This window comes from Duganella kummerowiae, assembly GCF_053572355.1.
The window spans coordinates 1-115,343 of record NZ_JBKFEH010000019.1 but is presented as its reverse complement, the minus strand read 5'-3'; the positions used below and the strand labels follow the sequence as shown (position 1 = coordinate 115,343).

Below are 115,343 nucleotides of genomic sequence, written 5' to 3'. Positions count from 1 at the left end.
CGGCATCTACGGGGTGGCGCGCGACATCACCGACCGCAAGCGCGCCGAGGAAGTGATTTCCTACCAGGCCTACCACGACATCCTGACCGACCTGCCCAACCGCATGCTGTTCAAGGACCGCCTGGGCCTGGCCGTGATCCAGGCCAAGCGCAAGCTCACCGAACTGGCCGTGATGTTCGTCGACCTGGACCGCTTCAAGCTGGTGAACGACACCCTGGGCCACGTCAAGGGCGATGAATTGCTGCAGCAGGTGGCGCTGCGCCTGAAGGATTGCCTGCGGCGCGGCGACACCCTGGCGCGCCAGGGCGGTGACGAATTCACCATCGTGCTGCCCGAGCTGCGCGACCGCGCCGACGCCATGGCCATCGCCGACAAGTTCCTGGAGTGCCTGCACAAGCCCTTCGACCTGGGGGGCAACGAGGTGCACATCTCGGCCTCGATCGGGATCGCCGTGTATCCGGGCGATGGCGAGACCATCGATGAACTGCTGCGCCATGCGGACATCGCCATGTACCAGGTCAAAGCCCAGGGCAAGAACGGCCACAGCTTCTATCACAACTCCATGCTGGACGTGTCGCACCAGAAGATCGCGCTGGAGCAAAGCCTGCGCAAGGCGCTGGAACAGAACGAGCTGGAAATGTACTACCAGCCGCAGGTGGACGTGGCCACCGGCCGCATCATCGGCGCCGAGGGCCTGATGCGCTGGAACCATCCGCAGCGCGGCCTGCTGGCGGCCGGCGAATTCCTGCCCTTCGCGGAGGAAAACGGCTTGATGCTGCCGATCTCGGACTGGATGCTGGGCGCGCTGTGCCGCGACCTGCTGCAATGGAACGCGGCCGGCGGCGAGGCCATACGGCTGTCGCTCAACCTGTCGCCGCAATACCTGGACCGGGGCGACTTCTTCGAGAAAATGCGCGGCGCGTTGACCCGCTACGGCATTTCGCCGGCCCAGATCGAGGTCGAGATCACCGAGAACATCTGCATCCGCAACCCGCAGTACGCCATCGAGCAGCTCAACAAGCTGTGCCAGCTGGGCGTGTCGGTGGCCATCGACGATTTCGGCACCGGCTATTCCTCGCTGTCCTACCTGCACCGCTTCCCCATCCACACCATCAAGATCGACCAGTCCTTCGTCAAGGAGATCCACGACGAGCATGGCCACTATCCGGTGATCCTGGCCATCATCTCGATCGCGCGCGGGCTGGGGCTGCACCTGGTGGCGGAAGGGGTGGAGACCGAGGTGCAGGCGCGCTACCTGAAGGCCAACGGCTGCCACACCATGCAGGGCTATTTGTACCACCGGCCGGTGTCGCTGAGCGCCTTCCTGCAGGTGCTGCAGGACCAGCGCAGCGCCGTGCAGCACGCGCTGCCGGCCCTGCAGGTATTGACCGGCGAGCACGCGCCGGCCATGGTGGCCTTCCAGGCTTGAGGCGCGATGGAAAAGCATAGTCCTGGCGAGGGCGTGCCGGCCGACGAGGCCAGCTACACCGCCGAATACCTGCGCATCAAGGGCCTGGCCGAGCGCGGCGTGGTCAATGCCCAGCACAGCCTGGGCTTCATGTATTTCAACGGCCAGGGCGTGGCCCGGGATTATGAACAGGCGGTGGCCTGGTACCGGCGCGCGGCCGACGCCGGCTTGGAACACGCCCAGTACAACCTGGGGGTGATGTACCAGAAGGGCCAGGGCGTGCCCATGGATTGCCTGGAGGCGGCGCGCTGGTACCGCCTGGCGGCCGAGCAAGGCTACGCGGCGGCCCAGTACAACCTGGGCTGGCTGTACGCCAAGGGCCAGGGCGTGGAAGCCGACAGCCAGCAAGCCATGCACTGGTTCAGCAAGGCCGCCGAGCAGGGCGACGCCGGCGCCCAGAACAACCTGGGCATGATGTACGACAGCGGCAAGGGCGTGCCGCAGGATTACCAGCAGGCCATCGCCTGGTACCGCAAGGCCGCCGAGCAGGGCTACGCGCGGGCCCAGTTCAACCTCGGGCTGCGCTACGAGAACGGCCAGGGCGTGCCGCAGGATACGGTCCAGGCCATGTCCTGGTTCCGCAAGGCGGCCGACCAGGGCTATGCGCCGGCCCAGTTCAATCTCGGCCTGCGCTTCGACAAGGGCGAGGGCATAGGCCAGGACAGCCAGAAAGCCATCATGTGGTACCGGCGCGCGGCGGAGCAGAACCACGTCAGCTCGCAGTTCAACCTGGGCCTGATCTACGATAATGGCCAGGGCGTGCCGCGCGACGAGCAGAAGGCGCTGGAGTGGTACCGCAAGGCCGCCGAGCAAGGCCACGCGGGGGCGCAGAACAACCTGGGGCTGCGCTACCAGCACGGCCAGGGCGTGCCGCAGGACCAGGGGCAGGCGCTGCACTGGTACCGCAAGGCGGCCGAGCAGGGCCACCCGGCCGCGCAGTACCACCTGGGCCAGCTGTTCGACGCCGGTGTGGGCGGGGTGCAGGATGCGCAGGAAGCCATCTTCTGGTACCGCAAGGCGGCCGACCAGGGCCACTTGCGGGCCCAGTTCGAGCTGGGCCTGCGCTACGAGACAGGACACGGCGTGCCGCAGGACCAGCGCAAGGCCATGGGCTGGTACCGCCGCGCCGCCGAGCAGGATTATGTGGCGGCCCAGTACAGCCTGGGCCTGCTGCACGACCGCGACGACGGTCCGCAGCCTGATCCGGTGCAGGCCAACCACTGGTACCGCAAGGCGGCTTTGCAGGGCCATGTCCAGGCCCAGTTCGCGCTGGGACTGCGCTGCGACAGCGGCCAGGGCATGGCGCAGGACCCGGCCCAGGCCTATCACTGGTATGTGCAGGCCGCGCGCCAGGGACATGCACGCGCCCAGTTCAACGCCGGCCTGATGTGCCTGAGCGGCCATGGCACGGCGGCCGATCCGGCCCAGGCCTGGCAATGGCTGGCGCGGGCCGAGCAGGCCGGCATCGCGGCCGCGTCCAAATACCTGCAGAGCGCCGCCGCCCGGCTCAATCCGGCCGCGCTGACCTTGGCCCGCGACCGCCTGGCCATCCTGCCTGATTAGGAAGCTGTTCAACATCGCCTGGCGTCGTTGCGGCGACAGGTGCCCAGGGATTCAAGCCGCCGGATTTTCTGCCGTTACCAGAACGATAAGCAGAAAAACAAGCGGAAGCCATGCAGATCAACACCAACCTCTCCAGCCTGGGCGCCCAGCGCAGCTACGAGCGCGCCGGGGGGGAGGTGGCCGCCAGCCTGCAGAAGCTGTCCACCGGCCAGCGCATCAACAGCGCGGCCGACGACGCGGCCGGGCTGGCGATCAGCGAGCGCATGGAGGCCGGCGTGCGCGGCATGCAGCGCGCTTCGCGCAATATCAGCGACGGTGTCTCGCTGCTGCAGGTGGCCGACGGCGCGGCGGGCCGCCTGGCGGATAACTTGCAGCGCATGCGCGAGCTGGCCGTGCAGGCCGCCAACGACAGCAACAATGTACTGGACCGCGCCTCCCTGCAGCAGGAGGCCGATGCGCTGGCGGCGGCCAACATCGGCATCGCCGAAGGCGCCACCTTCAACGGCCGCGCGCTGCTGGACGGCACCTTCTCCACCCAGCTGCAGGTGGGGGCGCAGGCTGGCCAGACCATCCACCTCAACCTGCAGGCTGCGCTGGTACCGCGCGGGTACAACACCGGGTTGGTGGATGTGTCGCAGCACCAGGTCACGGTCAAGGGGGAACAGGTCAAGGGCGCGCTGCTGGCCGGCGCCCTCACCATACGCAATGGGGCGGTGGGCGCCTCGGTGGCGGGCGCCAGGCCGGGCCAGGGGGCGGACAGCGCCTACGCGGTGGCGGCCGCCGTCAACGCCGCCAACCTGCGCGACGTCGCCGCCACCGCCAGTACCATCTGGGAAGTGCAGGCGGGAGCGGCAGGAGCGCTGCCGAATGCGGGCCTATCCATCAACGGCGTTGCCATCGGCGCCATTTCTGGCGGCAGCGCGGCGGCGCGGGCCGCCAGCGCGGCGGCGGCCATCAGCGCGGCGGCGGCGGATACGGGCGTGAGCGCTAGTGCCGATGGCGCCACCCTGACCCTGAGCGCGGCCGACGGCCGCAACATCGAGGTGGCGGAATCTGGCGCCGGCTATGCCGGTTCGCTGGGGCTGGCGCTGGGCGCCTACCGGGGCAGCGTGACGGTGACCGAAACCCGGCTGGGCGCGCACACCCTGGCCATCGGCGGGCGCAGTCCGGAATCGGTGGGACTGAGCGGCGGTCGCCAGAGTTCGCAGCCTACCGGCGCGCGCGAGCTGGTGCTCAAGGATATCTACAGCGCGGGCGAGCCGCCCATCGACCTGTCCACCCACGGCGGCGCCAGCGACGCCATCGACTACCTGGACGGCAAGATAGACACCATCAGCCAGATCCGCAGCCAGCTGGGCGCGGCCCAGAACCGCATGCTGGCGGCGCAGTCGCAGGCCGACGACAGCGCCGTCAACCTGTCGGCGGCGCGCTCGCGCATCCGCGACACCGATTACGCCAGCGAGACCGCGCAGCTGACGCGCGGCCAGATCCTGCGCCAGGCCGGGGCTGCGATGGTGGCGCAGGCCAATGCGCAGCCCCAGTATGCCCTGATCCTGCTGCGCTGAGCGCCAGCAACCCGTTTCAACACGGCCATGGCATCGTGGCGGCGGCTTGCCGTGCCGGCCAAGGTCCTCAACCCGGCGCGTCAAGACGGTGCCGACAGGTGGCCGACGCGGTAGCGCTGCACGCCCTCGCCGGCCAGCGCGGCGGGCGGCTCATCGCGCCACAGCTGCAGCCGCACCACGCTCCAGGTGGCGGTATCGACGCCCACCACCGAGGCCAGCGCGCCCTGCGCCGTTGCGCCGGCCGCCGCCTCGCGTTCGCGCTGGCGCCACTCTTCCAGCGAGGCGTGCGGCGGGACCGCGGCGCTGCTGCGTGTGGCGTGGCGCGCTTGTTTCACCTCGGCGCCGACTTCCTGGTGCCACAGCGTCCAGCTGCGCACCACCGGCCAGCCGTAGGAGCGCGTCAACGCCGCAAAGGCCGGGCCGGCCAGGAAGTCGTGCATGGCGCCGCTGTCGCGCCACAGGTAGAAGGGCGCATACAGGTGTTCGATGCCCTCGTCGGCATACAGGTAAGCCTTGAAAGCCAGCCCCGGCAAGCCATCCAGCAGCGGTCCCTTGCTGGCGATGCGCCGGCGGATGATCTCCATGTCGTAATCGGCCGGCAGCGTGTAGCTGTACTGCATGGCGATCATGGCCGTTGCTCCGGGCGCGGCACGGTGGCCACGCCGTCGCTGAACGACCATTCGTCGCCTTGGGTCGTATTGATGACGATCATGACGTCCTGGGGCCGGATGCCGGGCGATTCTGCCAACAGCTCGGCGGTGCGCCGGAAGAAAGCCGCCTTCATCTCCGTGCTGCGCGGGCGGCCCGCCGTCACGGTGATGACCACGAAGTCCTCGGAGCGCGGTCCGCCCAGGTAGTGGCGGTCGTACACCAGCTCGTTCGGCTCGTGCTGGTGGATCAGCTGGAAGCGGTCGTCGCGCGGCACGTCGAAGGCTTCCACCAAGGCGCGGTGCAGGTTGTCGGACAGCGCCTGCAGGTAGTCGGCGGTGTGGCCCTTGCGCAGCGAAATGCGGCTCAGCGGCATGATGGTGCTCCTTTTTTTGATTTGACAGGGCTACGATACGCGCCTATCTTGATCCTGAAAATCGGGAATATTGGAATCGACAGTACACAAAAACGGGACGATCATGCGGCGTTTGACTTTCGACCTCGACGTGCTGCGCACCTTCGTCACCGGCGTGGAGCTGGGCAGTTTCGCGCGCGCGGCGGACCGCCTGGGCCGCTCCACCTCGGCCGTCTCCGCGCAGCTGAAAAAGCTGGAGGAGCAGCTGGGCATGCCGGTGCTGCGCAAGGAGGGACGCGGCATGGTGACCACGCCGGCCGGTGAATCGCTGCTGGGCTATGCGCGCCGCCTGCTGGAGCTCAACGACGAGGCGGCCAGCGCCGTGCGCGGCGCCGGGCTGGCCGGCAGCATCCGCCTGGGCATGCAGGAGGATTTCGGCGAGCACCTGCTGACCGATGTGCTGGGCCGCTACGCGCGCGCGCACCCGCGCCTGCGCATCGAGGCCCGGGTGGCGCGCAATTCGGAATTGATGGCGCAGCTGGCGGCCGGCAAGCTGGATCTGGCGCTGGCCTGGGACGCCGGCCAGATCAGCCCGTACTCGGAACCACTGGGCAGCCTGCCCATGTGCTGGATCGCATCGGAGGAAGGCCGTGGCGACAGCGGACTGCCGGCGCTGGCCGATGGCGAGCCGCTGCCGCTGGTGATGTTCGAGGCGCCCTGTTTGATGCGCACGGCCGCCACCACGGCGCTGGACCGGGCCGGCATCGCCTGGCGCATCGCGTTCACCAGTCCCAGCCTGGCGGGCGTGTGGGCGGCCGTGGCGGCCGGGCTGGGGGTGACGGTGCGCACCGGGGCGGGCATGCCGCCTGGCCTGCGGCTGCTGGATGCGGCATCCGGCCTGCCGCCGCTCCCCATGGCCGGCCTGAGTCTCCACAGCGCCGAAGCGGAACCGTGCGCCGCCGCCCGGCACCTGCGCGAGATCGTGCTGGCCTCGGTGCGGCAGCAACTGGGGACGGCCGCGCCGCAGCCGTTCAGGTCCGGAACAGATGGGTGAAGGCGCGGCTGACCGGCAGCTTTTCCTCGCAGCCGTGCAGCAGCAGCTGCATGCGCTCGGCGTCGATGCGCTCGGCGGCGGCAATGGCCTTGACGTTGACCACGGTGCCGCGGTGGATCTGCCAGAAGCGTTCCGGGTCCAGCCCGTCCAGCATGTCCTTCAGGGCCGTGCGCACCAGCGCTTCCGAGCCGTTCAGCACCACCCGCGTGTACTTGGTGTCGGATTGGAAGAACAGCACGTCGTCGACGTCGATGAGGCGCACCTGGCGCCCCACCGAGGCCTTGATCCACTTGAGCGGCTTGCGCTCCGGCGCCGGCGCCGCCGCCTTCAGCTGCGACAGCAGGGCGCTGATGTCGGCCGGCTGGGCGTGCATCTTTTCCCGCACGCGGGCGATGGCTTTTTCCAGCCGTCCGGCCTGCACCGGCTTGAGCAGGTAGTCCACCGCGCCGGCCTCGAAGGCATCCACCGCGTACTGGTCGTAGGCGGTGACGAACACCACATGGGCCGAGCGGCCGATGCGCTGCGCCACCTCCAGGCCGGACAGGCCGGGCATGCGGATGTCCAGGAACACCAGCTGCGGTTCGTGCTGCAGGAAGGCGTCCCAGGCATCGTTGCCGTTTTCCGCCACCTGCACGATGCGCGCCTCCGGCCAGGCCGTTTCCAGCATCTCCAGCAGGCGTTCGCGCATCAGGGGTTCGTCTTCGGCGATCAATATCTTTGTGCTCATGCGGGTTCCTTGCTGGCTTGCTGGAGTTGTTGGTGTTGCCGCGGGATGCGGATGTCGGCCACCACCCCGCCATCCTCTTCTTCGTACAGCGAGAGCGTAGCGCCGGGTCCATAGGCCAGCCGCAGGCGTTCCTTGACGTTGTGCAGGCCGATGCCGCTGCCCGGTTCCGGACTCAGGCCGACGCCGGTATCGCGCACGGTGATGCGCAATTCGCCATCCTCGATGGCCGCGCCCACGCTGATGCTGGCGCCGCGCAGCGAGGGTTCCACGCCGTGCTTGATGGCGTTTTCCACCAGCGTCAGCAGGGCCATGCCGGGGATGGCGTGCTGCGCCAGCTCCGCCGGCAGGTGCAGGTCGAAGCGCAGGCGCGAGCCCAGGCGGATGCGCATCACTTCCAGATAGGAGCGTATCAGCGAGAACTCGGCCGCCAGGGTGCTTTGCTCGGCGCTCATCTCGGCCGTGCTGACGCGCAGGAAGGCGATCAGGTGCGAGGTCAGTTCGGCCGCGCGCGGCGCTTCCTTTTCCGCCAGCTGCTGGACCGCGCCCAGGGTGTTGAACAGGAAGTGCGGTTCGATCTGGGCGCGCAGCAGGCGCAGCTGCGATTCGCTGAGCTGGCGCGCCAGCCGTTCGTGCTCGGCTTCGGCCTGCAGGCGGGCGGTGATGGCCTCGTAATCCTTGTTGCGCCAGGCGCTAACGATCAATACCATGATCAGGTGGCAGGCGCCCGCACCCAGGCCGAACAGCAGCAACTTGGGGGCGCTGCGCTCTATCACCGGCAGCAGCGCCTTTCCATTGACGAAGGAGTCGCTCAGCATGGCGATCAGGGAGCCGGCATACATGCCCACCACGGCCAGCAGCGCCGCCTTGAACTGGTGGCGCACCGCACGCCGGTAATTGAACCAGATACCAATCAGGGCGCAGATCACGGCCAGTCCCACCACATTGGTCATCAGCAGCCAATCGAACCAGCGCAAGGTCGAAGGCACCAGCAGCCACAGGGCGCCCCCCAGCAGCGACAGGACAGCCATGGTTTTCAGCGTCAGCAACGTGCCTTTCCAGCCCCGGTAGGCGCTGCAGAAGGCGTACAGCTGGTTGCGTTCTATCTCCGTCAGGGCGGCCAGTTTGCGCAGACCCTTGCTGTACGCGCTAGCCGGCAGCCGCTCGACCGACGAGGGATCGCGCAGGGCGTCCAGCACCTGCTCTTCCCAGCAGTGGTATTTGGCTTTCAGTGTGGCCAGCATCGCGTATCCCCTCGGTGTGCTTTGTCATGTCTGCACTGTACCCAACAGGACGCAAGGGTAACACCGGAACGTGACGAGTGACGAATCCGGCGGCGCGAAATACGAGCGCCGGGTTCAGCCGCCGCCTTCAGGGCGGATGGCGGTCAGCGCCACGGCGGCGATGCGGTCGGTGCGGGCGTGTTCCGGGGCGCCCAGTTCGCCGCCAAACACGTCGGGGTCGATTTCCTCGTAATCCCAGCCGCAGCCGGCCGCCGCCAGCAGGGCGGCGGCCCTGTCGCGGAAAGGATCGCGGCCTTCCACGATGGCGCTGCAGGTGTACAGCAGCAGCGCGCCACCCGGCGCCAGGCGGCCGGCGGCGCTGTCCACGATGGCCAGCGACAGGCCTTCGCCCAGCTCCCCGCCGCCGTGGCAGTAGGTGCGTTCGCTGTCGTCCAGCATGAAGGGCGGGTTGGAGATGATCCAGTCGTATTCGCCCTCGACCCCGCGCAGCAGGTCGCTGGTGGCGACTTTCACGTTGGCGGCGCCGGCCAGTTCGGCGTTGACGGCGGCCAGGGCCAGGGCCCGGGGATTGATGTCGGTGCACCAGACCTCGGCCTGCGGCAGCGCCGCCGCCACGGTGATGGCGCCCGGACCGGCGCCGCCGCCGATGTCGATCACGCGGCGCGGGGCCGGCAGCCGCTCCAGCGCGGCGCGCAACACGCGCGCGTAGCGGTAGGTATCCGGCCCGAAGAACACCGCGTCCTGTTCCTGGGTGGGGAAGGCGGAATGGAAATACAGGCGGCCGTCCAGGGTGGAGGCGCGCAGGGTGCTGCGCAGCAGGCCGCCGTCCTCGCGCACGATGCCGGCTTCGCGCATCCAGGCCAGCAGCTGCGGATCGGGCAGGCTGGGGTCGAATGGGCGGCTCCAGCCGAAGATGCCGCGCAGGTCGCGCGCCCGGGCGCTGCCAGGCCGTGCGTTGACGCGGCGGTGGCTGGGCGTGGAGATGGTGACGAAGTCATAGCCGGCGCGCTGCAGGTAGCGGCCGATCTGGAGCAGGGCTTGGTTCACGGCGTCTCCTTGAAAATAGGCGATGAAGTCATCCTACAGGGTGGGAGGGCGCGCACTGCGGCGCACCCGCAACAAACGAGACCAAATGGAGACCAAACGCGCAAGCAATTGCGCAAAACTGGAGCTAGGCTTGAGTGATAATCGGGCCGTCCCATTCCGTCATCTGCAAGGAAACCCAAGGAAACCCAAGGAAACCCAAGGAAACCATGTACCGTCTCACTTTGACATTGGCCGCCGCCTGCCTGGCGGCCACCGCCTGGGCCGCCGACACCCGCGATCTGTCCGGCCAGTGGCGCTTCGCCATCGACCGCACCGACGAAGGCGTGCAGCAAGCCTGGTTCACGCGCACCCTCGGGGACCGCATCGCCATCCCCGGCATCCTGCAGGCGCAGGGCTACGGCGACGAGATCAGCGCCAGCACGCCCTGGGTATTGTCGCTGTACGACAAGAACTGGAAGCTGCGCGCCGACTACGAGGCCTACACCAAGCCAGGCCAGGTCAAGGTGCCCTTCCTGTCGCAGCCGCAGCGCCACTACCTGGGGGCGGCCTGGTACCAGCGCGACATCGAGGTGCCGGCCTCCTGGCGCGGCAAGCGCGTGGCGCTCTTCATGGAGCGCCCGCACTGGGGCTCGACCACCTGGGTGGACGACAGGCAGATCGGCTCCAACCTGAGCCTGGTGGCGGAACACGAATACGACCTGGGCCTGCTGGCGCCGGGCAAGCACCGCGTCTCGGTGCGGGTCGACAACCGCATGCTGATGGCCTACCGCCCGGACGCGCACAGCGTGTCAGATTCGCTGGGCATGAGCTGGAACGGCATCATCGGCAAGGTCGAGCTGCGCGCCACCACGCCGGTGTGGCTGGATGACGCCCAGGTCTATCCCAACGTGGAAGACAGGACGGTGCGGGTCAAGGTCCGCATCGGCAACGCCGGCGGCAAGGCTGGCAGCGGCGTGCTCAGCGCCAACGGCGTGCAGCAGAAAGTCAGCTGGGACAAGGATGGCGGCACTGCCGAGATCACGGTGCGCTATCCTGCCACGGCCCAGACCTGGGACGAGTTCCACCCGGTGCTGCAAAAACTCAAACTGCAGCTGAAAGGCGCGGACGCCGCCGACAGCCGCGAGATCAGCTTCGGTTTTGCCCACCTTGCCGCGCGCGGCAAGGACTTCGTGCTCAATGGCCGCCCCATTTACCTGCGCGGCACCCACCACGGCGGCGACTTCCCGCTGACCGGCTATCCGCCCACCGACGTGGCCTATTGGCGCAAGATCTTCCAGATCAACAAGGACTGGGGCATCAACCATATCCGCTTCCACTCCTTCTGCCCGCCGGAAGCGGCGTTCCAGGCCGCCGATGAACTGGGCCTGTACCTGCAGCCGGAACCGGGCATGTGGAACGAGGTCTCGCCCGGCACGGCCATGGACAAGATGCTGTACGAGGAAACCGAGCGCATCATCAAAGCCTATGGCAACCATCCCTCCTTCCTGATGCTCAGCCCCAGCAACGAGCCGAAAGGTAAATGGAAGGAAGCCTTCGACGCCTGGATCGCCCACTACCGCCAGGCCGATCCGCGCCGCCTGTATTCGAACGGCACCGGCCATACGGAGAAGGAAGTGCCGGGACTGGCCGAGGGCACCGACTTCCTGGCCATGCAGCGCATCGGTCCCAAGCCGCTGCGCGGCAACAAGGGCTGGTTCGGGCGCGACTACGGCGATTCGCTGACCGAGGTGCGTGTGCCGGTGGTGTCGCATGAGGCGGGGCAGTGGGTGTCCTACCCGGACTACGGCATCATCGCCAAATTTACCGGCTACCTGCGGCCCGGGAACTACGAGATCTTCCGCGATTCGCTGGCGCGGCATGGCATGGCCGGGCGTAACAAGGACTTTGCGGTCGCCTCGGGCAAATTCCAGGTCGAGAACTACAAGGAAGAAATCGAGGCCAACCTGCGCACGCCCGGCATGATGGGCTACCAGCTGCTGGACCTGCATGACTACCTGGGCCAGGGCACGGCGCTGGTCGGCATCCTGGATACCTTCTGGGAGAGCAAGGGCTATTCCTCGCCCAGGGAATTCCGGCGCTATAACGGCGCGACCGTGCCGCTGGCGCGCCTCACGAAGCGCGTGTACACCTCCGGCGACACCCTGTCGGCCGAGGTGGAGATCGCCCACTACGGCGCCCAGCCGCTGCAGGGCGCGCAGCCCTACTGGAAGCTGGTGGACGCCGGCGGCAAACAGGTCGCCGGCGGCGACTTCGCGCGGCGCGATATCGCCATCGGCAAGAATATCGCGCTGGGCAAGGTCGAGCTGGCGCTGGCCGGCCTGCCGGCGCCGCAAGCCTACAAGCTGGTGGTGGGCCTGCGCGGCGCCGACGCGGAGAATGACTGGAACATCTGGCTGTACCCGTCCCAGGTCAGCGAGCCGCAGGGCGTGCTGGTCACCCACAGCTGGGATGCGGCCGAGGCGCGTTTGAACGAAGGCGGCAAGGTGCTGTACCTGCCGCGTCCGGCCGACCTGGATTGGAACTCGCCGCCGCTGGACAACGTGCCGGTGTTCTGGAACCGCCTGATGAATCCGGCCTGGGGCCGCATGCTGGGCATGTGGGTGGACCGCAATCATCCGGCCCTGGCCGGATTCCCCACCGAGGACTTCAGCGACTGGCAGTGGATAGAGCTGCTGAAGAATACCCGCGCCGTCAACCTGGACCGCCTGCCGGCCGCGCTGCAGCCCATCGTCCAGCCCATCGACGACTGGAACCGCAACTACAAACTGGGCCTGTTGTTCGAAGCGCGGGTCGGCAAGGGCAAGCTGCTGGTGGCCAGCGCGGACCTGGACAGCGACCTGGAACACCGCCCGGTGGCGCGCCAGCTGCGCAAGTCGGTGCTGGACTACATGGCGGGTGAGGGCTTCCAGCCGCAGGCCGCCATCGCCCCGGCGGAATTGCGCACCGTGCTGTTCGACACCCTGAGCATGAAGAAGCTGGGCGCCAAGGCCAGCGGGGGGCGCGACGCCGCCAGCGCCATCGACGGCGATCCCAACACCTTCTGGAGCGCCGGTGCGCAGAATGCACCGCGCGTGCCGCAGGAGCTGACCATCAGCTTCCCGCAGCCGGTGTCCTTCACCGGCCTGGTGCTGATGCCGCGCCAGAACCACCGCGACCACGAAGGCGATGTGCGCGAATTCGTGCTGCAGGCCAGCGACGACGGCAACAGCTGGCGCGAACTGGCGCGCGGCGAGTTGAAGTCCACCTATGACCAGCAGCGCGTGGCGCTGGGCCGCGAGGAGCGCGCGCGCTACCTGCGCTTCGTGTCGCTGTCCGGCTTCGGCAGCGACAACAGCAGCGCCATCGCCGAGCTGGCGCTGGTCTACACCGGTCCCCGGCTGCCGGACAATCCGGACACGCTGGCCTACAAGCGGGTGCGCTCGGCCTCCAGCGACATCGACGAGAACCTGCCGGAGGAGAAGAAAAAGCCCAGGCAGTAAGATGCCATCTTTGTAAGCCGATGTTTCCCCTGTAGCCCGCCGCGCTGCGGTAGGCTACGCTAGCTAGTCCAAACAATAAAAGGGAGAGAAGATGGCGATACGCCTGCCCGTCGCGCTGTGCGCGGCCCTGTACGCGGCTCTTTCGGTGCTGCCCGCATGGGCGCAGACGGAACCGGAATCGGCCGCAGCGCCCGAGCCTGCGACCGAAAAAGTGCTGGTAGTGGGCCAGAAACCCGGACCGGGCCTGTGGAAGATCAGCCGCGGCGACCATGTGATGTGGGTGTTCGGCGCCTACAGCCCCCTGCCCAAAAAGATGGAGTGGCGCTCGCAGGAAGTGGAGACCATCATGGCCCAGTCGCAGCAGTATTTGCTGGCGCCGGCCGCCTCGCCCGATGTTGGCATCCTGCGCGGGCTGACCGCGCTGCCCTTCCTGTACGGCATACGCGACAATCCGGACGGCGCCAAACTGCAGCAGGTGCTGCCGCCCGAAGTCTACCGCCGCTGGCAAGGCATGAAGCAGAAATATATCGGCGACGACCAGGGTATGGAAAGCCTGCGTCCCATCTTCGCCGCCGACATCCTGTTCCGCAAGGCGCTGGAACGCGCCGGGCTGACCAACAGCATGGAGGTGCGCGAGTCCATCGAGAAGCTGGCCAGGAAGAACAAGGTCAAGGTCACGCCGGTCGAGATCATGCTGCCGGTGGACAGCCCGTCGCGCATGGTGCGCGACTTCAAGAAGGCCCAGGTCGAGGATGCGGCCTGCCTGTCCGCCACCATGGACACCCTGGAACGCGACATCGACGACGCCCGCGAGCGCGCCAACGCCTGGGCCAAGGGCGACCTGGGCGCGATCTCCAAACTCAACTTCGCCGAACGCGAGGGCGCCTGCAATGGCGCCATGATGAACAGCAGCTTCGTCCAGAAGCAGCCCGGCTGGCAGGAGGTGCCGCAGCGCATGCGCATGGCCTGGGTGCAGGCGGCCGAACACGCGCTGGACGCCAACCGCTCCACCTTCGCCCTGCTGCCCATCCATGAGCTGCTCAACCCCCAGGGCGCGGTCGCCATGCTGGCCGCCAAGGGCTACGCGGTGCAGAAACCCGAGTAAGCGCCGGGGCGGCGCCCGCCGCCCCCGTGCCCCCCGTGCCCCTTCCCTGCGGGCCTGCTGTGTCAGAACAACGCCAGAAAAATAAATTTGCCACACAACAGAAATCAAGCGAACTGAGCATGTTGCTATTATTGCTAGAATGTGCGCCCATCAACCATACCGAGGGGGAGTTCGATGACTTTGCTGATAGTGCTGGCCGCTCTGGCCTTTCTGATGCTGGCGGCCTACCGAGGCTACAGCGTGATTTTGTTCGCTCCCGTGGCGGCGCTGGGCGCCGTCCTGCTGACCGATCCCGGCGCCGTGGCGCCGGTCTTCAGCGGCATCTTCATGGAAAAGATGGTGGGCTTCGTCAAGCTGTACTTCCCGGTGTTCCTGCTGGGCGCTGTGTTCGGCAAGCTGATCGAGCTGTCCGGCTTTTCGCAGTCCATCGTGGTGGCGGCCATCCGCTACATCGGCCGCACCCGCGCCAACGCGGTGATCGTGGCCGTGTGCGGGCTCCTGACCTATGGCGGGGTGTCGCTGTTCGTGGTGGTGTTCGCGGTCTACCCGTTTGCCGCTGAGCTCTACCGGCAGAGCAATATCCCCAAGCGTTTGATGCCGGGCGCGATCGCCTTGGGCGCGTTCTCCTTCACCATGGACACCTTGCCCGGCACGCCGCAGATCCAGAACATCATCCCCACCACTTTCTTCAAGACCACCGGCTGGGCCGCGCCTTACCTGGGCGTGATCGGTTCCATCGCCACGGTGGCGGCCGGCCTGGCCTTCCTGGAATGGCGCCGCCGCGCCGTGATGGCCAAGGGCGAGGGCTATGGCGAGGATACCAAGCCGGTCGCCACCGCATCCGGCGCGCTGCCGCATCCGCTGCTGTCGCTGGCGCCGCTGGTGCTGGTGGGTGTGGCCAACTTCGTGCTGACCAAGCTGATACCGCAGTGGTATGGCGACAGCTACGCCCTGACCGCCGAGGTCCTGCCTGGCCTCAAGGCCCCGGTCAACACCACTATCAAGACCGTGCTGGGGATCTGGGCCGTGGAGGGTGCGCTGCTGCTGGGCATACTGCTGGTGTGCCTGACGGCGTTCGGCCGCATCCGCGAGACCTTCGCTTCCGGCACCAAGGATGCCGTCGGCGGCGCCCTGCTGGCGGCCATGAACACCGCCTCCGAGTATGGCTTCGGCGGCGTGATCGCCGCGCTGCCGGGCTTCATTGCCGTCAGCGAGGCGCTGCGCAGCGTGCCCAATCCGCTGGTGAACGCGGCGGTGTCGGTGACCACCCTGGCCGGCATCACTGGCTCCGCCTCGGGCGGCATGAGCATCGCGCTGGCTGCCATGGCGGACAGCTTCATTGCCAACGCCAACGCGGCCGGGATTCCGCTGGAAGTGCTGCACCGCGTGGTGGCCATGGCCAGCGGCGGCATGGACACCCTGCCGCACAATGGCGCCGTGATCACCCTGCTGGCCGTCACCGGCCTGACACACCGCCAGTCCTACCGCGACATCTTCGGCATCACCGTCATCAAGACGCTGGCCGTGTTCTTCGTGATTGCCGTGTACTACCTGACCGGCTTGGTCTGAGCCGGCTGCACGCTGGCCCCGGCCAGTTTGGCCACGCCGGCCAGCGTGGTCTGGGCCGCGTTCAGGCCCAGCAGGAAGTCCTGGTCGGAGTAGTTGGCGTACAGGTCGGTGGGCTGGTGCCAGTTCGGGTTCCAGCCGGCGCCGATCTGCTGGCCGCGCTCATTCTCTCGCAGCGAGACCGAGGGCACCAGGTCCATGAAGGGCGTGGAATCCGTGTTGGTCATGTGCGGACCGACGGCGGCCGGGTAGTGGGTCGCATACTTGTTGTTGGCCGCGTGCAGGGCCCAGGCCAGCCTGGCCGAGGCTTCCGCCTGTTTGGAATCGGCCTGGAATTCGATGTTGACGTCGGCCTCCTTGCGCTGCTCCGGCGGCGACACGTAGACCTGCCGGCCCTGGGCATCGAGCACCGGCTTGCCGGCCGCGTCCAGCTTGGGAATGGGCATGCCGTGGTCGTACATCATCATGTCGTGCTGTATCATCCCCAGCCACTTCGGTTCCGGATATTTGCCCGAGCCCTTGGGCGATTCCATGCCCTGCAAGTCCTTGCGCTGCTCCACATAGGCGCGCGCGCCGTTCAAGCCGGTTTCCTCGTTGTTCCACAGGATGAAGCGGATCGAGCGTTCCGTCTGCACGCCCGGCAGGCTGAAGATGCGGGCCAGTTCCATCACCAGCGCGGTGCCGGAACCGTCGTCGTTGGCGGCCTCGCCGAAACCGATGCCGTCCATGTGGGCGCTGACGATGTACATCTCCTCCGGATGCGTGGTCCCGACCTTGGTGCAATAGACGTTCTCGCGCGGTGAGGTGCCGACCGGGGTTGGTTCGGCGTTCAGGGCGCGCAGTTTCTCGTCGGGCTGTTTGAGCGGATCGGTGTTCACGCCGGTTGGGATGCGGTCGCCGAACAGCGTGCTGCCGCCTTGTCCGGCCGGGCCGCCGGCCAGCGCCGGCAAGGGCATGCGTTTGGGCTGGGGCGCGTCGGGCGGTAGCTGGGTGTAGTCGTACCTGAGGCGTTCGGTGTTGCTGCAGCCATAGGACTTGAGCTGCGCCTCTATCCAGTCCAGCGCCTGGCGGTTGCGCTCCGTGCCCTGGCGCCGGTCGCCGAAGGTGGTCAGGCCCTTGATGGTGGCCTTGTACTTCTCCAGCTGGAGATGGCCGACCAGCGTGGCGACGGGATCGTCGGCGGGCGCCTGGGCGTGGGAGGGCAGGGTGAACGCCAGCGCGATGGCGGCGGCCAGGAAAGAGGATGGTTTCATGGTCGGGGTCCTGAGTGGTGTACTTGGTGGTGGACTATAAATGAAAATCCATCGTCACACCGGTTTTTGGCTTGCTCAGTATGATGAACAGCCAGGGGCCTGACGCACGTCCTTTTCGGTATAAATCAAAATCCATCAGCGCCTGATCGTCTACCTTGGTAGCTCCACTATCGAGACGAACAGGAGGCGTATATGGTTGCATCGAACAAGTCCAGAAAAAATGCCAGCGAACTCAGCGGAGCAGGCTGGGCCAAGCGATACGCAGGCAGTAGTGACACGAGGGATTTGACAGGCAGCTTTCGGCATGCGGTTGATGATTTCATATATGCCATGATCGAAGCTGGCATAAAAGTGGGGGTCGAAGCCACATACCGGCCTGCCAAGCGTTCTTATCTGATGCATTGGTCCTGGCGCATCGTGAATGACGGAGTCGATCCTGCCTCTGTGCCTGCGATGTCTGACGTCGGAATTCAGTGGGAGCATCCGTCAGCAACGGCTTCATTGCGAGCAGCAAAAGATATGGTCGACGCGCTTTCGATGCGCAGGCTCAGGACCAAGCCTGCTCTGCGTTCTCAGCACAATCTCGGACTTGCCATTGATATGTCCCTGTCCTGGAGAGGGACGGTGTCGGTGAGGGACGCGACAGGCAGAATGGTGCAGATCAAGAGTACACCACGCAATGGACTGAATCGCCAGTTGATTGAAGTCGGTGCCAGTTATGGAGTGAAGAAATATTCTGGCAGCGGCAGAGACGTGCCACATTGGTCCAACAACGGACGTTGAGGGGTAAACATGAAGAAGCTTATCCTCGTCCTGTATCTGGTATTGGCCAGTACCGGGGCAAACGAAGTGCTTCCAAACGATGTCAAAAGTTTTATTGCCAACGCGGCCGCATGTGAGCATTTTGCCGGGGAATTCGATGGTGAACTGAGTGAGAAAAGGCAGAGAGAAATTGAGCGCGCGGTCGTGAGGCACTGCGGGCCTGCGCAACGACAACTTAAGCGTCTCCTGGCGAAATACAACGATGATCCGAAGGTGAGAGAGCTCATTGCGCAGCACGCCAACGAATCCGTCACCAGTTTTCGATAGTGAGGTGTCGGCGCTCTTGCGTGATTGTCAATCGTATTCAAAGGGGCGTAGAATACAGGGCAGGCGGGTGTAGTTCAATGGCAGAACTTCTGCTTCCCAAGCAGATAGCGTGGGTTCGATTCCCATCACCCGCTCCACTTACTGGTTCGCTTCATCACCTTCCCCGTTCGCTGCGCCCAAGGTTAGCATCGCCACCGCTGGATGGCGCCATGCGGCGCGCACTGAAAGCTGCGCCATGAATATCGTCGGACCCAAACAACGTTTGTCCACCCGCCTGGCATTCCTGTGCGCGGGCCTGGCCATGTCGGCCTGGGCCCCGCTGGTGCCGTTTGCCAAGCAGCGCATTGGGCTGGGTGAGGGGGAACTGGGACTGCTGCTGCTGTGCCTGGGGGCCGGCTCCATGCTGGCCATGCCGGCCACCGGGTCGCTGTCGGCGCGCTACGGCTGCCGCAGCGTGGTGCTGTGGGCCGGCGCCATCTGCTGCCTGATCATGCCGCTGCTGGCGGTCGCGCCCTCGGCGCTGCTGCTGGGCCTAGCCGTCTTCGCCTTTGGCGCCGCCATCGGCACGCTGGACGTGGCCATGAATATCCAGGCCGTGATCGTGGAGCGGGAAAGCGGCGGTGCGCTGATGTCCGGCTTCCATGGCCTGTTCAGCGTGGGCGGCTTCGTCGGTGCGGGCACCATGGCGGCGCTGCTGTGGCTGGGCCTGACGCCGCTGGCCGCCACCGTGCTGGTGGCCGTGCTGGTGGCCCTGGCGCTGGCCATCGCCGCGCCGCACCTGCTGCGCGAGCCTGATCACGCCGAGCGCGATGCGCCGCTGTTCGTCATGCCGCATGGCGCCGTGATCTTCATCGGCGTGCTGTGCTTCATCGTGTTCCTGGCCGAGGGCGCCATGCTGGACTGGAGCGCGCTGCTGCTGACTGCGGGCCACGGCCTGGACGCCAGCCGCGGCGGCCTCGGTTACGCCGCCTTTGCCATCGCCATGACGGCCGGCCGCCTGACCGGCGACAAGGTGGTGTCGCGCTTCGGAGGCAAGCGCGTGCTGCTGGCCGGCGGCAGCTGCGCGGCAGCGGGCTTCTTTTGCGCCGTGCTGGCGCCGTCGGCGGCGGTGGCGCTGCTGGGCTTCGTGCTGATCGGGCTGGGCGCCTCGAACATCGTGCCCATCCTGTTCACAGCGGCGGGCAACCAGCGCGCCATGCCAGCCAGCCTGGCGATCAGCGCCATCACCACCATAGGCTATGCGGGCATCCTGGCCGGCCCGGCGCTGATCGGCTTTGTCGCCCACGCCTCCAGCCTGAACCTGGCGTTTGCCTGCTTGGGCGCGGCCATGCTGCTGGTGGCGGCCAGCGCCCGCCTGGGCGTGGCCAGTCCGGCCCACTGACGCGGCAGGGCCTAGGCGCTCTTGCGCTGCGCCATCTCGTGGCGGCGGCAGAAGTGCTCCACCAGGGCGCGGTGGGTGGGCAGGTCGGCCAGGGCGCGGCGCGACATCTGCTCTATCATCTGGAATTCGCGCCGCGCTTCCTCCACGTGGGGCAGGGCTGCCGGGTTGGCGCGCAGGCGGGTGGGGAACTCCATCCCGTACAGCACATACTGCCAGCTCGAGGGCGGATACATCTCCAGGTCGACAATGAAATCCATGCGGTGCGGCGCGCGGCTGCGCCACATGGCCAGCTTGTCGCGCAGCGTCTCGCTGACGCTGGCCGTGTCGGCGTTATCGATCCAGAACTGGCTGTCGGTGCGCTGGGTCAGGCAGTAGTGCAGCTTGACGAAATCGACGATGCGCTCGTAGCGCGCCCGCATCATCTCGTTGAACGTTTTGGCCACCGGCGCCATGTCGCCGTCGTAGGGGAACAGATAGCCCACCAGGTAGGCCGCCGTTTCGATCAGGCCGATGCCGGACGATTCCAGCGGCTCCAGGAAGCCACTGGACAGGCCGACCGCCACGCAGTTCTTGATCCACTGGGTTTCGCGGTAGCCCACGTTGAGCTTGAGCTGGCGCGGATTCAGGCCCTCGGCCGCCTTGCCGATATAGCCGCGCAGCACCTGCTCGGCGCGGCTGTCGTCGGTGTGGCGGCTGGAATATACATAGCCTATGCCGCGCCGAGCGTGCAGGCCTATGTCCCAGGTCCATCCCGCTTCGTGGGCGGTGGAGATGGTGTAGGAGGGAATGGGCGCGTCGGGCTGGTCGTAGGGCACCTGCATGGCCAGCGCGCGGTCCACGAACAAGGTGTCGTTGACGCTCTTGAAGGGCGAGCCGAGCGCGGCGCCGATCAGCGCGGCGCGGAAGCCGGTGCAGTCGATGTACAAATCGGCCTTCAGCGCGCCGCTTTCCACCGTGTGCACGGCGGCTATGGCGCCCTCGGTATCGAGTTCGACCCGCTCCACCGTGGCCTGCACGTGGCGCACGCCCAGCGATTGCGCGTGGGTGCTGAGCAGGGCCGCGAACTTGCCGGCGTCGAAGTGGTAGGCGTAGTTCAGCGGCCCCATGAAGTCGCCGTCGCTGGGCCGCTTGGGGCCGTGGCTGGCGTCGGCCACCCGCTTTTGCATGGTGGCGGCCGCCGCGAAGCCCACGCCGGCCGGGGCCGCGCCCTGCAGCCAGTAGGGCAGCAATTCCGGCCCGCCGGGGCGCTGGCTGGGCTGGCTGAAGGGGTGGAAATAGTGGTCGTTGCCGGGTGCGCCGGGCGGGCGCACCCAATGGTTGAAGCGTATGCCCTGCTTGAAGGTGGCGTTGCACTCGCTGATGAAGCGCGCCTCGTCTATGCCCAGCAGATGCAGGGTGCCGCGTATGGAAGGGAAAGTGCCTTCGCCCACGCCGATGATGCCTATCTCCTTGGACTCTACCAGGGTGATGCGTATCCTGGCAGGATCATGGTCGCCGGGGCCGGCCGCGCCCAGGGTCTTGGCCAGGAAGGCGGCGGTAAGCCAGCCGGCGGTGCCGCCGCCGACGATGAGGATGTTCTGTACGGGTTTCATGGGGTCTCCTTGGGGCGGGCGTGCGGCCGTTACAACGCCACTACAATTTTTAATTTGACATCACCGGATTGAATTATGTACCATGAAATCGATTTCACAAATACCGAAAACGTTTTCAGGAAAATTGAAATCGTTTTCAAGCAACACGAAATCGTTTTCGAACATAAATGACAGCTGGACTGCCGGAAGCGGACAGCTGCAAAAAGGAGACTTATGAACGTCCGCGTACCCCAATCCGGGAAACTGTCCCCCATCAAGCTGGCCATCCTCGCCCTGCTGGCCGGTTCCAATGTTGTCTATGCCGCCGATGAACCGGCGCCGCAGGCTGCCGCCCCCGCAGCCTCGTCGTCCGCCCCGGAGCAAGGTTCCGGCATCGTGGCCGAAGTGTATGTGACTGCCACCAAGCGTTCCACCTCGCTGCAGAAGACCCCGGTCGCGGTGACGGCGCTGAACGCCGCCGCCCTGGACGACAACCACGTCCAGACCATACAAGACGTGGTTAACCTGGTGCCGGGCTTTTCCGCCACCGGGCAGGGTGACCACGGCGTGATCACCATGACCATGCGCGGCATCGGCAACGACTCGGCCAAGACCGAGTACGCCGACCCCGAGGTGGCCACCTTCGTGGACGGCATCTACTCGCCGCGTCCGGAAGGCGCGACGGCCTTGCTGTTCGACCTGGAAGCGATCGAGGTGCTGCGCGGCCCGCAGGGCACGCTGTGGGGCCGCAACTCCACCGTCGGCGCGGTCAACATGCAGACCGTGAAGCCTGAAATCGGCAGCAACGCCGGCAGCGTGGAAATCGGCTATGGCAATTACACCAGACTCGGCGCCCGCGGCGCGGTCAACCTGCCGATCAGCGACACCATGGCCATGCGCGTGGCGGTGGTGCACGAGCAGCACGATGGCTATGTCGATTACCAGCAGCCCAATCTGCCGACCCTGGCGCAGCAGCAGGCCGCCGCCGCGCCGGTGATCGCGGCCTGGAACAAGGCCCATCCGAACAATCCGATCGCCTTCCAGCCGCTGAACCAGAACCTGTACATCCGCAACGGCCAGAAATACAACGCCCAGGACCAGAGTGCGGCGCGCCTGAGCTTCCTGTGGCAGCCCTCGGCCCAGTTCAAGTGGAACATCGCGTACGAGCACTACATCGACCGTGGCACCCCCAGCATGAATTTGCTGCAGCAGCAGCGCCCGGGCCAGGACTTCTGGTCGGCCCTGATCGACACCGCGCCCAATGTGAACCGCGATTCCAACTCGGTGCGCAGCCGTATCGACTACCAGATCAACAACGATGTGGCGCTGGCCTACATCGCCGGCTACTCGCGCTTCAACGGCTCGTCCACCTTCGACCAGGACGGCGGCGCCAATCCGGCCACCAGCTTCACCACCGCCACCTCGTCGACCGGCAGCGCCGGCTACCAGGCCAACAACACGGTCTGGTCCAAGTACAAGAACTACAGCCATGAGCTGGAGTTCATGTCGACCGGCAAGCGCGAAGTGGATTGGCTGCTGGGCCTGTACTACGCCAACGAAGACAACGGCATCCGCTTCGACATCCCGATCATGAACGGCACCGAGCAGGGCACCGTGAACTGGCAGGGGTCCTTCATCCAGCCCAAGGAAACCGTGGATTCGCGCGCCGCCTTCGGCCAGGCTACCTGGAACATCGCCGACCAATGGCACCTGACCGGCGGCTTCCGCTACACCTCGGACGAGCGCAAGAACATCGGCGGCACCGGCAACGGCTGGACCAACTACGATGTGCCGCAGATTCCTGTGAATCCTTCGATGAACCCGCTGGGCGGCCCGAACAGCGGCTTCACCACCTACTCGTTCAACAGCGGCTCCTACAAGGGCAACAAGCTGACCGGACTGGCGCGCGTCAGCTACGACATAGACAAGAACAACATGGTGTTTGCGTCGGTATCGACCGGCTACAAGTCGGGCGGCCTGCAGGACGGCGGCCGTCCCTATGGCGCGGAGACCCTGACCAACTTCGAGATCGGTTCCAAGTCCACCTTCCTGGGCGGCGCGGTACGCATGAACAACTCGGCCTACTACGAGAAGTTCAAGGACTTCCAGTTCAGCGCACCGGTGACCTATGCCGACGGTACCCGCGGCCTGTTCACGAGCAACGCCGAAGGCGCCAAGGTGTGGGGCCTGGAGACCGAGATCGCGGCCAAGATCACGCGCGAAGACAAGGTGCAGGTGACGGCGGCCTACACCAACGCCAAGCTCAAGCACCTTATCGGCGGCTCCAACGATTACGCGCTGCCGCCTTGCAAGGTGCCTGGCTTTGACACCTCGTGCCTGGACGTGACCGGCAACACCATGCCGCACTCGCCCAAGTTCGCGGCCCAGGTCATGTACCAGCACAGCTTCGCGCTGGAGAGCGGCACCCTGATCCCGCGCATCAGCATGCATTACGAGACGGCCAGCTGGCTGAGCGTGTTCAACCTGGGTGACCCGGACAAGCAGAAGGCCTATACCCGCACCGACCTGGGCCTGCGCTTCGACGCCAACTCGAAATGGTACTTCGACGCCTTCGTGCGCAACGTCGAAGATGGCAAGATCAAGACCAGCGCCATGAACGCCAACGGTCCGTGGCAGGCGCAGTATCTGCCGCCGCGCACCTTCGGCATCAACGTCGGCCGCTCGTTCTAACGGAGTTCTCACTCCAGACGCCCTGGTGTCTGTGGTTTTCCAGCCCCGCCGCGTGCGGGGCTTTTTTTCGCCCGCCCCCACCGCTGCCGTCCCCGCTGGTGTCCACGCCGCTGGTGTCCGCCGCTGGTGTCTGTCCGCCGCTGGTGTCAGATCTGCCATTGGTACATGGGTTCGCCTGAAACAAGCGGCCTCATGTACCAATGGCAGATCTGACACCGGGGTGCCGGGGTGGACACCGGGGTGCCGACACCGGGTAGAGGCCGGGTAGCGCGGGGCGTGGCGTGGCTATTGGGTGACGCCGGCGCGGGCGACGAAGGCCAGGGCTTTGGCCAAGGTGTCGTCGTAGGCGGAGAGCTTGCCTTCCAGCGGCTGGTGGCTGTGGAAGAAGCTGTGCTTCTGGCCGGCGTATTCGTGCAGTTCGCACACACGGCCCGCGCTGCGCGCGCGGCTGCAGAAGTCGCGCACGGTCTGGATAGGCACCGTGGTGTCGGCCTGGCCGTGGAAGGCAACCACCGGCGGCAGATCGGCCACCGGCAGCACGCTGGGCGAGATGCCGCGCGCCAGCAGCTTCAAATACCACGGCGCCGGGCCCACCAGGTCCACCGCGGGATTGAACAGCACCAGCGCGGCCGGCTTCTCACCGGCAGGCGCTTTTTGCGCGGTCGCCAGCGCCAGCTGGCCGCCCGCCGAGGTGCCGGACAGGACGATGCGTTTGCTGTCCACCTGCAGCTCGCCCGCGTGCGCGCGCAGCCAGGCGTAGGCGGCCTGCGCATCCTCGGTGGAAGCGATGGGCGTGGTGCCGTCGCGGCATTTGACGCGGTAGTCGGCCAGCACGGCCACGTAGCCCTGCGCGGCAAAGGCGCGCGCCTGCTCGGACAGGGAGGCCACGCTGCCGGTGCGCCAGGAGCCGCCAAAGAAGAACAGCGCGGCCGGGTGCGGGCCGCTGCCGGCAGGCTGTTCGATGATGTGGAGTTTGAGATCGCGCTTGCCGGTGGAGCTGTAGACCACGGCGCGGGCGCCGTCCACCACTTGCTGCTGCGGTCCGACCTGCTCGCAGCCGCCGGAGCCGGTGATCCGTTCGACCACCTCGCTCGATTGCGCGGCCGCAGCGCGGCTTGCCAGCAGCAGCGCCAGTGCGGCGGCCGTTTTGAGTTGTCCTGCTTGTGCCATCAATTGCCTCGTATGGATTGCCTGCCCGGCATTCTATACGAGGCGGGGGGCGCCTATTCCTGGTGGTGGAAGGGCGCGAACCAGGTCACCAGGAAGGATGGGATGGTAGCCACCATCACCAGCGTGAAGTAGCTGACGTAGCCCAGGTATTGCTGCAGGTGGCCGGACACCACGCCCGTCACCATCATGCACAGTCCCATCAGGCCGGTGCCGAAGGCGTAGTGGGTGGTGGTGTACTTGCCCGGCGCCAGTTGCTGCATCAGGTAGATCATGAAGCCCACGGAGCCGAAGCCGAAGAAGAACTTCTCGACCGCCACGCCGGCGCAGATCACCACCAGGCTCTCGGGCTGGTAAATGCTCATCAGCAGGAAGGTGACGTTGGGGATGTTAACCGCGCAGCACAGCAGGAACAGCGTGGCCTTCAGGCCCCGGCGCGCCACGAAGATCCCGCCGAGCAGGGACCCGAGCAGCACGGCCGCCAGGCCGTAGGTGCCGTAGATCAGTCCCAGCATCTCGTTGGACAATCCCAGCCCGCCCTGCTTGACCGGATCGACCATGAAGAAGGGGCCGATTTTTTCAAGCAGCCCTATGCTGAGGCGGAACAGGAAGGCGAAAGCCACCATGGTCCACACGCCGCGCTTCTGGAAGAAGGTGACGAAGGAATCCTTGAGGATGTAGGCCGCTTCGGCGGCGCTGGCGGGCGCGTTCTCCGCCTTGGCGCCGTCCGGCATGACACGCAAATGCCACAGCGCCATGACGATGGTCACGCCGGCGGCCAGGAAGAACACGATGCGCCAGGCGTCTATCCACTCCGGGCCGAACACGCCGGGCTGGTGGTGGAAGTAATGCGTGTGCAGCCAGCCGCTCAGGTACACCAGGCCTCCCGAAGCGACAATGGGGCCGATGTTCCAGCTCAGGCTCTGGATGCCGCAGTACAGCGACTGGGTGCGGCCATCGAGCGCGGTGACGTACACGCCGTCCGAGGCGATATCCTGGGTGGCGCCAATCAGCGACAGCACGCCGAACAGGAACACCAGGATGGCCATGTAGCCGGGCAGGGACATGGCCAGCGCCACGCCGGCGAAGCCTATCCCGATCAGCAGCTGCGCGCACAGCACGAAGAACTTCTTGGTGCGGTACATTTCAACGAAGGGCGCGAACAGCGGCTTGATGGTGTAGGCCAGGATCAGGTAGCTGGCGTACTGCGCGGCCTGGCCGTTGTCCATGCCCAGGTTCTTGAACATGATGGCCGTCACGCTGGTCAGCATCACATAGGTCAGCGCCATGGTGAAGTAACCGCTGGGCACCCACAGCAGCGGGGTGCCGCGCGTGAGCATGGAACGGAGCAGGGAAGGCGGTTCGCCCGCGGCGGCAACGGCAGGCGCGGCCTGCGGTTCCTGCGGGAGAGGGGAGTGTGCGGTTTGCATGTGTCGTCCTCGTGGTTCTTTATGGATTGTAAGCGGCTCTGCGGCCGCTTGGAGGCTGGTTCAAAATGACTGTGGCGTTGTTGCAGCTCCTCGCCGTGCAGGCGCACTGTCTTCGTCGCCGCGCCTAGCCACGCTCATTTTGAACCAGCCTCGTTGAGCGCGCTTTTTATGCGCGCTGTTTGACAATCAGGTCACGGTACCAGATCGCGCTGTCCTTCAGGGTGCGTTTTTGCGTGGCGTAGTCCACGTGGACGATGCCGAAGCGCTTGGCGTAGCCGGAATTCCATTCAAAGTTGTCCAGCAGGCTCCACAGGAAGTAGCCGTCTATCTTCACGCCGTGGTTGGCCGCCTCGGCCAGCGCGGCCAGGTGGCGCTGAACGAAGTCGATGCGGGCCACGTCGGGCACGGTGCCGTCGATCACGGTGTCGGGATTGGCCATGCCGTTTTCCGTGATGTAGATGGGCGGCAGGTCGTATTCGGCCTTGAGCTTGAGCAGCAGCTCGGTCAGGCCCTGCGGGTAGATTTCCCAGCCCATGTCGGTCTTGCCCAGCTTGCACTCGGGCTGGCGCGGCGGCACTTCGGCGCTGCAGTAGGCGCGGAAGTAATAGTTCACGCCGAGGAAATCGATGGGCTGCTGGATGACGCTGAAATCGTTGTCATGCACCACCGGCGCGTTCTCGCCGTGTCCCTTGAGCGCCAGTTCCGGATAGCGGCCCTTGAAGATGGGGTCCATGAACCACTGCACCGAGCGCGCGTATTCGAATTCGGCCATGGCGATGTCGGCCGGGCTGTCGGTGGCCGGATCGGCGGTCCACTGGTTCAGCACAATGCCCAGCTGGGCGCTGCTGCCCACCTTGCGCATGGCGCTCATGGCCAGGCCGTGCGACAGCAGCAGATGGTGCGAGACCTGGATCGACTGCTTGAGGTCGGCCACGCCCGGTGCGAACTGGGCGTTGCCGTAGCCCAGGTTGGCGGTGCACCAAGGCTCATTGTGGGTTGCAATCGTTTTCACCCGATTGCCGAAGCGGCGCGCCACTTCGGCGGCGTATTCGGCGAAGTGGTAGGCGGTGTCGCGGTTCAGCCAGCCGCCTTCATCCTGCAGGCCTTGCGGCAGGTCCCAGTGGTACAGGGTGATGTGGGCCGCGATGCCCTTGCTGTCCAGTTCCGCCAGCAGCTTGTCGTAGAAGGCGAAGCCGGCTTCGTTCCAGGCGCCCTTGCCCTGCGGCTGCACGCGCGCCCAGGCCATCGAGAAGCGGTAGGCGTCCACGCCCAGGCCGGCCATGATGGCCACGTCCTCGGGGTAGCGGTGGTAGTGGTCGCAGGCCACATCGCCATTGCTGTGGTCGATGATCTTGCCTGGCGTGTGGCTGAAGGTGTCCCAGATCGAGGGGCCCTTGCCATCGGCGGCCGCGCCGCCTTCGATTTGGAATGCGCTGGTGGCTACGCCCCAGGTGAAAGTGGGCGGAAATTGCGGAAAGTCGCTCATTGGATCTCGAATATATGGTTATGACGGCTTGAAAACGATTTCATGTCTCCGTTCAGATTAGACCTGAACTGCACCGGGGTGTCAATCTTTTACGCAGCGCCGGCCTGATATAATGCGCGATTCCCTTCTGCTTACCTGACTTTTCAGCTGATTTGCCATGTCTTCCGATACCCCCGACACCAGCCCGGCCCGCGCCATGCTCTACGATCCGACCGACCACCGCATCCGCAGCTTCGTCACCCGCGCCGGCCGCCTGTCGACGGCCCAGGCGCGCGCGCTGGAGGAGCTGGGGCCGAAGTTCCTGATCGAATATGCCAAGGCGCCGCTGGACTATGAACAGGTCTTCGGCCGCAAGGCGCCGGTGGTGCTGGAGATCGGCTTCGGCATGGGCGGCACCACGGCCCATATCGCGCAGGCCATGCCGGACAAGGACTTCATCGGCGTGGAAGTGCACACCCCCGGCGTGGGCAGCCTGCTCAAGCTGATCGGCGAACAGGGCCTGACCAACCTGAAAGCCATCCAGCACGATGCGGTGGAAGTGCTGAACTTCATGATCCCGGACGGCTCGCTGCACGGCGTGCACATCTTTTTCCCCGATCCCTGGCACAAGGCCCGCCACAACAAGCGCCGTTTGATACAGCCGCCTTTCGTCAAGCACCTGGTGCAGAAGCTGGCGCCGGGCGGCTACATCCACTGCGCCACCGACTGGGAAGACTACGCCATCCAGATGCTGGAGGTATTGAGCGCCGAACAGGGCTTGCAGAACACAGCCGACGGCTATGCGCCGCAGCCGGCCTACCGTCCGCTGACCAAGTTCGAGAACCGCGGCATCAAGCTGGGCCACGGCGTGTGGGACCTGGTGTTCACCAAGAAGTAATCCACGCTTCAGCGTTGCCTGGCCAGCGCCGCGTCGATACGGCGCATGGCGGTGGCTCATGGATCGCGGCCCGCACAGCGCCTGTGCGGAAATAGCCGTTCTTATTCCAGCGGTTCGATATCCAGCGCCACGATGTGCGCCAGGCGCTTGCCTTCCCAACTGCCGCCGCCGCGTATCTGGGCGTCGCACGTGGTGGGCATGCCGCTGATGTCCTTCGCCCGCAGCAGCTCCCGAAAGCGCAGCGCCGCCTTGCGCGACAAATAGCCTGCCATGCGTCCGTCCAGGAATACCGTCACCGCTTGCGAATCGTAGGGATCGTCGTCGTCGGGCACCAGGGTCGCCACGTAATCGGTGCGCAGCGCGGCCAGCGCCGCCAGTACCGGCGCATACTTCGATTCGTTTACCACTTCGACCTGGAACCGTCCCTCATCCGACCAGTGCAGTACTGGCGCCGTGTCCGGCAGCCTGGGCTCGCGCGGCTTGCCGGGCGGCGGCAGCGGCATGGGCTGGGCCGGGTTGGTCTTGATGATGGCGTAGACCACCAGCGCGGTCACCGCGATGATCAAGAGGGAAATGGCGAATTGCATGGCAGGCCTGTGGCGATAAAGGCCGCTATCTTAGCGCATGCCCTGGTCCTGATACACGGTTTTACCGCCCACCACGGTTTGCAGCACCTTGATGTTGGCGATGTCTTCCTCGGGAATCTGGAAGAAATTGCGGTCCAGGACGATCAGGTCGGCCAGCTTACCCACCTCCAGCGAGCCGGTGTCCCGTTCCTGGCGCAGGGTGTAGGCTGCGTTCAGGGTGATGGCGCGCAGGGCGGCGGCGCGTGGCAGGCCGGGCTGGCTGGTCAGCCGTCCGGCAAACTCGGGGCCGGCGCTGGGCGCGGCGGTGCGGGTCACGCCGACCTTCAGCGCGAACCATTCGTCGAGCGGATCGACCGGCCAGTCGCTGCCATAGGCGATGCGGGCGCCCGCGTTCAGCAGCAGGGCCTGCGGTTCCACCAGCTCGAAGCGGCGCTCGCCTATGTAGGGCTTGAGCATGGGGACGGTGTCGGGCGCCGGCTTGGCCCACTGGAAGGACAGTACCGGCGTCACGTCCAGCTGGGCAAAGCGGGGAAAGTCGGCCGGGTCCACCATTTCGTCGTGTGCCAGCGCGGGACGCACTGCGCGGCCCTCCGGCGTGGCGCGCAGGACCGCGATGGCGTCCAGCGTCTCGCGCACGGCGCGGTCGCCGTCCACGTGGATGTGCGGGTCGACGCGCGCTTTTGCCAGCAGCGTCAGGGTCTTGACCAGCGACTCGGGGGAGAAATAGCTGGGCGGGCCGTTGCTGGGGCCCGGCACCCAGTGCGGCTGCTGCGCCGTGCCCTGGTTCACCAGGTAGGGTTCGAGTACGGCGCCGGTCAGCGCCGGCGCGGCGATCACGCCATCCATGAACAGCTTGGCGTGGCGCACCTGCATGGAGGGCGCCGCCCTGGTCGGCCCCTGGTCGAACTGCCTGGCTTGTTTCTGCAGTTCGGCGACGGCCTGTTCCGCTGTCATGCCCTTGTCCAGGTCGATCAGCACCGCGAAGTGGGCGCGCGCCGTCAGCTTGCCGCGTTTCTGCAGCGTGGCGAAGGCGGTCATGGTTTCGGGATCGGTGTAGGCGTCCAAAAAGGTGGTGATGCCCTGCTTGCGCATGGCGGCCAGCGCGGCGCTGGAGGCGGCCAGGTTTTCGGCCGGACTCAAAGGCGGCAGCAAGTCCATGGCCAGGTCCTGGGCGGCGTCCTCCAGCAATCCGGTGGGGTCGCCCTGGCTGTCGTGCCAGATCTTGCCGGCCGTGGGATCGGGCGTGCTGCGGGTGATCTTCGCCACCTGCAGGCCGCGCGTGTTGAGCAGCGCCGAGTGGCCAAAGGACGAGCGCACGATGATGGGACGGCTGGTGCGCAGCGCGTCCAGCGTGGCCTTGCTGGTCTCCACACCGGCCGGCAGCATGCTTTGCTGGAACCAGTTGACCACCACCAGCCAGGCGTCGGGCGCGGCATTCTTTTCCTTGTCCAGGCAGGCCTGTATGCGCTGCTGGAACTGCGGCACGGTGAGCGCCTCGTAATTCAGGCTGCAGTTGAGCAGGCGCTTGCCGCCGGACTGGGGGTGCAGGTGGCCGTCGACCAGGCCCGGCATCAGCATGCGGCCTTGCAGGTCGATCACCCTGGTGCGCTTGCCGGTGTAGGCTTGCACACCGGCGTCCCCGCCCACATAGACAATGCGGCCGGCGCGGATGGCCAGCGCCTGCTGCACGCTGTCCTTGGCGTCCACGGTGTAGATGTAGCCGTTGCGGTAGACAGTGTCGGCAGCCGGTGCTGTGGCCGCCGGCGCCGCTGCCGCCTGCAGCGTCCAGGCCATGGCGGCGGCCAGCGCGGCGCGCATGGCGGTGGGGGAGATCATCATGCCGTTCCTTGAGGTGGTGGGTGCGCAAATCATACCGTGGAACAGCCGGGATGGCGCATGGTCCGGATTGCGCTCAGGCGTTTGTTGGGTAGTTCATGGTGCTAACAGAGAAATCCGATGGACCGGCTCATATGATTCTGACGGGCCCCGGATATAAGCCCAGGACGCGGTCCTTGGTCAGCAGGGTCAGGCCTTCCGTGACTGCTTGTGCGACCAGAATACGATCGAAAGGATCTTTGTGTATAGCGGGGAGCTGTCCTGTCGCCACCGCGTGCGAGCTGGTGACTGGCAATGCGAGGTATGCGCTTTGCAGCAAGTTTTTCCATAACACGTATGCGTCTACAGTGAAGGTCGGGCGGCCTTGGCTGCTTTTGATTGCCACTTCCCAAATACTGGCGGCGCTGAACATCAGCTCATTTTTCGGATCATTAATCAATACTGCGGCGGCCGCCGGTAAGCGCGAAGGTTGGTTGGCCGCCCATAACAATAAATGCGTGTCCAAGAGTATTTTCATGCGTCACCCTCGAACATGCGGATGATCTCTTCGCTGCACATGGTGTCGAAGTCATCGGGGATTTCGTATTGCCCCTTTAGAAAGCCTGTACGGGGTCCCGTTGGCATGGGATGCTCTTCAGTCCTGGCGACCTGTACCAGCGGCTTGCCGTCGCGGGTGATAGTGAAGGGGTTGCCTGCGGCTGCCTCATCTATCAGCCGGGCCAGGTTGGCGGCTGCTTCTTCTACAGTCACAGTACGCATGGGGCACCTCCTTGGATAGTGGTGCGTTCAGTGTAGTCCGTTTCAGGCGCCGGAGTTTGATACGAACGAGAAGCCGGGCGGGTAAGCATGGTAGCCGTCGTAGTCCGGCTTGCCCAGGGCGACGCCTTGCTGGCGGGCGATGGCGTAGGCCATGCTGAGGTGGAAGTGGAAATTGGGCAGGATGTACAGGTGCAGCTGCGCCGCCAGCAGGGACGCATCGGCCCCGGCCACGATCTTGTCCAGCATGGCGGCCAGCCGCCCCAGCGAGTGCACGAAGATGGCCCCCGGCGCCATCATTCCATGTCCCGTATCAGCGCGACGATGTCGTCGCCATAGGACGCCAGCTTTTTCTCGCCCACGCCCGAGATGCCGCGCAGCTCGTCCAGCGTGGTGGGGCGGACCCTGGCGATTTCGCGCAGGGTGGCGTCGGAGAAGATGATGTAGGCGGCCACATTGTGCTCGCGCGCCGTGCCCATGCGCCAGGAACGCAGACGGTCAAAGATCTGCTGTTCGCCGGACGACAGGTCGCTTTCCGTATAGCCCTTGCTGGCGCGGCTTTGGCTCTTCTGCCTGGCCGGCTTCTGGTACTGGCGCAGCTGCACCTTCTGGCCGCCCTTGAGCACCGGGCGCGCGGCGTCTGTCAGCTTGAGGGAGCTGTATTGTTCATGGTCCACCGTCAGCAGCCCGAGCGCGATCACCTGGCGCAGGATGGCGCGCCATTCCTGCTCGCTGCGGTCGGCGCCGATGCCGAACACCGACAGCGCATCGTGGTGCCAGGTCTTGATGCGCTCCGTCTCGACCCCGCGCAGCACTTCGATCACGTGGCCGGCCGCGAAGCGCTGGTCGACCCGGTACACGGCCGACAGGAGCTTTTGCACCGGCACCGTACCGTCGAAGGACACCGGCGGTATCAAACAGGTGTCGCAATTGCCGCAAGGGCCGGCGCGTTCGCCGAAATAATCGAGCAGGCGCACGCGCCTGCAGCTCAGGGTCTCGCACAGGCCCAGCATGGAGTCCAGCTTCATGCCCAGCACGCGCTTGAAGGTTTCGTCGGCCTCCGACTCGTCTATCATGCGCCGCTGCAGCACCACGTCCTGCAGGCCGTAGGCCATCCAGGCGCTGGCCGGTTCGCCGTCGCGTCCCGCGCGCCCGGTTTCCTGGTAATAGCCCTCTATGCTCTTGGGCAGGTCCAGGTGGCAGACGAAGCGCACGTCCGGCTTGTCGATGCCCATGCCGAAGGCGATGGTGGCGCACATGACGATATTGTCCTCGCGCAGGAAGCGGGACTGGTTGGCGGCACGCTTGGCGTGGTCCATGCCGGCGTGGTAGGCCAGGGCGCGGATGCCGTTCTCGTTGAGGAATTCGGCGGTCTCCTCGACCTTCTTGCGCGACAGGCAATAGACGATGCCGCTGTCGCCGCCATGCTCGTTGCTGATGAAGTCCAGCAGCTGCTTGCGGCCATTGGTCTTTTCGACGATCTGGTAGCGGATGTTGGGCCGGTCGAAGGAGGACACGAACTGCGCCGCATCCTCCAACTGGAGGCGGTGCACGATCTCGGCGCGGGTCTGCTGGTCGGCGGTGGCGGTCAGCGCGATGCGCGGCACGTCCGGGAATTCCTCATGCAGCACCGACAGGCGGATGTACTCGGGCCGGAAGTCATGCCCCCATTGCGACACGCAGTGCGCCTCGTCAATGGCGAACAGGGAAATCGGCGAGTCGTGCAGGAGGTTGAGGCAGCGCTCCGTCATCAGGCGCTCGGGCGCCACGTAGACCATGTCGATCTGGCCGGTGCGCACCAGGCGCTCGATGCGCATGGTTTCCTCGAAGCTTTGGGTGGAGTTGAGGAAGGCGGCCCGCACGCCGACTTCCTCCAGCGCGTCGACCTGGTCCTGCATCAGGGCGATCAGGGGCGAGATGACCACGCCCACGCCGTCGCGCAGCAGCGCCGGGATCTGGTAGCACAGCGACTTGCCGCCGCCGGTGGGCATCAGGACCAGGGCGTCGCCGCCGCTGCTTACGTGTTCGACAATGGCGGCCTGCTGGCCGCGGAAGGCGGGGTAGCCGAAGACAGTCTGCAGCAAATGCAGGGCGCGTGCGTTGATATCCTGATCACTCATACAAAAAAACAAAGGTGGCGCGGGGCGCCACCGGGTCCTGGGTTAGTCGGCCCAGACCACCAGGCCGTAGTGGGCGGTAACGATTACCACCAGTCCGAACACAATACGGTACCAGGCGAAGAAGGTAAAGTCATGGCTGCTGATATAGCGCAGAAGCCAGCGCACACACAGGAAGGCCGAGACAAACGCGGCCACGGTGCCGATGCCGAAGAAGGGCAGGTCCGCCGCCGACAGCAGCGCCCGCTCCTTGTACAGCGAGTATACCGTGGCGCCGAACAGGGTGGGGATGGCCAGGAAGAAGGAAAACTCGGTGGCCACCTGGCGCGACAGGCCGAACAGCATGCCGCCTATGATGGTGGAGCCGGAGCGGCTGGTGCCGGGGATCAGGGCGAAGGATTGGGCGATGCCCATTTTCAGGGCGTCCACCGGGGTCATGTCGTCCACCGAGCGCACCCGTACCGAGACCGGGTTGTTGCGGGCGCGGCGCTCCACGAACAGGATGATGATGCCGCCGATGATGAAGGCCAGCGCCACCGGCACCGGCTTGAACAAATGGGCTTTCAGCATTTTGCCGAAGATCATGCCCAGGATGGCCAGCGGCAGGAAGGCGATGAACACGTTCAGGGCGAACAGCTGCTGCTTGCGCGAGCTGAAGATGCCGCTCAGCACGGCGCCTATGCGGGCGCGGAATTCCCAGCACACGGCCAGGATGGCGCCGGCCTGTATCACGATCTCGAACACTTTCATCTTGTCTTCCATGCCCTGGAAGCCCAGCAGGCTGTCGGCCAGGATCAAATGGCCGGTGGAGGAAATGGGCAGGAACTCGGTGAAACCTTCCACCAGGCCCATGATGAGGGCTTTGAGCGCGAGAACGATATCCATGAAATAATTGTTTTCCAGCAAGCAGTTGATAGGGGAGGGGGACAGCGGGGCCGAAGCTTACCATGTGGAAGCCGCCTGCACGGGGATTCTATCTTATCGGTAAGGCAAGTGCTGCACTGCCGCATAAAAAAGCCGGGCTGGCGGGAGGGGCCCGCCATGGTCGTTGGTGAGCAGCACGCTGCTGCTGGTCTGGATCGGACCGCAGACGGGCTTGGGGGGAGGTTGAGCGCGCCGGCGCGAGCTCTTGCCGAACAGCGTACTGACGCTTTACCTGACCTTGAGCGGCGCGTTCATCCGATACATCTCGCTGCCCGCCAGCAGGAAGGCGCCCACGCCATACACTTCGGTCAGGTTGTCGTCGAACACCTTGGGCGCCAGGCCGATGGGCTGGACGTGGGTCAGCTTGCCATCGGCCTGCACATTGTTGACCAGCGCGCTCCAGGCACGGCGCACGGCCGGCTGATAGGCCTTCGCATCGAGCAGGCCCTGGTTCACGCCCCAGGCCAGGGCATAGGTGTACAGGGCCGAGCCGCTGGTTTCCTTCATCGGATAGCTGGCCGGGTCCAGCAGGCTGGCGCGCCACAGGCCGTCGCTTTGCTGCAGCGACAGGATCTTTTGCGCCATTTCCCTGTATTGCTGCTCGAAGCGGGCCCGCGCCGGATGGCCGGCCGGCAGGTATTGCAGCACGCGCACCAGGCCGCCCATGACCCAGCCGTTGCCGCGCCCCCAGAACACCTTGCTGCCATTGGCTTCGCGCCTCTGGAAGGCGTTGGAGTCGCGGTAGTACAGGTGTTCATCCTTGTCGTACAGGTAGTCCGAGGTGGTCCACCATTCGCTGATGGCAAAGTCCAGGTAGCGCTGGTCGCCGGTGATGGACCACAACCGCACCCAGGCCGGCGGCGCCATGTAGAGCGCGTCGCACCACGACCAGCGGTCCTGGTTGCCCTTGACCGTGAATTCCAGCGTGCCGCTGCGGCGGTGGGCCAGGATGTCGTCGAAGCTGGCGCGCATGGGAGCGATCATCTTTTCCTGGCGCAGGCGCTGATACAGCTCCGCATAGGTCTGGCCGACCACGTGGTCGTCGGCGTGGTAGTGGTTGGGTCCCAGCTTCCAGCCATTGTTCTCGCCCATGGCCACCATGGCGGCCAGGTATCTGGCCTGGCCGGGCAGGGCGGCCAGCGCCATCATGCCGTTGTAGCCCACCGCCTGGGTCCAGTCGTCGGGGCGGTGCCTTGACGGGTTGGCCAGCTGCCAGTCGGCCACGCGCCGCATCACCTCCAGCACGGCCCGGGGTTCGAGCGCGGCCGCGGACTCGGCGGCGGCCGGCGGGGTATCGGGCACGGCGTGTGCGGGCAGGGTGGCGAACAGCGGCAGCGCGGCCAGGATGGCGGCGCGCAGCAGCGGGCGGGGTGTAAACGTCATTGGCGTCTCGCTGGTAGTGGTAGAGGTGCGTCCGCTGCGTCGGCGGGCGTGCGGTTTTGCGTGCGGCTTTATTTGTACATCGGGCCGGCCGTCACGAATGGGCCGCCCTGGTAGATGGTAGCTGGATCGCTGTCGTCCGGATAGTCCGCGCTGGCGGGGAAGTTGGCGGCGAATTCGGCCGAGCTTTTCTGCGGCACGTAGCCCAGGTGGGCCGCCTTGCGGTTGTCCCACCAGCGCGCCGCATTCTGCGAGGTGCCGAAAGTGATGGTGTGGCCCACGCGCGGCGTGAACAGCGAGCGGCTGACCAGTTCCGTCAGGTCGTCATAGTGCAGATAGGTGACCATCATGCGCGGGTTTTTCGGCTCGGGGAAGGACGAGCCTATGCGCAGGCACACGGTCTCGATGCCGAAGCGGTCATAGTAGTAGCGCGACAGCGCCTCGCCGAAGCACTTGGACAAGCCGTAGAAGCCGTCCGCGCGCAGCGGCGCGTCGGCGTCCACCAGTTCGGTGGTCTTGTAGTAGCCCACCACGTGGCTGGAACTGGCGTACACCACGCGCTTGACGCCGTGCTTGTGGATGGCTTCGTACAAATGGTGCAGGCCTAGGATGTTGGCGTTCATGATGGGTTCGAACTTGTCCTCCACCGAGATGCCGCCGAAGTGCAGCACGGCGTCCACCCCTTCCACCATCCGGAGCACCGTGTCGCGGTCGGCCAGGTCGCCGGTCACGATTTCCTCGCCGTCGCGGGCCGGGCCCAGGTCCTTGACGTCGTTCAGGCGCACCACCTCGGCCCAAGCCTTGGCGCGCTCGCGCAGGACGGTGCCCAGGCCGCCGCCGGCGCCGGTCAGGAGGATACGTTGCAGGGGTTTGGAGCTGGTGGTCATGGGTGCGGTCCGGTCGAGTTAAACGTTTAATTTAGAATATCCCGGATGGTTTCCCAAGTCAAAGGGTTTTCCTGATCCGCTGTCGATGTCAATGTTCACGTTACAACTCCGCGCTTTACTGCCCGGAAAAAATACCCTACCATGGGTAAACGTTTTCCATCGCCAGCTGAAAACGACAATAACGGAGACAACCCACCATGAGTTTGCCGCATCAGAACATCCTGGCCGTGCTGCTGGCCATGGGAGGCGTGCTGGCGCCAGCGTTTGCCGCACCACCCTCATATGCCGACTACGTGGCGCCCCTGGCCGCCACGCCCATGAACCGCACGGTGCAGGACCACGCCTACCGCCAGCTGGACTACTTCTTCCAGCGCCTGGTGGCGGAAAAGGAAGCGCTGGTCATCGACGGCTATGCGCCCTTCAAGGCCGGCGACAAATTCCTGCCCGGTAAAGTGGCCACCGGCCTGGCGCATGTGCTGCTCAACACGCCCAAGGACGATACTCGTCTGCCGCAGCTGCTGCGCGACTACCGCAGCATCGCCGACATGACGGTCTCCATGGACAACCATACCTGGGGCATCTATTACTACCTGGGCGCGCTGGTCAAGCTGAAGCAGGCGGGCCTGCTGGAGCAGGCCATCAGCCCCGCCACCCTGGCCCGGCTGAAGGAAAAACTGGACTGGCGCCACTTCGTGCGGCTTCCCTCGTATGAGCTGATCAGCCTTCCCACCAACTACTACGGCGTGGCCTTCAGCGTGGCGCGGCTGCGCATGATGCTGGGCTGGGAAGACGAGAGCGGCGCCAAGGTGCTGCTGGAGCGCATGCTCAGCCACTACAAGAAGTATTCGGGGGCCTACGGCTTCTCGGACGAGACGGCGGGCGAGGGCCGCTTCGACCGCTACAGCATCCTGCTGATCGCCGAAATCTGCGAGCGCTTCATCGAGACCGGCCTGCAGCCCACCGGGGAGTTGAAAGGCTTGCTGCGCAAGGCGGCCGACATCGCGCTCGACGTCGCCAACACGGCCGGCGACGGCTTCAGCTTCGGCCGCAGCCTGGGCCCGTATGGCGAGACGGCGCTGGTCGAAATCCTCTCGGTATCGGCCTATTTGAACGTGCTCACGCCCGAGGAAAAGCAGTACGCCTATGCCTTCTCGTCGCGGGTGGCGGCGCGCTACATGGACTTCTGGTACGACCCGTCGCTGCACACGCTGGACATGTGGGGCAAGGGACGCCGCACCGACACCTATCGCGGCAAGCACCGCATCCTGGGCGAGAATTTGTCGCTGCTGCACCAGCTGATCTCCACCAACGAGATGTGGAACATGGCGGGCATGAAGGATGCCGCGCCCCGGACCGACCTGCAGGCCTGGCTGGACCGCAGCCGGCCCCCATTCAGCACCACCACCTTTGCCAGGGGCGAGTACGACCGCGCGCTGGCCATCTTCCGCGACGGCAAGCACGTGGTCAGCCTGAACATGATCAACGGCGGCGCCAGCCAGCATGACAACAGCCCTTATTATCCGCTGCCGTTCGCGCCCGGCATCGTGTCCGGCGTGGCCGATGGCGGCATTGCCCATGCCCAGCTGCTGCCGAAGTTTTCCATGGCGGATGGCAGCCAGCTGATAGGCGCGGCCTGGATCAAGGATATCCGTACCGGCGGCAAGGACGGCCGCTACACCATCAGCTACCGCCAGGATGAACTGGACCGCATCGATCCGAACAAGGGCGCCGGCAAGAGCGCGCCGGTGAAGGATGGCCGCATCAGGCTCGAAACCAGCTACACCCTGGCGCACGGCCTGATGACGCGTACCGACAAGTACACGCCCAACGGCGCCCAGGATATCGACAAGCTGACCTTGGACTTCGGCTCCTTCTCGGCCCGGCCCACGGTGGACGGCAATACGGTGCGCTTCGCCGAGGGCGACGTGCTAGAGTTCTCGGTTTCCGGCCTGCAGCAATGCCAGGCCCGGCCCACCACGGATGCCGACGAATGGAAGGCGCCCTACGGGCCGATGAAGACACTGGTCAGCTGCAGCACCGGCAAATTCAGCATGAAGGAGCCGCTGACCATCCAGTGGACCATCAAATACCGCTAACGAGGACGCCCCCATGCCGCACCTGAAGATCGAATACACCGCCAACCTGGACGCTCACTTCGACAAGGAGGCGCTGTGCAGCACGCTGTTCGACGCCCTCATCGCGCTCAGGGACGCGGGCGGCGCGCCGGTGTTCCCGCTGTTGGGCACGCGCGTGCTGGCCTATCCCTCGGCTGCGCATGCGGTGGCGGCCGGCGGGCGCGCTTTTGTCTACCTCAACCTGCGCGTCACGACGGGCCGCAGCCCGGAACTGATCAAGGCCATAGGCGACGCCACGCTGGCGGCGGCGCAGGCATTCCTGGCGCCGGCCATGGCCGCCGTACCGACCCGGCTCACGCTGCACATCGACGATACCCTGCCCATCTACGAGGGCAAACTGTCCACTTCACACTGAGGAAGTCCATATGCGATCCACCTTGAAACTGCTGCTGGGCTGCGCGCTGGCGCTGTCCGGCATGGCCCATGCCGACCCCACGCTGCAGAACATCTACGGCCGCAGCCACGTGCTGCTGGACGGGCGCTGGAACTACATCGTGGACCCCTACGAAACCGGCTACTACGATTACCGCCGCAAGCCCTACGACCAGTCCAGCAGCGGCAGCGGCGGCTTCTACGACGACCGCAAACCCAGGGACAAGGGTGAGTTCATCGAATACAGCTTCGACGGCTCGCCCACCATGGCGGTGCCGGGCGACTGGAATTCGCAAAGCGAGAAACTGGAGAACTACGAAGGCACGGTATGGCTGCGCCAGCAGTTCCAGGCCGCGCCCAAGGCCGGCAAGCGCTATTTCCTCTACTTCGGCGCAGCCAACTACGAGGCCCACGTCTACCTGAACGGCAAGAAGCTGGGCAGCCACAAGGGCGGCTTCACGCCGTTCCAGTTCGACGTCACGGGAAAGCTTTCCAGCGGCATGAACACGGTGGTGGTCAAGGTCGACAACACGCGCCACCAGGATGACATCCCCACCGTCAGCACCGACTGGTGGAACTACGGCGGCATCACGCGCGACGTGCTGCTGGCCGAGGTGCCGGACACCCACATCGCCGACTACCAGATCCAGCTGGCCAAGGGCGACATGCAGCGCATCGAGGGTTATGTGCAGCTGGCCGGCAGCCAGCGCGAGCAGGAGGTGACGGTGGCCATCCCCGAGGCGGGCATCAAGGCCACGGTTCGCACCAACGCCGAGGGCCGCGCCGCCATCAGCATCCCGCTGGCGAAAAACAAGCTGCGCTTCTGGTCGCCCGAGGATCCCAAGCTTTACGCGGTGACCATCAGCGGCGCCACCGATACCGTAGCCGACCGTATCGGCTTCCGCACCATCGCCACGCGCGGCCAGGATATCCTCCTGAACGGCAAATCCGTGTTCCTGCGCGGGGTCTCGGTGCATGACGAGAACCCCTTGATACCGGGCCGTTTGCGCGGTGAAGGCGACATGCGCATGATATTGCAATGGGCCAAGGACATGAACTGCAACTACATCCGCCTGGCGCACTATCCGCACAGCGAGGAAATGGTCAAGCTGGCCGATGAAATGGGCATCCTGGTGTGGGCCGAGGTGCCGGTGTACTGGACCATCTCGTGGGACAAGCCCGAGGTCTACGCCAACGCCAGCCAGCAGATGACGGACCTGGTCACGCGCGACCGCAACCGCGCCAGCGTCATCATCTGGTCGATAGGGAACGAGACCCCGGTCAGCGCCCCGCGCAACGCCTTCATGGGCAAGCTGGCCGACACCGTGCGCACCCTGGACAGCACGCGCCTGGTCGGCGCGGCGCTGGAAGTCCACCGCAACGGCAGCGAAGTGACGGTGGAAGACCCGCTGGCCGACAAGCTGGACCTGGCCAGCTTCAACGAGTACGCCGGCTGGTACTGGGCCAGCAACAAGGACATGCTGAACTTCCACTTCAACATCAAGTACAACAAGCCGGTCATCATCACCGAGTTTGGCGCCGACGCGCTGGGCGGCTACCACGCCGACGCCGACACGCGCTGGAGCGAGGAATACCAGGACCAGCTGTACCGCAACCAGTTCAAAATGCTCGATGCGATCCCTGGCCTGCGCGGCATGACGCCGTGGGTGCTCGTGGACTTCCGTTCGCCGCGCCGTCCCCATCCCTACTTCCAGGATGGCTGGAACCGCAAGGGCCTGCTGACCCAAAGCGGCAAGAAGAAGCAGGCCTTCCACACCCTGAAAGCGTATTACGACCAGAAACAGCAGCAATACCACGCGGAGACAAAATGAAGATGCACCGTATCGCGGCGGCCTGCGTGCTGGCCGTGGCCACGCCGCTGCTGCAGGCGCAGGATGCACAGATAAGCCGCAAGGTGGATGCCCTGCTCCAGCAGATGACGGTGCAGGAAAAGGTCGGCCAGCTGCACCAGATCTCGGGGCGCCAGTTCACCGGCCCGACCAGCAGCAACTATGCCGACAAGCTGGCCGACATCCGCAACGGCAAGGTCGGCTCCATGCTGAACGTGAAAGGCGTGGCCGACACGCGCGAGATCCAGGCGCTGGCGCTGCAATCGCGCCTGAAGATACCGCTGCTGTTCAGCCTGGACGTGATCCACGGCTACCAGACCGTGTTCCCGGTGCCGCTGGGCGAGGCGGCGTCGTGGGACATGGAAGCCATCAAGCTGTCGGCCCACATCGCGGCGCGCGAGGCGGCGGCGTCCGGCATCCACTGGACCTTCGCCCCCATGGTGGACGTGGCGCGCGATCCGCGCTGGGGCCGCGTGATGGAGGGCGCGGGCGAGGATACCTATCTCGGTGCGCAAATCGCCAGGGCGCGCGTGCAGGGCTTCCAGGGCCGGCTGGGCGCCACCGATTCCGTGCTGGCCACGGCCAAGCACTTCGCCGCCTATGGCGCCGCCATCGCGGGGCGCGACTACAACGCGGTGGACATGAGCCGCCAGCAGCTGTTCGAAGTCTACCTGCCGCCGTTCAAGGCGGCGCTGGACGCGGGCGCGGCCACCTTCATGAACTCCTTCAATACCCTCAATGGCATTCCCGCCACCGGCAACAGCTTTTTGCAGCGCGATATCCTCAAGGGCGCCTGGGGCTTCCAGGGTTTCGTGGTCAGCGACTGGGGCTCGGTGCGCGAGATGGTCCCGCATGGCTATGCGGCCGACTTGGGCGATGCGGCGGTCAAGGCCATCAACGCCGGCAGCGACATGGACATGGAAGGCTATGCCTACAGCGGCCACCTGGAGCAGGCCGTCAAGTCGGGCAAGGTGAAGATGAAGACGCTGGATGACGCCGTGCGCCGCATCCTCGTCAAGAAGTTCGAGCTGGGCCTGTTCGACGACCCCTACAAGTATTCGGATGCGGCCCGTGAAAGAGCGGTGCTGGCCGATCCGGCGCACCGCGCCGCCGCGCTGGAGGTGGCGCAGAAGTCGCTGGTGCTGCTCAAGAACGCGGCGCAAACGCTGCCGCTGCAGCGCGACCTGAAACGCATTGCCGTGGTCGGGCCGCTGGCCGATGCGCGCCGCGACCTGGAGGGCGGCTGGGTGGTGCAGGGCGAGCGTGCACCGGTGGTCAGCATCCTGGACGGCATCCGCAGCCATGCGGGCCACGGCACGCAGGTCAGCTACGTACAGGCGTGCGCGCCCGGCTGTGCCGAGGAAGGCCAGGACGGGTTTGCCGCCGCTGCCGCCAGCGCGGCGCAGGCTGACGCCATCGTGCTGGTGGTGGGGGAGACCTGGGACATGAGCGGCGAAGCCAAGTCGCGCACGGACATCAGCCTGCCGGGCAGGCAGGAGCAGCTGTTCGCGGCGCTCAAGGCCACCGGCAAGCCGGTGGTGGCGGTGCTGCTGGCCGGGCGTCCGCTGGTATTCAACACCATCGCCGAGCAGGCCGACGCCATCCTGTACGCCTGGTTCCCCGGCAGCGAGGGCGGCAACGCGGTGGCCAACGTGCTGTTCGGCGACTACAACCCGTCCGGCAAGCTGCCCATCACCTTCCCGCGCAGCGTGGGCCAGATACCGCTGTCCTACGCGCAGTACAACACGGGGCGGCCGGTGACGGACGAGCGCAACGTGGTCTACAAGTCGGCCTACATCGACTCGGTCAACACGCCGCGCTATGCGTTTGGCCATGGCCTGAGCTACACCCGCTTCGGCTACGCCAACCTCAAGCTGGATCGCGCCGAGATCGCCCCCGGGCAGAGCGCCACGCTGACGGTGGAGGTGGCCAACACCGGCAAGATGGATGGCGAGGAAGTGGTGCAGCTGTATTTGCGCGACATGGTGTCCTCGGTGGTGCGGCCTTTGAAGGAGCTGAAAGGCTTCCAGAAAATCCGCCTGCGGGTGGGCGAGAAGCGCACGGTGAGCTTCACGATCGATCGCGACACGCTGTCGTTCTTCAACGATGAGCTCAAGTGGGTGGCCGAACCGGGCGAGTTCAAGCTGATGGTGGGCAGCGCCTCGGACGACATCCGCGCTGAAACCCGCCTGCGCCTGCGCTAGACCCGATTTTTTTCCAGCCAGGACAGCAGCTCGGGCAGGGGCATGGGGCGGGCGTACAGGTAGCCCTGCAGGCAGGTGCAGTCGTGCGACAGCAGGAATTCGGCCTGCTCCAGCGTCTCCACGCCTTCCGCCACCACCCGCAGTCCCAGGTGCGAGGCCATGCCCAGGATGGTCTGCACCAGGGCCACGCTGCTGGCGTCGTGCGGGGTGTCGATCACGAAGCCGCGGTCTATCTTCAGTTCGTACAGCGGCATCTGCTTCAGGTAGGCCAGGCTGGAATAGCCGGTGCCGAAATCGTCGATCGAGAAGCGCAGCCCCAGCGCCGCCAGCTCGTGCATGCGGGCGATGGTGTCGTCGCGCTTGTTGATCAGCAGACCTTCCGTCACTTCCAGCACCAGCAGCCCGGCCGGGGCGCCGCTGTCCGCCAGCGCCGCCCGCACCTCGGCCACGAAGCCGGCCTGGCGGAACTGGGTTGGGCTGACGTTGACCGACAGCGCCAGCTGGTGTCCGGCGTTCGCCAACGTGAGCAGCGCGGCGCAGGCTTCGCGCAGGGCCCAGCGCCCCAGTTCCACGATCAGCCCCGATTCCTCGGCCACGGGGATGAACTGGGCTGGCGAGACCCAGCTGCCGTCGGCGCGGCGCCAGCGCATCAGCAGTTCGGCCCCCACCGCGCGGCCATGGCGGTCGACCTGGGGCTGGTAATGCATGCTCAGTTCGCCCGCCGCCAGCGCCATGCCCAGGTCGCGCTCCAGGCTGAGGCGGCGTTCCAACTCGGCCTGCATGCCGCTTTCGAAGAAGGCGATGCCATCGCGGCCCTCGGACTTGGCACGGTACATGGCGGTGTCGGCCTCGCGCAGCAAGTCCTGGGCGCTGTGGCTGGTGCCGGGATAGAGCGTGACGCCAATGCTGGCCGAGGCCGGATAAAACTGGCCGCCGATCTCGACCGGCTCGGCCAGGGCGGTACGCAGCTTTTCCGCCACCCTGCGCGCGGCTTGGGCCGCCGCCGCCCGTTCCGGCGCCAGCTGCGCCAGCAGCACCACGAATTCGTCGCCGCCCAGGCGGGCCACGGTGTCGGCCTTGCGCATCAGGGCCGCCAGCCGTTCCGCCGTGCGGCACAGCAGGGCGTCGCCGACTGCGTGGCCGCGCGCATCGTTGATGGTCTTGAAGCGGTCCAGGTCGATGAACATGACGGCGCTGCTGGTGGCGCCGCGCTGCGAGCTGGCCATCAAATGCTCGAGCCGGTCCATCAGCAGGCGCCGGTTGGGCAGGCCGGTCAGCACGTCGTAGAAGGCCAGGCGGTGGATGTCGTCCTGCGAGCGCTTGCGCTCGGTGATGTCGCGCTCCACCGCCACCCAGTGGGTGGGCTTGCCGCCGGCCCCGGCAAACGGCACCAGCTCGGTCTCGACCCAGTAGGGCAGGCCGTTTTTGGTGTAGTTGAGCAGCTCGGCGCGCGTGGCCTGGCCATGCGCCAGGGCGTGCTCCAGCTGCGCCAGGCTGGCGGCGTCGGTGTCGGGCCCGTGCAGCAGCGGCAAGCCGCGCCCCAGCACTTCCTCGCGCTGGTAGCCGCTGCGCCGTTCGAAGGCGTCGTTGACGAAAATGATGCTCAGCCCGCCGTCCTCGGCGATGCGGGCGATCAGCACCATGTCGTTCAGGCGCGCCAGCGCGGCCGAGGTCAGGCCCAGCTCATCGTTGCTGGACTGTAGCTGCTGCAGCGACCGGGCCAGGTGCTGCAGCAGCACCGAGCTGCTCAGGGTCAGGATGGCGCCGATGAACAGGAAGTTGATGGTGAAGATGGCCGCGCGCAGGAAGGCGTGGTCGGGCATGCCTTCCAGCTGCAGCGTGGAGTGGGCGTCGTAGCCGAGCAGCATGACGGTGAGAGTGGCCGCCGCCAGCGACCACAGGGCCGGCCGCAGGCCCAGCAGCAGCGCCGCCAGCACCGGCATGGCCAGCAAATAAATCTGGCTGACCGGTCCCACCTTGAGCATCAGGGCCACGCCCACCACGTAGATCACCAGCAGGAAATGGGTGGCGCGGGTGGCGTGCCGCAGCGAACGCGCGCGCCACAGCAGGCCGACCCAGAGCAGGGCGCCGGTGTCGACCACGGCAATCGACCACATGCCTTCGCTGGCCGCCAGCAGGGCGCTGGGGATGGCGGTGAACAGGCCCAGCGCGAATACGATGAGCAGCAGGCGCGCCAGGATCTGCGCCCGCCAGTGCGTAATATCGTTCGGTACTGCCACGCGCATGGCCCCTTGTAGCGATAAATCGTCTACGGATGTTACCGCGTCTGGACTCACATATGTCGTTGTGGCAACTCCGTGATGCGCCGATACTACAGTCCAGTCCGCTTAGTGGCCACGGGGCGGCCTGCCGTGCTAGTCGCCGGCCGATACGCTGCCGATGCCGGCCACCGACTTGTTCACGTGCTTGGGTTTGCCGTAATACTCCAGCGAGCCCATGCCCTTGGCGACCGCGTTCAGGGTGTCGCTGGCGTACACGCTGACCGCGCCCACGCCCTCGAAGTTGACGTCCACCCGTTCGGCCTTGAGCTTGCGGGTATCGACTTCGCCCACCCCCTTGGCCGCCAGGCGCAAGTATTTGACGCTGCCGTCGGCCTCCAGGTGGCCGGCGCCCAGGTAGCTGATGTCCAGGCGCTCGCCGCTCACTTTGTTGAGCACGGTCTCGCCGGCGCCCATCATCTTCAGGCGGGCCAGGCTGGGCATGGTGACCACCACCCGCACCGTCTTGCTGCTCGACGGGTATTTCTTGTCCGGCAAGGTGATGTTGAGCTCATTGTCCACCACCTCGGTCCTGAGGTCGGCCACCTGGCCGTCGTCGCCCGAGACCTTGACCGACTGGGCCTGGCCGACCTCGATGCGCAGGTACAGCGCGCCCTTGGTGTTGACGGCAATGAAGGAGGGCAGCTTGCGCTCGCTCTCGGCGGCGTGCGCGGAGGCGGACAGCGTGGCGGCAGCCAGGGCGGGCAACAGGACGGACAACAGGGCACGGCGCATGGGATACTCCTAGTCGGTGGCAACAATATGATGTTGCTAATTCTACCGAGGCGTCCGCCGCCCCGCACGCTTTTGCGACGGAACGCCGCCCGGGCGGGACAGGCGGCGTTCACGGCGCGCCAGCCGTCAGGCGCGCAGGCGGGCGAACAGGCGCTCGGCGCAGAGTTCCTGTATCAGCACCCGGCCCTGGTTGGCCTGGATCAGGCGCGGCGCCAGCTCGCGGGCGCCGGAGCCCATGGGGTTGTCGATGATGTCGGCCAGGTCGAAACGCTGCACCGAGTGCAGCTCGTCCACCAGCAGGCCGACCGTGGCCTCGCCGTCGCGCACCAGGATCACCTGGCTGTACTCGCCCGGCGCGCTGCGCGGGCCGCCCAGCAGCAGCGCCAGGTCATATACCCACACCACCTGGCGCCGCGTGCCGTTATTCGCGGGCACGTCCAGCATGCCCAGGCGGGCGCCGCCGCCGCCGGCGGTCTTCTGGATTTTCGAATACGGCACGGCTTCCTGGATGCGGCGCGCATCCAGCCCCATCAAGGCGCCGTTGACGTAGAACAGGGCGAAGTCGGGACCGGCGTCGCTGCGGCGCTCGATGGCCTCGCGCACGGCGGCGCCGCGCGCCTGCACCGGTCCGAACGATTCCAGCAGCACCGCCAGCACCGGCTGCTCGGCCGCCTCGCCCTGGCGGAATTCGCGGTAGCCGCCGGCCCGGCTGCAGGCCGCGATCACGTACTGGCCGTCCTGGATGGCGATGCGGGCGCCGCCTCCGTCCTGGCCCAGGCCCCAGCCGCCGGCCAGCTCCAGCCGCGCTCCGATGGGACGCTGTTCATCGGTGCTGGCCAGCACGGTCCCGTCCGGCGCCACGAAGTAAGCCTGCATGCGCGGCCGTCCCGCCACCCCGGCCTGCAGCATGTTGTGCAGCTCGGGCGCGGCGTCGAACACGATGCCGATGCCGCCCACCACCTGGCTGTCCTGTTCCGGGTGGCGGATGGCGGCGTGGTAGATGAAGGTCGGCTGGCCGCCGTACAGGGCGCTGGGGCCGAACGGTTCCGGGTAGTGGTCCTGCTCGCTGCGCAGGGCGCACACGCGGCCCAGCACGGCGCTGTCGATGTGGCTGCCCAGCACATCCTGGCTGCCGGTGCTGGCCACGATGCGGCCGGCGCGGTCGTACACGAACAGCCGGGTGTAGACCGTGTACAGGCCGTTGATGTAGTCGAGCACGGCGCGCATGGCGCCGGTCTGTTCCGGATGGGCCAGGCCGCGCCGCAAGGTGCTGGACAGGGCCCACCAGCGGCAGTCGTTGGCTCGCTCGTACAGGTTGCGGTCCAGCAGGTCGGCCAGCAGGCGGGTGGTGCCGCGTGCGGCGCGCAGGCCGGCGCCCAGCACGGTCTGGTACAAATCCTGTATCGATTGCGAGAACAGGGCGTCGCTGCGCTGGCCGGTGTCGGCAATCTGGTCCAGCACGATGCCCAGCTTGCTGGCGCCGTCGCCGCCGCCTGCCGCGCTGGTGACCTTGCCGTTCCACACGATGCGGCCTATGGTATGGGTGGTGTTGCCGACCGTGGCCATCAGCTCGGCCAGGGTGGGACTGAAGCGGTGCGCATGCGACAGCAGTTCCTGCAGCAGGGCCGGGTCGCAGCCGGCCAGGGCGTCGGCGCGGGCGCCGCGGAAGGCCAGCTCCAGCGGCTGCATCAGCTGGCCCTGCCAGCCTGGCGGCCCCGGATAGCCCTGGTAGCCGTTCGAGCCGGCGGTGCGCACCAGGTATTCGCGGCCGGCGAACATGGCCGTGTCGGCGCCGCCGGTGCGGGCCGGGACGGCGGCGCCGGGCGCCATCCACAGCGGGTCGGCGCTGCTGATGATGCGGTCCTGGCCATCCAGCAGCAGCATGTTGGCGCGCTGCGAGGGATCGCGGTAGGCTTCGAAGATGGCGGCCATCTCCTGCTCGAAGTTAAAGCACAGGCACAGCACCCCGGCCGGTGCGCCGGTGTCGGGATGCAGCATGCGCTGCGAGTAGATCAGGGCGCGCGCCTGACCGGGCCGCAGGTCGCTGGCGCGAAACGTTTCCACATAGGCCGAAGTCGAGAGCGTCTCTGCCAGCAGCGGGTCGGCCGAGCGTGTCACCGGCGCAGCGCCATCGGCCTGCAGCAGCACGGCGCCGTCCGGCGCCAGCACCAGGATTTCATCGTACACCGTGTATTTGGCGCGGTAGGCCGCCAGGCGCGCGCGGGCCGCGCCGGCGTCATCGTCCAGGCCGGCGGCGTAGCGGCACAATTCGGTGTCGGTGGCCAGGAAGCCGACGTCGGCGGTGCGTTCGAACAGGTTGCGCACCAGGATGTCGATGGCGTAGCGGGCCTGGGTGCCGAGGTCGTCCAGCACGTGGCGCACCTTTTCCTGCACCAGGTTGGCCACCAGGTCTTTTTCCAGCTGCCCGAAAGCGGTGCGGGTGGCGGCCATGGCCGGCAGCAGCAAACGCGCCTCGTTGGGACAGTTCATGCGGGCCGACGCTTCGATCAACTGCCACATCTGATTCAGTTCATGCAGCGACTGTTCGCAGCGCGCCACCTCTGGCAGGTAGGGCAGGAACTGGTCGGCTTGGGCGGGAGTCATCATTGCGGCGAGCTCAAAATATATCCACTTAGCAATTATTATGCCAGCAGGAATGTGGCTGCGGCGTTGATTCTGGTCAAGAAAAACCGCCCCGGGGGGCGGTGCGATGCTGCTGGAGTTTATTTCCTGGCCAGGCAAGTCTTCATGAAGGCCTTGCGCTCGTCGCCTTTGAGGTCTTTGGCATCGGCGTTGCAGGTCTTCATCTTGTTCTGCTGGCTGTTGCCGGCAGGCTCGGCTGGCTTGGCGAGGCATTCCTTCATGAAGGCCTTGCGTTCATCACCTTTCTTGCCGGCGGCGTCGGCGTTGCAGGTTTTCATCTTGCTCTGCTGTGCGTTGGCCGGCGTGGACGCGGCTTCCTGGGGCGCGGCGGCGGCGGCGCCGGCAATCAGGGCGGAGGCGAGCAGGGCGTACAGGGTTTTCATGGCGGTCCTTATGCGGAGGTGGATGATGCAGGAACTATACGGTATTTGTGTTACCGCGGGGAGTATCCAGCGCCGAAATATGGTCATTCGCGACCCGGTCCACCAAGGTGCGGCCCAGCACCCGCAGGCGCGCGGTCTCGACCTGGCGCTTCTTGTAGGCCTCGTGGCTGGCCGGGCCGTCCAGGCTGCGCCTGTGGCTGGCGCGGTCCATCAGCTGGATCTCGTACTCGAAGAAGAAGCCGACCGCATAGTCCTGCTGGCAGCCGGCCGCGTCGGGCGGCAGATGGATCATCTTGCGCACCGTGACCTGCAGGCTGCTGTAGCCCTCGCCGCTGTGCTGGTTGTCGCTGCGGTGCTGCGGCGCGGCGCGGGCCGCCAGCTCCTCGTCCATTTTCCGCAGCAGGGCTTCCGGATAATCGTCGCTGCGTTCCAGCAGGGCGCGGTACTTAATGAAGATCTGCTTGGCCGCGTCCAGGTCCAGCAGGGTGTTGCGGGTGCGCTGGCTGTCCACGTTGGTGACCGACAGCAGATGGGTGCGCTGCAGGGTGCGCAGCGCCAGCAGGCATTCGAAGCGGGTGTTGAACACCAGCCGCACGCCCAGGTGGTCGAAGATGTCGGCCGCCAGGTAGGCCGCCTTGTGCAGCAGCTTGAGCAGGATGCGCTCGCGCGTCTTGTTCTGCTTGCGGTCGAAGTGCAGCAGCGGCAGGCACACCTCGCCGTCGGACAGGAAGTAATGTTCGCCGTCCTGGTGGATCACCTCGTCCAGGCTGGCGAACACCTGCTCGCGGATGGTGTTGAAGTAGCGCAGCTTGAGGTTGTTATCGATGTAGAAGATGCCGTGCATGACCTTGAGCACGGCGCACGACCAAAGCCGCAGCTGGTCGGCATGGCAGCCGCGCAGCGAGGCGTACACCAAGAGCTGCAGCGGATCGTCCGGCTCGGCCACCTCGGGCGGGATCAGGTGCGCCTGCTGCGGCGCCAGGAAGGTGTCGCGGATGAAGGCCACCGCTTCCTGGTGGGCGTGGGCGATGATGCCGGGCGCGGCCGCCTGATCCAGGTCGAAGCCGTACTCGCGCACGAACTCGCGCGCGTCGTCCACGTTGCGCAGCGCCAGGGCGCTGAGGTCGATGGCGGAAACGCCGTGGGTAATGGCGTTCAGGTAGTCCCAGTTGAGCGAGAATTTGCGCTTGCTTTTGAGCGTAGGCCGAAGTTCCATAGGGCGGCGGCTTCCATGTAGTCCGGCGGTTCCGGTGCCGGCCCAGTATCGCGCCGTCTTCCGGCACGGTCAAGAATTTTGCTGCTCGGAAATGGGTTCCTCGTGACGCGCTCGCCACAGCGGTGGGAACCGGCGCCGTTTTTCATGGTCGAACTGGTCATGTTGCCAGGAGCGGCGCGGGCAATCCCACCGCCTGCGCATGGTTTCGGTGCGGTCATCGGTGCGTGCCCCCGGCGGCCCGGGGGCCGGCTGTACGGCATGGCACAATGGCGGCATCGCCACTGCGCCGCCCGCCCATGACCGACCCCATCCGCTTTTTCGACGCCTGCCGCTTCTGGCTCAAGCTGGGCTGCATCAGTTTCGGCGGCCCGGCCGGGCAGATCGCCATCATGCACGAGGAGCTGGTCGAGCGGCGCCGCTGGATCTCGGAGCGGCGTTTCCTGCACGCGCTCAACTACTGCATGCTGCTGCCCGGCCCGGAGGCGCAGCAGCTGGCCACCTATCTCGGCTGGTTGATGCACCGCACCCCGGGCGGCATCGTGGCCGGCGCGCTGTTCGTGCTGCCGTCCCTGCTGCTGCTGATGGCGCTGTCCGCCGTGTACGCGCTGTATGGCGCCACGCCGCTGGTGGCGGGTCTGTTCTACGGCATCAAGCCGGCGGTGGCCGCCATCGTGCTGCAGGCGGCCCAGCGCATCGGCGCGCGCACCCTGCGCAACGGCTGGCTGTGGGCCATCGCGGCGGCGGCCTTCGTTGCCATCTTCGCCGGCGGGGTGCCGTTTCCGTTGATCGTGGTGGCCGCCGCCCTGGCCGGCTACCTGGGCGGGCGGGTTGCGCCGCGGTACTTCCAGCCGGGCGGCGGGCGCCGGGCCGGCGCCGGTACGGGCGCGCCGGCCCTGATCGGCGACCACACGCCCACCCCGCCCCACGCGCGATTCCGCTGGGGGCGGCTGGCGCTGGTGCTGCTGGGCGGCGCCCTGCTGTGGTGCCTGCCCATGGGCGCGCTCACGCTGCTCTTGGGCTGGCAACACACCCTGACCCAGATGGGCTGGTTCTTCACCAAGGCCGCGCTGCTGACCTTTGGCGGCGCCTACGCCGTGCTGCCTTATGTCTACCAGGGCGCGGTGGCGCACTACGGCTGGCTGTCCGCCACCCAGATGATGGATGGGCTGGCGCTGGGCGAGACCACGCCCGGCCCGCTGATCATGGTGGTGGCCTTCGTCGGCTTCCTGGGCGGTTACGTGAAGGCCGTGTGCGGTCCGGACGCGCTGCTGGCGGGCGGCGCCGTGGCCGCCATGCTGGCGACCTGGTTCACCTTCCTGCCATCGTTCCTGTTCATCCTGGCCGGCGGCCCGCTGGTGGAAGCCACCCACGGCGAGCTGGCGCTGACGGCGCCCCTGACCGGGGTGACGGCGGCCGTGGTCGGGGTCATCCTCAACCTGGCGCTGTTCTTCGGCTACCACGTGCTGTGGCCGCAGGGCCTGCAGGCGCGCTTCGACTGGATGGCGGCCCTGATCATGCTGGGCGCCGCCGTGGCGCTGCTGCGCTACCAGCGCAATGTGATCGCAATGATCGCCGTGTGCGCCTTAGTCGGCCTGGGGCTGCGCACTGTGGGCTTCTGAGGCCAGCAGCTGCGCGCGGCGCTGCGCCGCATAGTCCTGCAGCTCGGCGAAGAAGGCATCGAAGTCCTGCGCCATCCGGTCCCGGTGGGCGCGCAGGTCGTCCAGCCCGGCGCGCATGTGCTCGCCGTTGCGGCTGAGGCGCTGCGAAATGCGCGCCACGGCCAGCTCGACGCCCTCGAAGTCTTCATAGCCGGACAGCCAGTCCTGCGCCACGATGCGCGGCGCGATGGCCTGCAGGCGCTCCGGCAGGATGGCGTGGTGGGCCTGCAGCGCACGGTAGAAGCGCGCGATCAGCCGGGCGCGCGGCATCCCGGTCCATTGCGCCCAGCGCTGGCTCAGCAGGTGGTCGAAATACACGTCCAGGATGATGCCGCCGTAGCGGCGCCGGCCCTGCGCGAACCATTGCAGCGCTTCGAGCACCAGCGGGTGGCGGTCGGTATAGCTGTCGATGGCGCGGTGCAGGACGATTTCGCGCGCGATCTCGGGCCGGTAGCGGCCGACATCGGCGCCCTTGACGAAGTCGCCCAGCAGGGCGCCCACCATGGCGGCGTCGCTGTGGCGGGCCAGGAAGATGTGAGCCAGGTAATTCATGCCCCGCAGTGTGACACATTGCCGCCCGGCCCGTCCCCCGGGTACACACGGTTGAAAAAAATGCATCAAATGGCGGCGCCGGGTGTATAAAGGGGAACACACACGCCATCTCCCGGGAGCTGCCATGAATCGACTATTTGTCATCGGCACTTCCGCCGGCGGGCTGGAGGCCCTGTGCAGCCTCCTGGGTGCATTGCCCGCCGATTTACCCGCCGCCGTGCTGGTGGTGCGCCATATCGGCGCGCGCCGCTCCAATCTGCCCGAGGTGCTACAGCGGGCCACGCCGCTACCGGTGCGCTTTGCCGTCGATGGCCAGCGCATAGAGGAATCGGTGGTGCTGGTCGCGCCGCCGGACGTCCACCTGACGGTCTACCGCGACGGCAACTGGGGCCGCGTGCGCCTGAGCCACGGGGCCAAGGAAAACTTCACCCGCCCCGCCATCGACCCGCTGTTCCGCACTGCGGCGGCCGAGTTCGGACCCAGGGCGGCGGGCATCGTGCTGTCCGGCTACCAGGATGACGGCGCGCTCGGCATGCAGGCCATCCATGAGTGCGGCGGTGTCACCATCGTGCAGGACCCGGCCACGGCGGCCGTGCCGGATATGCCGCGCAACGCCATCCTGCAGGTGCAGGTCGATCATGTGCTGGCGCTGGACCGGATCGCCGCGCTGATGGCCGAACTGGCTTTGCAGCCGGTGCCGCCGGAGGCCGTCGTGAATGTGCCGGAATGGGTGCGGGCGGAGAACCACGCTGCAGGAGGAAATTCCATGGTTACGCTCAACTGCATAGGGGCACGCTCGCCCTGGACCTGTCCCGCATGCGGCGGTGCGCTGTGGCAGATCGATGCCGGCGCCCTGCCGCATTTCCGCTGCCATACGGGGCACGCCTTTACGGCCGGCATCCTGGCCGCCGCCCAGCGCCGCCGGGTGGAGGAATCGCTACGGAGCGCGATCCGCGCCTTGCAGGAGCAGGAGCGGCTGGCGCGCGACCTGGCGCATCCGGCGGCGCCCGCTACGCCGCCGCCGCCGGCGCGCGCGGCCGAACTGGAACGGCAGGCCGAGGAGGCGTGCGCCGCCGCCCGCACGCTGCGCCAGCTGGCCGGCTCGGCGGCATGATGCTTGCCGGGCTGAACGGAGTATGATGGCTGCCGGACGCCGCGCCGGCGGCGCCACCGTTCAGAAAGGGCAGGCATGCCGATCAACTATGTCAGGCGACTCACCGGGCGCGAGCGCGCCACCGACAGCAACCGCCAGCTGGGCGTCGCGCTGGCCTTCGTGGCCGGCGCGGCCAACGCGGGCGGCTTCCTGGCGGTGCGCCAGTACACCTCGCACATGACCGGCATCGTCTCGTCCATGGCCGACAACCTTGCCATCGGCGCGGCCGGCCTGGCGCTCGACGGGCTGGGCGCGCTGCTGTCTTTCCTGGGCGGCGCGGCCAGCTCGGCGATCATGGTCAACTATGCGCGCCGGCACCGCCTGCACAGCGAGTACGCGCTGCCGCTGCTGCTGGAAGCCCTGCTGCTGCTGTGCTTTGGCGTGCTGGGCGCGCGTCTGGCGCAGGTCGACGGGTTGTTCGTGCCGGCCACGGTGATGCTGCTGTGCTACACCATGGGCTTGCAGAACGCCGTCATCAGCAAGCTGTCCAACGCCGAGATCCGCACCACCCACATCACCGGCATCATCACCGACATCGGTATCGAGCTGGGCAAGATGGCCTACTGGAACGGCGACTTGCCGGGCCAGCCGGCGGTGCAGGCCAACCGCGCGCGCCTGCGCATCCTGGCGGCGCTGGCGTCCGCCTTCTTCCTGGGCGGGCTGGGCGGCGCGCTGGGCTTCACCCACATCGGCTACGCCACCACCCTGCTGCTGGCGCTGCTGCTGACCGTGCTGGCCATCGTGCCGGTGCTGGACGACGCCAGGGCCGCCGTGCGCCGCCTGGCGGGCAAGTAGGCCGGCCGCGCTGGTATGATGGCGGGTTTGCCCCATCCGCCATCCCCATGCATATCGATTGGTTCTCGCCGGCGCAGTGCGTCGGCTATGTTGCGTTTGTCCTCGGCGTCGGCTCCTTCCTGCAGACCGACGACCGCCGCTTCAAGCTGTTCATGGCCGGCGAATGCCTGGCCTATGTGGTGCATTTCGCCCTGCTGGGCAATCCCACCGCCGTGGCCAGTTCCACCATGTCGCTGCTGCGCTCTTTGATCGCGCTGCGCACCCGCTCGCTGGTCGTGGCGCTGGCCATCGTCGCCATCAACCTGGCGCTGGGGATGTCGCTGGCCAGGCAGGCCAGCGACTGGCTGCCGCTGGCGGCATCCTGCCTGGGCACGCTGGCGCTGTTCCTGCTGCAGGGCATCCCCATGCGGCTGGTGATGCTGGCCGGGACTTTCCTCTGGATAGGCAACAACATCCTGTCCGGCTCCGTCGGCGGCACCGCGCTGGAGCTGGTGATCGCCGTGGTCAATCTCACCACCATCATCCGCATGGCGCGGCGCCGGGCCGCGCCGGCCGCCTGAGCGCGCGGCCGCGGCGCCTTTGGCGTCCTGCGGCATGCATGTTGATAGCGCACTGTGGTCAAATCCGCACAGTACGCTCGTGCCGGTGGGAGGAGGCCAACCGTCCGGGGCCTGGTGGAGTTATACTTTTTCCATCAGCAGCGTGAACCTACAGATCGGTTACCCATGACCCAGGCTCCCGTCCCACTGCACAGGATCGTTGCGCTCGCGCTCGCGTTCGTACCCGGCTTGCTGGCCGCCACGGCAGCGGCGCAAACCCAGCCGCCAAGCGCCGCCATCCCGGCCTTCAAGACCCTCGATTCCATCGAAGCCCGCGTGCAGGGTTGCGTTACCTGTCATGGACAGCAAGGGCAGGGCACGGCCAACGGCTACTTCCCGCGCATCGCCGGCAAGCCGGCCGGCTACCTGTACAACCAGCTGCGCTCCTTCCGCGACGGCACCCGCAGCTATCCGCCCATGAACTACCTGGTGGCCTACCTGCCGGACGCCTACCTGAAGGAGATGGCCGCGCACTTCGCGGCCCAGCGTCCGGCCTACGGCGCCCAGGCCGCCGCCTCCCCGGCCGACCAGGCCACCATCACGCGCGGCCAGACCCTGATCACGGTGGGCGACCCGGCCAAGGGCATCCCCGCCTGCAGCGCCTGCCACGGCAGCGCCCTGTCCGGCATGGAGCCCGGCATCCCCGGCCTGGCCGGACTGGGTCCGACCTATGTGGTGGGCCAGCTCACGCGCTGGAAGGTGGGCGAGCGGCGCGCCGCCGAGCCGGACTGCATGAAGCGCATCGCCAGCCGTTTGAGCGACGCTGACATCACGGCGGTGGCCGCCTGGCTGGGGCAGCAAAAGCCGGACGCCAACGCGGCGCCGGAGCCGTCCAACCTGGTGCGCATGCCGCTGGCCTGCGGCAGCCAGCGCTAGCGGGGGAACACCATGCGCATCGTGACCCGCGTCCTGCTCCTGATCGTGGTACTGGGCCTGCTGGCGGCCGGCGCCGTGTACTTGCTGCGCCCCGGTGCGCTGCCGCACGAGGCGGGCGGCAAGCCGCAGGCGGGCGCCGCCAGGCCGGCGCAGCTGTCGGCCGCCACCCAGCTGATCAACCGCGGCGAATACCTGGCCCGGGCCGGCGATTGCGTGGCCTGCCACACGGCGCCCAACGCGCCGCAGTTCGCCGGCGGACGGGCCATGCCCACCCCGTTCGGCAACCTGTACGTGCCCAACATCACGCCCGACGATGACACCGGGATCGGCACCTGGACCTCGGACGAGTTCTACCGCATGCTGCACACCGGGGTCTCGCGCGACGGCACGCTGCTGTATCCGGCCATGCCGTTCGCCTCCTACACCAAGGTCACGCGCGCCGATTCGGACGCCATGTATGCCTACCTGATGTCGGTCACGCCGGTCAGGCTGAAGAACCGGCCGCACGAGCTGCGCTTCCCCTTCAACAACCGCGACCTGCTGATAGGCTGGCGCACCCTGTACTTCCGCCAGGGCGAGTACCAGCCCGATCCCGCCCAGTCGGCCGAGTGGAACCGCGGCGCCTACCTGGTGCAGGGCCTGGGCCATTGCGCCATGTGCCACACCGCCATCAACGCGCTGGGCGGATCGAGCGAATCGAAAGCCTTCGAGGGCGGCATGATCCCCAACCAGAACTGGTATGCGCCCTCGCTGACCTCCAACCGCGAGGCCGGCCTGGGTGACTGGCAGATCCAGGACATCGCCGACCTGCTGCAGGTGGGCGTGTCGCACCGGGGCACGGTGTATGGCCCGATGGCGGAGGTGGTGTACAACAGCCTGCAATACCTCTCCGACGAGGATGCCAAGGCCATGGCCGTGTACCTCAAGGCGCTGCCGCAAAAGGATAGCGAGGCGCCGCCCACCAGCCAGGCGCGCCTGGTGGCGCCGGAAATCATGGAGAGTGGCCGCCGCGTGTACGCGGCCCAGTGCGCGGTCTGCCACGGCGCCGAGGGCAAGGGCCAGCCGCCGTCCTATCCGCCGCTGGCCGCCAACCAGTCCATCACCATGGCCTCGCCGGTCAACTCCATCCGCATGGTGCTCAACGGCGGCTACCCGCCCGGCACCCGCAAGAATCCGCGCCCGCACGGCATGCCGCCGTTCTCGCACATCCTCAACGATGACGAGGTGGCGGCGGTGGTCAGCTATATCCGCGTCGCCTGGGGCAACAACGGCACCCCGGTGGCGCCGTCCCAGGTGAACGATTTGCGCAAGCTGTTACCCGAATGAGGAAGCGACATGCAAGAAGACGAGGACCAGGCCGCACTGGAGCGCAAGGTTGACGAGATCGTGCGCCAGGGACCGCGCGGCGCCTTTGCCGTGGCCGGGGTGGCGACCTTCATCGTGGTGGCCATCTTTTACCTGTTCTACCTGCTGGTCTACCTGCCGCGCGGGGCGGTGCAATGAGCGCGGCCGGGCACCACGGCGAACTGGTGGCGGAACACGCCGAGCGGCGCTGGGCCATCGTGGTCGGGTTGATCATCGCCTCGCTGCTGGCCATGATGGTGTTTACCGGCCTGCACTGGGCCGCCATGCCGCCCTCGCGGGTCGAGACAGTGGACGTGCGCACCCTGCACCTGCGCGGCGAGTTCGTGGAGAATAACCTGGGCACGGCGGTGTCGCCGGACGGCCGCGTGACGGTGCGCCTGATCGCCCAGCAGTATTCGTTCGCGCCGCAATGCCTGGTGGTGCCGGCCGGGGTGCCGGTGACCTTTCGCGGCACCGCCACCGACGCCATCCACGGCTTCGTGGTGGGCCGCACCAACGCCAACACCATGCTGATCCCTGGCTTCGTGTCCACTTTCACCACCACCTTCCCCACGGCGGGCGAGCAGCTCATGCCCTGCCATGAATACTGCGGCACCGGCCACGAAGCCATGTGGGCCCGGGTGCGGGTGCTGCCCCGGGAAGCATTCTTCGATAAAGCCAGGACGGCGGAAAGGCTGAGCTGTGTTCCTCGCTAAACGACTGGTGCTGGCCCATCTGTGGGTCGCCTTCATCGCCTTCTTTGCCGCCATCCTGCTGGGCGAATGGCAGATGTACATCCGCAGTCCGCTGGCGGCCTGGATCAACAATCCCGAGCACTACTACCGCTCGGTGACGGCGCACGGCACCGTGATGGCCTATGTGCTGCCGACCCTGGTGGCCATGGGCTTCGGCTACGCCATCGCCGAGCTGGCGCTCAAGCGCCCGCTGGTCGGCCTGCGCTGGGCCTGGGCCGGCTTCTGGCTGGTGATCGCCGGCACCGTGCTGGCCGCATCCACGGTGGCGCTGGGGCGGGCCTCGGTGCTGTACACCTTCTACCCGCCCATGATCGCCAGTCCGCTGTACTACCTGGGCGTGGTGCTGGTGGTGGTGGGTTCCTGGATCTGGGTGGCGCTGATGTCCATCAACCTGCGCGCCTGGAAAAAGGCCAACCCCGGCGCCACCGTGCCGCTGGCCATGTACGGCAACGTGGCCGGGGCCTACCTGTGGGCCTGGACCTCCGTGGGCGCGGCCTCCGAGGTGCTGGTGCTGATACTGCCGGCCTCGCTGGGCTGGACCGACACCATCAACGCCGGCCTGGCGCGGGTGCTGTTTTCCTGGACCCTGCACGCCATCGTCTACTTCTGGCTGATGCCGGCCTATATCGCCTTCTACACCCTGGTGCCGCGCGCCATCGGCGGACGGCTGTACAGCGACACCATGGGCCGCGTGGCCTTCGCCCTGTTCCTGGTGTTCTCCATGCCGATCGGTATCCACCACCTGTTCGCCGACCCGCAGGTGGGCTCCGGCTTCAAGTTCGTGCACGCGGCCATGACCGCCATGGTCTCGGTGCCCACCCTGCTGACCGTGTTTACCATCGTCGCCTCGGTGGAGATCGCGGCGCGGCTGCGCGGCGGCAGCGGGCTGTTCGGCTGGGTCAGGGCGCTGCCGTGGCAGAACCCCATGATGCTGGCCGTGACCTTCGCCTTCATCATGCTGGGCCTGGGCGGCGCCGGCGGCTTGATCAACATGAGCTACCAGCTCAATGAATCGGTGCACAACACGCAGTGGGTGACGGGCCACTTCCACCTGATCTTCGGCGGCGCCATCGTCATCATGTACTTCATGGTGGCGTATGAGTTGTGGCCGCAGCTGCGCGGCGGCGGGCCGCTGCCGGAACGCCTGATACGCACCCAGCTGTGGCTGTGGTTCATCGGCATGCTGGTGCTGACCCTGCCCTGGCACCTGGTCGGGCTGCTGGGCGCGCCGCGCCGCATGGCGTATTACGACTACAGCCATCCGGCGCTGCACCCGCAGGCCATCACGGTGGTGTTGTCTACGGTGGGCGGCCTGCTGCTGGTACTCTCGGCCGCGCTGTTCATCTACCTGCTGGCGCGTCCGGCGGCGCGCCAGGCGCCGGCGCCGTTCAGCTTCAGCCTGCCCGTGCATGCGGGAGGCCGGCCGCCCGCCGTGCTGAACGGCTTCGCCCTGTGGGTGGGCATGATGATCGCGCTGACGGTGGTGAATTACGGCTATCCCATCGTGCAGCTGGCCCTGATACCGGAAGCGTCGGTGCCGGTGATACCGATAGGAGCACGATGATGGGCGCGCCCGACAATCTGCAGCAGGACCGCCGTGGCGTGCGCGCCAGTATCACCTGGCTGGTGGTGCTGGCGCTGCTCTCCATCGCGGCCGGCTTCGTGTGGCTGCCCTCGGTGCAGCAGGACTATTCAGCGCTGGGCCTGTGGGACAGCATCTGCCGCGCCGCCGGCGTGCCGCGTTCCTGGGGCGCGGCGGCGCCGCAGCCGGTTGCCGACGTCTCCACCGAGGTGGTGCTGGAACCGGCCATGGGCCGCGCGGCCGGCGCCGGCGCCGCCGGGCGCGGCGCCACCCTGGCGCTGAACTGCACCATGTGCCACGGCGCCCAGGGCATGAGCCGCTCCGATGCGCCCAACCTGGCCGGCCAGTACCCGGAAGTGGTCATCAAGCAGCTGCGCGACTACCAGAGCGGCAAGCGCAGCAGTTCCATCATGGCGGCCCTGGCGCGCGGGCTGAGCGAGCAGAACATCGCCGACCTGGCCGCTTATTACGCCAGCCTGCCCAAGGCGCGCACCGCGCCCACCACCTATGACGAGCAACTGCCCGCCCTGGTGCGGGTGGGCGACCCGCTGCGCAATATCGCGCCCTGCATCTCTTGCCACGGCGGGGTGGACCAGAAGCTGGGCGCCCCGTGGCTGGAAGGCATGCCGCGTCCCTACCTGGTGCTGCAGCTGCAGGCCTTCAAGGACGGCAGCCGCAGGAACGATGGGCAGATGCAAATGCGCAACGTCGCCCGTTCCATGACGCAGGCGGAAATCGCCGAAGTGGCCGCGTTTTATGCCGGCAAGGCGGCCCCGGCCGGACATTAAGCAAACTACGTAACGCAGCCTGCGAAAAGCCGTTTCACATCACGAAATATGGAGGTGCGCCACGTGCCAGCACTTATCCCATTTTTTGAAAATTCGTACCGCAATGCAAAAAATGGTTTTTAACTTACTGAAAAATAAGGAAAATATTTAGGTTATATGTCTTATATAAGACATGCCATTCTCCACCGTTGCGGTCTATCATAGTTCCAACGACGCACGCTTTTGACCTCACTTCACCGCTTATTGATTAGGAGATTCCCATGTCCAAGTATCAAGACGACATCCAGGCTGTTGCCTCCCTCAAAGACCAGGCCGGCAGCCCCTGGAACGCCATCAATCCGGAGTCGGCGGCCCGCATGCGCGCCCAGAACCGCTTCAAGACCGGCCTGGACATCGCCCGCTACACGGCCGACATCATGCGCCGCGACATGGCGGCCTATGACGCCGATCCCTCGCTGTACACCCAGTCGCTGGGCTGCTGGCACGGCTTCATCGGCCAGCAGAAGCTGATCTCCATCAAGAAGCACTTCAACAGCACCGACCGCCGCTACCTCTACCTGTCGGGCTGGATGATCGCCGCCCTGCGTTCCGAGTTCGGCCCGCTGCCGGACCAGTCCATGCACGAAAAGACCACGGTGCCGGCCTTGATCAAGGAGCTGTACACCTTCCTGCGCCAGGCCGACGCCCGTGAGCTGGGCGGTTTGTTCCGCGAACTGGACGCCGCCGAAGGCGCCGCCAAGCAAGCCATCCAGGCCAAGATCGACAACCACATCACCCACGTGGTGCCCATCATCGCCGACATCGACGCCGGTTTCGGCAACGCCGAAGCCACCTACCTGCTGGCCAAGCAGATGATCGAAGCGGGCGCCTGCTGCATCCAGCTGGAAAACCAGGTGTCGGACGAGAAGCAGTGCGGCCACCAGGACGGCAAGGTCACCGTGCCGCACGAGGACTTCTTGGCCAAGATCCGCGCCGTGCGCTACGCCTTCCTGGAACTGGGCGTGGACAATGGGGTGATCGTGGCCCGTACCGACTCGCTGGGCGCCGGCCTGACCAAGCAGATCGCCTACACCCGTGAGCCGGGCGACCTGGGCGACCAGTACAACTCCTTCCTGGACACCGAGGAACTGGAACCGTCGGCGCTGAAGAATGGCGACGTGGTGATTGCCCGCGACGGCAAGCTGCTGCGCCCGAAACGCCTGCCCAGCAACCTGTTCCAGTTCCGCCCGGGCACCGGCGAGGCGCGCTGCGTGCTGGACTGCATCACCTCGCTGCAGAACGGCGCCGACCTGCTGTGGATAGAAACCGAGAAACCGCACATCGGCCAGATCGGCGGCATGGTGAAGGAAATCCGCAAGGTGATCCCGAACGCCAAGCTGGTGTACAACAACAGCCCCTCGTTCAACTGGACCCTGAACTTCCGCCAGCAGGTGTACGACGCCTGGAAAGCCGAAGGCAAGGATGTCTCGGCCTACGAGCGCGGCGCCCTGATGAGCGCCGAGTACGACAGCAGCGAACTGGCCATCCAGGCTGACGACAAGATCCGCACCTTCCAGGCCGACGCAGCCCGTGAAGCCGGCATCTTCCACCACCTGATCACGCTGCCGACCTACCACACGGCCGCGCTGTCGACCGACAACCTGGCCAAGGAATACTTCGGCGAGCAAGGCATGCTGGGCTACGTGGCCGGCGTGCAGCGCAAGGAAATCCGCCAGGGCATCGCCTGCGTCAAGCACCAGAACATGTCCGGTTCCGACATCGGCGACGACCACAAGGAATACTTCGCCGGCGAAGCGGCCCTGAAGGCGGCCGGCAAGGACAACACCATGAACCAGTTCCACTGATCCACGCCGCTGCAAAAAAAGTCCGCCTCGTGGCGGACTTTTTTTTAACCTTTTACTGTGCCGCTTCCTTCAGGCCCGGGGCGAACTCGGCGCCGTGCTTGACCTGGGCCGTGGAAGCCTTGATGGCGCCGCCTATCGGTTCGGCGCGGCCGCCCAGGCACTGGCCGAGGAAGTTTTCGGTCACGGCGTTGAAGGCGATGTTGTTGACCGGACGGGCGAAGCCGTGGCCTTCGTCCGGGAACACCACGTAGGTGACCGGGATGTTCTTGGACGCCATCGCTTCCACGATCTGGTCCGACTCGCGCACGTTGACGCGCGGGTCGTTGGCGCCCTGGCCGATCAGCAGCGGCCGCACGATGTTCTGGGCGTAGTTGAGCGGCGAACGTTCCTTGAGCAGCGCCTTGCCTTCTTCCGTGGTGGGATCGCCCATGCGCTTGTAGAACTGCTGCTTGCCCGCTTCCCAGTAGGGCGGAATGGTCTGCAGCAGCGTGAACAGGTTGGACGGGCCGACGATGTCTACCCCGCAGGCAAAGGTGGTGGGCGTGAACGCCAGGCCGGCCAGGGTGGCGTAGCCGCCGTAGGAGCCGCCCATGATGGCCACCTTGTCGGGCGTGGTCACGCCCTGCTGCACCGCCCACCGCACCGCATCGAGCAGATCGTCATGCATCTTGCGGCCCCACTGCAGGTCGCCGGCCGAGATGAACTTCTTGCCGTAGCCGGTGGAGCCGCGGTAGTTCACCGACAGCACGGCGTAGCCGCGGTTGGCCAGCCACTGGTGGTAGCCGTTGTAGCCGTAGCCGTCGCGCGCCCACGGGCCGCCATGCACCAGCAGCACCAGCGGCACCGGCTTGGCGGCCTTGCCGCCCTGGTCCACGGTCCTGGGCAAGGACAGGTAGGACACCAGCGTCAGGCCGTCGCGCGCCTTGATCTCCTGCGGATACATCTGGGTCAGCGGCGCGCCTTCCAGTTCCGGCCGGGTCACGTAGAGCTGGGTCAGGCGCTTGGCCTTGCGCTCGTACAGCCAGGCCGAGGCCGGACCGGTGACGGGGTCCACGCTGACGGTCCACTTGTCGTCGGCGTCGGTGCGCGAGGTGATCGCGAACTGGCCCTTGATGTTCTTCTTCAGGAAGTCCAGGTCGGCCTTGATGTCGTTCGACAGCGGCACGTATTCCTGCTTCAGGTAGTCGACCGAGTAGGCTTGCACGCGGCCGGTGCGCGGGTCGGCCAGGGCGCTGCCGATGTCGGCGCGCCGGTCCTCGGCCACCACGGTGGTCTTGCCGGTGGCCACATCCTGGGCCAGCAGGGCCGAGGTGTCGCGGCCGCGCGAGTCGGTCCAGTACAGGGTCTTGCCATCCACCGTGAAGCCGCGCGGGCCTGTGGTCTGCGAATCTTCCAGGCCCACGTCCACCAGCGGCTGCTCTTCCACCTTGTCGCCGCTGATGCGGTAGTAGGTGGTGCCGCCGTCCGGGCGCGGCTTGGCGGCGATGCGCAGCTTGAGCGACTCATCGGCCAGGAAGCCGCCGTAGCCCTCGTTTTTCATCACCAGGGTCAGCTTGCCGCTGGCCAGGTCCAGGCTGTAGACGTCATGCCAGCGCGGGTCGCGGTTGTTGATGCCGACCAGGATGCGGTCCTTGACCTTGCTGCTGATGTTGATGACCATGGCGCGCGTTTTCTCGAACGGGGTGTAGCTGGTCTGCTTGCCGCTCGCCACGTCCACCCCGTACAGCAGGAAGTTCTCGTCGCCGCCCTTGTCCTGGATGAACAGCACCGATTTCGAATCCGGCGACCAGAAGCTGGTGCGCAGCGGGCGGGTCTTTTCCTCGGTGAGCGGACGCGCCTTGGACAGGTCGCTGGCCGGCGCCACCCACACATTGAGCACGCCGTCGCGCGGGGCGATCCAGGACAGCCACTTGCCGTCCGGGCTGAGCTTGCCGCCGGACTTGCTGGGATTGCCGAAGATCTTGGCGCGCTCGATCAGGGGGACGTCGGAAGGGGCCTGGGCGTAGGCGGGGAGGGCGCTGGCCAGCAGCAGGGCGGGTAGGGCGTATCGTATCATGGGCTCTCTCTCTCGATTGTTATGATGGCATGACGAACTGATATTGCCCTGCCATCATATGCGAGGCGGCCAGCGGTGGGGCAGGCGCTGTGACGGACGGCCGGAAAACGTGGCCGGACGGCTGCATGCGCGGATAGATGGCGCTACAGGTAGCGCGCCAGCAGCGCCCCGTCCAGTGCCGGGTCCAGCGGGATGCGCACGATGTGGCCGCTGCCGGGCGCCACCGACAGCTCGGCCCCGCCCTCGTCCAGCATGCGCGCCAGCGTGAGGTCGCGGTTGCCTGACGGGTGAATGACCTCGATGCGGTCGCCGACCGCGAAGCGGTTCTTGACCTCGACCCTGGCCCAGCCATCCTGCACCGCCAGCACATCGCCCACGTACTGGCTGCGGTCGGCCTCGGAGGCGCCGCGCAGGTAGTTCTGGTAGTCCTGCGGCTGGTGCCGCTGGTAGAAGCCGTCCGTGTAGCCGCGGTTGGCCAGGCCTTGCAGCTGGCCCAGCAAGCTTGGATCCAGAGGGCGGCCGGCTACCGCATCGTCTATGGCCTGGCGGTACACCTGGGCCGTGCGCGCCGCGTAGTAGCGCGACTTGGTGCGGCCTTCCACCTTGAGCGAGTCCACCCCTATTTTTACGAGACGCGCCACGTGTTCGACCGCGCGCAAGTCCTTGGAATTCATGATGTAGGTGCCGTGTTCATCCTCCATGATGGGCATCAGCTGGCCGGGGCGCTCCGCTTCCTCGATCAGCCAGGGCTGGTCGGCCAGCGGATGGCGCGGCTGCTGGTGCAGGGCCGACGGCGGCGTCCCGGCCGCCTGCAGCGCCTCGCGGTAGCGCAGCGGAATCACCTGGGTGGGCGCGTAGCCGCCGCTGGCGTCCTCGGTGGCGCCCTGCACCTGGTAGTCCCAGCGGCAGGAATTGGTGCAAGTGCCCTGGTTGGAATCGCGGTGGTTGAAATAGCCGGACAGCAGGCAGCGGCCGGAATAGGCAATGCACAGGGCGCCGTGCACGAACACTTCCAGCTCCATCTCCGGACAGCGCTGGCGGATTTCCTCGATCTCGTCCAGCGACAGCTCGCGCGACAGGATCACCCGCGTCAAGCCCATGCGGTGCCAGAACTTGACGTCGGCCCAGTTGACGGCGTTGGCCTGCACAGACAGGTGGATGGGCAGCTCCGGCCAGCGCTCGCGCACCAGCATGATCAGGCCGGGATCGGCCATGATGAGGGCGTCTGGGCGCATGGCGACCACCGGCTCCATGTCGCGCAGATAGGTCTTAAGCTTGTTGTTGTGGGCGAAGATGTTACTGGCCACAAAAAACTTCCTGCCGCGCGCGTGGGCGCCTGTTATGCCCTCTTGCAGCGACTGCAGGGTGGAAAATTCGTTATTGCGCGCCCGCAGGCTATAGCGCGGCTGGCCGGCATAGACGGCGTCGGCGCCGAAATCGAAGGCGGCATGCATCTTGGCCAGCGAGCCGGCCGGCAGCAGGAGTTCGGGAGCGTGGGGCATGGTGGAAGCAGACAAAAACCGGCAAGTCTAGCCCTCCGCATCCACCATTTCCTTGCGCCAGATCAAAATCAGGGTGCTTGCTTTGCAGGAGTTTCTTGCATCGCTGATTTCAAGTTGTAAGCTTGCTGAAGATTGAGCCAGGATTGTGCATCGCCGCCGAAGTGGCTGGCCAGTTTCGATGCAATGTCTGGTGTGATATCACGCCGCTCCTGCAGGATTTCATCGATGTGACCTGCTGCGATATGTATCGCTTCAGACAGCGCTGACGCCGTCAGGCCTAGCGGCGCCAGGAAATCTTCGCGCAAGATTTCGCCCGGATGTATGGCGCGCATTCCGTTATGGATCATGGTCACCTCCGCTTACTAGTGATAGTCGACGATTTCGACATTTTCGGGCCCAAGAGCGGTCCACACAAAGCAAATCCGAAACTGGTCATTGATTCTTATGCTGTGCTGGCCCTGGCGGTTACCGCTCAAGGACTCCAGGCGGTTTCCCGTCGGTGAGCGCAGGAAGTCCAGGGTCGCCGCGTTGTCCAGCGCCTGGAGTTTTCTCTCAGCTACCGACCGAAAGTTAGCGAACCGCGATACCGCCCTGCCTTCAAACAGGGCCTTGGTCTGCTTGCATCGAAAGGACCTGATAGCCATGATGTTACCCCCTCTTTCGAGATGGCTTCAGGGTGGCTTAGGATCAGTATCCGCAGTTTGATTAATCTCAGGTTCAGCACGATGGCGATTTTCCGCAAACGGCGACACTTTTATGGACGCGCTTGGCCCTCGCAGTGCCATGCGCGCACGATAGTAAGTTCAGCTGCCCGCCGCCAATATCGATTCCAGCTTGTCCAGCGAGCCGGTCCAGCCCTGGGTCATGCTGCCGCGGTGGGCGGTGAAGACAGCCAGTTCTTCCGGCGTGGCCTCGCCGGCCACCTCGGTGGTGATGGTGATGCGGGTGCTGTTGGCGCCTTCGGCGGCAAGCCGCACGATGGTGCGCATGGTTTCCGGCCAGGTGGGCGCCATCGGATGGCGTGCGATGTGCTCGTGCTCATCCACGAACTGCTGGGTGTAGACCAGCAGGTCGGGGCGGCGGATGGCCTCGTACTGCGAGCGCCCATACATGGTGAAGCCGTGGCCGGTCATGGCGTAGAACGCGCTGCCGCCGGTGCGGATGTCGGCCCGGATGAAACGCATGTCCATGCCGGCCGGCGGCAGCCAGCGCGCCAGGTGCTCGGGCGTGGCCCACATATCGAACACCACGTCCTGCGGCGCCTCGACGCTGCGGTTGATAACGAACACTTCCTTGCCCTCCAGCCGCTGGCCCAGGTATTCGGCCAGCCGGTCCCAGGTCGCGTTGCCGCCGGCCTGCCTGATGAACTGGCGCGTTTGCGCGGCCTGCTCGGCGCTGGCCAGGGCCATGGTCATGTCCATGCGGGTCTTGCCGTCCTGCTCGGCAAACAGCACGGTGACGCGGAACAGCGGCGGACTGTCGTCGCTGCCGCCGTGGTCGTAGACCAGCTTCGCCAGTGGCTCCACCTCGTGGTAGATGGTCTTGTTCGGATAGTCCACGCCGTCCGGGCCGTGCATGGTGTAGGTCCAGTGGCCGCCCACGCGCAAGTCCTTGCCGTGGGTGGTCAGGGTAAAGCCGCGCGGGCCCCACCATAATGCCGTCTGGGCAGGGTCGGTCCAGGCGTCCCACACCGCCTGCACGGGCGCGTCGTAGATGCGGGTGATGCGGATTTCATTGTCTGCTGCTTCAGTCATGCTGGTCTCCTGGTGGGGTGGTGTTTGCTGTGACGGTTTTCAGGTAGGCATCGAGGCGGTCGAAACTCTCTTCCCAGAACACGCGGTACTGCTGCATCCAGTCGGCGGCTTCCTTCAGGCCGTCGCCATTGATGCGGCAGGAGCGCCACTGCGCCTTGCGGGTCTTGGTGATCAGGCCAGCCTTTTCCAGCACCTGCAAATGCTTGGTGATGGCCGGCAGGCTCATCTCGCCCAGAAAAGGCTGGGCCAGGTCGGACACATAGGCCTCGCCGGCCGACAGCCGCGCCAGCATGGCGCGGCGGGTCGGGTCGGCCAGGGCCGAAAACGTCTGGCTGAGGTGGTCTTGCATGGTATTCTGCCCATGAGTTAATTAACTTATGGGTTTAATATGCGCGCAGATGCGCCGCAGGTCAAGCGAAATGGGATAATCCGGGAAACATGGAGGGAAATCCTATGCGCCGACTCATACTGGCGTCATTGTTGCTGGGCCTGTACGCGCAAGCCAGCCAGGCGTGCCGCATGGCCCCCGAGGCGCAGCTGGTGGACGTGGACCAACAGTTGCGGCAGGCGGTGGATGTCTCGCTGGCCAGGGTGGTGCGTGTTTCGCCGCTGGTGGAGGGCGGCGTGGAATACGAATTCGAGGTGGCGCGGCGCTACGCCGGCTGGGAGCGCAGCCGGTTCGTGATCCGGGATGCCGGCGGCATGGGGCGCGATGGCGAAAGCAGCTACCAGCGCCATCAGGACCCCGCATTCTGGCGGCGCGGCGGCGGCCGCACCATGAACGGTCCCGATTGCGTGATACACCCCACGTTCACGTTCGGGAATTACTACCTCGTGTTCCTGGGACAGCCCGCCGTGTGGCGCAGCTTCGAACGCGTAGAGACCGTGGACGGCCAGCCGGACCTGGACGACCAGTGGCTCCAGTACGTCTCGGCCAGGCTGGTTGGACCCGGGCCCCCTGGATGATGGCGGGAGGGGCGCGGCCTGGGGCAGGCCCGCATCGGTGGCAGCAGTTGCTGGCGCTTCATGGCTGCCGCGCCGGGGAGGAGGGCGTTACCGGTACCGGACGGGTCAGGCCGTCCACGTAGAACTCGAAGAAGCGGCGGTTGTCGAAGCGCTGCACGATGGTGGCCGGCTGCAGGCCCGGCCGTGCGCTGGCGTAGGCGGTCGAGCGGCCGTTGCCTGGGCCGGGCGTGGTGTCGATGTCGATCCAGCGCCGCACGCTGCTGGTGGCATAGCCAGGATCGAGCAGGTAGGCCAGGGTCAGCGTATCCCACACGTCGGTGCTGTAGGCAGGATTGGTCTCGAAGCCGTTCCTGCCGTCATAGCCATAGCCGTTGAGCTGCTTGTACAGCCGTGCGATGACGCCCCCGCGCGCCGGCCCGTACACGATGCGGTCGTAGACCTGTTTGTCGATCTTGACGGTGTCGGTGACGTCGAGCGGGAAGATGACGTGGCGCAGCGGCAGGCGCAGCACCTCGCGCGCGGCCTCCGGATCGAACCACCAGTTGAACTCCGCCGCCCGGGTGGTGTTGCCCGGCACCTCGAAGGCCCCGCCCATGGTGATCAGCTGTCCGATCAGGGGCACGATATCGGGATGGCGGCGCACCGCCAGGGCGATATTGGTCAGCGGGCCGATGGCCAGGATGGTGACTTGGCCGGGATGGCGCCGCACGCTGTCCGCAATGAAGTCGGCCGCGTGCTGTGGCCGCAGCGTGGTGTGTTGCGCGTAGCCGTCCGGCGGCGCCACCAGGTCGCCGGCGGAGCGGGGCTCGGGCTTGTTCCAGGCGCCCAGGTAGCCGTCGCCGCCCGGATGCTGCGACTGTTCCGCGCGGACGGTGGCCAGGTCGTGCGACAGCGGGTAATTGGCGCCCGCATACACGCCCACCCGGGTATCTATGCCCAGCCGTTCCACCGCCTTGAGCGCTTCGGCGGCTTCCTGGCGCAGCCACTGGTTGCCGGACACCAGCGTCAGGCCCAGCAGCTCGATCTCCCCGCGCGCATGCAGCTGCGCGGCGATGGCCAGCAACTGGCCGTCGTCGTTGAGGGTGCCGAAGTCGCTGTCGATGATGACCTGGGGCGCGGCGCAGGCCCCGCCGCAGAACGCCAGCGCGCAAGCCGCCGCCATGAGAAATCGCCGCACTCTCTACTCCCGTCCAGTTGATTCGCCAGTGTAACCGGCTGCGTGCGGCAGCTCGTCGTAGACGATGCGGCACACGGCTTCGCACTTGGCCAGGTCGAAGCGGCCGCCGGTGCGCACGCCGGATTCCATGTCTATCCAGTAGCTGGCGCCTGGCGCGATCGGAAAGCCGGCCACGGCGCCGCGCACGGTGTCCGGCCCCAGTCCGCCCGAGTAACCGCAAAACGGCAGGCGCGCAGGCGTGGCCGGCCAGCTGCCGGGCCGCGCGCCGGTGCCGAAGGAGACGTCGTACAGCCAGTCCACCCGCAGGTCATTGGGGAATTCCCCCTGGCATTGCAGCGCCGCGCGCACGCCGTGGCGGGCGGCGAAATGGGCGCTGTGGCGGATGTCGCTGTCGCTGCTGCCGGCGCGCGTGTGGTTGATCTGGATGCGGGCAAAGCCGGCCAGGTCCAGCTCCGGGTCGCCGCCCTCGACGATGGCGCGCGCGGCGCCGCCGCAGATGTGGGCCGAGAGACGCAGCGGCGCCGCCTGCAGGGCGCGCCGCACGCCAGCCGCCGGGAACAGCGGAGCTCCCTCCTGGGCGGCGTCGAGCAGCACACCCCATTCGATCGGGTAGCGCGCCGACAGTTCCAGCATGCCGGGCAGCAGGTCGGCGCGGTCGATACCGGTGAATGTGATGTAGGCGGGGGGGGTGTAGGAAGTAGTCATGGTTGCCTGTATTTGTATTGGTACGTACCATCATTGCATCGATTGATGAAAAAAACAATCGCGAATCTCAATATTTGCAACAAATTTTCGGTAATGAAAAAATTTTCAAAAAATGGTACGTACCAGTATAGAATCGACTATCGGAATACTAGCAATCACGCAAACCAGGGAGAACGGCATGGGCATAGTAAGATGGGAAGGAAGGGGGCTGGCGCTGCTGGCCCTGGGACTGGCGCCGGCGGCGACGCCGGCGCAGGAGCAGCAACAGGCGGCGCAGGCCGGGCAACTGCAAACGGTGACGGTCAGCGCCGAGCGGCGCGCCGAGAATGTGAAGAACGTGCCGGTATCGGCCACCATCATCTCGGAGGATGCGCTGGACGCGCTCAACTCCAGCGGCATGGACATGCAGATGCTGGCCGGACGCGCCCCCAGCCTGCAGGTCGAATCCTCATTCGGGCGCGGCTTCCCGCGCTTCTACCTGCGCGGTTACGGCAATGTGGACTTCCACCAGAATGCCTCGCAGCCGGTGTCGCTGATCTATGACGACGTGGTGCAGGAGAGTGCGGTGCTGAAGGGTTTTCCCGCCTTCGACCTGGAGCGCATCGAGGTATTGCGCGGGCCGCAGGGTTCCCTGTTTGGCCGCAATACGCCGGCCGGGGTGGTCAAGTTCGAATCGGTGCAGCCGTCGCAGGCGCCGGGCGGCTATGTGACCGTATCCGACGCGACCCACAACACGGCCGGCCTGGAAGCCGCCGTCAACCTGCCGCTGAACGGCGACTGGGCGGCGCGGGTCTCGCTGCTGAGCCAGCACCGCGATGACTGGATAGGCAATTCGCACACCGGGCAAGCGGACCTGCACGGCGGCTACAACGATACCGCCGCCCGCTTGCAGCTGCTGTACCAGCCTGGCGGCGGCTTCAGCGCCCTGGCCAACCTGCACCAGCGCAGCATGAACGGCAGCGCCTCGCTGTTCCGCGCCAATATCATCCGCAAGGGCAGCGATGCGCTGGCGCCGGGCTTCGACGTCGGCCAGGTCGCCACCGATGGCCAGAATGGCCAGCACCTGAACAACTATGGCGGCAACCTGCGGCTGACCTGGCGCCTGGATGGCCTCACCCTGCACGCGGTGACCGGCTACGAGACGGTGCGCGTGTACAGCCGCGGCGATGTCGATGGCGGCTATGGCGCCGTGTACGCGCCGCCGTCCGGTCCCGGCCTGATTCCCTTCGTGGTGGAATCGGCCGACGGCACCAAGGGCCACCACCAGCTGACCCAGGAGTTGCGCCTGGAATCGGACCTGGGCCAGGCCCTGAAGTGGCAGGCCGGCCTGTTCTACTTCGACGAAAAATACCAGATCGACAGCTATAGCTACGATACCCTGGGCGGCGGCGCGCTGACCTCGGATATCCGCTCACACCAGAACAACGATGCCTACGCCGTGTTCGGATCGCTCAACTACGACCCGGACCCGCGCGTCAACCTGCGCGCCGGGCTGCGCTACACGCGCGACAACAAGGACCTGTACACCGAGCGCAATAACAAACCGGGCGGCGGCAGCGACATCGACGCTTCGGCCGGCCTGGCCACCAGCACCAGCGTCTCCAAGGTCAACTGGGACCTGAGCGGCGTGTACAAATTGAGCCGTGACGCCAACCTTTATGGCCGCATCGCCACCGGCTTCCGTGGCGCCACCATCCAGCCGGCGGCTTCCTTCAATCCGATGTCGGTGGCGCGGCCCGAAACCATCACCTCGTACGAGGTGGGCTTCAAGAGCGACCTGCTGGAACGCCGCGCGCGCCTGAGCTTCGACATCTACAGCTACACGGTCAAGGACCTGCAGCTGACCGCCGTGGGCGGGACTTCCAACTCGGCCATCCTGCTGAACGCCGCGCGCAGCGCCGGCAGGGGCGCGGAGCTGGACCTGGACGCCTACCTGGGCGAGAACTTGCTGTGGAACGCCGGCGCCAGCTACAACTACACCAGGATCAAGGACGCCGGCCTGGCGGTGGGCGCCTGCGCCGCCTGCACCATCCTCAATCCCACCTTTGTCAATGGCGCCGGCAGCACGCTGGTGCGTATCGATGGCAATCCGCTGCCGCAGGCGCCGCGCTGGAGCGTCAACACGGCGCTCAAGTACACCCACCCGCTGGCCAACGGCGGCGAGTTCTATGCCTACACCGACTGGGTCTACCGCAGCGCGGTCAACTTCACCCTGTACCGGTCGGCGGAGTTTGTCGGCAAGCCCTTGTTGACAGGCGGTTTGCGGCTCGGGTACAAGTGGGACAACGACCGCAACGAGGTGGCGCTGTTCGGCCGCAATATCACCAATCGCGTCCAGCTGGTGGGCGGGATCGATTTCAACAACCTGACCGGCTTTGTCAATGATAACAATCCGCGTATCTTCGGCGTGCAGGCCAGCCGTCGCTTCTGAGCGTGCGGCCGCATGGAGCGCTGCACATGGGTGAGACGCTGCGTTTTCCATCCGGCCGCCGCTACGACCTGCTGGCCTTTGGCGACCCGAACATCGACCTGCTGTTTACCGTCGAGCGGGCGCCGCTGGCCGACCAGAAGGTGCTGGGCAGGCGGCTCCCGCCATATGCGGGCGGCACCGTCGCCAACGTGGCCTGCGCCGTGGGCCTGCTGGGGCGCCCGGCCCTGGCCTACGGCCGCATCGCAGACGATGCCGACGGCGAATTCCTGCGCCGCGAATATGAGCGTTTCGGCGTCGACACCAGCCACTTGCGGGTGGTGCCCGGGGCGCTCTCGCCGACCGCGCTGATACTCATCGAAGCCAGCGGCGAGAAGGCGCTGGTGTATTCGCCCATGCCCGGGCCGACCCTGCACGAGGAAAGCGCTGCGGCGGCGCTGGCGCAAAGCCGCCTGCTGTATGCGATGCCTTACGATTTGCCCGAATTCGAGCGCCTGCACGCGCTCGCGCGCGCCGCCGGTGTGCCGCTGGCCATCGACATCGAAGCAGCCATGGTGCCTGGCCGCGACCATCTGCAGCGCCTGCTGTCGCTGTGCGACCTGGCCTTCATGAACGACAGCACCTACCGCGCGATCCTGGGCGCGGCGCCGCAGGAGGGCGGCCTGGCCGGCCTGCTCGGGCACGCAGCAGGCATGCTGGTGATCAGCTGCGGGGCGCGCGGCGCCATGGCGGTCACCCGCGGGCAGGTCTACACCCAGCCTGCGTTCCCAGCCACGGTGGTGGACAGCACCGGCGCCGGCGACAGCTTCAACGGCGCCTTCCTCGCTGCGCTGCTGGAAGGCCAGCCTGCCGGAGCGGCGCTGCGCTTCGCCTGCGCGGCCGGCAGCATCGCCGTCACCGCCACCGGGGCCCGCTCGGCGCTGCCTGACCGCGCCCGTATCCAGGCCGTGCTGGCCCGCGCCTGATCCCTCACCCACCTTAGGAAGCAGCATGAATCTTGTTGAACGGGCCGACCGCTTTTTCCAGCTCAGTGCGCGCGGCAGCACGCCGCTGCGCGAAGTGCTGGCCGGCGCGACCACTTTTGCCGCGATGAGCTACATCCTGGTGGTCAACCCCCTGATATTGTCGGCGGCCGGCATGGACCGCAACGGCCTGTTCCTGGCCACCATCGTATCGGCCATGGCGGCCACGCTGGTGATGGCCTTGTGGGCCAACCTGCCGATCGCGCTGGCGCCCGGCATGGGCACCAACATCGTGTTCGCCCAGGTAGTGGTGGGGCAGATGGGCGTGCCCTGGCAGACTGGGCTGGCGATGGTGCTGCTCAACGCCCTGGTGTTCCTGGCGCTGTCGCTGACGCGCTGGCGGGCCCGCATCGTGGCCGCATTCCCGGAACCGGTGAAGCTGGGCATGCAGTGCTCGATAGGGGTGTTCATCGCCTGGCTGGGATTGCGCAGCGGCGGCTTGCTGGTGGCCGACGGCGGCACCCTGGTGGGCTTCTCGCGCCTGCATGACGGCGCCGCCTGGCTGACCCTGGGCGGCATCCTGCTGACGGCCATGCTGCTGGTGCGGCGCGTGCCTGGCGCCTTCCTGCTGACCATGCTGGTGGTGAGCGTGCTGGGATTGCTGGTGCACGGCGCCGATGGCAAGCCCCTGACCACCCTGCCTGCCAGCTGGTTCGGCCTGCCCATCTTTACGGGCGAACTGCTGTTCGCGCTCGACTTGTCCGGCTTTGTCTCGCACTTCATGCTGCTGCTGCCGGTGACGCTGTATTTCCTGCTGATCGAATTCTTTGCCGGCACCGCCACCATGTTCGGCGTCATCCGCAGCGCCGGCCTGCTGCAGGCCAATGGCGACCTGCCGCGCGCAAGGGCGGCCTTTGCGGCGGACGCCCTGGGCAGCGTGATCGGCGCGGCGGCCGGCACCTCGACCGTCACCGCCTATGTCGAATCGGTGGCCGGCGTGGAGGCCGGCGCGCGCACCGGCTTGAGCGGCGTGGTGGTGGCCGCGCTGTTCGGCCTGGCGCTGTTCCTGGGCCCCTTGCTGACCGCCATACCGTCCTGCGCCACGGCGCCGGTGCTGGTGATGGTGGGCCTGTGCATGCTGGACGGCTTGCGCGAACTGGATACCAGCGCGCCCGAGCACTATCTGCCGCCACTGCTGATGCTGCTGGTCACGGCCTGCAGCGCCGACCTGATGGTGGCGCTGGCGCTGGGCTGCTTCGTCTACACGCTGATGCTGCTGGCGCGGCGGCGCTGGCCCGGCTTCATGGTGCTGGGGCTGGATGCGGTGTTCGTGCTGTACCTGGGGCTGCGCGGGGCGATAGGCTGACGCTTGGGGTCAGGCGGCGCTGAGCTTGCTGATACGGGTCTTGTAGCGGTAAGGCGGCACATATTTCATTTCACAGTATTCGACCGGTTCGCGCCGGTCGGACAGCATCACGCGCTCGCACAGCAGCAGCGGCGTCCCCACGGCCACGCCCAGCAGGTCGGCATCCTCGGCCCGGGCCGCCACCGCACCCACGCTTTCCAGGCTTTCCGACGGCTTGATGCCGAACTTGTCGATCAGGATGCGGTACAGCGAGCCGGAACGCTCCAGTTCCTGCTGGTCCAGCCGGGCGCCGTCCGGCAGGCGCAAATGCGATTCCTGCAGGCCGACCGGCTTGCCGTTCATCAGGCGCACCCGCTTGATGCGCAGCAGCGGCTGGTCCGGCTCGATGTGCAGCAGGCTGGCGATGGCCATGTTGGCGGCCACCGTCTCCATGGCGAGGATGGTCTGGCCCGGCACTCCGCCGCGCTTGATGGTGTCCTCGGTGAAGCTGTCCAGGAAGCGCGACATCTGGCGCACCGCTGCCGGGGCGGCGAAGGTGCCGCGTCCGTGGTCGCTGTACAGCAGTCCCTGTTCTTCCAGCAGGCGGATGGCCTTGCGCACGGTGTCCCGGCTGACCTGGTAGGTGACCGCCAGCTCGCGTTCGGCCGGCATCGGCTCCTTGGCGCCTATCTTCCCGGACTCCATCAGGTGCTTGAGGGTGTCGGCCAGTTGCTGGTACAGCGGTTGCGCCGGTTTGGCGGGGGAGGCGGAATGGTCGGTGGTTCTGGGTCGCATGCTGTGTACCTGCTGTGGGCCGGGCCGGGTGGCAGCCGTATTGTAGCGAATTGCCCGGGGGGGCCGGTGAATTGTGACGGTTTCATTACCTAGGTACGTACCAATAAATAATGATCTTTCATAATATCGCATAGTATCCGCAAAAAATCAGAATGTTGGCCCGTATTAGAAATTTTCGCTTTCCATAATGGTACGTACCACGTTAGCATGATGATGAGTTGAACAAGGTGCGCGTGCACCGACTATCCATCACGGGGGAAATAACATGGTGTCGAAACTAGGGATGCTGGCGGCCGGATCTGCGGCCATGCTGCAATGGGGCGGGCCGGCGCAGGCGCAGGAAGCAAACGACGCGGCGCCGACCGTGGTCCAGGTCACCGGCCAGGTGCTGGGCAAGGGCGAGGCGCGCGCCAACAGCGTGATCGACCAGGCCGTCATCGCCGGGCAGCCGGCCGGCCTCGATCCGCTCAAGCTGCTGGCGCGGGTGCCGGGCATGCAGGTCAGCTCCAGCGACGTGCTGACCGGCAGCTTCTCGATGCGCTTGTCCATGCGCGGTTTTAACAAGGAGCAGATCGGGATCTCCATCGACGGCATCCCGAACGGCTCCACCCTGTCCAATGGCGGCACCATGCCGAACCGGCTGCTCGATCCGGCCAACCTGGTCCGGGTCGACGCCTCGCAGACGGCGGGTGACCTGGGCACGCCATCGAACCAGGCGCTGGGCGGCTATATCGATTTCAAGACGCGCGACCCGGCCAGGGAGCGCGGCGGCGACATCGAGCTGTCGGCCGGCAGCTTCGGCTACCAGCGCGGCTTCGTGCGGGTCGACACCGGCAAGTCGGCGTCCGGCACCAGCGCCTATCTGGATTATTCCCATGAATACGTGCGCACCTGGCCCGGCGACCAGTCTGGACGCAACACCCGCCGCCATATCGACGCCCGCGTGCTGCAGGACCTGGGCGGCGGCTCCAGCCTGCGCGCCACCGTCAGCTACAACAGGTTCAGCGACAACGACTATGATGCCGTGGCCCTGCTGGCCGAATCGTCCCGGGTGTACAAGGCCACCTTCTACGGTAATCCGGACAGCGACGGCCTGACCGACCACTGGACCGGCAACCCGGCCATCGACCAGAACTACCGTGGCACGCGCGGCATCAACAGCGAGGACACGCTGGTGCACCTGGACTGGACCCAGCGCTTCGGCACAAGCGGCAAGCTGACCCTCAAGCCCTACTGGCACAAGCAGGACGGCAACGGCTGGTTCTACGTCCCTTACGTCCAGCTGCCCGCCAATGGCCAGGTTTACAGCGCGGTGGCGGCGGGCGGCAAGCCAACCGCCACGGTCCAGGAGTGCTACAAGAACCAGTACCAGCGCAGCGCCGGCGGCGCCCTGGTTCCGCTCAGCGCGGTGTCCTATCCGGCCGGCGCCAGCGCCGCCTCGCTGTCCGCCGCGGGCTGCCCGGCCGCCGCCAGGTACGCGATGAACCCGGTCAGCCAGTGGGGCGCGCGCGAGGCCAGCACGCGCCGCAGCGACAACGCGATCGACCGCAAGGGCGTGCTGGCGGAGCTGTCCGGCGCGCTGGGCGAATACCAGCGCATCCGTGTCGGCGGCTGGCTGGAGCACACCACCCGCGACAAGGACCGCAACTGGTTCGCCGTCACCGATCCGCTGCTCAGCGGCGCCTTCCTGGACAGCGCGCTGTACTCGATCACCCAGGACCGCCACTACGCCTCCAATACGGCGATGGCCTACGCCCAGGACAAACTGAGCCTGCTGGACGACCGCCTGGAACTCGACCTGGGCGCCACCTACCAGCGCTTCAAGGAAGACTATTCCTCGCCGGTGGAATTTGGCGGCGTGCGCGCGCTGCAGGTCAGTTCCAGGCTGCTGCCCAAGCTGGCGGCCCTGTACCGTGTGAATGAAGACTGGGAGGTGTTCGCCAGCGGCTCCAAGAATTTCAGCGCGATTCCCGACTCGGTGTTCGAAGGCACGGCGGCGGTCGACTCGAAGAGCGGCATCAAGCCCGAGACCTCGGTCAACAAGGACATCGGCGTGCGCTGGACCAGCGACAACGGCTACGGCGCCGCGCTGAGCGCCTACCGGATCGACTACCGCGACCGCATCTCCATCCAGAACGGCAATCCGAACGGCGACATCTTCTCGCGCGACGCCACCACCACCTTTGCCAACCAGGGCGGCATCAGCTCCAGGGGCGTGGAGCTGACCGTGCGCGCCAGCGGCGCGCAGTACGAGCTGTACGCCAACGCCGCCTACAACGACGCCCATTATGTGGGCGACACCCCGGCCGAAGGCATCAAGGCCGGCGATCCGGTGCTGGGCGCGCCGCGCCGCAGCGCCTTCGCGGAGGCCACCTGGAAGCCCACCGGCGAATGGCGGCTGAGCGCCAACGCCCACTACGTCGGCCAGGCCGCCGGCACCTACGGCGAGGTGGTGAACACCGTAATCGCCGGCGGGCCGGCCGTGTATCCGCGCCAGTACATGCCGGCCTACACCCTGGCCGGCCTGAATGTCAGCTACCAGCCGCGCGCCAGCCTGTTCTGCCACGGCTGCCGCACCGAGTTCGCCTTCAATGCCGACAACCTGTTCGACAAGCGCTACCTGGGCGGCGTCGGCGCCGAGCTGACCAGCTCCAATCCGCTCACCACGGGCCGCTACTTCCTGGGCAGCCCGCGCACCCTGTACGCCACCATGCGGGTGAAGTTTTGAGGTACGGCCCGGCCGCCGTGCTGGCCCTGCTGCTGGGCGGCTGCGCCGTGCTGCCGCCGCAGTCCGGGGCAGGCCTGCGCCTGATCGGTGAACAGCGCATCGCACACCGCCAGCCGTTCGAGGGAACGCTGGTGGGTGGCTTGTCGGGCATCGATTACGATGCGCGCAGCGGCGCCTGGATCATGGCCAGCGACGACCGCTCGGAACACGGCCCGGCGCGCTTCTACACGGCGCGCCTGGACTACGACGAAACGCAATTCCGTGCGGTCACGCTGGAGGCGGTGCGGGCATTCCGCCAGGCCGATGGCAGCAGTTATCCGGCCCAGGCCGGGCTGGCCGAGCGCGGCGGCGAAGTGGCGGACATCGAGGCGGTGCGCTTCGCCCCCCAGGATGGAAGCATCTGGTATGCCAGCGAGGGCAACGGCGCGCTCGGCATGGCGCCCTTCGTGCGGCAGGCGTCCGCCGATGGCGCCTGGCGCGGCGAGCTGGCGCTGCCCGCCATGCTCAGGGCGGATCGCGGCCAGGCCAGCGGCCCGCGCGACAATCTCAGTGTCGAGGGGCTGGCCTTCGCGCCCGACGGCCAGTCGCTGTGGCTGGGCATGGAGGCGCCGCTGTACCAGGATGGTCCGCTGGCGACCACGGAACACGGTGCGGTAAGCCGTTTCACCCGGCTTGGCCGTGATGGCAAGGTGCTGGCGCAATACGCTTATCCGCTGGACCGCGTGCAAGGCGTGCCGGCCCCGGGGCGCCTTGCCGACAACGGCGTGTCCGAGATCCTGGTGTTCGATACGCGCCACTTGCTGGCGCTGGAGCGCTCGGGTGTGCAGGATGCCGGCGGACGTTTTGCCTTCCACATCCGCCTGTATGTGGTGGACCTGGAAGGCGCCACCGACATCCGTGACTACCCGTCGCTGGCTGGCGCCCGGTACCGGCCGTTGGCCAAGCGCCTGCTGCTGGACCTGGACCGGATCGGCCTGCCGCAGCTGGACAACCTGGAGGGCATGGCCTGGGGACCGCCACTGCGCAGCGGGCACCGCAGCCTGGTGCTGGTTTCGGACGACAACTTCAGCCCGCAGCAGGTGACGCAGCTGCTGGTGTTCGATGTGCCGCCGCTGCGCTAGCGGCGCGCCGCTTGTCCTGGAAAAACGACCAGGCCTCCTCGGCGGTTTCCAGGTCCGCATTCTGGCGGCCGGGGAAGCGGCTGAAGATGCCGGGATAGCGTTTCTTCCTGCTCGGCTCCGCATGGCCGCCGCCTTCGATGGCCAGCAGCCGGACTTGATAGGGATCGTGATCCGCGCCCCAGGTGTGGCGCAGCACGCGGGTGGCCGCATCGGCGGCCGCAATGGGCGCGATATGCGCTTGCTCCGGCAGCCCGGCCAGTTCGCGCCAGACGGCTGCGCTGGCCTCCATTCCCAGCATGGGCGCCAGCATCCACAAGGTATAGGGGTATTTGCCGCCGTGGTAGGGCATGAAGGGATCGGCCGTGCCGGCCACGATCAGGGCCGACAGCGGCACGCTGGGGGCGGGATAGTCCGCCTGCACCGGCATGCTGGCCAGCACGGCGCAAAAGGCCGCCAGCCGATGGCCCAGTTCGGCCGCGATGCGGTAGGCCAGCATGCCGCCCTTGGACACGCCCATCACGTAAATGCGCTCGGGATCGGCGCCATCCTCGGCGATGGCGCGCTCGATGATGGCCTCAATGAAGCCGACATCATCCACCTTGGGATTGCTGGCGATGCCGGCATAGCCGTCATTCCAGGCGCGCCGGCCGCGCTGCCTGGTGCCTTCCGGCGCGATCACGATCACTTGCTCGCGCGCCGCGATCTCGCGCCATACCGACAGCGGTGAGGGCGGAAACCCCATGCCCAGCACCTGGGCGGCGGAAGCGCCGCTGCCATGCAGGATGATGACCAGCGGCCGCTTGCCGCCGGCGGGCGCCGGCGCCGCCTTCAGGTAATGGCGCAGCCCCTCTGGACGCTGCAGGGAAGCTGGCGCCACCGGTGCTGCGGGTGAGTCCTGGCGGTCGGCGCCGCACAGGCAGGCCCGCAGCGCGTGTAACAAAGTAGGCATCGATACCCCGGCAATGGCTGCTGGACGTCTGCGCAGCCGTTGTGATGTGTTTAATAAGATTGCTGCGCCATCCAGTCGCGCGGACTCATGTTGCAGGCCGAGCGGAAGGCGCGGGTGAAGGCCGGCTGGGTGCTGTAGCCGACGTGGGAGGCCACGTCCTGCACCTGCCGCCCATGCAGCAGCAGCCGCTTGGCCAGGCTCATCCGCTGTTCCAGCAGGTATTCCGCCGGCGTGACACCGGTCAGGCGCCGGAAGCGCTGGGCGAATTTGCTGCGCGACATGCCGGACAGCAGCGCCAGCGATTCCACGGTCCAGGGTTCGCCTGGTTGCGAGTGCATGGCGTCCAGCGCCTTGGACAAGGCGTTGTCGGACAGGCCGTACAGCGCCGGCTCGCTCGTCATTTGCTGCGCCAGCAGATGCCGCAGCAACTGGATCAGCAGCACATCGAACAGGCGGTCGAGGATGAGCTTCTGGCCGAAGTTGGGCTGGTCCGCTTCGGCAAACAGCAATGCGATGGTATGGCCCAGGGCAGGGATGTGCTGGAACGGCAGGGCGATCATCGGTGGCAGCGTCCTGGCCAGGCCGTCCGGCGAGCCGTGCGGCCGTATCGTGGCGCACAGCAGTTCGGTGCCGGCAGAGGACTCCAGCCGGTGGGCGCAGGCGCGCGGATACAGTACCAGCGTGGGCTGCGCCACCAGCAATGTCGGCGCGCCGTCCTGGTGAAAGCTGACCTGGCCGGCCCGCACCAGGTGCAGGTGCCCGATGCCGGGTTCGGCGGGCAGCAGGTTCTCGCCGCAAAACTTCCCACGATAAAAAGTCTCGACCGTATAGCCAAAACGCATCAGCAGCACTGACAGGCGATCCATGCGCCACCTCCGGATGAAAAGCTATAATTTGTGGACGCAAAGAAATTTATTTTTCAATTGTACAGCTTATTATTTTCCGGCATCGCACCGTTGCAGTCATCGATACCGGAGAATCCATGAAATTGTCGAATTTGAAGATAGGCGCCCGCCTGTACCTGGCGTTTGGCGCCGTGGTGGCCTTGCTGGCGCTGCTGGTCACCATTGCCGAGCTGAGTCTCACGCGCCAGAATGAGGCCAACAACCTCAATGTCCATACCTATGAAGTGCTGGGCGCGGCCAACACCATGCTGGAAGGCTTGCTCAATGCCGAAACCGGCCAGCGCGGCTTTTCCCTGACCGGCAAGGATGCCTCGCTGGAACCCTACCAGAGCGGCAAGAAGCAGTTCGGCGATGCGCTGGCGCGTATCACCGCGCTGACCGCCGATAATCCACGCCAGCAGGAGCGGCTCAAGGCGCTGGGCGAAGCCCAGCAGCGCTGGCTGGCCGAGGCCGTCGATCCGGCCATCGCCCTGCGGCGCGGGGCCGGCGCCGATGGCATCGCGGCCGTGGTGGCGGACGAGCAGGGCAACAAGGGCAAGGCCGCCATGGACGCCATGCGCGCCCTGTTGGGCGAGATCGTCGCCACCGAGCGCGCCCTGCTGGAGCAGCGCGCGCGCGAGGCCGAGCAGCAGCGCAGCCGCACCGACCTGGTCGTCATTGGCGGCGGCGTGGCGGCGGCGGTGCTGGCCGCCGTGCTGGCGGTCCTGCTGGCGCGGAATATCACCATCCCGCTGGGCAGTGCCGTGGCGCTGGCCCAGCGCGTGGCGCAGGGCGATTTGAGCAGCAGGATAGCGGCCGATGGCAAAGACGAGACCGCCGAGCTGCTGCGCGCCCTGGGCGACATGAACAGCGCGCTGGCCGGCATCGTGCAGGACGTGCGCGGCGGCACCGACACCATCGCCACGGCTGCCGCGCAAATCTCGGCCGGCAATATGGATTTGTCGTCCCGCACCGAGCAGCAGGCCAGCTCGCTGGAGGAAACCGCCTCCTCGATGGAGGAGCTGACCTCGACCGTCAAGCAGAATGCCGACAGCGCGCGCGAGGCGCGCGAGCTGGCCGCCGGCGCGGAAGAGGTGGCGGTCAAGGGCGGCGCCATGGTGGCCGAGGTGGTCGAGACCATGGGCGGCATCAATGAATCGGCGCACAAGATTTCCGACATCATCGGCGTGATCGACGGCATCGCCTTCCAGACCAATATCCTGGCCCTGAACGCGGCCGTGGAGGCTGCGCGGGCCGGCGAGCAGGGACGCGGCTTTGCCGTGGTGGCGTCCGAGGTGCGCAACCTGGCGCAGCGCTCGGCCGGCGCCGCCAAGGAAATCAAGGCGCTGATCGACGATTCCGTGGGCCGGGTGGACGCCGGCAGCAAGCTGGTGGACCGCGCCGGCAGCACCATGCAGTCCGTGGTGGACAGCGTGCAGCGCGTCAGCGCCATCATTGCCACCATCGCCGATGCCAGCGCCGAGCAGCGCAACGGCATCGAGCAAGTCAACGACGCCATCACGCAGATGGACCAGGTGACCCAGCAGAACGCCGCGCTGGTGGAGCAGGCGGCAGCCGCCGCCAACGCCATGCAGGACCAGGCCGAGAAGCTGGCGGCGTCGGTGCGGGTGTTCAGGCTGGAAGCGGCTGCGGGCGCCGCGCCTGCGCCCGCGGCACGCCCAGCCGCATCGGCTGGCCGGCAGCCGCTGAGGATCAGCGTGGCCGCCGGGTAGCCGGTTGACGCACCAAAACGGCGGGGCAGCCCCTTCCTTCCCCGGAGCGATACCACGCGCTGGGGCATGCCTGCAGATACTTGTTCTTGTAACTGTTTTTCGGTAATATCGACCAGCTAGCCACGCCGAAACCAGCTTGCCACATATTGAGGGAATGCCGATGAAAAGCAACGCTTTGCATGCTGGAGACATTGTCATCATGGGGCAGAAATTGTTCGGCACATTCAAGCCCGAACACACCGCGATGGCGTTGGGCGGCAACAAAATTGCGCACTCGGCTTCCGTAGGCGTTATCAAAGGAGACTTTCCTGAGGTTGCGCCCACAGCAGGCGCAGAATGGAGCGCAGTCGGTTTTCGGCTTGTCCCTAACGCCGGCCTTGCGAGCGGATCCGCTGGCGATGCAGCCTTCTATGCCGATCTCTGGTCGATTACCGAAGGTGGCACGCCAACCACCATTTACGGTACGCCTCGCGCTAGCGGGATCAAGCAATATCTGAAGGTGAGTCCCGACGTTCCCCCGCCATTTGAATTCGACGCGTTATATAGAGCGCTGAAATGGGCAAGTCGCAACGACGAGGGCGTTGCGTTATCACGAAATAAAGGTATCACCTGCTGCGCATTCGTCACGGCGTGCTATCAGGCGGGGGTCCTGCTCAGGTTGGCAAGCTGGGACACCCACGCCATTGCGGAAGTCTATGAAGAACTGGCCAATCGCCGCGTGAACAAAAAAGATCCGGGCAACCACACGGCACGACACCAGAAGGTAGACTATCAAGGGAGGCAAGTTGAGAACTACTACAAGCGCGAGGTCTCGAATGTTGGAGCAATCGACCTTGCGGGCCCAAGCGTATCTGCATTGATCCAACGAATGCTGACCCGCTTTTTCCGGGATCGCGGTTCAAACATACAGGCAAAAAACGTCGACGGACTCACAGGCGCTCACCTGTTCACGCCTGCCTTGGGATATGACGCCAAGTATTACCATAGTGTGCAGTTATATGCCCAGCTGATGCTGGACCCGATGTGGACGAAACTGGGGGCAGTCGAGAACTGAGCAGCGCCCGTGCCGTTTCGTCGCTGGATGTTAGTGGAATCGGCCATCCTCGACTACATGCTGGTGCGCCGGAACGGTCCTTGCCAACACAGCGACGCCACGGATTGAAAATCCTCTTGTTACCGAGGTGGTCAGCCCCTGCGCCTGACCTGCAGAGCGGGAGTCAGGGTGAGCCCTGGCAGTTGCGAAAATGCTTCACTCAGCCAGACAGATCGGAGTATCAACGTTTGGCAAGATCTCTAGATTCGCGCCATTATGCCGAGGGGTCATATGAAGAATCAGAATTTTCGCCGCGAAGGATACCAGTCCGGATTGACCGGCTATGTGACACAACTTGAACATATCGTCGGCAAGAATGCAAGGGACCTGGCAATCGACCTTGGCTATACAGACTCAGCCTTGAGCGACGGCTACAGCCTGTATCTTCTTCAGCAACATGTCGGAATGGCCGATTTTCGGTGGAAAGACCGGAGCCGGTTTTCTGCCGGCTGGTCGATCGACTGGATCGACGTCGAATCGAAAGGCCGCACGGTCAGGGAATACTTCTACGTCGACCGCTACGACCAACTACGCCACGCCCTTAACCGCACGACCAGCCTGCCGACCGACTGGAAAATCGACGAATTCATGTGCATGCAGCAAGCGCTGCTCAATGTTCTCCGGGGCCCGCGCCGCATCGCCAAGGTCGTTCCAAAAAAACGCCTGGATAGTTCCGACTATCCCGACGCGCCAGGGAATGGCGTGCCGCAATGGGAAATTGTGGTCCCCAAGCAGTTCGTCTGCGCGGCCGATGTACATCCCGACCAGATGATACGGGCCGGTGTGTTTGATGCAAGCTATTAAGTGGTGCGGAGAGTCGGTACAAACGAAAACGCCGACCTGCGAGGGTCGGCGTTCTGTCGAATCTTGGTGGCCCGGGGCGGAATCGAACCACCGACACAAGGATTTTCAGTCCTCTGCTCTACCAACTGAGCTACCAGGCCAAGGGCCGCAATTATAGCAGGCCTGTTCCGGAATTTGCAAACCCCCGTGCAGATAGGCCCGATCGCTGCGGCGGCGCACAGCAGGGACAGCCAGCATTCAAGCAGGAGGCGGCGCAATCGCAAGCTCCGGACGGTGGCGGCCCGCAGCCGCATGCGCGGGATCATACGGTTGCCGCCGCCGGTCGCTGGTTGTATTGCTGCCTGTCGTGCTTTGTTGTATAACCGATATCTACCACATCACACACAACAACCACACGGGGGTCTTGATGAAGCGTACAGCGGGGCTGCTGGCAGCGGCCGTTCTCGGCTTTTCCACCCAGGCGCAGGCCGCGCCGACGCCGGCCCAGCAGCAGCTGCGCGCCATCTACCAGGAGCTGGTCGAAACCAACACCACCAATTCCGTGGGCTCGTGCACGGTGGCGGCGCAGAAGATGGCGGCCCGCCTGAAAGCCGGCGGCTATGCCGACGCCGACATGCAGCTCATCGTGCCGCCGGGCGGCCCGGCCAAGGGCAACCTGGTGGCGCGCCTGAAGGGCGACGGCGGCGCCAGGCCGCTGCTGCTGCTGGCGCATATCGACGTGGTCGAGGCCAAGCGCGAGGACTGGGTGCGCGATCCGTTCAAGCTGATCGAGGAGGATGGCGTGTTCTACGGGCGCGGCAGCTCGGACGACAAGGCCATGGCCGCCGTCTTCGTCGACACCATGCTGCGCTTCAAGCGCGAGCAGCTGCGTCCCCGGCGCGACGTGATCCTGGCCCTGACCTGCGATGAGGAGCTGATACCGTCCGATTTCAACGGCGTCGAATACCTGCTCAAGCACCACCGCAGCCTGATCGACGCCGAGCTGGCCTTGAACGAAGGCGGCAGCGGCCTGCTGGACCAGGATGGCAAGCCGCAGCGCCACGGCATACAGGCCGGCGAGAAAACCTTCCAGAGCTTCCAGCTGGAAGTGACCAACCCGGGCGGCCACAGTTCCATCCCCAAGCGCGACAACGCCATCTACCACTTGGCGGACGGCCTGTCGCGGCTGGGCAAGTTCGATTTCCCGTTCAAATTGTCGCCGGTCACGCGCGCCTATTACGAGCGCATGGCCACCATCGAAAAGGGACAGGTGGCGGCCGACATGAAAGCCATCCTGGCCGACCCGCCGGACCTGGCGGCGCTGGAGCGCCTGTACGCCGTCCATCCCTCGCACAACGCCACCGTGCGCACCACCTGCGTGGCCACCACGGTGGATGCCGGCCACGCCACCAACGCGCTGCCGCAGCGCGCGCGGGCCGTGGTCAACTGCCGCATCCTGCCGGGCGTATCGGTGGACGAGGTGCAGCAAACCCTGGTGAAGGTGCTGGCCGACGACCAGATCAAGATCACCCGCATGGGCCAGGCGGTGGCGCCGCCGGTGCCGCCGCTGACGCCGGCCTTCATGCGCGCGGTGCAGGAGACCAGTGAACAGCTGTGGCCCGGCGTGCCGGTGGTGCCTACCCTGTCCACCGGCGGCACTGACGGCCGTTTCCTCAACAGCGTGGGCATCTGGACCTATGGCGTCAGCGGCATGTTTGCCGGGCCCGAGGGCAGCGGCGCGCACGGCTTGAACGAGCACCTGCGCGTGAAGTCGCTGTACGACGGCCAGGAATTCCTGTACCGCCTCAGCAAGCGGCTGGCGGAGGGCAAGTGATGGAGCTGCCGGCCAGCTGGCGCGCCAGGCTGGCGCCCTATCAATGGAGCGAGGCCGAGGAGGGCTGCTCCGGGGCCGGGGTGTATCGGCTGCATGCAGCCGGCCTGCCTGCGCTGTACCTGAAAGCCGGGGATGCGGAGCAATTGGCGCAGGAGGCCGGGCGCCTGCGCTGGCTGTCCGCCGTCGGCCTGCCGTGCGCTCAGGTGCTCGCTGAAGCGCAGCACGAGGGCCGGTATTTCCTGCTGCTGTCGGCGCTGGCGGGACAGGACCTGGCGGCGTCCGCGCTGCCGGCGGCGGACAAGGTGGCGTTGATGGCCGATGCCTTGCGCGCGCTGCACGGCCTGGATATCGCCAGCTGTCCCTACGACCACCGCGCCGCCGTGCGCATCGCACACGCGGCCGCCAACGTTGAGGCCGGGCTGGTGGATGAGGACGATTTGGATGAGGCCAACCTGGGCCTGCCGCTGGCGCAGCTGCTGGCGCGCCTGCGGGCCTCGGCGCCGCCGGTGGAGGACCTGGTGGTCACCCACGGCGACGCCGGCATGCCCAACCTGATCGCCGATGGCCACGCCTTCTCCGGCTTCATCGATTGCGGCCGGCTGGGCGTGGCGGACCGCCACCAGGACCTGGCGCTGGCCCTGCGCGACATCGAGGATGACCTGGGCCAGGAATGGGTGGAACCCTTCCTGCGCCGCTACGGGATGGAAGCCGATCCCGCCAGGCTGGCGTTCTACCGTCTGCTGGACGAGTTCTTCTAGCCGTCCCAAAAAAACGCCCGCTGGCGGCGGGCGTCTTGCTGCTTACTTCAGGGTGCGTTCGAACAGCTGGTAGATGCGGCGGTATTCGTCGTACCACGCTTCCGGCTGCACGAAGCCGTGGCGCTCCATGGGGTAGGGCGCCAGCTCCCAGTTATCCTTCTTCAGTTCGATCAGGCGCTGCGCCATGCGCACCGAATCTTGGAAGAACACGTTATCGTCGATCATGCCGTGCGCGATCAGCAAATGGCCCTGCAGCTTGTCGGCATATTCGATCGGCGACGAGACCTTGTAGGCGACCGGATCGACATCCGGCGTGTTGAGGATGTTGGAGGTGTACTCGTGGTTGTAGGTGGTCCAGTCGGTCACCGGGCGCAGGGCGGCGCCGGCCTTGAACACCTCCGGCGCGCGCAGCAGGCCGATCAGGGTCATGAAGCCGCCATAGCTGCCGCCGTAGATGCCGACGTTCTTCGCATCGCCCTGCTGGTTGGCCACCATCCAGTTGACGCCGTCGATATAGTCTTCCAGCTCCGGATGGCCCATGTTGCGGTAGATGGCGGTGCGCCAGTTGCGGCCATAGCCCAGCGAGGCGCGGTAGTCCATGTCCAGCACCAGGTAGCCTTTGGAGACCAGCAGGTTGTGGAACATCTGCTCGCGGAAGTACACCGGGTAGCGCTCGGTCACGTTCTGCAAATAGCCGGCGCCGTGCACGAACATCACGATGGGATATTTTTTACCGGGTTCCAGCTGTGCCGGGCGGTACAGCTTGGCCCAGACCGGATCGGCGCCATGGGTGGACGGCACGGCCACGATTTGCGGCTGCACCCATTCGCGCGCCTTGAATTCGGCGCTGCGAGTGTCGGTCAGCTCGGTGGCCTTGCCGCCGCTGGCCGGCACGGTGGCGATCTGCGCCGGCACATAGGCCGACGAATGTCTGACCAGCAGGGTGCGGCCGTTGGGCGACAGGGTGTAGCTTTCCGCGCCGTGCAGCGCGGTCAGTTCCTTCAGCGCGCCATCCTTGGTGGAGGTGGAGCACACCTCGTAGGTGCCGGGCAGCTTGGGATTGCACATGAAGTAAGCGGTGCCGCCGTCGGCCGACCAGGTGATCTCGGTGGCTTCCCACCGCCCCGAGGTCAGGGCGCGCGTGGTGCCATTCTCGGCGCGCGTGTACAGGTGGGTGTAGCCGCTTTCGTCCGACTGGTACCACAGGGTGCGGTTATCCGGCAGCCAGCCGAAGTCGTTGCCGCGGTTGTTGATCCAGGCGCTGTCGGTCAGGCGGTGCACCGGAGCCAGGGTGGCGGCGGCCAGGTTGACGGTGGCGATCCAGCGGTCCTTGTTGTCGGTGGAGGCGGCCATCACGGCGGCGCGGGTGCCGTCGTCGCTCCAGCGCAGGGCTTCCTCGCGGCCTTCGAAACGTACCGGGCGGTTGCCCTTGAGCGCCGGTAGCTTTTGCGCGGCGCGCAGCTCGGCCAGCGGATCGGTGCTGATCCCCGGCAGCACGTCCAGAGACAGCTCGGTGACCTTGCGCGTCGCCAGCTCGACCAGCTTCAGGGTTTGCGGCGTGGCGCCGTTGCGGCCCACGCGCTTGCGCTGGTCTTCCGTCTCCTCGTAGCCGGATTCGGTCACGTACTTCTGCAGCTTGCCGATGCGGCCCTTGTCGCCATCCTTGACCGAGGTCACCACCAGCAGGTAGCGGCCGTCCGGCGACAGCGCGCTGGCGTCGATCTGGGCCTTTTCACCGAGGTAGATCGGCTGCGGGGCGCGGGTGGGATCGGCCTTGCGCTCCTCGTTGCGGCGGTCGCGGGCGGCGTCGCGGTCCTGCTTTTGCTGGGCCAGGTTGGTGATCAGGCGCAGCTGCAGGTCGCGCAGGGTGTCCGGCTCGGGGATGGCGTCCGGGTCCTTGGCGGTGCGCAGCAGGGCCAGCGGCGACACCAGGCGTTCGGCACGGCTCCAGCTGAACCAGTCGCTGCCGACGCGGAACTGCACCTGCTTGCCGTCGGCCGAGTATTGGGCGTCGGCGGCCGGGCTGGTGCCGCGCACGATCTGCACCAGGGCGCCGGTCTTCAGGTCACGCTCGAACAGGTCGCCGTTGCGCAGCACGATGGCGCGGGTGCGCTCGCGGTTGTAGGCTACCTGGGCGGTGTCGATGCCGGCCAGCTGCTGGCCGTCCACCAGTTTGGCGGCGCCGCCGTTGATGAGGAAGGTGTCGCGCAGCTGCGAGCCGCTGCGTTTCTGTTTGTAGTAGACCTGGCGGCTGTCCCAGCCCCACCAGGCCGATTCCACCGGATTGCCTATCCAGTCCGGGTTGGCCATGGCCTGGTCCAGCGTGATGGGAGTGGGTGCGGCCAGCGCGGACGCGGCCAGGGATGCCAGCGCGGCGGCCAGCGTGGCCGCAAGCGCGCTTGCGGCGGTGGGACGGGGGAAACGCATCGGGGAATCGCCTTGGTAAGGGTAGAGGAAGCGTGGGATCGCCACTGGAACAAAACGCCCGATTCTAGCCCATGTATGTCGATGCGGAAATGATGGGCTTGTAACCCTTATGTTACAAACAACGTCAGTTTTGCGCGCGGTTGTCGTCCTCGTCGTCCTCGTCGTCTTCCTCGACCACGCCGGCGTCCAGGCGCAGCGCCAGCAGCAGCACGAAGCCGGCCAGCAGGTACAGGCCGACCATCAGCAGCAGCAGGGCGGCCGTGCCTTCGGCGGCCAGCAGGCGTCCGCCCAGGGCCGGGGTGACGGCGCCGCCCAGCAGGCCTATGCTGTTGACCAGGGCGATGCCGGCGGCGGCGCGCTGGCGCGGCAGGTAGTCGATCAGGATGGCGGCAAACAGCGGCGTGGCGGCGGCAATGCCCACCATGGCCACGCACAGGCCGGCGATCGACCAGGCCAGTTCGCCGTCGGCCGCCACCACCAGCCCCAGGCCGGCGGCGGCAATCACGGTGCTGGCGATGAAGTGGCCACGCCGTTCGCGGCGGCGGTCCGAGTCGCGCGCGATCAGCAGCATGCCGGCAATGCCGGCCAGCTGCGGGATGGCGGCCAGCAGGCCCAGCTCCATGTGGGTTTGCGCGCCCCAGCCGCGCAGCAGGGCGGGGGCCCAGAACAGCAGGCCGTAGGCGGCGCCCATCAGCAGCAGGTTGGACAGGGCGAGCATGCCCAGCACCGGATCGCGCAGCAGCGCCTTGATGCCCGGCTGGCGGCCCTGCGGCGCGGCGCCCGCGCCTTCGCGCTCCAGCTGCTGCTCCAGCAAACGCTGTTCGTGCGGCGTCAGCCAGCGCGCCTTGGAGGGACGGTCGGCCAGGTAGAACCAGGCGAACAGGCCCAGCGCGGCTGCCGGCAGCCCTTGCAGTATCAGCAGCCACTGCCAGCCATCCAGGCCGCCGGCGCGGTGCAGGTAGTGCAGGATGGCGCCGCAGCCGGGGCCGGCCAGCAGGCCGGCCGCCAGCGCGGCCGACGCGAAGAGGGCGATCACGCGCGCCCGCCGCGCCGAGGGATACCAGTAAGTGAAGTAGAGCAGCACGCCGGGATAGAAGCCGGCCTCGCAGGCGCCCAGCAGGAAGCGCAGCAGGTAGAACTGCCAGGGCCGGGTGACCAGGGCGGTGGCGGCCGCCACCAGGCCCCAGCACAGCATGATGCGCAGCAGGATGAGGCGTGCGCCCGTCTTTTGCAGCATCAGGTTGCTGGGCAGTTCGAACAGGCAGTAGCCGACGAAGAACAGGCCCGCGCCCCAGGCATACACCTGGTCGCTGAAGGCCAGCGCATCTTTCATCTGCAGCTGGGCGTAGCTGATGTTGACCCGGTCCAGGAAAGCCACCGCATAGCACATCATGAGCAGCGGCAGCAAACGCCAGGTGACGCGGCGGTACACGTCTTCCATGCGCCCGGCCACCGGCAGCTGCAGCAGGGTGGCGCTCATGGCAGGCGCTCCGCGCGCGGCGGCCGCGCTGGCAAGTGCCGGTCCGGCAAGGCTGGGGCGGTGGCGGGATCGGTCTGCATACGGCCGATATTAGCGGCCCGCCGCACGGGCAGGCAAGCGTTAGCAGCGGCCCGGGTCAGTTGAAAACAACAGTGCGCGCCGGACCCCGCCAGGCGCCGCTGGCGATGCACCAGTGTGGCGCACAAATGCGCAATTGTTGTGCCGTAACCGTGTCAGGAAGCGGCGCGGCCAGCCTGCCAGGTGGGCTCGTGGGCATGGCGCGGGCGCAGTTCCGGGGCCTCGGCGGCATTACCTTCCTGGGCCAGGAACTGGCTGCCGATCTCGAACCACTCGTCGCTGGGCAGGACTTTCTGCGCCAGCGGCAGCAGCTCCTTTTCCTCCTTGTCGAGGCGGGTGAGCAGGTTGTGGCAATACAGGTCCACCGTGCGGCACAGGAATTTACCGTGGATGGCGCTGCGGCGCATGGCGCGCTGCAGGCACTTGCGCACGGCGCGCAGCATGGCGTGGCCCAGGCGGCTCAGCGATTCGAGGTCGTTCAGCACCGGCGCCGCCTCGCCGCGGCTGGCGTTGCGCACGGCCGGCATCAAACAGGTTTCGAGCTTGCGCTGGTGGCGCGCCTCGGCAAAGCGGGTCAGCTCCTCCAGCTGCGAGGCGATGTAGGCCGGATCGACCTCCTGCGGCTTGCGGGCCCGGCTCTGCACGTATTGCAGCAGGCGCGAGATGAAGTGTCGTTCTTTCTTTTGCTCAATCGATAGCGTCAATAAGACATAGGTCGCGGTAAGCATGGCGTGTTCCCGGTTGGTCTGTTCTGACTTCGGCTGCGCGGCTGGCGTGCGTGGGGTGGCTGGCGCGCCCGAGGTGAAGAGTATTACCTTAGCGCGCAGACGGCCTCATACAACGCCTGATTACAATTTTTCACAACTAGCTGCGTGGAAAAAACACCGCTGGCTTGCCGGCGGGAAGCACGGGATGCAGGGCCTGGCCGGCGGGACGCTGCACGGAGGGGTGGTTCAGACTGGATATTATGCGCCGCGTCGGCCGCGTAAACATGTCGTTTTTGGAACGCGATGCAAAATTTTTTTGATGCATCGCGCTCCGCCGATAGCTTGCCGCTTCAAGCGCGCGGCTCACCCAGGTAGGCGCCGCGCGGCGCACCCAGTCCGGCCCGCACCTGGCGCGCGGTGTCGTCGGCCAGCACTTCGTCCTGGTTGGCTTCCAGGGCGGCCACGATGGCGGCGGCAATGTCGGCCGGGGCCGACTTGGGGGCGTCCACGCCGGCCGTCATGCCGGTGTCCATATAGCCCATGTGGGCCGCCAGCACTTGCGTATGTTGGGACCGCAGTTCGCCGCGCAGGCCGTTGGACAGGGCCCAGGCGGCCGCCTTGGAGACGCTGTAGGTGCCGGTGCTGGGCAGGCTGATCCAGCTCAGCGCGGACAGCACGTTGACGATGGCGCCGCCGCCGTTGCGGCCCAGGACAGGCGCGAAGGCGCGGCTGAGCAGGAAGGGGCCGAAGAAGTTGGCGTCCAGCTCGGCGCGCGCGGCCGCCACCGCGTTATCCGACATCACGCCCGTGCCCAGCGAAATGCCGGCGTTGTTGACCAGCACGGTCAGGTCGGGGATGGCTTGCACGGCGGCTGCGATGTCGGCTTCGCTGGTGACGTCCAGCTTGATCGGCGTCACGCCCGGGGTGGTGACGCTGTCCGGGTTGCGCGCCGCGCCATACACCTTGCGTGCGCCTGCCTGTACGGCGGCTTGCGCCAGGGCCTTGCCCAGGCCTCGGTTGGCGCCGGTGACGAGTACTACGGAATCTTGCATTTTCATGATGTTTCCTTTCAATGTAATGATCTTTAATATGACCGGTCGTCTTAAAATGAAGCGAAAAAAAATCAGCGCAGCAGGGCGGGCAGGCTCAGGTCCAGGAAGCGCTGCAGCGGCGCCGCGCTGGCCTCCACCTTGGAGCGCGCCACGGCGCCCTCCCAGGCGTCGATCACGGCGTTGGCCAGCTCAGGCGCGGGCAGGGCGCCGCCTATCTGGCCGGCCTGCTGCCCGGCCGCGATGGTGTCGGCCAGCACCCCGGCCCAGTCCTGCAGCGCGCCGCTGACTTCGGCCCGGATGGACGGACTCTGGGCCGACAATTCCGTGCTGAAGTTACCCAGCAGGCAGCCGCAGCGATGTTGTGCCGCACTGCCCAGCTCCACCAGTGCGCCGAAGTGGCGCCGCAGCCGTTGCTGTGCGTCCTGTTCCGGCTGGCCGTCCAGCAGTGCCCGATAGGGTACACCTGCCTCGTGGTAGCGCCGCACCACCTCCACCCCCAGTTCTTCCTTGCTGGGGAAGTGGTTGTAGAACGATCCCTTGGGCACACCGGCGGCCTGGGTGATGTCCTGCACGCTGGTCGCGTTGAAGCCCTTGCTGTGAAACAATGCAAGGCTGGCGGCGACGATCTGTTCTTTGACGTTAGGTTTGGGCATGGGTGTAATATGACCGGTCGTCTTGAATAAGTCAAGCACTTTCCGTGTACTGGTGTGGCGAGATCAGCCCGGTCCGGACTGCTGCCGGGCCAGGAAATAGGCCGGGCTGGTGAGCAGCACCGAGATCAGGTCGGCCTGGCGGTTGGTGCCGGTCTTGTTGAAGATGCTCTTGAGCTGGCTGCGCGCCGTGTGGGTGGAGGTGCCGCGCCCGGCCGACGCTTCCTCCAGGGTGAGGCCGCTGCACAGGGCCACCGCCAGTTCCGCCTCCGCCTCGCTGAGGTCGAACAGGCGCTGCACCAGGCCGGCCGTGACGCTGGGTACCTGGCCGGGATCGAAGGCGAACAGCAGGGCGCCGCCGGGGGCGCCGGCCAGCAAGGGCGACACCAGCAGCATCAGGTCTTTCTGGCCGGTGCGCGGCAGCAGCACCACGCCGGGGGCCTCGGCCCCGTGGCCGCGGCTGGCGGCGATAGCCTTGGTGATCTCCAGGCCCAGCTTGCGGGCGCTGGCGGTATTGCGGCACTGCAGGTGGCCATCCTGCAGCCACAGGTCGCGCCGCTGCTCCAGGATGGCGGCGGCGCTGCGGTTGTGGTGGGAGACGCGGCCGAATTCATCCACCAGGATGGCCGGCATGGACAGCATGTCCAGGCCGCCGGTCAGCACGTTGCGCCCCATCTGCAGGTCGGCGAAGCGCTGGCGCATCTGCAGGGCGCGCTGCAGGTGCGGAACCAGGCGCTCGAAGCAGGCCAGCTCCTCGCGCCGGAAGCCGGGCTGGCGGCGGCCGCGCTGCAGGAACAGCTGGGTCACCCAGTCGCCTTCGCGCATCAGGACCGCGGCGCAGGCGCTGTGGATGTCGAACGGCAGCAGGTACTCGCGCTGGAAGTCGGTACCCTCGTAGTCGCCCGGTTGCAGGTCCAGGTTGCTGGCGCAGAAGGTGGCGATGGGCTGGCGCTGGATGTGGCGGGCCAGCATGTCCTCGGCGGCGTAGCGTGTCGCGTAGCGGTCCAGCGCCTCCTGCGCCAGGCCATGCATCCACCAGCCCTTGACCTGGCCTGTGCCGGTATGGGCGGTGACCAGCACCGCGCCTTTCAGGTCGTGCGTCCGGCACATCGCGGCCACGAAGCCGTCGAAACCCTGGGGCGACAGCACGGCGTCGTAGACGTGGGTGAGCAGGGCGTCGGTCTGGTGTTCGGTATCGGTATCCATGGCGGCGGCGGCAACAGCGGTGGCTGATTATTGTCACAAGAACAAAATTCTTGCAAGCCGGAACGCAGGCCGCTTGTTGTTTTCGCGTCACTAGTACTGTGCGGATTTCGTCGCCGCAGGCTGGCCTTTCCTGCAAGACGGACGGCGGGCGCTCCGGTACATTGGTGTGGTCTTCCACCACGACCGCGCCGCCATGACCGCCACCTCGCCCTACCGCCGCCTGCTGCTGAAAAGTTCCACCGTGCTGGGCTGGTGGGCCGGGCTGGCGCCGGCCGCCGCCGCGCAGTCCGGGACGGCGCTGCCGGCCACCGCCCGGGCCTTGCCGCTGGCCGACGTGCGCCTGCTGCCGTCGCCGTACGCGGATGCGCTGGCGGCCAACCTGGCCTACCTGCTGCGCCTGGAGCCGGACCGCTTCCTGCACAACTACCACAAGTTCGCCGGACTGCCGGTCAAAGGCGCGATCTACGGCGGCTGGGAATCGGACACCATTGCCGGCGAGGGCCTGGGCCATTACCTGTCGGCGCTGGCGCTGATGCACGCCCACACCGGCAACCCCGAACTCAAGCCGCGCATTGACTACATCGTGGCCGAGCTGGTGCGCGTGCAGCAGGCGCATGGCGACGGCTATGTGGGCGGTTTCATGCGCAAGCGGCCGGACGGCCAGGTGGTGGACGGCAAGGAGATCTTCCCCGAGATCATGCGTGGCGAGATACGCTCGGCCGGCTTCGACCTGAACGGCTGCTGGGTGCCGCTGTACAACTGGCACAAGGTTTTTGCCGGCCTGTTCGACGCCCAGGCCCTGGCCGGCAACCAACAGGCGCTGGCGGTGGCGCAGGGGCTGGGCGGCTACATCGCCACCGTGTTTGCCGCGCTGGACGACGAGCAGGTGCAGCGCGTGCTGGGCTGCGAGCATGGCGGCATCAACGAGAGTTTCGCCGAGCTGTATGCGCGCACCGGCGAGACGCGCTGGCTGGCGCTGGCGCAGCGCCTGTACCACGCCAAGGTGCTCGAGCCGCTGGCCCAGGGCCGCGACGAGCTGGCCAACCTGCATTCGAATACCCAGATCCCCAAGCTGATCGGACTGGCGCGCCTGCACGAGCTGGCCGGACGGCGGCGCGACGCCGACGCGCCGCGCTATTTCTGGCGGCGCGTGACGCAGCACCACAGCTACGTCATCGGCGGCAACGGCGACCGCGAATACTTCTCGGCGCCGGACAGTATCGCGGCCCATATCACGGAGCAGACCTGCGAAGCCTGCTGCAGCTACAACATGCTCAAGCTGACCCGCCACCTGTATGGCTGGGCGCCGGACGCCGCCTATTTCGATTACTACGAGCGCACCCATCTGAACCACATCCTGGCGCACCAGGATCCCAAGACCGGCATGTTCACCTACATGACGCCGCTGATGTCCGGCACGGCGCGCGAGTATTCCAGCGAGGACAACGACTTCTGGTGCTGCGTGCTGTCCGGCATGGAGAGCCACGCCAAGCATGGCGACTCGGTCTACTGGGAGGGCGGCGACACACTGCTGGTCAATCTGTACATCCCGTCCACCGTGGAGTGGCGCGCGCGCGGCGCCGCCTTCCAGCTCGACACGCGCTACCCGTACGAGGGCGAGATCGCGCTGCGGGTGACGCGCGCCGACCCGGCGCGGCCGTTCGCGCTGGCGCTGCGCATCCCGGCCTGGGCCGGCGCACACCGGCTGCAGGTCAACGGCCGGCCGGCCGCCGCCGCCATGGAGAAAGGCTACGCGGTGCTGCGGCGCGCATGGAAGACGGGCGACGTGGTGACCCTGGCGCTGCCGCTGGCGCTGCGCCTGGAGGCGGCGGCCGGCAATCCCAAGGTGGTGGCCCTGCTGCGCGGCCCGATGGTGCTGGCGGCCGACCTGGGTCCGGCCAGCGAACCGTGGACCGCGCTGGCGCCGGCCCTGGTGGGGGCCGACATCCTGGGCGGCTTCGCCCCGCTGGACCGCCGCCAGGCCGTGTACCGCACGCGCGGCACCGGGCGCCCGGCCGAGCTGCGCTTCACGCCCTTCTACGCCCAGTACCAGCGCCGCTCGGCGGTCTATTTCAACACCTACACGGACGCCGAATGGGCCGCTTCCGGCGCCGCTTACCGCAAGGAGCAGGCGCGCCTGAAGGAGCTGGCGGCGCGCTCGGTGGACGTGATGCACCTGGGCGAGATGCAGCCGGAACGCGACCACCAGCTGGAGTCCGACATCTCCTATCCGGTGTCCTACCGCGGCCGCAACGGGCGCGACGCCCGCAGCGGCGGCTATTTCAGCTTCCGCATGAAGGCGGCCCCGGGACCGCTGGTGCTGCAGGCCACCTACTGGGGCGAGGAGCGCAACCGCGACTTTCATATCAGTATAGACGGGGTGCGCGTGGCGCGCGTGCAACTGAAGGGCGAGGACCAGGGCGTGTTCATCGAGCGCGCCTATCCGCTGCCGGAGACGCTCACGCGCGGCAAGGACAGCCTGCTGGTGCGCTTCGAGCCGGAGCCGGGCCACTCAGCCGGGCCGGTGTTCGGCTGCCTGCTGTACCGCGACGCGCAACACTAACGATGTTGCACGGACCGCGCTTCTGTCACAATTCCCCCATGGAGAGACAACCAAGGGAGGGTAATGATGTTGCGGAACATGCGGATAGGGGTGCGCCTGGGGGCCGGCTTCGCGCTGGTGCTGGTCTTGATGCTGTTGCTGATCGTGGTGCTGTCGTTGCGCCTGGGGAGCATAGGCGCGGCCAGCGACCGCATGACGCGCGAGGAGTGGGTCAAGGCGGAAGCGGTCCACACCATCAACGCCACCACGCGCGCCAATGCGCGCCGTTCGCTGGAGCTGTTCGTGGCGCCCGATAAAGCCTATGCCGAGCGCTCCTTTACGGAGATCGCCGCCAACCGCAAGATCATCGACGAAGCGCTGGAGACCCTGACCCGGCTGGTGGTGCGGCCCGAGGGCAAGGAACTGCTGGCCAGGCTGAAGACCGACCGCGCCGCCTACGTGGCCTCGTTCAGCAAAGTGGGCGAACTGTACAAGTCCGGCCAGCGCGAGCAGGCCGCCGCCCTGATGGTGGGCGAGACCCTGCCGGCCCTGGACCAGCTGCAGGGCGGCATACGCGAGCTGCTGGCGCTGCAGAAGCGCCTGGTGGAGGAGGGCGGCGCCGCCATCCACGGCGAGATCGCCGCCACCCTGCTCCTGGCGCTGGTCCTGGGCGGTGCCGCGCTGCTGATTGGCGCCTGCGGCGCCTGGGCCATCACGCGCTCCATCACCGGTCCCATGCAGCGCGCGGTGCAGGTGGCCGAGCAAGTGGCGGAAGGCGACCTGGGGGCCCGCATCGACACCAGCGGCGGCGACGAGAGCGCCCGCCTGCTGCGCGCCCTGGCGCGCATGAACGACAGCCTGGCGCGCATCGTGCGCGAGGTGCGCAGCGGCACCGACAGCATGGCCACCGCCACCAGCGAAATCGCCAGCGGCAACCTGGACCTGTCGGCCCGCACCGAGTCGCAGGCCGGCGCGCTGGAGCAGACCGCGTCCTCGATGGAAGAGCTGACCTCCACCGTCAAACAGAACGCCGACAACGCGCGCCAGGCGCGCCAGCTGGCCGGCAGCGCCGCCGAGACCGCGCAGCAGGGCGGCGCCACCATGGACCAGGTGATCGACACCATGGGGGCCATCGAGGCCGCCTCGCGCAAGATCGTGGACATCATCGCCGTGATTGACGGCATCGCCTTCCAGACCAACATCCTCGCATTGAACGCGGCGGTGGAAGCGGCCCGCGCCGGCGAGCAGGGGCGCGGCTTCGCCGTGGTGGCCTCCGAGGTGAGGGCGCTGGCGCAGCGCTCGGCCATGGCGGCGCACGAGATCAAGGCCCTGATCGGCGACTCGGTCGGGCAGGTGGAACAAGGCGGACGGCTGGTGGCCCAGGCCGGCGGCACCATGCGTGAGCTGGTCCAGAGCGTGCGGCAGGTGGCCGACATCGTGGGCGAGATCACGGCCGCCAGCCAGGAGCAGTCGTCCGGCATCGAGCAGATCAACCAGGCCATCATCGCCATGGACAATGTGACGCAGCAGAATGCGGCCCTGGTGGAGCAGGCCGCGGCGGCGGCCGGGGCGCTGCAGGACCAGGCCGAGCGGCTGACGCAGGCGGTCGGGGTGTTCCGCCTGGGCGCCGGACAGGAAGGCGTCGCGCTGGCAAGCCCCGTGCAGCATGGCGGCCGGGCGCTGGCGCTGGCCTGATCAGGGCGGCGCGGCCGCCACGCTGTGGGCGGCGGGGGCCTTTTCCTCCACCGCCACCAGGCCGACGCTGTGCTGGTCGTCGAAGATGAAGAAGCGTATCCAGATATTGCCGCTCCCGGTGCGCAGCAGGTATTGCGAGAAGGTCGGGGTGTCGCCGGGGATGTGCTCGGCCAGGTTGGGGATGCGCAGCTTGTCCAGGATGGCCTGGGCGCTGCCGCCGTTGTGGGTGACGAAGCCGCGCGACATCGGATGCTCCAGGTCGACGCGGATGCCGCCCATGGCCTTGATGCCGGCGTCGTAGCTGCGGAAGGCGTCGTCGGCCGACATGCGCGGCGCGGGCGGCGCGAAATAGCGCTCGCTGACGCGGCCCTGGACCGGCACCAGGGTGCGGCCCGCCACCACCCAGCTGCGCTCGGACTCGGCCTCGCGCTGGTGCTGGCTGGCGGCTCTTTTGGGCAGCTCCAGGTAGGGGAAGGGCGGCACCTTGCGGGCGATCGGGTAGTAGCTGGTGTCGATGGGCGGCGGCGCGGGCGGAAGGGCCGGAGCAGCCGTCACCGGCTTGGGCGGCGGCACCCTGGGGTGATCCTGCGGCCGCTCGCAGCCGCCCAGGCCAATAGACAGGCCAGCAGCCAGGGCGAGGGCCGCGCCCAGCGTGGTCGCGGTGGAACGGAGTAGCGGGGCTGTCATGGCGCGGCGGCAGGATGGAACCGTAACAGCGCCGAGCATAGCAGGATTTTGAAATCGATGTCCCGCGCCGCCGCGCGCGGGCCTGGCACAAGGAGACGCATGGAATATCGCAAGCTGTCGCGCCGCGACTTTATGATCACTGCCGGCGCCGGCCTGGCCGCGCTGGCGCTGCCGGCAGCGGCCGGCGCTGCCACGGGTTTGCCTGCGAGTCCGGGCAATCCCGCCGGACTGTCGCTGTTCACGTCCGTCGACGGTGTGTATCCGGGCGGACCGGGCGAGACCCAGATGAAGTTCAGCTATCCCTGGCCGGAACCTTCTGTGGAATTCGGCGGCCTGTGGTTCGCCTTCGAGATCATCACCTTCGAGAATGCCTACGCGGTCGATCCGGCCCGGGTGACGGTCACGCGCGGGCCCGATACGCTGCGTTTCGTGGCGGCCGGCTACACCTGGGCCGGGGGCCAGGAAAGTGCGCCCGGCCACCTGGAGGCGGAGCTGCGGCGCATGCCCGACCAGTCGCTGCAATGGCAGGTGGCGGTGCGTTTCGGGCGCGACGTGAAGGCCGTCAAGACCATCGTGCGCGGGCTGCCGCGCGGGCGGCTGTCGGTATCGGCCGGGCGCTGGCAGGACACCCGGGACGACGAAAAGATCTTCGAGTATCCGGACCTGATGTCGGGCATGGGCACGCCGCTGGTGGCGATCGAGGCCAAGGACTCGGAACAGGTATGGGCCATCTCGGCGCTGCAGGACCAGGTGCGGCCGGCCCGCTTCTACCTGCAGCCGGGCGCCCAGGGATACAAGGCCGAGCTGCTGTACGAGCAGGCCGGCTGGGAGCGGCGCGGCGAGGTGCGCACGCACCGCTGGCGCATAGTCGCGGCCGCCGGCTTCGAGGCCGCCGTGCGGCCGCACTTCGAGCATGTCGAGCAGGCCTACGCCATTCCGCGCTTCGAGACCCGCGCCGACGCGCCGGACTGGATGCGCCACACCGGCCTGGTGCTGGCCCTGCACGGCCAGCACTGGAGCGGGCGCATCTTCAACGACTACGCGCGCCAGCTGGAAATCCTGCGCTGGGCCGCCACCCGCACCGATCCGCGCACCACCATGGTGTTCCTGGCCGGCTGGGACGCCCGCTACTACTGGGATTATCCGGCCTTCGAGGTAGATCCGCGCATGGGTGGCGAGGCCGGCTTCCGCCGCATGATCGAGGAAGGACGCAAGCTCGGTTACCGCTTCCTGCTGATGTTCGGCTCCAACATCGCCAACCCGGCCGCGCCGGGCTACGCCGCCATCGCCGACGCCCGCGTGCGCACCGTGTACGGCGAGCCGATGGCCAGCAACTACGTGGACTGGGACGGCGACCGCAAGGGCGAACCCTCCATGGTGTTCATGAACCTGGCCGTGGCCAGCTGGCGCCGGCACCTGGCGGGACGGATCTCGGCCATGGTGGAGCGCTACGGCGTGGACGCCTATTTCCTCGACATTTGCGGCATGTGGGAAAACAATCCGGACGGCGACATGTTCCTCGGCACGCGCGAGCTGGTGCGCGAACTGGCGCGCCGCCATCCGGGCGTTGCGGCGGTGGCCGAGATGCAGTACGACGCCCAGATGGGCATCATCCCGATGGCGCACGTGAGCCGCTACGCCCAGTATCCGCAGGCGCACTACGACCACGTGGCCTCGTTCTCGCACCTGAGCCGGCCGGCGCCGGGATCGGGCGCCACCGGGGTGCATGAGGCCGGCTACGGCAAGTACCAGCCGGTGACGCTGGAGCAGCGCGAGATCCCCACCATCACCTTCGCCGGCGATACCTGGGAGCGCCACCTGGCCCTGGCCGAGGCCGACATCGCCACCGCCAACCTGCGCTATGCGCGGCGCGGGCGGCGTACATGATAGGCCCCTGCCGCAAATATTGATCAGGATAGAGGGGAAAATAGAATGATCGCGACAGTCACCGTGCAGCTGCCCACCTACCTTCTGCAGGAGCTCATCGCGCGCCTGCGCCGCGACCGTGGAGCTCAGGATATGTCGGAGGGTATCGCCCACGCCTTGCGCTACTGGCTGGAAGACGCCGCATTCGGTTGAGGCCAGTTGAGCGGGGTGCCTCCGGCCCACGCGCCAGACGGGGGCTGCGAAAACGCCGTTCTTTGTGCCGCGCGCTGGAAGACGCTGCCTTTGGTTGAAGCCTGGTCAGCCTCGCACCAGCGGCAGCCACAAGCTGAATACAGTGCCGCCGGGGCCGGAGCGCCAGGCCACGGCGGCGTCGATGGCGGCGGCGCGGCGCTGCTGGTTGCGCAGGCCGTGGCCGCCCGCCGCCATGGCCGCCTCCATATCGAAGCCGGCGCCGTTGTCGGCCACTTCGACCAGCACGCCCCCATTCTCAGCCGCCGTGCTGACGCGGATTTCACTCGCGCCGCTGTGGTGCAGCACGTTGGCGATGCCCTCCTGCACGATGCGCAGGATATGCAGCGCCGCCGACGGCTCCAGCCACGCCAGCGGCGGCACCGGCCGCACTTCCCAGTGCAGCGCGACCCCGGCGCTCTCCAGGCGCGGTTCCAGGCGGTAGCGCAAGGTGGCCAGCAACAGCAGCAGGTCGGCCTCGGCCGGCTCCAGCGAATCGATGGTCAGGCGCAAATCGTCCAGGCAATCCTTGAGGATGGCGGACACCCGCCCGCCGGCGCCGCCCTCGTGCTCGACCGAGCGGATGGCGCTGATCAGCGACGATCCCAGCCCGTCGTGCATGTCCTGCATCAGGCGCTGGCGCTCGTCGCTGATGGTCTGCCGCAGTTCGCTCTCGCGCAGGCGCCGGTGGCTTTCCTCCAGCTCGGCCTCGCGCTCGCGCAGGCGGTGCGCCAGGCTGGCGTTCACATGCTCGACCTCGGCAATGGCGGCCAGGTAGCGCCGTACCATCAGCGCGCCGAAAGTGAGGAAGGTGACGCCGTTGCTGTAGGCGCCCAGGAACCAGCTTTCCGGACCGATGACGTCGTTGTGGCCCAGCCAGTCGCTGATGTTGAGGAGCACGCAGGCCAGCAGCCCGGCGTCCACCAGCCGCCCCTCGCTGGAGCGGCGCCAGGCATGGTAGCCGCCGGCCAGGGCCACTGCCGCGCTCAGCAGCAATGCGATGGCGTAGCACGTCCCCAGCACGGCCTGCGAGTTGGGCAGGCCCAGCGGCGGCAGGGTGGCGATCCCAATGACGGCCGTGGCCGCCACCGCCGTCCACGTCAGCCAGCGCAGCGGCTGGCCGTGCAGCTGGCGCAGGAAGAAGTGCAGGGCCAGCACCAGCCAGTACAGCGAGTTCAGGGTCAGCCAGCCGAAGCTGTCGTTCAGCAGCGGCAAGTCCACGTAGTAGTGCATGTGCGCCACGAAGGAGGTCAGGCCGAGGTAGAAAAACAGCAGGTAGCTGGTCTCGTGGCGGCGCCGCAGCCACACGGCCAGCGCGAACAGGCCGACCGCCAGGAAGGCGGCGCTCAGCATTTCCGGCAGTTCGCGCTGCAGCCACAGGCGCAGCTGGTGGCGCGCGCGCAGGCTGTCCACCGGTCCCAGCCAGAGCGAGGATACCCCGGCCACGGTGTCCGCCGTATGCTCGAGCCGCAGCAGGATCTGGCGCGGCGGCGCCATCCCGCTGCGCTGGTCCAGCACGGCCCAGGTCGGCGTGAACAGGCTGTTCCACAGCGGGCCTTGCTGCTGGGCCAGGTACACCAGCCTGCCGTCTGCATAGATGGCGATGCCGCCATTGGTCTTGAGCCGCACGCCATACAGGGCCAGGGGGCCGCGCCAGCCGGGCGGCGCGTCCACCGCCAGCCGCACCCAGGTAACGCGCACGCCGTCATCGCCTGAGTCTTTGTCTGGCAGCGCCAGCGGCAGGGTGGCGCGGCGCCAGCCCGGCGGCAGCCGCTCCGCCTCCACGCGGTCCGGGGCCGGGCTGAAGCCGGGCGCGGCCACGGTTTGCCATTCGGCCGCCGCCAGGTGCAGCGCGCCGCCGCCATCCCCGGCATAGCGGCTGGCGCCGATGGCCAGCACCAGGGCGCAGGCGCCCAGCAGCAGGGCTGCCAGCCAGGCGGGACGGATGTGGGAGGCGGATGTGGTCATCTGGAAATTGTACGATGGAGCGCCGTGCCTAGCCACTGTCGAAATTCCACAAGGAAATCGGCGCTACAATGTGCGCTGAGCCATCTGTCCGGAGCCTGCATGCCCGTCCCCTTCTCGCGCGGTATCGCCGCTGTGCTGCTGGCAGCCGGCGCCGGTGCGCAGGCCGCTACACACGCCCTTGCCGGCCCCATGACTCATCCCGGTTCGCATCCAGGTTCGCGCCCCGGTTCGCCCTCCGGCTGCTCGCGGCCCATCGTGGTGCCGGTCTCGCCCACCGGCTACAGCGTGATCGTGCGGGGCGAGCAGGTGTCCGGCGTGTTTCCCGACGCCCTGCGCGAACTGGGCGCGCGCCACGGCTGCAGCTTTTCCTTTCCGGTAGTGCCGCGCGCCCGCGCCAGCTACATGTTCTTCGACAGCGGCGAGGCCGACCTGCTGCTGCCGGCCTCGCGCAGCGCCGAGCGCGACGCCGTGGCTGACTATGTGCCCATGATGAAGCTCAGGATGGCGCTGGTCAGCACCCGCCGCCATCCGGTCGCGGCGGCCAGCGTACAGCAGCTGGTCGAGGGCGGCGCCTGGCGCGGCGTGACGGTGCGCGGCCATGTGTTCGGCGACCAGTACAATGCCCTGCTGCGCGGCCTGGAGCAGCGCGACCGCATCGCCTATGTCAGCGCGCTGGTGCTGGTGGCGCGCATGCTCAAGGCGGGCCGCGCCGACTTCACTATGGTGGCGCCGCGCTAGGGATTGCAGTTTTCGCTGGGCATCCCGGGAACTTGGTATCATTTCCGGCTGCCGGCTACCCGCCGGCCATTTTCTTACTACGTCGGAGAGAACCAATGACCTTACGTCTGCTGCTGCTGGGTACCGCCTTGGCGGCAACCAGCGCCCTGGCCGCGCCGCGCGGCTTCACCGTGGAGGACCTGGCCGGCATGGAGCGCGTGGGCGCGCCCGTGCTGTCGCCGGACGCCAGCCGCGTCGTGTACACCGTGCGCACCACCAACCTGGACAAGAACCGTGGCAACACCCAGCTGTGGATGCTGGACCTGCGCCATCCCAAGGCCGCGCCGGTACGCCTGACCCAGGCCGAGGCCAGCAGCACCGATCCGGAATGGTCGCCGTCCGGCGACGCCATCTACTTCCTGTCGGCCCGCTCCGGCTCCAACCAGGTGTGGCGCCTGCCCCTGGCCGGCGGCGAAGCCGCCAGGGTCACCGACCTGCCGCTGGACGTGGAAAACTTCCGCCTGTCGCCCCAGGGCGACCGCCTGGCTCTGAGCCTGTCCGTGTTCCGCGACTGCGCCGACCTGGCCTGCACCAAGTCGCGACTCGATGCCCAATCTAAAAACAAGGCCAGCGGCAAGGTCTACGACAAGCTGTTCGTGCGCCACTGGGACACCTGGGCCGATGGCCGCAACAATGTGCTGTACAGCGCCCCCATCGATGCCAGCGGCAAGGTCACGGCGCAGCCGGTGGCCCTGAGCGGCAGCCTGGATGGCGACGTGCCCTCCAAGCCCTTCGGCGACCACGAAGAATACAAGTTCAGCCCGGACGGCAAGACCGTGGTGTTCTCCGCGCGCATCGCCGGCAAGACCGAAGCCTGGTCCACCAACTTCGACGTCTACAGTGTCCCCGCCACTGGCGGCACGCCGGTCAACCTCACCGCCGACAACCAGGCCTGGGACACCAAGGCCACCTATGCGCCGGACGGCAAGACCATCGCCTACCTGGCCATGGACAAGCCCACCTTCGAGGCCGACCGCTTCCACTTCGTGCTGATCGACGTCGCCACCGGCAAGAAGCGCGTGCTGGCGGGCGACTGGGACCGCTCGGTGGCCGACTTCCGCTGGACCCCGGACAGCAAGGCCCTGCTGGCCAATGCCGACGATGTCGGCCAGCACCGTTTGTTTTCCATCGACGCCGCCAGCGGCAAGGTCACGCCGCTGACCGAGAAGGGCTACGTGGCCGCCTTCGACGTGGCGCGCGACACCGTGGTGATGGCGCACGCCAGCCTCAGCTCCGGCGCGCAGCTGTACCAGTTCAAGCTGGGCGCCAGCGCCGCCAAGGCCCAGCTGACCCGCAACAACGAGGCGGCCCTGGCCGACGTCAAGTTCGGCGAGTTCGAACAGTTCTCCTTCACCGGCGCCAATGGCGACACCGTGTACGGCCACGTGATGAAGCCGTGGAACGCCGAGCCGGGGCGCAAGTATCCGGTGGCCTTCCTGGTGCACGGCGGCCCGCAGGGCAGCTTCGGCAACTCCTGGAGCTACCGCTGGAATCCGCAGGTGTATGCCGGCGCCGGCTACGCCACCGTGTTCATCGACTTCCACGGCTCCACCGGCTACGGCCAGAAGTTCACCGATTCGATTTCCGGCGACTGGGGCGGCAAGCCGCTGCAGGACCTCAAGCTGGGCCTGGAAGCGGCCGTCAAGAAATACCCGTGGCTGGACCGCGAAAAAAGCTGCGCCCTGGGCGCTTCCTACGGCGGTTACATGATGAACTGGATCGCCGGCCAGTGGTCCGACGGCTTCAAGTGCATCGTCAACCACGACGGCGTGTTCGACACGCGCGGCATGGCTTACTCCACCGAGGAAATCTGGTTCACCGAATGGGAAAACGGCGGCAGCTACTTCAACGTGCCTGAGCAGCATGAGAAGTTCAACCCGGCCCTGTATGTGAAGAACTGGAAGACCCCGATGCTGGTGGTGCAGGGCGACCTGGACTTCCGCATCCCCACCGCGCAAGGCCTGGGCACCTTCACCGCGCTGCAGCGCCAGGGCATCCCCAGCAAGCTGCTGTTCTTCCCGGATGAAAACCACTGGGTGCTGAAACCCGCCAACTCCATCCTGTGGCATCACACCGTGATCGACTGGCTGGACACTTACCTGAAAAAATAAGCGCAGTACACCGCACGCCCGCCCCCGCGCGGGCGTTTTTACGCCTGAAGGAAACCCATGAAATCCATGACTCCCCGCCTGATCGTGCTGGCGCTGGCCGCCGCATTCGCCACCGCCAGCCTGGCCGAACAAGCCGCGCCACAAGCGCGCGCCGAGAACCCCTATCTGTCGCAAGCCGACGCCGCCGCCCGCGCCCAGCGCGTCAGCAACGTCGCCTATGAATTGCAATTCGCCCTGACCGGCAAGGAAAGCTTCAGCGGCAGCACCACCCTCAGCTTCGACCTCAGCGACGCTTCCCAGCCGCTGACGGTGGACCTGGACAAGGCCACCATCCGCAGCCTGAGCGTGAACGGCAAGGCCGTCACCCCGCAATACAACCAGTGGTTCATCACCCTGGCCCCGGCCGATCTGAAGGCTGGCCGCAACAGCGTCACCGTGGTCTACGAGCGCCTGCACAGCACCAATGGCGAAGGCCTGCACCGCATGGTCGACCCGGTCGACCAGCGTGTCTACACCTACACCCACTTCGAGCCGGCCGCCGCGCACCAGATGTTCCCCGTGTTCGACCAGCCCGACCTGAAAGCCACCTACCGCATCACCGTGACCACGCCAGCCGACTGGGTGGTGTCCTCCACCAAACGCGAGGACAGCGTGCAGGACATCATGATCGATGGTGTGGCCTCCAAGCGCTGGACCTTCCCGGCCACCAAAAAGCTCAGCCCCTACAACTTCTCCATGCACGCCGGCCCCTATAAAGTATGGGAAGACAATAGCGGCAAATACCCGATGCGCCTGTTTGCGCGCCAGTCGGTGGCGGCGCAAGTCTCGCCCAAGGACTGGTTCAAGTACACGGCCCAGGGCCTGGCCTTCTTCGACCAGTATTACGGCGTACCCTACCAGTTCGAGAAATACGACCAGCTGCTGGTACCGGACTTCCTGTACGGGGCCATGGAAAACGCGGCCGCCATCACCTTTGCCGAGGGCCGCTTCCTGCACAAGGAAGAGATGACGGCGGCCCAGCGCCAGAGCCTGGCCAGCGTCATCATGCACGAGATGGCGCACCAGTGGTTCGGCGACCTGGTCACCATGCAGTGGTGGAACGGCCTGTGGCTGAACGAGAGCTTCGCTTCCTTCATGGGCACCCTGGCCACGGCCGAAGCCACCGAGTTCAAGCAAGCCTGGCAGTCGTTCTACTCGGGCGGCAAGCAGGACGCCTACACCCAGGACCAGCGCGTCACCACGCACGCCATCGAAACCCCGGTGCCGTCCACCCGTAACGCCTTCGACAACATCGACGCCATCACCTATTCCAAGGGCGCTTCCACCCTCAAGCAGCTGCGCCATTTGCTGGGCGAGGAAGTGTTCCGCCAGGGCGTGCACAACTACCTGGTCAAGTACCAGTACCAGAACGCCCGCCTGGACGACTTCATCGGCAGCCTGGGCGCCGCCGCCGGACGCGACCTGGGCGCCTGGACCCAGCAATGGCTGTACCAGCCGGGCGTGAACACCATCACGGCCCGCTACAGCTGCAAGGGCGGCAAGGTCAGCGGCTTCAGCCTGGAGCAGAGCGCACCGGCCGATTACCCCACCCTGCGCGAGCAGCGCGTGCAGGTGGCCCTGTTCAAGCGCGGGCCCCAGGGCCTGGCACTGGCCAAGAACGTGGCTGTCACCTACCGCGGCGCCAGCACCGCCGTGCCGGCGCTGGATGGCGCCGCTTGCCCGGACCTGGTCTATCCCAACTACCAGGACTGGGGCTACGCCAAGGTGCAGCTCGACCAGCGCTCGTTCGCCACCGCCAAGTCCAGCTTGAACCGGGTTGATGATCCGCTGCTGCGCTCCATGCTGTGGCAAAGCCTGTGGGATGGCGTGCGCGACGGCCAGCTGCCGCTGACCGCCTACCTGGACACGGTGCTGGCACAGGCGCCGTCCGAGCGCGACTACACGCTGCTGGGCGACATCGCCGAGAAAACCGGCGCCGCCGCCGAGTACCTGGACAAGATGGGACCGCAAGCCGCCAAGGCCCGCGCCCGTTTGCTGCCGCAGCTGGAAACCATGGCCTTCAAGGCCGCCATCCGGGCCCAGGGCGACAACAACTTCCAGCGCCGCTGGTTCAGCCTGTATCTGAACCTGGCCGCCACCCCCGCCGCCCTGGACCAGCTGGCCGCCATCCTGGCCGGCAAGCCGCTGGTGCCGGGCCTGAACGTCAGCCAGGACTTGCGCTGGAATATAGTGGCGCACCTGAACCGCTACGCCTATCCGGGCAGCGAACAGCTGCTGGCGGCCGAGCAGACGCGCGACAACTCGGACAGCGGCCAGGCGGCCGCCGTGGGCGCCGCCGCCGGCCGTCCCGATGCGCGCGTCAAGGAGGAGTGGCTGGCCACCATCACCGACCTCGGCACCAAGCTGCCGTTTTCCAAGGTGCGGCGCGCCATGGGCGCCCTGTATCCAGCCGGGCAGGGCGCACTGGACGAGCAGACCGCCGCGCGCCGCCTGGCGCTGCTGGGCCAGTTGGACGCCAGCGCCGGCCCGGTCTACATGCGCGCCTACGCGGCCAGCATGATACCGGCCGCCTGCACCCCGGCCAGCGTGCAGCGTCTCAAGGATGGACTGGCCGCCATGCCCGCACTGTCGGCCGGCACCACCCGCCAGCTGCGGGTGGCAATACAGGAAGACCAGCGTTGCGTTGATATGAAGAAATTAATCACCGTACAATAATTGCCGCCCTGGCGGTGCCCGCCTCGCATCTGCGAGCGCCGCCTTGCTGCTTCTCCATCAAAAAGCCGTCATCTGACGGCTTTTTTGTTTTATGCCGCCTAACGGCGCCTATCTGATCAAATTGGCGATCATTTCCACCAGAAACTGGAAATGTATGGACTTCAATCGATTCGTTCAATAACAACAGCCTGCGCCATGGTGCGCCGGGCGAGAACGCCTTTACTGCCGGGCTGGCCATATTTTGTTTGGTTTTTGACCAAGAAAATCAAATACGCAATATTAAAATTTTGTTACAAGATTTACATAGATTGCTATATTTTGTTGAGCTTTTATCAAAAGCCGCAAGCAGGCGCAGACCTTGCCAGAAAGTAACTCACTTCCAACATAAGGCCGAGAAATGAATCGCATACCCTTGTTCCAGGCACGCTTCCGATATGCCGCCGGCGCGGCTGTTGCTCTTGCATTGTTGCCGGTCCTGCCGGCCGCCGCCGCCACGCTGACCTTCAACACCCAGGATCCCGCCATTTTCTTCGGTGGCGACGTGATCACGGAAGGCGCCTACAGCCTGCAGGTGAATGACCTGACCGGCGCCGGCTTGGCCGGCGCCATCCTGGACGGCACCAGCCCCTACAGCTGCGATATCGCAGCCTGCCCTGCCAGCACCAGCAACTATTACGCCGGCATCAACAACAGCAGCCTGACCCTGAGCCGTGCCGACAGCACCGGGTTCAAGCTGAGCAGCCTGAGCTACGCCTTCCTGCCGCCCGTGCCCACCCTGGACCCTTACAGCTATGGCGAACTGACCCTGGTCGGCACGCTGGCCTCGGGCGCCACCGTCAGCACCAGCCTGGCCTTCCCCGAACTGGTTGGCGGCTATTCGCCCTTTGCCAGCGCCAGCCTGGGGGCCGGCTTTACCAGCAATTTCTACACCAGCATCACCATCAGCGCCTGCCTGTACACCGGCAATGGCAGCGAGTGCGTGGCCGACAGCGATAACCTGGCCCAGTTCGCCATCGACAACCTCAGCGTGACTGCCGTGCCTGAACCGGCCACCTACGCCATGCTGGGCCTGGGCCTGGGTGTCCTGGCCTTGCGCCGCCGCCGCGCCGCCGTCCCATCCGTCTAAGCTGAAAGGTCCACTTCATGAAACTGCGTCCCATTTCCGCCGCCGTTATCTTCGTGTTGGCCGCTGCCAGCGCCCGGGCCGACGACGTGCGCCGTTCCTACATCGTGCAGCTGGCCGACAAGCCGGTCGCCACCTACACCGGCACCGTGGCCGGCCTGGCCGCCACCCAGCCGGCGCCCGGCCAGCGCCTGGACGTCGACGCCTCCACCGTGCAAAGCTACATCAGCTACCTGGACGGCAAGAAGGCCGCCGTGCTGGGCACCATTGCCGCGGCCCCCGTCACCTATGAATACAAGGTCGTGTTCAATGGCTTTGCCGCCCTGCTGACCGACGCCGAGGTGCGCGCGCTGAAGAAAAACAGCAGCGTGGCCAACATCACGGCCGACTCCCTCATGCAGCTCGACACCAGCTATACCCCCACTTTCCTGGGCCTGGATGTGCCGGGCGGACTGTGGGCCAAGGCCGGCGGCCAGGGCCACGCCGGCGAGGACATGATCATCGGCATCGTCGATGGCGGCATCTGGCCGGAGAACGCGGCCTATGCCGACCGCGTCGACGATAACGGCAATCCCAGCCATAGCGGCGGCACCGTCGTGTACGACGCGCCGCCGGCCGCCTGGAAAGGCAGTTGCCAGGCTGGTGAAGGCTTCTCCGTGGCCAATTGCAACAACAAGCTGATAGGCGCGCGCTACTACAACCTGGGCAACACCGCCCTGCACTGGACCGAATTCGCCTCGGCGCGCGATTCCGTGGGCGGCTCCTCGGGCGAGGGCGGGCACGGCAGCCACACTTCCAGCACGGCCGCCGGCAACGCCGCCAATCCGGCCAACGTCGGCGGTGTCGACATGGGCAAGCTGTCCGGCATGGCGCCGCGCGCCCGCATCGCGGCCTACAAGGTGTGCTGGACCGACCCCAGCCGTAAAAACAGCTGCGCCACTTCCGACAGCGTGGCTGCGATCGAGCAGGCCACGCTGGATGGCGTGAACGTGATTAACTTCTCCATCGGCCCCAATGCCGGCGGCGGCAGCTTCAGCGAAGCCACCGAACTGGCTTTCCTGGGCGCGGCGTCGGCCGGCGTGTTCGTGGCAGCCGCCGCCGGCAATTCCGGCCCCCAGTCGACCGCGCCAGCGCCGGTATCGCACATCAGCCCGTGGTTGACCACGGTGGCCAACTCCACCCACAACCGTCTCTACCTGGGCAGCGCCACCCTGGGCAACGGCACCGTCCTGACCGGCGCCTCCGCCAACGCCAAGACCCCCAGCGCGCCCCTGATCCTGGCCCGCAACGCCGGCCTGGCCGGTGTCGACCCCGGCAATATCAAGCTGAACCAGTGCTTCGGCCCGGCCGACAACGTGGCCGCCCTGCTGGACCCGGCCAAGGTGAAGGACAAGATCCTCGTGTGCGACCGTGGCGACAACGTGCTGGTCAACAAGAGCGCCAACGCCAAGACCGCCGGGGCGGCCGGCGTCATCATCGGCAACGTCAGCGGCGGCGCCACCACCATCCTGAACCAGCCCCATTCGCTGTCCACCCTGCACATCGCCCTGGCCGACGCCACTGCCCTGAAGAACTATGTCAACGGCGGCAGCGGCGCCACGGCCTCGCTGGGCAATGTGCGCTACATCATCGACACCAGCACCGCCGCCCCGATGATCGCCGGCCTGTCATCGCGCGGACCGAACGTGGCCAACGCCAACATCCTCAAGCCCGACCTGGCGGCTCCCGGCACCGACATCCTGGCCGCCGTCAGCGCCGACCTGACCCAGGCTGAGCGCGACGCCGTGGCCGGTGGTGCGCCGGCCCCGCGCAGCGAGTTCGCCTTCCTCAGCGGCACCTCCATGGCCAGCCCGCACGTGGCCGGCGTGGCCGCCGTGCTCAAGCAAAACCATCCGGACTGGACCCCGGCCGCCATCAAGTCGGCCCTGATGACGACCGCATACGACACCTACAATGACGGCCAGAACGGCTCGGTGGCGTGGGACGCGACTGCCAGGACCACCGGCAATCTGCCATGGGGCCAGGGCGCCGGCCAGATCCGGCCCTCGCTGGCCAACGACCCCGGCCTGGTGTACGACGCCACCGAGCTCGACTACGCACGCTTCCTGTGCGGCCTGAACATCCCTGTCTACAGTGCCTCCACCTGCAACAGCGTGGGCGGTATCGCGCCCTACAACCTGAACCTGCCCTCGCTGACGGCGGCCGCGGTGCCGGGCGCCCAGACCCTGGTGCGCACCGTCACCAATGTCGGCGCCAGCAGCGCCACCTACACCGCCAGCGCCACCATGAACGGCTATGCGGTGGAGGTGTCGCCATCCACCCTGACCCTGTCGCCGGGCCAGAAAGCCAGCTACAGCGTGCGCCTGACCCGCACCACGGCCCCGCTCGACACCTGGGCCTACGGCCAGCTGACCTGGAGCGACGGCAGCCACACGGTGCGCAGCCCCATCACGGCGCGCGGCACGGCGCTGGCCGTGCAAAGCGCGGTCTACAGCGAGGCCACCACCGGCAGCAAGCTGCTGACCATGGGCTCCGGCGTGGCCGGCGCGGTCACCCTGGCCAAGGGCGGCCTGGTGCCGGCCACCGTGTCGGCTGGCACGGTCACCACCTATACCACCCCCAATCCGCCGCTGGACTGCTTTAACGGTGGTGCTCCCGGGGTCAACTACTACACGGTCAACGTACCGGCCGGCGCCCTGGCGGTACGCTTTACCCTGCGCGAAGCCGATACCGGCGGCCGTGAGCAGAGCGACCTGGACCTGGTGGTGATACGCGGCAGTACCATTGTCGGCACCGGCTACTCCAGCAGCGCCAACGAGGAAGTGTTCCTGCAGAACCCAGCGGCCGGCACCTACAAGGTGTGCGTGCTGGGCTATGCCCCTGCCAACGGGTCGGACACCTACAAGCTCAACACCTGGGTGATCACCAATGGCGCTTCCGGCGGCAACTTCAAGGTGGGCGCGCCCAGCACGGTCTCGGTGGGCGGCACCGGCACCGTGGGCATGTCCTGGTCCGGCCTGGAGGCCGGCAAGCGCTACCTGGGCTTGATCAACTACCTGGTGGGCGGCGTCACGCGCGGCACCACCCTGCTGGAGGTGGATGCCACCGATCCTGTGCCCGCATTCAACAATTCGCGGACCAAGAATATCCCGGCCCAGTAAGCCGGGAGACAGGCGCGGCCAGCAAGCCGCCCCCGGACTGCGACGCGGCCGCTGGCCGCGTTGTTGTTTGCGGCCAAGCTACCCGGCTACTGGCTGGGCCGGCCGGCAGGATGGGGGGCTGGTTATTTGGCGTGGGCGCCGCCCAGGCCGGGCGTGCCCGTCACGCAATGCCCGGCACGGCACAGGGCGCCGGGATCGGGCGTGACCGAGCAGGTCGACATCAGGCCGGCGCGCTGGTCCTCGGCGCGCCGGGGGGGGGGGGG

The 115,343-nt window shown here is 66.8% G+C and carries 90 protein-coding genes, 2 tRNA genes and 1 pseudogene (1 of these 93 running past the window's edge); 48 read left to right on the top strand and 45 right to left on the bottom strand.

Going from position 1 to position 115,343, the window contains the following annotated elements; genetic code table 11:
* The 3 genes from ACLB1G_RS23800 to ACLB1G_RS23790 all read left to right on the top strand — a co-directional run.
* Window positions 1–1,429, top strand: partial view of a putative bifunctional diguanylate cyclase/phosphodiesterase gene (locus ACLB1G_RS23800; protein ID WP_491629733.1) — the 3' portion only. Its footprint begins 848 nt before the window's first position; 1,429 of the gene's 2,277 nt are visible here — the last part of the coding sequence; its start codon lies beyond the left edge, outside the window; the stop codon is at window positions 1,427–1,429.
* Window positions 1,430–1,435: 6 nt separating this feature from the next.
* A complete protein-coding gene (locus tag ACLB1G_RS23795) occupies window positions 1,436–3,031 on the top strand; it encodes an SEL1-like repeat protein (RefSeq protein ID WP_491629732.1) in 1,596 nt (531 codons plus the stop codon).
* Window positions 3,032–3,141: 110 nt separating this feature from the next.
* On the top strand, window positions 3,142–4,596 hold the full coding sequence (locus ACLB1G_RS23790; protein ID WP_491629731.1) for a flagellin N-terminal helical domain-containing protein: 1,455 nt from the start codon (window positions 3,142–3,144) through the stop codon (window positions 4,594–4,596).
* 80 nt (window positions 4,597–4,676) lie between these two features.
* Here ACLB1G_RS23790 and ACLB1G_RS23785 read toward each other — a convergent pair whose 3' ends face one another.
* Both ACLB1G_RS23785 and ACLB1G_RS23780 read right to left on the bottom strand, forming a co-directional pair.
* On the bottom strand, window positions 4,677–5,225 hold the full coding sequence (locus ACLB1G_RS23785; protein WP_491629730.1) for a DUF4865 family protein: 549 nt from the start codon (window positions 5,223–5,225) through the stop codon (window positions 4,677–4,679).
* Complete coding sequence (locus tag ACLB1G_RS23780; RefSeq protein WP_491629729.1) at window positions 5,222–5,620, bottom strand: tautomerase family protein; 399 nt, start codon at window positions 5,618–5,620, stop codon at window positions 5,222–5,224. Before ACLB1G_RS23780 ends, ACLB1G_RS23785 begins: the two co-directional genes overlap by 4 nt.
* A gap of 103 nt (window positions 5,621–5,723) precedes the next feature.
* Here ACLB1G_RS23780 and ACLB1G_RS23775 point away from each other — a divergent pair, with 103 nt between their 5' ends.
* Window positions 5,724–6,653 (top strand): LysR substrate-binding domain-containing protein, encoded by a 930-nt coding sequence (locus ACLB1G_RS23775; protein WP_491629728.1) that lies wholly within the window; start codon window positions 5,724–5,726, stop codon window positions 6,651–6,653.
* Here the strand turns inward: ACLB1G_RS23775 and ACLB1G_RS23770 are convergent.
* The 3 genes from ACLB1G_RS23770 to ACLB1G_RS23760 form a co-directional block, all read right to left on the bottom strand.
* Complete coding sequence (locus ACLB1G_RS23770) at window positions 6,631–7,380, bottom strand: LytR/AlgR family response regulator transcription factor (RefSeq protein WP_491629727.1); 750 nt, start codon at window positions 7,378–7,380, stop codon at window positions 6,631–6,633. The two genes, ACLB1G_RS23775 and ACLB1G_RS23770, sit on opposite strands and share 23 nt — an antisense overlap.
* Window positions 7,377–8,621, bottom strand: a complete 1,245-nt coding sequence (locus tag ACLB1G_RS23765; RefSeq protein WP_491629726.1) for a sensor histidine kinase — start codon at window positions 8,619–8,621, stop codon at window positions 7,377–7,379. The genes ACLB1G_RS23770 and ACLB1G_RS23765 overlap by 4 nt, the downstream gene beginning before the upstream one ends.
* Window positions 8,622–8,735: 114 nt before the next feature.
* Complete coding sequence (locus tag ACLB1G_RS23760) at window positions 8,736–9,668, bottom strand: methyltransferase (RefSeq protein ID WP_491629725.1); 933 nt, start codon at window positions 9,666–9,668, stop codon at window positions 8,736–8,738.
* Between the two features lie 206 nt (window positions 9,669–9,874).
* Between ACLB1G_RS23760 and ACLB1G_RS23755 the strand changes: the two genes are divergently transcribed.
* From ACLB1G_RS23755 to ACLB1G_RS23745, 3 genes are all read left to right on the top strand, one after another.
* Entirely contained in the window at window positions 9,875–13,147 is a 3,273-nt protein-coding gene (locus ACLB1G_RS23755) for a DUF8487 domain-containing protein (protein WP_491629724.1), read from the top strand.
* 91 nt (window positions 13,148–13,238) lie between these two features.
* On the top strand, window positions 13,239–14,252 hold the full coding sequence (locus tag ACLB1G_RS23750; protein ID WP_491629723.1) for a TraB/GumN family protein: 1,014 nt from the start codon (window positions 13,239–13,241) through the stop codon (window positions 14,250–14,252).
* Between the two features lie 174 nt (window positions 14,253–14,426).
* Window positions 14,427–15,821 (top strand): GntP family permease, encoded by a 1,395-nt coding sequence (locus ACLB1G_RS23745; protein ID WP_491629722.1) that lies wholly within the window; start codon window positions 14,427–14,429, stop codon window positions 15,819–15,821.
* Here ACLB1G_RS23745 and ACLB1G_RS23740 read toward each other — a convergent pair.
* On the bottom strand, window positions 15,800–17,071 hold the full coding sequence (locus ACLB1G_RS23740) for a M28 family metallopeptidase (protein ID WP_491629721.1): 1,272 nt from the start codon (window positions 17,069–17,071) through the stop codon (window positions 15,800–15,802). The genes ACLB1G_RS23745 and ACLB1G_RS23740 overlap by 22 nt on opposite strands.
* Before the next feature lie 192 nt (window positions 17,072–17,263).
* Here ACLB1G_RS23740 and ACLB1G_RS23735 point away from each other — a divergent pair, with 192 nt between their 5' ends.
* From ACLB1G_RS23735 to ACLB1G_RS23720, 4 genes are all read left to right on the top strand, one after another.
* Complete coding sequence (locus ACLB1G_RS23735; protein WP_491629720.1) at window positions 17,264–17,854, top strand: hypothetical protein; 591 nt, start codon at window positions 17,264–17,266, stop codon at window positions 17,852–17,854.
* 9 nt (window positions 17,855–17,863) lie between these two features.
* Window positions 17,864–18,160, top strand: coding sequence for a hypothetical protein (locus ACLB1G_RS23730; protein WP_491629719.1), 297 nt, complete (start codon window positions 17,864–17,866; stop codon window positions 18,158–18,160).
* 63 nt (window positions 18,161–18,223) lie between these two features.
* Window positions 18,224–18,297, top strand: a tRNA-Gly gene (locus ACLB1G_RS23725).
* A 98-nt stretch (window positions 18,298–18,395) separates the two neighbouring features.
* The gene (locus ACLB1G_RS23720) at window positions 18,396–19,541 is read left to right on the top strand and encodes an MFS transporter (RefSeq protein WP_491629718.1); all 1,146 of its coding nucleotides are present in this window, start codon (window positions 18,396–18,398) and stop codon (window positions 19,539–19,541) included.
* Between the two features lie 11 nt (window positions 19,542–19,552).
* Here the strand turns inward: ACLB1G_RS23720 and ACLB1G_RS23715 are convergent, their stop codons facing one another.
* The gene (locus ACLB1G_RS23715) at window positions 19,553–21,133 is read right to left on the bottom strand and encodes a tryptophan halogenase family protein (RefSeq protein ID WP_491629717.1); all 1,581 of its coding nucleotides are present in this window, start codon (window positions 21,131–21,133) and stop codon (window positions 19,553–19,555) included.
* A gap of 213 nt (window positions 21,134–21,346) precedes the next feature.
* On the opposite strand from ACLB1G_RS23715, the gene ACLB1G_RS23710 reads away from it, so the two are divergent.
* Entirely contained in the window at window positions 21,347–23,803 is a 2,457-nt protein-coding gene (locus ACLB1G_RS23710; RefSeq protein WP_491629716.1) for a TonB-dependent receptor, read from the top strand.
* Window positions 23,804–24,088: 285 nt separating this feature from the next.
* Here the strand turns inward: ACLB1G_RS23710 and ACLB1G_RS23705 are convergent, their stop codons facing one another.
* From ACLB1G_RS23705 to ACLB1G_RS23695, 3 genes are all read right to left on the bottom strand, one after another.
* Window positions 24,089–24,973, bottom strand: a complete 885-nt coding sequence (locus ACLB1G_RS23705; RefSeq protein WP_491629715.1) for an alpha/beta hydrolase — start codon at window positions 24,971–24,973, stop codon at window positions 24,089–24,091.
* 53 nt (window positions 24,974–25,026) lie between these two features.
* The gene (locus tag ACLB1G_RS23700) at window positions 25,027–26,400 is read right to left on the bottom strand and encodes an MFS transporter (RefSeq protein ID WP_491629714.1); all 1,374 of its coding nucleotides are present in this window, start codon (window positions 26,398–26,400) and stop codon (window positions 25,027–25,029) included.
* A gap of 166 nt (window positions 26,401–26,566) precedes the next feature.
* Window positions 26,567–27,886, bottom strand: coding sequence for a GH1 family beta-glucosidase (locus ACLB1G_RS23695; RefSeq protein ID WP_491629713.1), 1,320 nt, complete (start codon window positions 27,884–27,886; stop codon window positions 26,567–26,569).
* A gap of 196 nt (window positions 27,887–28,082) precedes the next feature.
* Here ACLB1G_RS23695 and trmB point away from each other — a divergent pair, with 196 nt between their 5' ends.
* Window positions 28,083–28,763 (top strand): tRNA (guanosine(46)-N7)-methyltransferase TrmB, encoded by a 681-nt coding sequence (gene trmB / locus ACLB1G_RS23690; RefSeq protein WP_491629849.1) that lies wholly within the window; start codon window positions 28,083–28,085, stop codon window positions 28,761–28,763.
* A 101-nt stretch (window positions 28,764–28,864) separates the two neighbouring features.
* On the opposite strand, the gene ACLB1G_RS23685 is transcribed toward trmB, so the two are convergent.
* The 9 genes from ACLB1G_RS23685 to ACLB1G_RS23645 all read right to left on the bottom strand — a co-directional run bounded on the left by ACLB1G_RS23685 (window position 28,865) and on the right by ACLB1G_RS23645 (window position 37,250).
* Window positions 28,865–29,350 (bottom strand): hypothetical protein, encoded by a 486-nt coding sequence (locus ACLB1G_RS23685; protein WP_491629712.1) that lies wholly within the window; start codon window positions 29,348–29,350, stop codon window positions 28,865–28,867.
* A 30-nt stretch (window positions 29,351–29,380) separates the two neighbouring features.
* Window positions 29,381–31,189, bottom strand: a complete 1,809-nt coding sequence (locus ACLB1G_RS23680) for an amidohydrolase (protein ID WP_491629711.1) — start codon at window positions 31,187–31,189, stop codon at window positions 29,381–29,383.
* Window positions 31,190–31,316: 127 nt separating this feature from the next.
* The gene (locus tag ACLB1G_RS23675) at window positions 31,317–31,703 is read right to left on the bottom strand and encodes a type II toxin-antitoxin system VapC family toxin (protein WP_491629710.1); all 387 of its coding nucleotides are present in this window, start codon (window positions 31,701–31,703) and stop codon (window positions 31,317–31,319) included.
* A complete protein-coding gene (locus ACLB1G_RS23670) occupies window positions 31,700–31,945 on the bottom strand; it encodes a type II toxin-antitoxin system Phd/YefM family antitoxin (protein ID WP_491629709.1) in 246 nt (81 codons plus the stop codon). Before ACLB1G_RS23670 ends, ACLB1G_RS23675 begins: the two co-directional genes overlap by 4 nt.
* Before the next feature lie 42 nt (window positions 31,946–31,987).
* Complete coding sequence (locus ACLB1G_RS23665) at window positions 31,988–32,242, bottom strand: DUF1993 family protein (RefSeq protein ID WP_491629708.1); 255 nt, start codon at window positions 32,240–32,242, stop codon at window positions 31,988–31,990.
* Window positions 32,239–34,062 carry a DNA helicase RecQ gene (gene recQ / locus ACLB1G_RS23660; RefSeq protein WP_491629707.1) on the bottom strand — a complete coding sequence of 608 codons (1,824 nt, stop codon included), beginning with the start codon at window positions 34,060–34,062 and terminating at the stop codon, window positions 32,239–32,241. The genes ACLB1G_RS23665 and recQ overlap by 4 nt, the downstream gene beginning before the upstream one ends.
* A gap of 42 nt (window positions 34,063–34,104) precedes the next feature.
* Complete coding sequence (locus tag ACLB1G_RS23655) at window positions 34,105–34,944, bottom strand: undecaprenyl-diphosphate phosphatase (RefSeq protein WP_491629706.1); 840 nt, start codon at window positions 34,942–34,944, stop codon at window positions 34,105–34,107.
* A 267-nt stretch (window positions 34,945–35,211) separates the two neighbouring features.
* Entirely contained in the window at window positions 35,212–36,366 is a 1,155-nt protein-coding gene (locus ACLB1G_RS23650; protein ID WP_491629705.1) for a glycoside hydrolase family 88/105 protein, read from the bottom strand.
* 68 nt (window positions 36,367–36,434) lie between these two features.
* The gene (locus ACLB1G_RS23645) at window positions 36,435–37,250 is read right to left on the bottom strand and encodes an NAD-dependent epimerase/dehydratase family protein (RefSeq protein ID WP_491629704.1); all 816 of its coding nucleotides are present in this window, start codon (window positions 37,248–37,250) and stop codon (window positions 36,435–36,437) included.
* 197 nt (window positions 37,251–37,447) lie between these two features.
* Here ACLB1G_RS23645 and ACLB1G_RS23640 point away from each other — a divergent pair, with 197 nt between their 5' ends.
* From ACLB1G_RS23640 to bglX, 4 genes are read left to right on the top strand one after another with little or no spacing between them, the layout of a single operon-like run.
* A complete protein-coding gene (locus ACLB1G_RS23640) occupies window positions 37,448–39,346 on the top strand; it encodes a hypothetical protein (RefSeq protein ID WP_491629703.1) in 1,899 nt (632 codons plus the stop codon).
* A 13-nt stretch (window positions 39,347–39,359) separates the two neighbouring features.
* Window positions 39,360–39,740, top strand: a complete 381-nt coding sequence (locus tag ACLB1G_RS23635; protein ID WP_491629702.1) for a 5-carboxymethyl-2-hydroxymuconate isomerase — start codon at window positions 39,360–39,362, stop codon at window positions 39,738–39,740.
* A 10-nt stretch (window positions 39,741–39,750) separates the two neighbouring features.
* Complete coding sequence (locus ACLB1G_RS23630) at window positions 39,751–41,589, top strand: glycoside hydrolase family 2 protein (protein WP_491629701.1); 1,839 nt, start codon at window positions 39,751–39,753, stop codon at window positions 41,587–41,589.
* Entirely contained in the window at window positions 41,586–43,811 is a 2,226-nt protein-coding gene (gene bglX, locus ACLB1G_RS23625) for a beta-glucosidase BglX (protein WP_491629700.1), read from the top strand. The genes ACLB1G_RS23630 and bglX overlap by 4 nt, the downstream gene beginning before the upstream one ends.
* Here the strand turns inward: bglX and ACLB1G_RS23620 are convergent.
* The 5 genes from ACLB1G_RS23620 to ACLB1G_RS23600 form a co-directional block, all read right to left on the bottom strand.
* Complete coding sequence (locus ACLB1G_RS23620) at window positions 43,808–46,057, bottom strand: putative bifunctional diguanylate cyclase/phosphodiesterase (RefSeq protein ID WP_491629699.1); 2,250 nt, start codon at window positions 46,055–46,057, stop codon at window positions 43,808–43,810. The genes bglX and ACLB1G_RS23620 overlap by 4 nt on opposite strands.
* Window positions 46,058–46,186: 129 nt before the next feature.
* The gene (locus ACLB1G_RS23615) at window positions 46,187–46,825 is read right to left on the bottom strand and encodes a GIN domain-containing protein (RefSeq protein WP_491629698.1); all 639 of its coding nucleotides are present in this window, start codon (window positions 46,823–46,825) and stop codon (window positions 46,187–46,189) included.
* A gap of 126 nt (window positions 46,826–46,951) precedes the next feature.
* Window positions 46,952–49,432 carry a chemotaxis protein CheW gene (locus ACLB1G_RS23610; protein ID WP_491629697.1) on the bottom strand — a complete coding sequence of 827 codons (2,481 nt, stop codon included), beginning with the start codon at window positions 49,430–49,432 and terminating at the stop codon, window positions 46,952–46,954.
* 116 nt (window positions 49,433–49,548) lie between these two features.
* Complete coding sequence (locus ACLB1G_RS23605) at window positions 49,549–49,851, bottom strand: PsiF family protein (protein WP_491629696.1); 303 nt, start codon at window positions 49,849–49,851, stop codon at window positions 49,549–49,551.
* 34 nt (window positions 49,852–49,885) lie between these two features.
* Entirely contained in the window at window positions 49,886–51,067 is a 1,182-nt protein-coding gene (locus ACLB1G_RS23600; protein WP_491629695.1) for a TIGR04552 family protein, read from the bottom strand.
* Between the two features lie 266 nt (window positions 51,068–51,333).
* Here ACLB1G_RS23600 and chrA point away from each other — a divergent pair, with 266 nt between their 5' ends.
* On the top strand, window positions 51,334–52,686 hold the full coding sequence (chrA, locus tag ACLB1G_RS23595; protein ID WP_491629694.1) for a chromate efflux transporter: 1,353 nt from the start codon (window positions 51,334–51,336) through the stop codon (window positions 52,684–52,686).
* Here the strand turns inward: chrA and ACLB1G_RS23590 are convergent.
* A complete protein-coding gene (locus tag ACLB1G_RS23590) occupies window positions 52,651–53,277 on the bottom strand; it encodes an acyl carrier protein phosphodiesterase (RefSeq protein WP_491629693.1) in 627 nt (208 codons plus the stop codon). The genes chrA and ACLB1G_RS23590 overlap by 36 nt on opposite strands.
* Window positions 53,278–53,401: 124 nt before the next feature.
* Here ACLB1G_RS23590 and ACLB1G_RS23585 point away from each other — a divergent pair, with 124 nt between their 5' ends.
* The 10 genes and pseudogenes from ACLB1G_RS23585 (at window position 53,402) to ACLB1G_RS23540 (ending at window position 63,013) form a co-directional block, all read left to right on the top strand.
* A complete protein-coding gene (locus ACLB1G_RS23585; protein WP_491629692.1) occupies window positions 53,402–54,391 on the top strand; it encodes a chemotaxis protein CheB in 990 nt (329 codons plus the stop codon).
* A gap of 75 nt (window positions 54,392–54,466) precedes the next feature.
* A pseudogene (locus ACLB1G_RS23580) lies at window positions 54,467–55,210 on the top strand (YoaK family protein); the annotation flags it as partial.
* A gap of 62 nt (window positions 55,211–55,272) precedes the next feature.
* Window positions 55,273–55,785, top strand: coding sequence for a YgjV family protein (locus tag ACLB1G_RS23575; protein ID WP_491629691.1), 513 nt, complete (start codon window positions 55,273–55,275; stop codon window positions 55,783–55,785).
* 165 nt (window positions 55,786–55,950) lie between these two features.
* Window positions 55,951–56,700, top strand: a complete 750-nt coding sequence (locus tag ACLB1G_RS23570) for a c-type cytochrome (protein WP_491629690.1) — start codon at window positions 55,951–55,953, stop codon at window positions 56,698–56,700.
* 12 nt (window positions 56,701–56,712) lie between these two features.
* The gene (locus tag ACLB1G_RS23565; RefSeq protein WP_491629689.1) at window positions 56,713–58,026 is read left to right on the top strand and encodes a c-type cytochrome; all 1,314 of its coding nucleotides are present in this window, start codon (window positions 56,713–56,715) and stop codon (window positions 58,024–58,026) included.
* A 9-nt stretch (window positions 58,027–58,035) separates the two neighbouring features.
* On the top strand, window positions 58,036–58,203 hold the full coding sequence (locus ACLB1G_RS23560) for a hypothetical protein (RefSeq protein WP_491629688.1): 168 nt from the start codon (window positions 58,036–58,038) through the stop codon (window positions 58,201–58,203).
* Window positions 58,200–58,760, top strand: coding sequence for a cupredoxin domain-containing protein (locus ACLB1G_RS23555; RefSeq protein ID WP_491629687.1), 561 nt, complete (start codon window positions 58,200–58,202; stop codon window positions 58,758–58,760). Before ACLB1G_RS23560 ends, ACLB1G_RS23555 begins: the two co-directional genes overlap by 4 nt.
* On the top strand, window positions 58,747–60,363 hold the full coding sequence (locus tag ACLB1G_RS23550; protein WP_491629686.1) for a cbb3-type cytochrome c oxidase subunit I: 1,617 nt from the start codon (window positions 58,747–58,749) through the stop codon (window positions 60,361–60,363). Before ACLB1G_RS23555 ends, ACLB1G_RS23550 begins: the two co-directional genes overlap by 14 nt.
* A complete protein-coding gene (locus ACLB1G_RS23545; RefSeq protein ID WP_491629685.1) occupies window positions 60,360–61,169 on the top strand; it encodes a c-type cytochrome in 810 nt (269 codons plus the stop codon). Before ACLB1G_RS23550 ends, ACLB1G_RS23545 begins: the two co-directional genes overlap by 4 nt.
* Before the next feature lie 260 nt (window positions 61,170–61,429).
* Window positions 61,430–63,013: an isocitrate lyase gene (locus ACLB1G_RS23540; protein ID WP_491629684.1), complete on the top strand. Its 1,584-nt coding sequence runs from the start codon at window positions 61,430–61,432 to the stop codon at window positions 63,011–63,013.
* 52 nt (window positions 63,014–63,065) lie between these two features.
* On the opposite strand, the gene ACLB1G_RS23535 is transcribed toward ACLB1G_RS23540, so the two are convergent.
* The 6 genes from ACLB1G_RS23535 to ACLB1G_RS23510 all read right to left on the bottom strand — a co-directional run bounded on the left by ACLB1G_RS23535 (window position 63,066) and on the right by ACLB1G_RS23510 (window position 68,674).
* Window positions 63,066–65,069: a S9 family peptidase gene (locus ACLB1G_RS23535; RefSeq protein WP_491629683.1), complete on the bottom strand. Its 2,004-nt coding sequence runs from the start codon at window positions 65,067–65,069 to the stop codon at window positions 63,066–63,068.
* A 143-nt stretch (window positions 65,070–65,212) separates the two neighbouring features.
* Entirely contained in the window at window positions 65,213–66,571 is a 1,359-nt protein-coding gene (gene trhP, locus ACLB1G_RS23530) for a prephenate-dependent tRNA uridine(34) hydroxylase TrhP (RefSeq protein WP_491629682.1), read from the bottom strand.
* Window positions 66,572–66,639: 68 nt separating this feature from the next.
* Entirely contained in the window at window positions 66,640–66,918 is a 279-nt protein-coding gene (locus ACLB1G_RS23525; RefSeq protein WP_491629681.1) for a HigA family addiction module antitoxin, read from the bottom strand.
* A gap of 15 nt (window positions 66,919–66,933) precedes the next feature.
* Window positions 66,934–67,215, bottom strand: coding sequence for a type II toxin-antitoxin system RelE/ParE family toxin (locus tag ACLB1G_RS23520; protein ID WP_491629680.1), 282 nt, complete (start codon window positions 67,213–67,215; stop codon window positions 66,934–66,936).
* 159 nt (window positions 67,216–67,374) lie between these two features.
* On the bottom strand, window positions 67,375–68,325 hold the full coding sequence (locus ACLB1G_RS23515) for an SRPBCC family protein (RefSeq protein ID WP_491629679.1): 951 nt from the start codon (window positions 68,323–68,325) through the stop codon (window positions 67,375–67,377).
* A complete protein-coding gene (locus ACLB1G_RS23510; protein ID WP_491629678.1) occupies window positions 68,318–68,674 on the bottom strand; it encodes an ArsR/SmtB family transcription factor in 357 nt (118 codons plus the stop codon). The genes ACLB1G_RS23515 and ACLB1G_RS23510 overlap by 8 nt, the downstream gene beginning before the upstream one ends.
* 104 nt (window positions 68,675–68,778) lie before the next feature.
* On the opposite strand from ACLB1G_RS23510, the gene ACLB1G_RS23505 reads away from it, so the two are divergent.
* A complete protein-coding gene (locus tag ACLB1G_RS23505; RefSeq protein WP_491629677.1) occupies window positions 68,779–69,291 on the top strand; it encodes a hypothetical protein in 513 nt (170 codons plus the stop codon).
* A gap of 58 nt (window positions 69,292–69,349) precedes the next feature.
* On the opposite strand, the gene ACLB1G_RS23500 is transcribed toward ACLB1G_RS23505, so the two are convergent.
* Together ACLB1G_RS23500 and ACLB1G_RS23495 are read right to left on the bottom strand one after the other, a co-directional pair.
* Window positions 69,350–70,468 carry a nucleoside hydrolase gene (locus tag ACLB1G_RS23500; RefSeq protein WP_491629676.1) on the bottom strand — a complete coding sequence of 373 codons (1,119 nt, stop codon included), beginning with the start codon at window positions 70,466–70,468 and terminating at the stop codon, window positions 69,350–69,352.
* Window positions 70,469–70,471: 3 nt separating this feature from the next.
* Window positions 70,472–71,173, bottom strand: a complete 702-nt coding sequence (locus ACLB1G_RS23495; RefSeq protein WP_491629675.1) for a hypothetical protein — start codon at window positions 71,171–71,173, stop codon at window positions 70,472–70,474.
* Between the two features lie 178 nt (window positions 71,174–71,351).
* Between ACLB1G_RS23495 and ACLB1G_RS23490 the strand changes: the two genes are divergently transcribed.
* The 3 genes from ACLB1G_RS23490 to ACLB1G_RS23480 are packed head-to-tail and all read left to right on the top strand — an operon-like array spanning window position 71,352 to window position 75,929.
* Complete coding sequence (locus tag ACLB1G_RS23490; RefSeq protein WP_491629674.1) at window positions 71,352–73,604, top strand: TonB-dependent receptor; 2,253 nt, start codon at window positions 71,352–71,354, stop codon at window positions 73,602–73,604.
* Between the two features lie 26 nt (window positions 73,605–73,630).
* On the top strand, window positions 73,631–74,566 hold the full coding sequence (locus ACLB1G_RS23485) for a carbohydrate kinase family protein (RefSeq protein ID WP_491629673.1): 936 nt from the start codon (window positions 73,631–73,633) through the stop codon (window positions 74,564–74,566).
* Window positions 74,567–74,591: 25 nt separating this feature from the next.
* The gene (locus ACLB1G_RS23480) at window positions 74,592–75,929 is read left to right on the top strand and encodes an NCS2 family permease (RefSeq protein ID WP_491629672.1); all 1,338 of its coding nucleotides are present in this window, start codon (window positions 74,592–74,594) and stop codon (window positions 75,927–75,929) included.
* 9 nt (window positions 75,930–75,938) lie between these two features.
* Here the strand turns inward: ACLB1G_RS23480 and ACLB1G_RS23475 are convergent, their stop codons facing one another.
* Window positions 75,939–76,703 (bottom strand): GntR family transcriptional regulator, encoded by a 765-nt coding sequence (locus ACLB1G_RS23475; protein ID WP_491629671.1) that lies wholly within the window; start codon window positions 76,701–76,703, stop codon window positions 75,939–75,941.
* Between the two features lie 265 nt (window positions 76,704–76,968).
* On the opposite strand from ACLB1G_RS23475, the gene ACLB1G_RS23470 reads away from it, so the two are divergent.
* Together ACLB1G_RS23470 and ACLB1G_RS23465 are read left to right on the top strand one after the other, a co-directional pair.
* Entirely contained in the window at window positions 76,969–79,431 is a 2,463-nt protein-coding gene (locus ACLB1G_RS23470; RefSeq protein WP_491629670.1) for a TonB-dependent receptor domain-containing protein, read from the top strand.
* Window positions 79,428–80,552, top strand: coding sequence for an esterase-like activity of phytase family protein (locus tag ACLB1G_RS23465; RefSeq protein WP_491629669.1), 1,125 nt, complete (start codon window positions 79,428–79,430; stop codon window positions 80,550–80,552). Before ACLB1G_RS23470 ends, ACLB1G_RS23465 begins: the two co-directional genes overlap by 4 nt.
* Here the strand turns inward: ACLB1G_RS23465 and ACLB1G_RS23460 are convergent.
* Complete coding sequence (locus tag ACLB1G_RS23460) at window positions 80,497–81,501, bottom strand: CE1 family esterase (protein ID WP_491629668.1); 1,005 nt, start codon at window positions 81,499–81,501, stop codon at window positions 80,497–80,499. The genes ACLB1G_RS23465 and ACLB1G_RS23460 overlap by 56 nt on opposite strands.
* A gap of 50 nt (window positions 81,502–81,551) precedes the next feature.
* Window positions 81,552–82,367 carry a helix-turn-helix transcriptional regulator gene (locus ACLB1G_RS23455; protein WP_491629667.1) on the bottom strand — a complete coding sequence of 272 codons (816 nt, stop codon included), beginning with the start codon at window positions 82,365–82,367 and terminating at the stop codon, window positions 81,552–81,554.
* A 116-nt stretch (window positions 82,368–82,483) separates the two neighbouring features.
* Between ACLB1G_RS23455 and ACLB1G_RS23450 the strand changes: the two genes are divergently transcribed.
* From ACLB1G_RS23450 to ACLB1G_RS23440, 3 genes are all read left to right on the top strand, one after another.
* Window positions 82,484–84,118: a methyl-accepting chemotaxis protein gene (locus tag ACLB1G_RS23450; protein ID WP_491629666.1), complete on the top strand. Its 1,635-nt coding sequence runs from the start codon at window positions 82,484–82,486 to the stop codon at window positions 84,116–84,118.
* Between the two features lie 160 nt (window positions 84,119–84,278).
* A complete protein-coding gene (locus ACLB1G_RS23445) occupies window positions 84,279–85,172 on the top strand; it encodes a hypothetical protein (protein ID WP_491629665.1) in 894 nt (297 codons plus the stop codon).
* Between the two features lie 270 nt (window positions 85,173–85,442).
* A complete protein-coding gene (locus tag ACLB1G_RS23440) occupies window positions 85,443–86,015 on the top strand; it encodes a hypothetical protein (protein ID WP_491629664.1) in 573 nt (190 codons plus the stop codon).
* Between the two features lie 64 nt (window positions 86,016–86,079).
* Here ACLB1G_RS23440 and ACLB1G_RS23435 read toward each other — a convergent pair.
* A tRNA-Phe gene (locus ACLB1G_RS23435) sits at window positions 86,080–86,155 on the bottom strand.
* A gap of 266 nt (window positions 86,156–86,421) precedes the next feature.
* On the opposite strand from ACLB1G_RS23435, the gene ACLB1G_RS23430 reads away from it, so the two are divergent.
* Together ACLB1G_RS23430 and ACLB1G_RS23425 are read left to right on the top strand one after the other, a co-directional pair.
* Complete coding sequence (locus ACLB1G_RS23430; RefSeq protein WP_491629663.1) at window positions 86,422–87,828, top strand: M20/M25/M40 family metallo-hydrolase; 1,407 nt, start codon at window positions 86,422–86,424, stop codon at window positions 87,826–87,828.
* Window positions 87,828–88,586, top strand: a complete 759-nt coding sequence (locus ACLB1G_RS23425; RefSeq protein ID WP_491629848.1) for an APH(3') family aminoglycoside O-phosphotransferase — start codon at window positions 87,828–87,830, stop codon at window positions 88,584–88,586. Before ACLB1G_RS23430 ends, ACLB1G_RS23425 begins: the two co-directional genes overlap by 1 nt.
* 42 nt (window positions 88,587–88,628) lie before the next feature.
* On the opposite strand, the gene ACLB1G_RS23420 is transcribed toward ACLB1G_RS23425, so the two are convergent.
* From ACLB1G_RS23420 to ACLB1G_RS23395, 6 genes are all read right to left on the bottom strand, one after another.
* A complete protein-coding gene (locus ACLB1G_RS23420) occupies window positions 88,629–91,013 on the bottom strand; it encodes a S9 family peptidase (protein ID WP_491629662.1) in 2,385 nt (794 codons plus the stop codon).
* Between the two features lie 124 nt (window positions 91,014–91,137).
* On the bottom strand, window positions 91,138–92,493 hold the full coding sequence (locus ACLB1G_RS23415) for an MFS transporter (protein WP_491629661.1): 1,356 nt from the start codon (window positions 92,491–92,493) through the stop codon (window positions 91,138–91,140).
* 233 nt (window positions 92,494–92,726) lie between these two features.
* Window positions 92,727–93,299 carry a hypothetical protein gene (locus ACLB1G_RS23410; protein WP_491629660.1) on the bottom strand — a complete coding sequence of 191 codons (573 nt, stop codon included), beginning with the start codon at window positions 93,297–93,299 and terminating at the stop codon, window positions 92,727–92,729.
* 329 nt (window positions 93,300–93,628) lie between these two features.
* Window positions 93,629–94,336 carry an SDR family oxidoreductase gene (locus ACLB1G_RS23405; protein ID WP_491629659.1) on the bottom strand — a complete coding sequence of 236 codons (708 nt, stop codon included), beginning with the start codon at window positions 94,334–94,336 and terminating at the stop codon, window positions 93,629–93,631.
* Between the two features lie 65 nt (window positions 94,337–94,401).
* The gene (locus ACLB1G_RS23400) at window positions 94,402–94,983 is read right to left on the bottom strand and encodes a TetR/AcrR family transcriptional regulator (RefSeq protein WP_491629658.1); all 582 of its coding nucleotides are present in this window, start codon (window positions 94,981–94,983) and stop codon (window positions 94,402–94,404) included.
* 63 nt (window positions 94,984–95,046) lie between these two features.
* A complete protein-coding gene (locus tag ACLB1G_RS23395; protein WP_491629657.1) occupies window positions 95,047–96,186 on the bottom strand; it encodes a helix-turn-helix transcriptional regulator in 1,140 nt (379 codons plus the stop codon).
* 193 nt (window positions 96,187–96,379) lie between these two features.
* On the opposite strand from ACLB1G_RS23395, the gene ACLB1G_RS23390 reads away from it, so the two are divergent.
* Together ACLB1G_RS23390 and ACLB1G_RS23385 are read left to right on the top strand one after the other, a co-directional pair.
* Window positions 96,380–98,749: a beta-L-arabinofuranosidase domain-containing protein gene (locus tag ACLB1G_RS23390; protein WP_491629656.1), complete on the top strand. Its 2,370-nt coding sequence runs from the start codon at window positions 96,380–96,382 to the stop codon at window positions 98,747–98,749.
* A gap of 63 nt (window positions 98,750–98,812) precedes the next feature.
* Complete coding sequence (locus tag ACLB1G_RS23385) at window positions 98,813–100,423, top strand: methyl-accepting chemotaxis protein (protein WP_491629655.1); 1,611 nt, start codon at window positions 98,813–98,815, stop codon at window positions 100,421–100,423.
* On the opposite strand, the gene ACLB1G_RS23380 is transcribed toward ACLB1G_RS23385, so the two are convergent.
* A complete protein-coding gene (locus ACLB1G_RS23380) occupies window positions 100,424–101,110 on the bottom strand; it encodes a hypothetical protein (protein ID WP_491629654.1) in 687 nt (228 codons plus the stop codon).
* Window positions 101,111–101,209: 99 nt separating this feature from the next.
* Between ACLB1G_RS23380 and ACLB1G_RS23375 the strand changes: the two genes are divergently transcribed.
* Both ACLB1G_RS23375 and ACLB1G_RS23370 read left to right on the top strand, forming a co-directional pair.
* Window positions 101,210–102,997 carry a hypothetical protein gene (locus ACLB1G_RS23375; protein WP_491629653.1) on the top strand — a complete coding sequence of 596 codons (1,788 nt, stop codon included), beginning with the start codon at window positions 101,210–101,212 and terminating at the stop codon, window positions 102,995–102,997.
* Between the two features lie 45 nt (window positions 102,998–103,042).
* Window positions 103,043–103,189 carry a hypothetical protein gene (locus ACLB1G_RS23370; protein ID WP_491629652.1) on the top strand — a complete coding sequence of 49 codons (147 nt, stop codon included), beginning with the start codon at window positions 103,043–103,045 and terminating at the stop codon, window positions 103,187–103,189.
* Between the two features lie 105 nt (window positions 103,190–103,294).
* Here the strand turns inward: ACLB1G_RS23370 and ACLB1G_RS23365 are convergent, their stop codons facing one another.
* Window positions 103,295–105,193 carry a sensor histidine kinase gene (locus ACLB1G_RS23365; RefSeq protein WP_491629651.1) on the bottom strand — a complete coding sequence of 633 codons (1,899 nt, stop codon included), beginning with the start codon at window positions 105,191–105,193 and terminating at the stop codon, window positions 103,295–103,297.
* Window positions 105,194–105,292: 99 nt separating this feature from the next.
* Between ACLB1G_RS23365 and ACLB1G_RS23360 the strand changes: the two genes are divergently transcribed.
* The 5 genes from ACLB1G_RS23360 to ACLB1G_RS23340 all read left to right on the top strand — a co-directional run bounded on the left by ACLB1G_RS23360 (window position 105,293) and on the right by ACLB1G_RS23340 (window position 115,080).
* Complete coding sequence (locus tag ACLB1G_RS23360; protein ID WP_491629650.1) at window positions 105,293–105,931, top strand: hypothetical protein; 639 nt, start codon at window positions 105,293–105,295, stop codon at window positions 105,929–105,931.
* A gap of 95 nt (window positions 105,932–106,026) precedes the next feature.
* On the top strand, window positions 106,027–108,081 hold the full coding sequence (locus ACLB1G_RS23355; protein ID WP_491629649.1) for a S9 family peptidase: 2,055 nt from the start codon (window positions 106,027–106,029) through the stop codon (window positions 108,079–108,081).
* Between the two features lie 57 nt (window positions 108,082–108,138).
* Complete coding sequence (gene pepN, locus ACLB1G_RS23350; RefSeq protein ID WP_491629648.1) at window positions 108,139–110,796, top strand: aminopeptidase N; 2,658 nt, start codon at window positions 108,139–108,141, stop codon at window positions 110,794–110,796.
* A gap of 397 nt (window positions 110,797–111,193) precedes the next feature.
* Complete coding sequence (locus ACLB1G_RS23345; protein WP_491629647.1) at window positions 111,194–111,922, top strand: NF038120 family PEP-CTERM protein; 729 nt, start codon at window positions 111,194–111,196, stop codon at window positions 111,920–111,922.
* Window positions 111,923–111,939: 17 nt separating this feature from the next.
* A complete protein-coding gene (locus tag ACLB1G_RS23340) occupies window positions 111,940–115,080 on the top strand; it encodes a S8 family serine peptidase (RefSeq protein ID WP_491629646.1) in 3,141 nt (1,046 codons plus the stop codon).
* The last annotated feature ends 263 nt before the right edge of the window (window positions 115,081–115,343 follow it).

Coding starts and splice junctions, on each gene's coding strand:
- ACLB1G_RS23795 (WP_491629732.1), top strand. CDS start 1,436: ATGGAAAAGCATAGTCCTGGCGAGGGCGTGCCGGCCGACGAGGCCAGC.
- ACLB1G_RS23790 (WP_491629731.1), top strand. CDS start 3,142: ATGCAGATCAACACCAACCTCTCCAGCCTGGGCGCCCAGCGCAGCTAC.
- ACLB1G_RS23785 (WP_491629730.1), bottom strand. CDS start 5,225: ATGATCGCCATGCAGTACAGCTACACGCTGCCGGCCGATTACGACATG.
- ACLB1G_RS23780 (WP_491629729.1), bottom strand. CDS start 5,620: ATGCCGCTGAGCCGCATTTCGCTGCGCAAGGGCCACACCGCCGACTAC.
- ACLB1G_RS23775 (WP_491629728.1), top strand. CDS start 5,724: ATGCGGCGTTTGACTTTCGACCTCGACGTGCTGCGCACCTTCGTCACC.
- ACLB1G_RS23770 (WP_491629727.1), bottom strand. CDS start 7,380: ATGAGCACAAAGATATTGATCGCCGAAGACGAACCCCTGATGCGCGAA.
- ACLB1G_RS23765 (WP_491629726.1), bottom strand. CDS start 8,621: ATGCTGGCCACACTGAAAGCCAAATACCACTGCTGGGAAGAGCAGGTG.
- ACLB1G_RS23755 (WP_491629724.1), top strand. CDS start 9,875: ATGTACCGTCTCACTTTGACATTGGCCGCCGCCTGCCTGGCGGCCACC.
- ACLB1G_RS23750 (WP_491629723.1), top strand. CDS start 13,239: ATGGCGATACGCCTGCCCGTCGCGCTGTGCGCGGCCCTGTACGCGGCT.
- ACLB1G_RS23745 (WP_491629722.1), top strand. CDS start 14,427: ATGACTTTGCTGATAGTGCTGGCCGCTCTGGCCTTTCTGATGCTGGCG.
- ACLB1G_RS23740 (WP_491629721.1), bottom strand. CDS start 17,071: ATGAAACCATCCTCTTTCCTGGCCGCCGCCATCGCGCTGGCGTTCACC.
- ACLB1G_RS23735 (WP_491629720.1), top strand. CDS start 17,264: ATGGTTGCATCGAACAAGTCCAGAAAAAATGCCAGCGAACTCAGCGGA.
- ACLB1G_RS23730 (WP_491629719.1), top strand. CDS start 17,864: ATGAAGAAGCTTATCCTCGTCCTGTATCTGGTATTGGCCAGTACCGGG.
- ACLB1G_RS23720 (WP_491629718.1), top strand. CDS start 18,396: ATGAATATCGTCGGACCCAAACAACGTTTGTCCACCCGCCTGGCATTC.
- ACLB1G_RS23715 (WP_491629717.1), bottom strand. CDS start 21,133: ATGAAACCCGTACAGAACATCCTCATCGTCGGCGGCGGCACCGCCGGC.
- ACLB1G_RS23710 (WP_491629716.1), top strand. CDS start 21,347: ATGAACGTCCGCGTACCCCAATCCGGGAAACTGTCCCCCATCAAGCTG.
- ACLB1G_RS23705 (WP_491629715.1), bottom strand. CDS start 24,973: ATGGCACAAGCAGGACAACTCAAAACGGCCGCCGCACTGGCGCTGCTG.
- ACLB1G_RS23700 (WP_491629714.1), bottom strand. CDS start 26,400: ATGCAAACCGCACACTCCCCTCTCCCGCAGGAACCGCAGGCCGCGCCT.
- ACLB1G_RS23695 (WP_491629713.1), bottom strand. CDS start 27,886: ATGAGCGACTTTCCGCAATTTCCGCCCACTTTCACCTGGGGCGTAGCC.
- trmB (WP_491629849.1), top strand. CDS start 28,083: ATGCTCTACGATCCGACCGACCACCGCATCCGCAGCTTCGTCACCCGC.
- ACLB1G_RS23685 (WP_491629712.1), bottom strand. CDS start 29,350: ATGCAATTCGCCATTTCCCTCTTGATCATCGCGGTGACCGCGCTGGTG.
- ACLB1G_RS23680 (WP_491629711.1), bottom strand. CDS start 31,189: ATGATGATCTCCCCCACCGCCATGCGCGCCGCGCTGGCCGCCGCCATG.
- ACLB1G_RS23675 (WP_491629710.1), bottom strand. CDS start 31,703: ATGAAAATACTCTTGGACACGCATTTATTGTTATGGGCGGCCAACCAA.
- ACLB1G_RS23670 (WP_491629709.1), bottom strand. CDS start 31,945: ATGCGTACTGTGACTGTAGAAGAAGCAGCCGCCAACCTGGCCCGGCTG.
- ACLB1G_RS23665 (WP_491629708.1), bottom strand. CDS start 32,242: ATGATGGCGCCGGGGGCCATCTTCGTGCACTCGCTGGGGCGGCTGGCC.
- recQ (WP_491629707.1), bottom strand. CDS start 34,062: ATGAGTGATCAGGATATCAACGCACGCGCCCTGCATTTGCTGCAGACT.
- ACLB1G_RS23655 (WP_491629706.1), bottom strand. CDS start 34,944: ATGGATATCGTTCTCGCGCTCAAAGCCCTCATCATGGGCCTGGTGGAA.
- ACLB1G_RS23650 (WP_491629705.1), bottom strand. CDS start 36,366: ATGACGTTTACACCCCGCCCGCTGCTGCGCGCCGCCATCCTGGCCGCG.
- ACLB1G_RS23645 (WP_491629704.1), bottom strand. CDS start 37,250: ATGACCACCAGCTCCAAACCCCTGCAACGTATCCTCCTGACCGGCGCC.
- ACLB1G_RS23640 (WP_491629703.1), top strand. CDS start 37,448: ATGAGTTTGCCGCATCAGAACATCCTGGCCGTGCTGCTGGCCATGGGA.
- ACLB1G_RS23635 (WP_491629702.1), top strand. CDS start 39,360: ATGCCGCACCTGAAGATCGAATACACCGCCAACCTGGACGCTCACTTC.
- ACLB1G_RS23630 (WP_491629701.1), top strand. CDS start 39,751: ATGCGATCCACCTTGAAACTGCTGCTGGGCTGCGCGCTGGCGCTGTCC.
- bglX (WP_491629700.1), top strand. CDS start 41,586: ATGAAGATGCACCGTATCGCGGCGGCCTGCGTGCTGGCCGTGGCCACG.
- ACLB1G_RS23620 (WP_491629699.1), bottom strand. CDS start 46,057: ATGCGCGTGGCAGTACCGAACGATATTACGCACTGGCGGGCGCAGATC.
- ACLB1G_RS23615 (WP_491629698.1), bottom strand. CDS start 46,825: ATGCGCCGTGCCCTGTTGTCCGTCCTGTTGCCCGCCCTGGCTGCCGCC.
- ACLB1G_RS23610 (WP_491629697.1), bottom strand. CDS start 49,432: ATGATGACTCCCGCCCAAGCCGACCAGTTCCTGCCCTACCTGCCAGAG.
- ACLB1G_RS23605 (WP_491629696.1), bottom strand. CDS start 49,851: ATGAAAACCCTGTACGCCCTGCTCGCCTCCGCCCTGATTGCCGGCGCC.
- ACLB1G_RS23600 (WP_491629695.1), bottom strand. CDS start 51,067: ATGGAACTTCGGCCTACGCTCAAAAGCAAGCGCAAATTCTCGCTCAAC.
- chrA (WP_491629694.1), top strand. CDS start 51,334: ATGGCGGCATCGCCACTGCGCCGCCCGCCCATGACCGACCCCATCCGC.
- ACLB1G_RS23590 (WP_491629693.1), bottom strand. CDS start 53,277: ATGAATTACCTGGCTCACATCTTCCTGGCCCGCCACAGCGACGCCGCC.
- ACLB1G_RS23585 (WP_491629692.1), top strand. CDS start 53,402: ATGAATCGACTATTTGTCATCGGCACTTCCGCCGGCGGGCTGGAGGCC.
- ACLB1G_RS23575 (WP_491629691.1), top strand. CDS start 55,273: ATGCATATCGATTGGTTCTCGCCGGCGCAGTGCGTCGGCTATGTTGCG.
- ACLB1G_RS23570 (WP_491629690.1), top strand. CDS start 55,951: ATGACCCAGGCTCCCGTCCCACTGCACAGGATCGTTGCGCTCGCGCTC.
- ACLB1G_RS23565 (WP_491629689.1), top strand. CDS start 56,713: ATGCGCATCGTGACCCGCGTCCTGCTCCTGATCGTGGTACTGGGCCTG.
- ACLB1G_RS23560 (WP_491629688.1), top strand. CDS start 58,036: ATGCAAGAAGACGAGGACCAGGCCGCACTGGAGCGCAAGGTTGACGAG.
- ACLB1G_RS23555 (WP_491629687.1), top strand. CDS start 58,200: ATGAGCGCGGCCGGGCACCACGGCGAACTGGTGGCGGAACACGCCGAG.
- ACLB1G_RS23545 (WP_491629685.1), top strand. CDS start 60,360: ATGATGGGCGCGCCCGACAATCTGCAGCAGGACCGCCGTGGCGTGCGC.
- ACLB1G_RS23540 (WP_491629684.1), top strand. CDS start 61,430: ATGTCCAAGTATCAAGACGACATCCAGGCTGTTGCCTCCCTCAAAGAC.
- ACLB1G_RS23535 (WP_491629683.1), bottom strand. CDS start 65,069: ATGATACGATACGCCCTACCCGCCCTGCTGCTGGCCAGCGCCCTCCCC.
- trhP (WP_491629682.1), bottom strand. CDS start 66,571: ATGCCCCACGCTCCCGAACTCCTGCTGCCGGCCGGCTCGCTGGCCAAG.
- ACLB1G_RS23525 (WP_491629681.1), bottom strand. CDS start 66,918: ATGATCCATAACGGAATGCGCGCCATACATCCGGGCGAAATCTTGCGC.
- ACLB1G_RS23520 (WP_491629680.1), bottom strand. CDS start 67,215: ATGGCTATCAGGTCCTTTCGATGCAAGCAGACCAAGGCCCTGTTTGAA.
- ACLB1G_RS23515 (WP_491629679.1), bottom strand. CDS start 68,325: ATGACTGAAGCAGCAGACAATGAAATCCGCATCACCCGCATCTACGAC.
- ACLB1G_RS23510 (WP_491629678.1), bottom strand. CDS start 68,674: ATGCAAGACCACCTCAGCCAGACGTTTTCGGCCCTGGCCGACCCGACC.
- ACLB1G_RS23505 (WP_491629677.1), top strand. CDS start 68,779: ATGCGCCGACTCATACTGGCGTCATTGTTGCTGGGCCTGTACGCGCAA.
- ACLB1G_RS23495 (WP_491629675.1), bottom strand. CDS start 71,173: ATGACTACTTCCTACACCCCCCCCGCCTACATCACATTCACCGGTATC.
- ACLB1G_RS23490 (WP_491629674.1), top strand. CDS start 71,352: ATGGGCATAGTAAGATGGGAAGGAAGGGGGCTGGCGCTGCTGGCCCTG.
- ACLB1G_RS23485 (WP_491629673.1), top strand. CDS start 73,631: ATGGGTGAGACGCTGCGTTTTCCATCCGGCCGCCGCTACGACCTGCTG.
- ACLB1G_RS23480 (WP_491629672.1), top strand. CDS start 74,592: ATGAATCTTGTTGAACGGGCCGACCGCTTTTTCCAGCTCAGTGCGCGC.
- ACLB1G_RS23475 (WP_491629671.1), bottom strand. CDS start 76,703: ATGCGACCCAGAACCACCGACCATTCCGCCTCCCCCGCCAAACCGGCG.
- ACLB1G_RS23470 (WP_491629670.1), top strand. CDS start 76,969: ATGGTGTCGAAACTAGGGATGCTGGCGGCCGGATCTGCGGCCATGCTG.
- ACLB1G_RS23460 (WP_491629668.1), bottom strand. CDS start 81,501: ATGCCTACTTTGTTACACGCGCTGCGGGCCTGCCTGTGCGGCGCCGAC.
- ACLB1G_RS23455 (WP_491629667.1), bottom strand. CDS start 82,367: ATGGATCGCCTGTCAGTGCTGCTGATGCGTTTTGGCTATACGGTCGAG.
- ACLB1G_RS23450 (WP_491629666.1), top strand. CDS start 82,484: ATGAAATTGTCGAATTTGAAGATAGGCGCCCGCCTGTACCTGGCGTTT.
- ACLB1G_RS23445 (WP_491629665.1), top strand. CDS start 84,279: ATGAAAAGCAACGCTTTGCATGCTGGAGACATTGTCATCATGGGGCAG.
- ACLB1G_RS23440 (WP_491629664.1), top strand. CDS start 85,443: ATGAAGAATCAGAATTTTCGCCGCGAAGGATACCAGTCCGGATTGACC.
- ACLB1G_RS23430 (WP_491629663.1), top strand. CDS start 86,422: ATGAAGCGTACAGCGGGGCTGCTGGCAGCGGCCGTTCTCGGCTTTTCC.
- ACLB1G_RS23425 (WP_491629848.1), top strand. CDS start 87,828: ATGGAGCTGCCGGCCAGCTGGCGCGCCAGGCTGGCGCCCTATCAATGG.
- ACLB1G_RS23420 (WP_491629662.1), bottom strand. CDS start 91,013: ATGCGTTTCCCCCGTCCCACCGCCGCAAGCGCGCTTGCGGCCACGCTG.
- ACLB1G_RS23415 (WP_491629661.1), bottom strand. CDS start 92,493: ATGAGCGCCACCCTGCTGCAGCTGCCGGTGGCCGGGCGCATGGAAGAC.
- ACLB1G_RS23410 (WP_491629660.1), bottom strand. CDS start 93,299: ATGCTTACCGCGACCTATGTCTTATTGACGCTATCGATTGAGCAAAAG.
- ACLB1G_RS23405 (WP_491629659.1), bottom strand. CDS start 94,336: ATGAAAATGCAAGATTCCGTAGTACTCGTCACCGGCGCCAACCGAGGC.
- ACLB1G_RS23400 (WP_491629658.1), bottom strand. CDS start 94,983: ATGCCCAAACCTAACGTCAAAGAACAGATCGTCGCCGCCAGCCTTGCA.
- ACLB1G_RS23395 (WP_491629657.1), bottom strand. CDS start 96,186: ATGGATACCGATACCGAACACCAGACCGACGCCCTGCTCACCCACGTC.
- ACLB1G_RS23390 (WP_491629656.1), top strand. CDS start 96,380: ATGACCGCCACCTCGCCCTACCGCCGCCTGCTGCTGAAAAGTTCCACC.
- ACLB1G_RS23385 (WP_491629655.1), top strand. CDS start 98,813: ATGATGTTGCGGAACATGCGGATAGGGGTGCGCCTGGGGGCCGGCTTC.
- ACLB1G_RS23380 (WP_491629654.1), bottom strand. CDS start 101,110: ATGACAGCCCCGCTACTCCGTTCCACCGCGACCACGCTGGGCGCGGCC.
- ACLB1G_RS23375 (WP_491629653.1), top strand. CDS start 101,210: ATGGAATATCGCAAGCTGTCGCGCCGCGACTTTATGATCACTGCCGGC.
- ACLB1G_RS23370 (WP_491629652.1), top strand. CDS start 103,043: ATGATCGCGACAGTCACCGTGCAGCTGCCCACCTACCTTCTGCAGGAG.
- ACLB1G_RS23365 (WP_491629651.1), bottom strand. CDS start 105,193: ATGACCACATCCGCCTCCCACATCCGTCCCGCCTGGCTGGCAGCCCTG.
- ACLB1G_RS23360 (WP_491629650.1), top strand. CDS start 105,293: ATGCCCGTCCCCTTCTCGCGCGGTATCGCCGCTGTGCTGCTGGCAGCC.
- ACLB1G_RS23355 (WP_491629649.1), top strand. CDS start 106,027: ATGACCTTACGTCTGCTGCTGCTGGGTACCGCCTTGGCGGCAACCAGC.
- pepN (WP_491629648.1), top strand. CDS start 108,139: ATGAAATCCATGACTCCCCGCCTGATCGTGCTGGCGCTGGCCGCCGCA.
- ACLB1G_RS23345 (WP_491629647.1), top strand. CDS start 111,194: ATGAATCGCATACCCTTGTTCCAGGCACGCTTCCGATATGCCGCCGGC.
- ACLB1G_RS23340 (WP_491629646.1), top strand. CDS start 111,940: ATGAAACTGCGTCCCATTTCCGCCGCCGTTATCTTCGTGTTGGCCGCT.